This is a genomic window from Kaistia sp. MMO-174, from assembly GCF_037147815.1.
Taxonomy (GTDB): Bacteria; Pseudomonadota; Alphaproteobacteria; order Rhizobiales; family Kaistiaceae; genus Kaistia; species Kaistia nematophila.
The window spans coordinates 346,029-460,060 of sequence record NZ_JBBCUO010000001.1 but is presented as its reverse complement, the minus strand read 5'-3'; the positions used below and the strand labels follow the sequence as shown (position 1 = coordinate 460,060).

General features: G+C 66.5%; 103 protein-coding genes (2 of these 103 cut by a window edge). 65 read left to right on the top strand and 38 right to left on the bottom strand.

From position 1 onward, the window contains the following. The 7 genes in view from WFK98_RS01965 to WFK98_RS01935 are tightly spaced (at most 60 nt apart) and all read left to right on the top strand, a layout consistent with a single transcriptional unit that may run on beyond the window. Positions 1-144: the end of an ABC transporter permease gene (locus tag WFK98_RS01965; protein WP_336799097.1), read on the top strand. 870 nt of this gene lie to the left of the window's left edge; 144 of the gene's 1,014 nt are visible here — the last part of the coding sequence; its start codon lies off the left edge, out of view; it ends in the stop codon at positions 142-144. Positions 145-204: 60 nt separating this feature from the next. Continuing rightward, positions 205-1,395, top strand: coding sequence for an enolase C-terminal domain-like protein (locus tag WFK98_RS01960; protein WP_336799096.1), 1,191 nt, complete (start codon positions 205-207; stop codon positions 1,393-1,395). Between the two features lie 5 nt (positions 1,396-1,400). Further along, on the top strand, positions 1,401-2,174 hold the full coding sequence (locus tag WFK98_RS01955; RefSeq protein ID WP_336799095.1) for an IclR family transcriptional regulator: 774 nt from the start codon (positions 1,401-1,403) through the stop codon (positions 2,172-2,174). Positions 2,175-2,183: 9 nt separating this feature from the next. Next, entirely contained in the window at positions 2,184-2,486 is a 303-nt protein-coding gene (locus tag WFK98_RS01950) for an L-rhamnose mutarotase (RefSeq protein WP_266339149.1), read from the top strand. Between the two features lie 36 nt (positions 2,487-2,522). Next, the gene (locus WFK98_RS01945) at positions 2,523-3,440 is read left to right on the top strand and encodes a dihydrodipicolinate synthase family protein (protein WP_336799094.1); all 918 of its coding nucleotides are present in this window, start codon (positions 2,523-2,525) and stop codon (positions 3,438-3,440) included. Positions 3,441-3,447: 7 nt separating this feature from the next. Then, positions 3,448-4,476, top strand: coding sequence for an aldo/keto reductase (locus WFK98_RS01940; RefSeq protein ID WP_336799093.1), 1,029 nt, complete (start codon positions 3,448-3,450; stop codon positions 4,474-4,476). Positions 4,477-4,496: 20 nt separating this feature from the next. After that, positions 4,497-5,378, top strand: coding sequence for an amidohydrolase family protein (locus WFK98_RS01935; RefSeq protein WP_336799092.1), 882 nt, complete (start codon positions 4,497-4,499; stop codon positions 5,376-5,378). 124 nt (positions 5,379-5,502) lie between these two features. On the opposite strand, the gene WFK98_RS01930 is transcribed toward WFK98_RS01935, so the two are convergent. Then, positions 5,503-6,216 (bottom strand): CBS domain-containing protein, encoded by a 714-nt coding sequence (locus WFK98_RS01930; protein ID WP_336799091.1) that lies wholly within the window; start codon positions 6,214-6,216, stop codon positions 5,503-5,505. A gap of 314 nt (positions 6,217-6,530) precedes the next feature. Between WFK98_RS01930 and WFK98_RS01925 the strand changes: the two genes are divergently transcribed. Both WFK98_RS01925 and WFK98_RS01920 read left to right on the top strand, forming a co-directional pair. Beyond that, on the top strand, positions 6,531-7,727 hold the full coding sequence (locus WFK98_RS01925) for an acetate/propionate family kinase (protein WP_336799090.1): 1,197 nt from the start codon (positions 6,531-6,533) through the stop codon (positions 7,725-7,727). Positions 7,728-7,837: 110 nt separating this feature from the next. Continuing rightward, positions 7,838-10,219, top strand: coding sequence for a phosphoketolase family protein (locus WFK98_RS01920; RefSeq protein WP_336799089.1), 2,382 nt, complete (start codon positions 7,838-7,840; stop codon positions 10,217-10,219). A gap of 15 nt (positions 10,220-10,234) precedes the next feature. Here the strand turns inward: WFK98_RS01920 and WFK98_RS01915 are convergent, their stop codons facing one another. The 3 genes from WFK98_RS01915 to WFK98_RS01905 form a co-directional block, all read right to left on the bottom strand. Then, positions 10,235-10,921 carry a CBS domain-containing protein gene (locus WFK98_RS01915; protein WP_266339142.1) on the bottom strand — a complete coding sequence of 229 codons (687 nt, stop codon included), beginning with the start codon at positions 10,919-10,921 and terminating at the stop codon, positions 10,235-10,237. 125 nt (positions 10,922-11,046) lie between these two features. Then, complete coding sequence (locus WFK98_RS01910; RefSeq protein WP_336799088.1) at positions 11,047-13,596, bottom strand: arylsulfatase; 2,550 nt, start codon at positions 13,594-13,596, stop codon at positions 11,047-11,049. Positions 13,597-13,985: 389 nt separating this feature from the next. After that, positions 13,986-14,465 carry a GNAT family N-acetyltransferase gene (locus WFK98_RS01905; RefSeq protein ID WP_336799587.1) on the bottom strand — a complete coding sequence of 160 codons (480 nt, stop codon included), beginning with the start codon at positions 14,463-14,465 and terminating at the stop codon, positions 13,986-13,988. A 564-nt stretch (positions 14,466-15,029) separates the two neighbouring features. Here WFK98_RS01905 and WFK98_RS01900 point away from each other — a divergent pair. Both WFK98_RS01900 and WFK98_RS01895 read left to right on the top strand, forming a co-directional pair. After that, a complete protein-coding gene (locus tag WFK98_RS01900; RefSeq protein WP_266339140.1) occupies positions 15,030-15,473 on the top strand; it encodes a MaoC/PaaZ C-terminal domain-containing protein in 444 nt (147 codons plus the stop codon). Between the two features lie 18 nt (positions 15,474-15,491). Then, positions 15,492-16,370 (top strand): amidohydrolase family protein, encoded by an 879-nt coding sequence (locus WFK98_RS01895; RefSeq protein ID WP_266339139.1) that lies wholly within the window; start codon positions 15,492-15,494, stop codon positions 16,368-16,370. Between the two features lie 67 nt (positions 16,371-16,437). Here WFK98_RS01895 and WFK98_RS01890 read toward each other — a convergent pair whose 3' ends face one another. Next, positions 16,438-17,418: a LacI family DNA-binding transcriptional regulator gene (locus tag WFK98_RS01890; RefSeq protein WP_266339387.1), complete on the bottom strand. Its 981-nt coding sequence runs from the start codon at positions 17,416-17,418 to the stop codon at positions 16,438-16,440. 164 nt (positions 17,419-17,582) lie between these two features. On the opposite strand from WFK98_RS01890, the gene WFK98_RS01885 reads away from it, so the two are divergent. From WFK98_RS01885 to WFK98_RS01855, 7 genes are all read left to right on the top strand, one after another. Beyond that, positions 17,583-18,791 carry a CaiB/BaiF CoA transferase family protein gene (locus WFK98_RS01885; RefSeq protein ID WP_266339386.1) on the top strand — a complete coding sequence of 403 codons (1,209 nt, stop codon included), beginning with the start codon at positions 17,583-17,585 and terminating at the stop codon, positions 18,789-18,791. 48 nt (positions 18,792-18,839) lie between these two features. Next, positions 18,840-19,820: a substrate-binding domain-containing protein gene (locus tag WFK98_RS01880; protein ID WP_336799087.1), complete on the top strand. Its 981-nt coding sequence runs from the start codon at positions 18,840-18,842 to the stop codon at positions 19,818-19,820. Between the two features lie 182 nt (positions 19,821-20,002). Continuing rightward, complete coding sequence (locus WFK98_RS01875; RefSeq protein ID WP_266339137.1) at positions 20,003-21,001, top strand: ABC transporter permease; 999 nt, start codon at positions 20,003-20,005, stop codon at positions 20,999-21,001. 78 nt (positions 21,002-21,079) lie between these two features. Next, positions 21,080-22,045 (top strand): sugar ABC transporter substrate-binding protein, encoded by a 966-nt coding sequence (locus WFK98_RS01870; RefSeq protein ID WP_266339136.1) that lies wholly within the window; start codon positions 21,080-21,082, stop codon positions 22,043-22,045. Positions 22,046-22,096: 51 nt separating this feature from the next. After that, a complete protein-coding gene (locus WFK98_RS01865; protein ID WP_336799086.1) occupies positions 22,097-23,572 on the top strand; it encodes a sugar ABC transporter ATP-binding protein in 1,476 nt (491 codons plus the stop codon). A gap of 14 nt (positions 23,573-23,586) precedes the next feature. Then, a complete protein-coding gene (gene rbsD, locus WFK98_RS01860) occupies positions 23,587-24,078 on the top strand; it encodes a D-ribose pyranase (RefSeq protein WP_336799085.1) in 492 nt (163 codons plus the stop codon). A 20-nt stretch (positions 24,079-24,098) separates the two neighbouring features. Continuing rightward, positions 24,099-25,163, top strand: a complete 1,065-nt coding sequence (locus WFK98_RS01855) for a Gfo/Idh/MocA family protein (protein ID WP_336799084.1) — start codon at positions 24,099-24,101, stop codon at positions 25,161-25,163. 84 nt (positions 25,164-25,247) lie between these two features. On the opposite strand, the gene WFK98_RS01850 is transcribed toward WFK98_RS01855, so the two are convergent. Both WFK98_RS01850 and WFK98_RS01845 read right to left on the bottom strand, forming a co-directional pair. Beyond that, the gene (locus tag WFK98_RS01850) at positions 25,248-25,946 is read right to left on the bottom strand and encodes a FadR/GntR family transcriptional regulator (protein ID WP_266339131.1); all 699 of its coding nucleotides are present in this window, start codon (positions 25,944-25,946) and stop codon (positions 25,248-25,250) included. 324 nt (positions 25,947-26,270) lie between these two features. Further along, positions 26,271-27,320 (bottom strand): LacI family DNA-binding transcriptional regulator, encoded by a 1,050-nt coding sequence (locus WFK98_RS01845; RefSeq protein ID WP_266339130.1) that lies wholly within the window; start codon positions 27,318-27,320, stop codon positions 26,271-26,273. Positions 27,321-27,534: 214 nt separating this feature from the next. Between WFK98_RS01845 and WFK98_RS01840 the strand changes: the two genes are divergently transcribed. The 13 genes from WFK98_RS01840 (at position 27,535) to WFK98_RS01780 (ending at position 42,111) form a co-directional block, all read left to right on the top strand. Beyond that, positions 27,535-28,395, top strand: a complete 861-nt coding sequence (locus WFK98_RS01840; RefSeq protein WP_266339129.1) for an amidohydrolase family protein — start codon at positions 27,535-27,537, stop codon at positions 28,393-28,395. A gap of 47 nt (positions 28,396-28,442) precedes the next feature. Continuing rightward, positions 28,443-30,173: an IlvD/Edd family dehydratase gene (locus WFK98_RS01835; protein WP_336799083.1), complete on the top strand. Its 1,731-nt coding sequence runs from the start codon at positions 28,443-28,445 to the stop codon at positions 30,171-30,173. A gap of 291 nt (positions 30,174-30,464) precedes the next feature. Next, positions 30,465-32,186, top strand: coding sequence for an IlvD/Edd family dehydratase (locus WFK98_RS01830; protein WP_336799082.1), 1,722 nt, complete (start codon positions 30,465-30,467; stop codon positions 32,184-32,186). A 23-nt stretch (positions 32,187-32,209) separates the two neighbouring features. Further along, on the top strand, positions 32,210-32,872 hold the full coding sequence (locus tag WFK98_RS01825) for an RraA family protein (RefSeq protein WP_336799081.1): 663 nt from the start codon (positions 32,210-32,212) through the stop codon (positions 32,870-32,872). A gap of 13 nt (positions 32,873-32,885) precedes the next feature. After that, positions 32,886-33,926 (top strand): ABC transporter permease, encoded by a 1,041-nt coding sequence (locus tag WFK98_RS01820; protein ID WP_336799080.1) that lies wholly within the window; start codon positions 32,886-32,888, stop codon positions 33,924-33,926. Positions 33,927-33,991: 65 nt separating this feature from the next. After that, positions 33,992-34,969: a substrate-binding domain-containing protein gene (locus WFK98_RS01815; protein WP_336799079.1), complete on the top strand. Its 978-nt coding sequence runs from the start codon at positions 33,992-33,994 to the stop codon at positions 34,967-34,969. Positions 34,970-35,010: 41 nt separating this feature from the next. Beyond that, complete coding sequence (locus WFK98_RS01810; RefSeq protein WP_336799078.1) at positions 35,011-35,784, top strand: ATP-binding cassette domain-containing protein; 774 nt, start codon at positions 35,011-35,013, stop codon at positions 35,782-35,784. Between the two features lie 193 nt (positions 35,785-35,977). Then, complete coding sequence (locus WFK98_RS01805; RefSeq protein ID WP_266339122.1) at positions 35,978-37,246, top strand: ABC transporter substrate-binding protein; 1,269 nt, start codon at positions 35,978-35,980, stop codon at positions 37,244-37,246. Between the two features lie 71 nt (positions 37,247-37,317). Beyond that, positions 37,318-38,250, top strand: coding sequence for a carbohydrate ABC transporter permease (locus tag WFK98_RS01800; protein ID WP_336799077.1), 933 nt, complete (start codon positions 37,318-37,320; stop codon positions 38,248-38,250). Continuing rightward, complete coding sequence (locus tag WFK98_RS01795; RefSeq protein ID WP_336799076.1) at positions 38,243-39,121, top strand: carbohydrate ABC transporter permease; 879 nt, start codon at positions 38,243-38,245, stop codon at positions 39,119-39,121. Before WFK98_RS01800 ends, WFK98_RS01795 begins: the two co-directional genes overlap by 8 nt. 12 nt (positions 39,122-39,133) lie before the next feature. Beyond that, positions 39,134-40,237, top strand: coding sequence for an ABC transporter ATP-binding protein (locus WFK98_RS01790; protein ID WP_336799075.1), 1,104 nt, complete (start codon positions 39,134-39,136; stop codon positions 40,235-40,237). Between the two features lie 36 nt (positions 40,238-40,273). Continuing rightward, positions 40,274-41,254, top strand: a complete 981-nt coding sequence (locus tag WFK98_RS01785; protein ID WP_336799074.1) for an NAD-dependent epimerase/dehydratase family protein — start codon at positions 40,274-40,276, stop codon at positions 41,252-41,254. Positions 41,255-41,322: 68 nt separating this feature from the next. After that, complete coding sequence (locus WFK98_RS01780; RefSeq protein WP_336799073.1) at positions 41,323-42,111, top strand: SDR family NAD(P)-dependent oxidoreductase; 789 nt, start codon at positions 41,323-41,325, stop codon at positions 42,109-42,111. Positions 42,112-42,180: 69 nt separating this feature from the next. Here WFK98_RS01780 and WFK98_RS01775 read toward each other — a convergent pair whose 3' ends face one another. The 4 genes from WFK98_RS01775 to WFK98_RS01760 form a co-directional block, all read right to left on the bottom strand. Next, positions 42,181-43,212: an aldo/keto reductase gene (locus WFK98_RS01775; protein ID WP_336799072.1), complete on the bottom strand. Its 1,032-nt coding sequence runs from the start codon at positions 43,210-43,212 to the stop codon at positions 42,181-42,183. 302 nt (positions 43,213-43,514) lie between these two features. Next, the gene (locus tag WFK98_RS01770) at positions 43,515-44,159 is read right to left on the bottom strand and encodes a ThuA domain-containing protein (protein ID WP_266339115.1); all 645 of its coding nucleotides are present in this window, start codon (positions 44,157-44,159) and stop codon (positions 43,515-43,517) included. Between the two features lie 30 nt (positions 44,160-44,189). Next, positions 44,190-45,290, bottom strand: coding sequence for a Gfo/Idh/MocA family protein (locus WFK98_RS01765; RefSeq protein WP_336799071.1), 1,101 nt, complete (start codon positions 45,288-45,290; stop codon positions 44,190-44,192). 41 nt (positions 45,291-45,331) lie between these two features. Continuing rightward, positions 45,332-46,549 carry an ROK family transcriptional regulator gene (locus WFK98_RS01760; RefSeq protein WP_336799070.1) on the bottom strand — a complete coding sequence of 406 codons (1,218 nt, stop codon included), beginning with the start codon at positions 46,547-46,549 and terminating at the stop codon, positions 45,332-45,334. Between the two features lie 202 nt (positions 46,550-46,751). Here WFK98_RS01760 and WFK98_RS01755 point away from each other — a divergent pair, with 202 nt between their 5' ends. The 3 genes from WFK98_RS01755 to WFK98_RS01745 all read left to right on the top strand — a co-directional run bounded on the left by WFK98_RS01755 (position 46,752) and on the right by WFK98_RS01745 (position 49,914). Further along, entirely contained in the window at positions 46,752-48,020 is a 1,269-nt protein-coding gene (locus WFK98_RS01755; protein WP_336799069.1) for an extracellular solute-binding protein, read from the top strand. An 84-nt stretch (positions 48,021-48,104) separates the two neighbouring features. Beyond that, positions 48,105-49,007, top strand: coding sequence for a carbohydrate ABC transporter permease (locus tag WFK98_RS01750; protein WP_266339385.1), 903 nt, complete (start codon positions 48,105-48,107; stop codon positions 49,005-49,007). Between the two features lie 85 nt (positions 49,008-49,092). Further along, positions 49,093-49,914 carry a carbohydrate ABC transporter permease gene (locus WFK98_RS01745; protein ID WP_266339384.1) on the top strand — a complete coding sequence of 274 codons (822 nt, stop codon included), beginning with the start codon at positions 49,093-49,095 and terminating at the stop codon, positions 49,912-49,914. Between the two features lie 50 nt (positions 49,915-49,964). On the opposite strand, the gene WFK98_RS01740 is transcribed toward WFK98_RS01745, so the two are convergent. Together WFK98_RS01740 and WFK98_RS01735 are read right to left on the bottom strand one after the other, a co-directional pair. Further along, positions 49,965-51,041, bottom strand: coding sequence for a glycoside hydrolase family 130 protein (locus WFK98_RS01740; RefSeq protein ID WP_336799068.1), 1,077 nt, complete (start codon positions 51,039-51,041; stop codon positions 49,965-49,967). Further along, positions 51,038-51,796, bottom strand: coding sequence for an HAD-IIB family hydrolase (locus WFK98_RS01735; RefSeq protein WP_336799067.1), 759 nt, complete (start codon positions 51,794-51,796; stop codon positions 51,038-51,040). The genes WFK98_RS01740 and WFK98_RS01735 overlap by 4 nt, the downstream gene beginning before the upstream one ends. Before the next feature lie 337 nt (positions 51,797-52,133). Between WFK98_RS01735 and gnd the strand changes: the two genes are divergently transcribed. Then, on the top strand, positions 52,134-53,165 hold the full coding sequence (gene gnd / locus WFK98_RS01730) for a phosphogluconate dehydrogenase (NAD(+)-dependent, decarboxylating) (RefSeq protein ID WP_266339109.1): 1,032 nt from the start codon (positions 52,134-52,136) through the stop codon (positions 53,163-53,165). A 5-nt stretch (positions 53,166-53,170) separates the two neighbouring features. After that, complete coding sequence (locus WFK98_RS01725; protein WP_336799066.1) at positions 53,171-53,794, top strand: HAD family hydrolase; 624 nt, start codon at positions 53,171-53,173, stop codon at positions 53,792-53,794. 169 nt (positions 53,795-53,963) lie between these two features. Here the strand turns inward: WFK98_RS01725 and WFK98_RS01720 are convergent, their stop codons facing one another. The 6 genes from WFK98_RS01720 to WFK98_RS01695 form a co-directional block, all read right to left on the bottom strand. Beyond that, a complete protein-coding gene (locus WFK98_RS01720; RefSeq protein WP_266339107.1) occupies positions 53,964-54,728 on the bottom strand; it encodes an SDR family NAD(P)-dependent oxidoreductase in 765 nt (254 codons plus the stop codon). A gap of 144 nt (positions 54,729-54,872) precedes the next feature. Further along, the gene (locus WFK98_RS01715; protein WP_336799065.1) at positions 54,873-56,135 is read right to left on the bottom strand and encodes a sugar ABC transporter permease; all 1,263 of its coding nucleotides are present in this window, start codon (positions 56,133-56,135) and stop codon (positions 54,873-54,875) included. Continuing rightward, positions 56,132-56,953, bottom strand: a complete 822-nt coding sequence (locus WFK98_RS01710) for an ATP-binding cassette domain-containing protein (protein ID WP_336799064.1) — start codon at positions 56,951-56,953, stop codon at positions 56,132-56,134. The genes WFK98_RS01715 and WFK98_RS01710 overlap by 4 nt, the downstream gene beginning before the upstream one ends. 76 nt (positions 56,954-57,029) lie before the next feature. Continuing rightward, complete coding sequence (locus WFK98_RS01705) at positions 57,030-58,100, bottom strand: ABC transporter substrate-binding protein (RefSeq protein WP_336799063.1); 1,071 nt, start codon at positions 58,098-58,100, stop codon at positions 57,030-57,032. 241 nt (positions 58,101-58,341) lie between these two features. Further along, positions 58,342-59,226, bottom strand: coding sequence for an AraC family transcriptional regulator (locus WFK98_RS01700; RefSeq protein WP_266339103.1), 885 nt, complete (start codon positions 59,224-59,226; stop codon positions 58,342-58,344). Positions 59,227-59,466: 240 nt separating this feature from the next. Further along, on the bottom strand, positions 59,467-60,990 hold the full coding sequence (locus WFK98_RS01695) for an MFS transporter (RefSeq protein ID WP_266339102.1): 1,524 nt from the start codon (positions 60,988-60,990) through the stop codon (positions 59,467-59,469). A gap of 90 nt (positions 60,991-61,080) precedes the next feature. Between WFK98_RS01695 and WFK98_RS01690 the strand changes: the two genes are divergently transcribed. Further along, the gene (locus WFK98_RS01690; RefSeq protein WP_266339101.1) at positions 61,081-61,623 is read left to right on the top strand and encodes a TetR/AcrR family transcriptional regulator; all 543 of its coding nucleotides are present in this window, start codon (positions 61,081-61,083) and stop codon (positions 61,621-61,623) included. 55 nt (positions 61,624-61,678) lie between these two features. Here WFK98_RS01690 and WFK98_RS01685 read toward each other — a convergent pair whose 3' ends face one another. Beyond that, positions 61,679-62,500: an aldo/keto reductase gene (locus WFK98_RS01685; protein ID WP_336799062.1), complete on the bottom strand. Its 822-nt coding sequence runs from the start codon at positions 62,498-62,500 to the stop codon at positions 61,679-61,681. Positions 62,501-62,670: 170 nt separating this feature from the next. Between WFK98_RS01685 and WFK98_RS01680 the strand changes: the two genes are divergently transcribed. Next, positions 62,671-63,573 (top strand): LysR family transcriptional regulator, encoded by a 903-nt coding sequence (locus WFK98_RS01680; RefSeq protein WP_266339099.1) that lies wholly within the window; start codon positions 62,671-62,673, stop codon positions 63,571-63,573. 24 nt (positions 63,574-63,597) lie between these two features. Here WFK98_RS01680 and WFK98_RS01675 read toward each other — a convergent pair whose 3' ends face one another. From WFK98_RS01675 to WFK98_RS01645, 7 genes are all read right to left on the bottom strand, one after another. Continuing rightward, entirely contained in the window at positions 63,598-65,271 is a 1,674-nt protein-coding gene (locus WFK98_RS01675; RefSeq protein ID WP_336799061.1) for a glycoside hydrolase family 32 protein, read from the bottom strand. 40 nt (positions 65,272-65,311) lie between these two features. Beyond that, the gene (locus WFK98_RS01670) at positions 65,312-66,205 is read right to left on the bottom strand and encodes a carbohydrate ABC transporter permease (protein WP_336799060.1); all 894 of its coding nucleotides are present in this window, start codon (positions 66,203-66,205) and stop codon (positions 65,312-65,314) included. Further along, positions 66,202-67,134: a carbohydrate ABC transporter permease gene (locus tag WFK98_RS01665; RefSeq protein ID WP_266339383.1), complete on the bottom strand. Its 933-nt coding sequence runs from the start codon at positions 67,132-67,134 to the stop codon at positions 66,202-66,204. The genes WFK98_RS01670 and WFK98_RS01665 overlap by 4 nt, the downstream gene beginning before the upstream one ends. Before the next feature lie 131 nt (positions 67,135-67,265). Further along, positions 67,266-68,579, bottom strand: a complete 1,314-nt coding sequence (locus WFK98_RS01660) for an ABC transporter substrate-binding protein (protein WP_336799059.1) — start codon at positions 68,577-68,579, stop codon at positions 67,266-67,268. 57 nt (positions 68,580-68,636) lie between these two features. Continuing rightward, on the bottom strand, positions 68,637-69,647 hold the full coding sequence (locus tag WFK98_RS01655) for a LacI family DNA-binding transcriptional regulator (RefSeq protein ID WP_266339095.1): 1,011 nt from the start codon (positions 69,645-69,647) through the stop codon (positions 68,637-68,639). A 231-nt stretch (positions 69,648-69,878) separates the two neighbouring features. After that, positions 69,879-71,075 carry a mandelate racemase/muconate lactonizing enzyme family protein gene (locus tag WFK98_RS01650; protein WP_336799058.1) on the bottom strand — a complete coding sequence of 399 codons (1,197 nt, stop codon included), beginning with the start codon at positions 71,073-71,075 and terminating at the stop codon, positions 69,879-69,881. A 66-nt stretch (positions 71,076-71,141) separates the two neighbouring features. Then, the gene (locus WFK98_RS01645) at positions 71,142-72,452 is read right to left on the bottom strand and encodes a mandelate racemase/muconate lactonizing enzyme family protein (RefSeq protein ID WP_336799057.1); all 1,311 of its coding nucleotides are present in this window, start codon (positions 72,450-72,452) and stop codon (positions 71,142-71,144) included. Between the two features lie 155 nt (positions 72,453-72,607). Between WFK98_RS01645 and WFK98_RS01640 the strand changes: the two genes are divergently transcribed. The 9 genes from WFK98_RS01640 to WFK98_RS01600 all read left to right on the top strand — a co-directional run bounded on the left by WFK98_RS01640 (position 72,608) and on the right by WFK98_RS01600 (position 82,725). Continuing rightward, complete coding sequence (locus WFK98_RS01640) at positions 72,608-73,642, top strand: LacI family DNA-binding transcriptional regulator (protein WP_336799056.1); 1,035 nt, start codon at positions 72,608-72,610, stop codon at positions 73,640-73,642. Between the two features lie 80 nt (positions 73,643-73,722). Beyond that, entirely contained in the window at positions 73,723-74,496 is a 774-nt protein-coding gene (locus WFK98_RS01635) for an IclR family transcriptional regulator (RefSeq protein ID WP_266339091.1), read from the top strand. A 332-nt stretch (positions 74,497-74,828) separates the two neighbouring features. Next, a complete protein-coding gene (locus WFK98_RS01630; protein WP_266339382.1) occupies positions 74,829-76,256 on the top strand; it encodes an extracellular solute-binding protein in 1,428 nt (475 codons plus the stop codon). A 68-nt stretch (positions 76,257-76,324) separates the two neighbouring features. Then, on the top strand, positions 76,325-77,287 hold the full coding sequence (locus tag WFK98_RS01625; protein WP_442907355.1) for a carbohydrate ABC transporter permease: 963 nt from the start codon (positions 76,325-76,327) through the stop codon (positions 77,285-77,287). Positions 77,288-77,301: 14 nt separating this feature from the next. Next, positions 77,302-78,192, top strand: coding sequence for a carbohydrate ABC transporter permease (locus WFK98_RS01620; RefSeq protein ID WP_336799586.1), 891 nt, complete (start codon positions 77,302-77,304; stop codon positions 78,190-78,192). 31 nt (positions 78,193-78,223) lie between these two features. Next, positions 78,224-79,321, top strand: a complete 1,098-nt coding sequence (locus tag WFK98_RS01615) for an ABC transporter ATP-binding protein (RefSeq protein ID WP_336799054.1) — start codon at positions 78,224-78,226, stop codon at positions 79,319-79,321. A gap of 35 nt (positions 79,322-79,356) precedes the next feature. Continuing rightward, entirely contained in the window at positions 79,357-80,535 is a 1,179-nt protein-coding gene (locus WFK98_RS01610; protein WP_336799053.1) for a mandelate racemase/muconate lactonizing enzyme family protein, read from the top strand. 96 nt (positions 80,536-80,631) lie between these two features. After that, positions 80,632-81,384: a ribonuclease activity regulator RraA gene (locus tag WFK98_RS01605; RefSeq protein ID WP_266340973.1), complete on the top strand. Its 753-nt coding sequence runs from the start codon at positions 80,632-80,634 to the stop codon at positions 81,382-81,384. Between the two features lie 198 nt (positions 81,385-81,582). Further along, positions 81,583-82,725: an alpha-D-ribose 1-methylphosphonate 5-triphosphate diphosphatase gene (locus WFK98_RS01600; RefSeq protein ID WP_336799052.1), complete on the top strand. Its 1,143-nt coding sequence runs from the start codon at positions 81,583-81,585 to the stop codon at positions 82,723-82,725. 55 nt (positions 82,726-82,780) lie between these two features. Here the strand turns inward: WFK98_RS01600 and WFK98_RS01595 are convergent, their stop codons facing one another. The 6 genes from WFK98_RS01595 to WFK98_RS01570 form a co-directional block, all read right to left on the bottom strand. Next, positions 82,781-83,767, bottom strand: a complete 987-nt coding sequence (locus WFK98_RS01595; protein ID WP_266340971.1) for an aldo/keto reductase — start codon at positions 83,765-83,767, stop codon at positions 82,781-82,783. Positions 83,768-84,062: 295 nt separating this feature from the next. Continuing rightward, positions 84,063-84,917, bottom strand: coding sequence for a substrate-binding periplasmic protein (locus WFK98_RS01590; RefSeq protein WP_336799051.1), 855 nt, complete (start codon positions 84,915-84,917; stop codon positions 84,063-84,065). A gap of 33 nt (positions 84,918-84,950) precedes the next feature. After that, positions 84,951-85,736, bottom strand: coding sequence for an ectoine/hydroxyectoine ABC transporter ATP-binding protein EhuA (gene ehuA / locus WFK98_RS01585; protein WP_336799050.1), 786 nt, complete (start codon positions 85,734-85,736; stop codon positions 84,951-84,953). Further along, entirely contained in the window at positions 85,733-86,482 is a 750-nt protein-coding gene (locus tag WFK98_RS01580) for an amino acid ABC transporter permease (RefSeq protein WP_336799049.1), read from the bottom strand. The genes ehuA and WFK98_RS01580 overlap by 4 nt, the downstream gene beginning before the upstream one ends. A 299-nt stretch (positions 86,483-86,781) precedes the next feature. Next, positions 86,782-87,678 carry an aldose 1-epimerase gene (locus tag WFK98_RS01575; protein ID WP_336799048.1) on the bottom strand — a complete coding sequence of 299 codons (897 nt, stop codon included), beginning with the start codon at positions 87,676-87,678 and terminating at the stop codon, positions 86,782-86,784. Next, complete coding sequence (locus tag WFK98_RS01570; protein ID WP_266340966.1) at positions 87,675-88,499, bottom strand: IclR family transcriptional regulator; 825 nt, start codon at positions 88,497-88,499, stop codon at positions 87,675-87,677. The genes WFK98_RS01575 and WFK98_RS01570 overlap by 4 nt, the downstream gene beginning before the upstream one ends. Before the next feature lie 316 nt (positions 88,500-88,815). Between WFK98_RS01570 and WFK98_RS01565 the strand changes: the two genes are divergently transcribed. The 12 genes from WFK98_RS01565 (at position 88,816) to WFK98_RS01510 (ending at position 102,375) form a co-directional block, all read left to right on the top strand. Then, entirely contained in the window at positions 88,816-90,546 is a 1,731-nt protein-coding gene (locus WFK98_RS01565; protein WP_266340965.1) for an IlvD/Edd family dehydratase, read from the top strand. A 7-nt stretch (positions 90,547-90,553) separates the two neighbouring features. After that, positions 90,554-91,330 carry an SDR family NAD(P)-dependent oxidoreductase gene (locus WFK98_RS01560; RefSeq protein ID WP_336799047.1) on the top strand — a complete coding sequence of 259 codons (777 nt, stop codon included), beginning with the start codon at positions 90,554-90,556 and terminating at the stop codon, positions 91,328-91,330. Beyond that, on the top strand, positions 91,330-92,352 hold the full coding sequence (araD1, locus tag WFK98_RS01555; RefSeq protein ID WP_336799046.1) for an AraD1 family protein: 1,023 nt from the start codon (positions 91,330-91,332) through the stop codon (positions 92,350-92,352). Before WFK98_RS01560 ends, araD1 begins: the two co-directional genes overlap by 1 nt. Before the next feature lie 108 nt (positions 92,353-92,460). Continuing rightward, a complete protein-coding gene (locus WFK98_RS01550) occupies positions 92,461-93,480 on the top strand; it encodes an ABC transporter substrate-binding protein (protein ID WP_336799045.1) in 1,020 nt (339 codons plus the stop codon). A gap of 100 nt (positions 93,481-93,580) precedes the next feature. Next, entirely contained in the window at positions 93,581-94,681 is a 1,101-nt protein-coding gene (locus tag WFK98_RS01545; RefSeq protein ID WP_336799044.1) for an ABC transporter ATP-binding protein, read from the top strand. Continuing rightward, on the top strand, positions 94,678-95,550 hold the full coding sequence (locus WFK98_RS01540; RefSeq protein WP_336799043.1) for an ABC transporter permease: 873 nt from the start codon (positions 94,678-94,680) through the stop codon (positions 95,548-95,550). Before WFK98_RS01545 ends, WFK98_RS01540 begins: the two co-directional genes overlap by 4 nt. After that, positions 95,550-96,359: an ABC transporter permease gene (locus tag WFK98_RS01535; protein WP_336799042.1), complete on the top strand. Its 810-nt coding sequence runs from the start codon at positions 95,550-95,552 to the stop codon at positions 96,357-96,359. The genes WFK98_RS01540 and WFK98_RS01535 overlap by 1 nt, the downstream gene beginning before the upstream one ends. Before the next feature lie 675 nt (positions 96,360-97,034). Further along, entirely contained in the window at positions 97,035-98,576 is a 1,542-nt protein-coding gene (locus WFK98_RS01530; protein ID WP_336799041.1) for an ABC transporter substrate-binding protein, read from the top strand. An 80-nt stretch (positions 98,577-98,656) separates the two neighbouring features. Continuing rightward, on the top strand, positions 98,657-99,604 hold the full coding sequence (locus tag WFK98_RS01525; protein ID WP_266340958.1) for an ABC transporter permease: 948 nt from the start codon (positions 98,657-98,659) through the stop codon (positions 99,602-99,604). 16 nt (positions 99,605-99,620) lie between these two features. Beyond that, positions 99,621-100,523 carry an ABC transporter permease gene (locus tag WFK98_RS01520; RefSeq protein ID WP_266340957.1) on the top strand — a complete coding sequence of 301 codons (903 nt, stop codon included), beginning with the start codon at positions 99,621-99,623 and terminating at the stop codon, positions 100,521-100,523. Then, complete coding sequence (locus WFK98_RS01515; protein WP_336799040.1) at positions 100,520-101,539, top strand: ABC transporter ATP-binding protein; 1,020 nt, start codon at positions 100,520-100,522, stop codon at positions 101,537-101,539. Before WFK98_RS01520 ends, WFK98_RS01515 begins: the two co-directional genes overlap by 4 nt. Next, on the top strand, positions 101,536-102,375 hold the full coding sequence (locus WFK98_RS01510; protein WP_336799039.1) for an ABC transporter ATP-binding protein: 840 nt from the start codon (positions 101,536-101,538) through the stop codon (positions 102,373-102,375). Before WFK98_RS01515 ends, WFK98_RS01510 begins: the two co-directional genes overlap by 4 nt. Positions 102,376-102,780: 405 nt before the next feature. Here the strand turns inward: WFK98_RS01510 and WFK98_RS01505 are convergent, their stop codons facing one another. Continuing rightward, entirely contained in the window at positions 102,781-103,773 is a 993-nt protein-coding gene (locus tag WFK98_RS01505; RefSeq protein WP_336799038.1) for a hypothetical protein, read from the bottom strand. After that, positions 103,770-104,531: an SDR family NAD(P)-dependent oxidoreductase gene (locus WFK98_RS01500; RefSeq protein WP_336799037.1), complete on the bottom strand. Its 762-nt coding sequence runs from the start codon at positions 104,529-104,531 to the stop codon at positions 103,770-103,772. Before WFK98_RS01500 ends, WFK98_RS01505 begins: the two co-directional genes overlap by 4 nt. Before the next feature lie 65 nt (positions 104,532-104,596). Between WFK98_RS01500 and WFK98_RS01495 the strand changes: the two genes are divergently transcribed. Genes WFK98_RS01495 through WFK98_RS01480 form a run of 4 tightly spaced genes read left to right on the top strand, consistent with a single transcriptional unit; the run spans position 104,597 to position 107,927 of the window. Beyond that, positions 104,597-105,772 (top strand): N-acetylglucosamine-6-phosphate deacetylase, encoded by a 1,176-nt coding sequence (locus WFK98_RS01495; RefSeq protein ID WP_336799036.1) that lies wholly within the window; start codon positions 104,597-104,599, stop codon positions 105,770-105,772. Positions 105,773-105,774: 2 nt separating this feature from the next. Beyond that, positions 105,775-106,233, top strand: coding sequence for a hypothetical protein (locus WFK98_RS01490; RefSeq protein ID WP_336799035.1), 459 nt, complete (start codon positions 105,775-105,777; stop codon positions 106,231-106,233). After that, entirely contained in the window at positions 106,230-106,718 is a 489-nt protein-coding gene (locus WFK98_RS01485) for a hypothetical protein (RefSeq protein WP_336799034.1), read from the top strand. The genes WFK98_RS01490 and WFK98_RS01485 overlap by 4 nt, the downstream gene beginning before the upstream one ends. A 60-nt stretch (positions 106,719-106,778) precedes the next feature. After that, on the top strand, positions 106,779-107,927 hold the full coding sequence (locus WFK98_RS01480; protein WP_336799033.1) for a DSD1 family PLP-dependent enzyme: 1,149 nt from the start codon (positions 106,779-106,781) through the stop codon (positions 107,925-107,927). A gap of 69 nt (positions 107,928-107,996) precedes the next feature. Here WFK98_RS01480 and WFK98_RS01475 read toward each other — a convergent pair whose 3' ends face one another. The 3 genes from WFK98_RS01475 to WFK98_RS01465 all read right to left on the bottom strand — a co-directional run bounded on the left by WFK98_RS01475 (position 107,997) and on the right by WFK98_RS01465 (position 112,683). Beyond that, positions 107,997-109,553, bottom strand: a complete 1,557-nt coding sequence (locus WFK98_RS01475; protein ID WP_336799032.1) for an ABC transporter substrate-binding protein — start codon at positions 109,551-109,553, stop codon at positions 107,997-107,999. 43 nt (positions 109,554-109,596) lie between these two features. Then, positions 109,597-111,108, bottom strand: a complete 1,512-nt coding sequence (locus WFK98_RS01470) for a M81 family metallopeptidase (RefSeq protein WP_336799031.1) — start codon at positions 111,106-111,108, stop codon at positions 109,597-109,599. Positions 111,109-111,378: 270 nt separating this feature from the next. Then, positions 111,379-112,683, bottom strand: a complete 1,305-nt coding sequence (locus tag WFK98_RS01465) for an amino acid aldolase (protein WP_336799030.1) — start codon at positions 112,681-112,683, stop codon at positions 111,379-111,381. A gap of 381 nt (positions 112,684-113,064) precedes the next feature. On the opposite strand from WFK98_RS01465, the gene WFK98_RS01460 reads away from it, so the two are divergent. After that, the gene (locus WFK98_RS01460; protein WP_266340945.1) at positions 113,065-113,862 is read left to right on the top strand and encodes an IclR family transcriptional regulator; all 798 of its coding nucleotides are present in this window, start codon (positions 113,065-113,067) and stop codon (positions 113,860-113,862) included. Positions 113,863-113,868: 6 nt separating this feature from the next. Continuing rightward, positions 113,869-114,032: the 5' portion of a M81 family metallopeptidase gene (locus WFK98_RS01455; protein ID WP_336799029.1), read on the top strand. 1,327 nt of this gene lie beyond the right edge of the window; the window shows 164 of its 1,491 coding nt (coding positions 1-164); the start codon lies at positions 113,869-113,871; its stop codon lies beyond the right edge, outside the window.

Sequence of the window (114,032 nt, the reverse complement as noted above, 5' to 3'; positions counted from 1 at the left end):
CTCGGCCTGCTCGCCGTCGCCGGCGTCTCGAACCTTCTCGATCTCAAGGCGATCAGCCCCTACTACGTCAACATCATCGTCGGCCTGCTGCTGCTCGCAGCCGTGCTGCTCGACCGGATGCGCGGGGGCGACGCCTATGAATAGAGCCCCGCCGCTTTCTCCCGCTCCTGCTCTTGCCTTTTCGCCTGCCAGAGGACTGCATCCGTGAAAATCACCGACATCAAGATCAAGACCTTCAAGACCTGGGCCGACCGCTGGGACGTGGGCCACGCCCTGCCGGTGCCCAAGGCCGACCTGATGCAGACCGTGCTGGCGATCGACACCGACGAGGGCGTCACCGGCTATTATTTCGGCGGCGGCTCGCATGGTGACGCCGAGGGGCTGAATGTCGTCGACCAGCAGATGATCCGCGGCCGCATCCTGCCGCTGCTGCGCGGCCAGGATCCGCTCGACCGCGAGATGGTCTGGAAGTGGCTCTGGGTCGCCAACATTCCGGAAAACGTCGCCAGCGTCATCGACAACGCGCTCTGGGATCTCGCCGGGCGCGCCTTCAACACGCCGGTCTACAAGCTGATGGGCGGCGCCGGCCGCGAGAAGGTCAAGGCCTATGCCTCGACCTATCCGAACATCGGCGTGCCGCGCGTCTATGCCGAGCACGCGCTCGCCTGCAAGAACGAGGGCTACCAGGCCTACAAGATCCACCCGCATTACTTCTGGAACCCGGAGACCGGCCAGCCGACGCCCGGCCGCCCCTCCAACATCAAGGCCGATATCGAGACCTGCCATCTCGTCCGCGAGGCGGTCGGGCCGGACTATGTGCTGATGTTCGATCCCTGGGGCACCTACATGACCATGGAGGAGGCGATCCAGGTCGGCCGCGAGCTGGAGAAGCTGAACTTCTACTGGTACGAGCACCCGATGCCGGAATACCGGGTCGAGAGCTATGTCCGCCTGTCGCGCGAATTGTCGATCCCGATCCTGTCGCCGGAAATCGTCGCCGGCGGCGTGTTCAGCCGGGCCGAGTGGATCCTGCGCGGCGCCGGCGACATGAGCCGCATCGACGTCGTGCGCGGCGGCATCACCGGCGCCCGCAAGACGGCGATCGTCGCCGAAGCCTATGGCCTGCGCTGCGAGATGCACATGGCCGGCTGGGGCAATCTGCAGGTGCTCGGCGCCACCTCGGAAGATACGTCCGAATATTACGAGAAGGGCCTGCTCGCCCCCGGCGTCGACTATGACGCGCCGCACCCCTACCTCAGGAACACCTGCGACCGGATCGACAGCGAGGGCTATGTCCATATGCCCAAGGGGCCCGGCATGGGCTACGAGATCGAGTGGGACTACATCGACGACAACCTGATCGACCCGTTGGCGCTCGAGAAGAAGTTCTGGTAGCGCCCATGTCGAGCATCCGCCGATCCGTGCAGGTGATGGAGCTGCTGGCCCGCAAGAGCCCGCTCGGCGTGCGCGCGGTCGCCACCCAGCTCGCCTTGCCGCTCGGATCGGTGCATCGCCTCCTGCTCGACCTCGAGCAGGAGGGGATCGCCGAGCGGACGCCCGGCGGCGAATGGGAATTGTCGTTCCGGCTGCTGGAGATCTGCGGCCTGCAGCTGGAACGGATCGCCCTGCCGGCGCTCTGCCGGCCCTTCGCCGAGAAGATGGCCGAGACCACCGGCGAGACGGTCAACATCAACGCGCTCAGCGGCAAGCACGGCGTCTGCATCGACAAGGTGCGCGGCAACCAGGGCATGCAGCTCGACATGCGCATCGGCGCGCGCGGCTCGCTGCATTGCGGCGGCGCCGGCAAGGCGATGCTCGCCTTCATGACCGAGAGCGAGCAGCGCGAGGTGCTCGGCGGGCCGCTGCCCGCCTTCACGGTGAAGACGATCACCGACGCCGGCGTGCTGGAGGCCGAGCTGCAGCGCATCCGCGAGCGCGGCTATTCGATAGACGACCAGGAGGTCGTGCTCGGCGTCTACTGCGTGTCGGTGCCGATCTTCGACGCCATGGCGCGGCCGGTCGGCGCCATCAGCATCACCGGGCCGTCGCAGAAGGCGCCCGGTCCCGAGGTGCTGCCGCTGGTCGAGATGCTGAACGAGGCCTGCGGCCATGTCAGCCGCCGCCTCGGCTTCCGCGGCACCTGGCCGGCCGTGGCCATCGAAGCGAAACAGTGAGGAGCGGACATGCGGGTCGCATGGGTGATGAAGCTGAAGCCCGGCTTTGAGGCGATCTACAAGCAGAAGCATGACGAGATCTGGCCGGAGATGCTGGCCAACATGGAGCGCGACGGTATCCGCAACTTCTCGATCTACCGCTACGGGCTGCTGCTCTTCGCCTATCTGGAGCGCGACCAGTTGCCGCCGCCCGGCACGCCGCACGACCCCGTCACGCTGCGCTGGTGGAAGATGATGGAGCCCTACATGGAATACAACGACGACGGCACGCCTTGGCAGGCGCCGGTCGAAGAGATGTTTCACAAGTCATAATCACGCATTTCATTCCGAAGAGCCGAGAAGAACATCATGTCCCTCCCCGCGCTGCACGGCGTCGTGCCGATCCTGGTGACGCCGTTCCATGAAGACGGTCGGATCGACGAGGAAAGCCTGGCCAACCTGGTCGAGTTCAACATCGCCGCGGGCGTGCATGGGCTCGGCGTCGCGCTCGGCAGCGAGGTGTTCAAGTTCAACGAGGCCGAGCGGGCGCAGGTGACGCGCGTCGTCATCGAGGCGGCGGCCAAGCGCGTTCCGATCGTCATCAATTCCGGCGCCGCCGGCACCGACCTCGCCGTGTTCTATTCGAAGGCGGCGGAGGCGGCCGGCGCCGACATGCTGATGGTGATCCCGCCCTCCTTCATGCCGGTCAGCCCGGACGAGATCTTCGACTACTACAAGGCGATCGACGCCGCCGTCGGCATTCCTGTTATCCTGCAGGACGTGCCGCAGGCGCCAATCTCGCCGGGACTGGCGCTGAAGATCGCGGCCGAATGCCCGAACGTGAAATACATCAAGGTCGAGACCCTGCCGGTGACGAGCAAGGTCGCCGCGATGGCGGAACAGGCCGGCGACCGGCTGACCATCTTCGGCGGCGCCGGCGGCAGCTATTTCATCGAGGAACTCCGGCGCGGCGCGCTCGGCACCATGCCGTTCTGCAGCCAGCCGGCCGATTTCGTCGCCGTCTGGGACGCGTTCCGCAAGGGTGACCAGGCGACGGCGCGCCGGCATTTCGACGCGACGATCATGGCGATCAACCGGCTCGCCGTACAGGGCGGCGACATTTTCTATTTCATTCACAAGCAGATCCTCGTCCGTCGCGGCGTCATCCGCACCGCCGTCGTCCGCAGCCCGACGACCGCGATCGACCGCATCACGGCGCGCGAGATCGAGGAACTGATCGCTGAGATCGTGCCGGTCGCGACTCCGTTCCGGCAGCTGGCGGCCTGAGACGGCCATGGATCCGTTTGCGCTTCGCCGCCTCGGCCGCACGGAGCTCCGCCTGCCGCAGCTCGGCTTCGGCGGCGCGCCGTTCGGCAATCTCTTCACCGTCGTCAGCGACGACGAGGCCGAGGCGACGCTGCAGGCGGGCTGGGACGCGGGCCTGCGCTATTTCGACACCTCGCCCTGGTACGGGCGGGGCCTGAGCGAGCACCGCATCGGCCGCTTCCTGCGCCGGCAGAAGCGCGAGGATTTCCGCATCACCACCAAGGTCGGCCGCGTCTTCACCGCGCCGGCCGATCCCGCCGCCTTCGCCGCCAGCACGCGCGACTGGCCGAACGGGCTGCATTTCGAGCACCGCCACGACTACAGCTATGACGGCATCCTGCGCTCCTATGAGGACAGCCTGCAGCGGCTCGGCCTCAACCGCGTCGACGCCCTGCTGATCCACGATCTCGACCTCGCCAATCTCGGTTCCGAGGCGCTCGTCAGCGCCCATCTCGCCGAGCTCGCGACGGGCGGCATGCGGGCGCTGCAAGAGCTGAAGGCGGCGGGCCGGATCGGCGCCATCGGCGCCGGCGTCAACCGCATCGGCACGATTCCCCGCTTCCTCGAATTGCTCGACCTCGACTTCTTCCTGGTCGCCCTGCCCTACACGCTCGCCGAACAGCCGGTGCTCGACCACGAATTCCCGCTCTGCGAGCAGCGCGGCGTCGGCGTCGTCATCGGCGGCGTCTTCGCCTCCGGCATCCTCGCCACCGGCGTCGTTCCGGGCGCGACCTACAACTACCACCCGCCGACGCCGGCCGAAGCCGAGCATGTCCGGGGCATCGAGGCCGTCTGCGCCCGGCACGGCGTGCCGCTCGCCGCCGCCGCGCTGCAGTTTCCACTGCATCATCCGATCGTCGCCTCGGTGATCCCCGGCGGCTTCCGGCCCGACCATGTCACCCGCAACATCGCCTCGATGCAGCACGCGATTCCCGACGCGCTCTGGGCCGAGCTGAAGCATAAGGGCCTGTTGCGCGCCGATGCGCCGACGCCCTGAATCCGAAAAGAGAGCCGCCGATGCCCGCCTTTCCGATCATCGATACCCATCTGCATATCTGGGATCCGGCCCGGCTCGATTATGCCTGGATCAAGGGCAACCCGCTGTTCGATCGGCCCTATCATGTCGAGGACTATGCCCGCGACCTCGGCCCGGTCGCGGTCGAGGCGATGGTGTTCCTCGAATGCTTCGCCGATTTCGACTCCGAAAGCGGCCAGTATCTGGAGGAGGTCGCCTTCGTCGAGGACGAGGCAAGGCGCGATCCTCGCCTGAAGGCGATCGTGCCGATGGCGCCGCTCGAACGCGGCGCGCGGGCCGAGCCGATCCTGGCGGAAATGGCCGAAAAGCACCCGATGGTGAAGGGCATCCGTCGCATCGTCGAGTTCGAAGCCGATCCGCGCGCGCTGACGCTGAGCGCCGATTTCATCGCGGGCGTGAACCTGCTCGAAAAGTTCGGCATGCATTTCGAGATCAACGTCAACTACACGCAGATGGACCTCGTCCGCGAGTTCGTGAAGCACATCCCGGATGTGCCGATGATCCTCGACCATTGCGGCAAGCCCGGCATCCGGGCCGGCGCGATCGAGCAATACCGCGCCGACATCGCCGAACTGGCGCGCCATCCGAGCCTCTCGATCAAGCTCTCCGACCTACCGGTCGAGGCCGACTGGCAGCGCTGGAGCGAGGCGGATCTCCGTCCCTTCATCGCGGCGACGATCGAGACCTTCGGCGTCGACCGCGTCATCTATGCCGGCGATTATCCCGTCTGCCTGCAGGCGACGACGCTACCGCGCTGGGTCGAGGTGCTGGATCGCGCCTTCGCCGATCTCGGCCTCTCCGAGGCCGAGACGCGGAAGATATACCGCGACAACGCCAACGCGTTCTATCGGCTGGGGCTTTAGCTCTCGACGCCGACGAAGGCCGAAGCAAGCCCCTCACCCCAGCCCTCTCCCGCATGCGGGAGAGGGTTGGGGTGAGGGATTTCCCTGCCCCCCTTCCCAAGCGGGCTGGAGAGCCCCCCCGACCTTATTTCCGGTCGGACGGCAGGATCACCGTGCCGGAGACCGGTTCGACCCAGATGATCTGGTCATTGACCGCCTTGACGCCGGGGACGTTCTCGGCGGCGACACGCGCCGCCGCGCGCGTGTTCTCGTCGAAGATCGTACCGGTCAGCTCGACGACGCCGTCACGGACCGTCACGCGGACGAGGCCGCCGCTGCCCCAGCTCTGCTTCGCGATCTCGGCCACGATCGCCTCGCGGATACGCTCGTCGTCGGAGACGACGGCGTCGTCGCCCGGCAGAGCGCGGGCGAGCGCCCGCAGCAGATCGGATCGCGACACAATGCCGATCAGCTTGCCATTGTCGACGACCGGAAGCCGCTTGATGCCGTGGCGGCTCATCAGTTCGACCACTTCCTCCAGCGAGGCTTCCCTGTTGGTGGTGAAGACGCCCTTGGTCATCACCTCGCCGACCTTGCGGCCATGCGCGCGGACATAATCTTCCGCCGCCTGGCCCTGGCCGGAGAACAGCTCCAGCCACCAGGACCGCTTCTGCTGGGTGCCGAGTTCGCCGCGACGGAGAAAATCGCCCTCGCTCACCATGCCGACCACCCCGCCGTCTTCCGAAACAACAGGCAGGCCGCTGATCCGGTGCGACAGCATCAGCCGCGCCGCTTCCGCGATGGTGGTGGAAGGGGAAATGCTGATGACCGGGCTGGTCATCACGGTCTCGACTAGCATGGCAGTCTCCCGGAAGTGGGACGGAGAAATGGGCCCATCCGCGAAAGGCGGACGGGAAGAACCGGCCGAGGCTGGCGATCGCCACCGGGCTCCCGTCATCGCAACTGCCGACCATCCGGCAAGCTTCGCAGACCGGACGTCGCCGGCATTGACCTCGATCAAGCCCCAACGCCAAGTTGCGACCGGCGCGGCGACAACGTCAATCCCGCCAACCGCGACGCCCCGTCGCAAGCGCGTGTCATCCCGTCGTCGCGGGTGGATCTTGCTCGCGAAAAGGGTATCGTCGGCGCAATGCTGCAACCTCGGGACGCGCCATGGCCACGCCGATCCTGCTCACCCTCAACCCGGGCTCGTCGACCATCAAGCTCGGTCTCTACGCGCTCGACGAGGGAGGCCCGCGCCGGCTCGGCCGCGGCATCATCGACCTGCAGCACGACCCGCTCAGCCTGCGCATCGACGTGGACGGACAGAGGGCCGAGATCACGCTGACGGCCCGCCCCTCGCCCGACCTGCACGAGGTCATGGAAGAAACGCTGGAATGGCTGGCGCACCACCTGCCGGGGCACCCGATCACAGCGTTCGGCCATCGGGTCGTGCATGGTGGCGCGCGCTTCGCCGGCCCGGAGCGCATCACGGACGAGACGCTGGAGGCGATCGCCGCGCTCACGCCGCTGGCGCCCCTGCACCAGCCGCAGAGCCTGCGGCTGATCAGGGCGATCCGTCATTTCTGGCCCGAGCATCCGCAGACGGCCTCCTTCGACACCGCCTTCCATCGCAGCCAGGACGAACGCGTGCGCCGCTTCGCCCTGCCTCGCGCGCTCTTCGACGAAGGCATCCAGCATTACGGCTTCCACGGGCTTTCCTATCGCTTCATCGCGGGCGAACTCGCCCGGACGGCTCCCGAGCTTGCACGCGGCCGCGTCGTCGTCGCCCATCTCGGCAGCGGCGCCAGCCTTTGCGGGCTCGAAAGCGGCGCGAGCCGCGACACGACCATGGGCTTCTCGACGCTCGACGGCATACCGATGTCGACCCGCTGCGGCGCGCTCGACCCCGGTGTCCTCCTGCACCTGCTGCAACAGCGGGGGCTCGATGCCCAGGCGGTCTCGGACATGCTCTATCACCGCTCCGGCCTCCTGGGGATTTCCGGGATCAGCGCCGATGCGCGCATGCTCGCCGAGAGCGGCGCGCCCGAGGCTCGCCAGGCGCTGGAGATCTTCGCCTTCCGCATCGCCCAGTCGGTGGCGGCGCTCGCGACCACCTTGGGCGGGCTGGACGGCGTCGTCTTCACCGCCGGGATCGGCGAGCACCAGCCGGCCGTGCGCGCCGCCGTCTGCGCGCATCTCGCCTGGCTCGGCGCCGCGATCGACCCGGAGGCGAACGCCGCCAACGCCACCCGCATCGAGGCGGCGTCCAGCCGGATCGCCGTGCGGGTGATCCCGACCGACGAGGAGCAGGTAATCGCCGAGGAGGCCGCCACCCTGCTGCGGGGCATCCTGCCAAACGCGGTTTGATGCCGATCAAGGCAAGCGCCGGCCGCATCCCGCAGGAATCGGGTCGCCGGCATGAGGAAAACCAGGCGGCGTCGAACGTGACGCCGGTCCGAGCGGAGGAAGGATCGAAGATGACCGACGCCAATAAGGCCAGCGCCGAGGAACTCGCGCTGATCGACCGCTACTGGCGCGCCGCCAACTATCTCTCGGTCGGCCAGATCTACCTGATGGACAATCCGCTGCTGCGCGAGAAGCTGCGGATCGACCATGTGAAGCCGCGCCTGCTCGGCCACTGGGGCACGACGCCGGGCCTCAACTTCCTCTATGCCCATCTGAACCGCGTCATCCGGCGCGACGACCTCGACGTCATCTTCATCTGCGGCCCCGGCCATGGCGGCCCGGCGGTGGTCGCCAACACCTATCTCGAAGGCAGCTACAGCGAGATCTATCCCGAGATCGCCGAGGACGAGGACGGCATGCGGCGGCTGTTCCGCCAGTTCTCGTTCCCGGGCGGCGTGCCGAGCCATGCCTCGCCCGATACGCCCGGCTCGATCCATGAGGGCGGCGAGCTCGGCTATGCGCTTGTCCATGCCTATGGCGCGGCCTTCGACAATCCCGATCTCGTCGTCGCCTGCGTGGTCGGCGACGGCGAGGCGGAGACGGGTCCGCTCGCCGCCTCCTGGCAATCGAACAAGTTCATCAATCCGGCCCGCGACGGCGCCGTGCTGCCGATCCTGCACCTGAACGGCTACAAGATCGCCAACCCGACCCTGCTCGGCCGCCTCGGCGACGATGAACTCAGGAAATTCTTCGAGGGCCTCGGCCACGAAGTGTTCTTCGTCGAGGGCTCGGAGCCTGCCGCGATGCACGCGGCGATGGCGTCGACGCTCGACGCGGCGCTGGCACGGCTGCGCGACATCCAGGCCAAGGCGCGCTCCGGCGGGCCGGTCGAGCGGCCGCTCTGGCCGATGATCGTCTTCCGCAGCCCGAAAGGCTGGACCGGCCCGAAGGAGGTGGACGGGCTGAAGACGGAAGGGTTCTGGCGCTCGCACCAGGTGCCGCTCTCCGGCATCGCCAGCAACCCGGCCCATCTCGCCCAGCTCGAAAGCTGGCTGAAGAGCTACCGGGCGGAAGAGCTGTTCGACGAGGCCGGCCGGCTGTTGCCAGAGCTGCGGGCGCTCGCCCCGGCCGGCACGCGGCGGATGGGCAGCAACCCGCACGCCAATGGCGGCCTGCTGCGGCGGCCGCTGCTCTGCCCGGATTTCCGCGATTTCGCCGTAACGGTCGCCGCCCCCGGCGCCGTCGAAGCCGAGGCGACGCGGGTGCTCGGCGCCTATCTGCGCGAGGTGATGCGGCTGAACGCCGAGACGCGCAATTTCCGCATCGTGGGGCCGGACGAGACCGCCTCGAACCGGCTCGACGCCGTGTTCGCCGTGACCGACCGCGCCTGGATGGAGCCGACGATCCCGGAGGACGTCCACCTGTCGCCGGACGGGCGGGTGATGGAGGTGCTGAGCGAGCATCTCTGCCAGGGCTGGCTGGAGGGCTACCTGCTCACCGGCCGGCACGGCCTGTTCTCCTGCTACGAGGCCTTCATCCACATCGTCGATTCCATGTTCAACCAGCACGCAAAATGGCTGAAGGTCTCGCGCGAGCTGCCCTGGCGCAAGCCGATCGCCTCGCTGAACTACCTGCTCACCTCGCATGTCTGGCGCCAGGACCACAACGGCTTCAGCCACCAGGATCCCGGCTTCATCGACGTGGTGGCGAACAAGAAGGCCGACATCGTCCGCATCTACCTGCCGCCGGACGCCAACACGCTGCTCTGGGTCGGCGACCATTGCCTGCGCACGCATGACCGCATCAACGTCATCGTCGCCGGCAAGCAGCCGGGGCCACAATGGCTCGACATGGAGAGCGCGGTGAAGCACTGCCGCGCCGGCATCGGGCTCTGGGATTTCGCCTGCAACGACCAGGGCGCCGAGCCCGACGTCGTCATGGCCTGCGCCGGCGACGTGCCGACGCTGGAGACGCTCGCCGCCGTCGACCTGCTGCGCCAGCATTTCCCAGCGCTGAAGATCCGCGTCGTCAACGTCGTCGACCTGATGGCGCTGCAGGACGAGAGCGAGCATCCGCACGGCCTCGCCGCGCGCGATTTCGACGGCCTGTTCACCACCGACAAGCCGGTCGTCTTCGCCTTCCACGGCTATCCGCACCTGATCCACCGGCTGACCTACCGGCGCACCAACCACGCCAATTTCCATGTCCGCGGCTTCATGGAGGAAGGCACGACGACGACGCCGTTCGACATGACGGTGATCAACGGCCTCGACCGCTTCCACCTCGCCATGACGGTGATCGACCGCGTGCCCGGCCTCCTGCCCGCCGCCGCGCACGCCAAGCAGGCGATGCAGAACAAGCTGATCGAGCACGAGGAATACATCCGCCGCCACGGCGAGGACATGCCGGAGATCCGCGACTGGAGCTGGCCCTACGGCGCCGGCTCCGCCTAGGGCCGGCCCGCGCGGCTAGAACAGCGTCGTGTCGCTCTCGGCGAGCGTCAGGTCCATGACGCGGACGACGCCGGGAACGGCCTCGGCGGCGACGCGCAGCGCCGCCTGCTCCGACGGCGTGCCGACGACGCCGCGATAGGTCACGACGCCGCCGGAGACGGCGACGTCCTGGTCCTGCAGGCGGAACCAGGGCTGCTTGCGCAGTTCGGTCAAGAGCAGCGTGCGGATCTCGCGGTCCCGGTCGGTCGATTGCCGCGTCTGCTCGATCTCGTCGACGGCGCGCAGCACATCGGCGCGCGAGATCATGCCGACCGGCCGGTTGCCGTCGCGCACGACGACGCGGCGGATATGGTTCTTCGCCATCAGCTCGACGATCTTCAGCAGCGGCGCATCCTCGGGAACGGAGATCACCTCGCTCGTCATCACGTCGGTCGCGCGCATGCCGTGGCTCCTGACGTAGTCGTCGGCCAGGATCTGGTCGTTGGCGAAGATGCGGAGCCACCAGGGACGGCCGATCTCGGTGCCGGCGCGCTCGCGATGGATCAGGTCCTCCTCCGAGACGATGCCGGCGAGAGCGCCGCTGTCGTCGATCACCGGCACCGCGCTGATGCGCTTTTCGATCAGCAGCTTCGCGATATCGGCGACCGGCGTCTCCCGCTCGACCGAGATTACCGGCCCATGCATGATGTCCCTTGCCAGCATTCCCCTACCCTTCCTGTTCCGAACCGCGGGCCTCGGCCCGTCCGGACAGTTTGCCGCCTGCGGCCGCATCCTCCCTTGAGGCAGATCAACCGCCGCGCGAGCGGCCGCCGATCCGGTCCGTACGGCTACTCGCTCGAATGATTGTCGCGCTGCGCCGCGCGCAGGCGCTGGATATCGGCGGGCGACAGCACCGGTCGGTCGATCTTGATCGTCAGCCGGTCGATCGCGCCGGCGAAGGGGAACGGCACCTGGTAGTCCTGGTCGTCGACCGATGTGCCGGTGTCCGAGCCGATGTCCATCGTCTCGTCCCATTGCAGGATGACGGGAACCGTCTGCTCCATCCGCTCGCTCGCCACCACCTTGCCATCGACCGAAAGCGTCCCGTCCGCCGGCCGGCCGACGCCGCTCATGTCGTTGAAGGCGAAGGTGCCGAAGCCGAGCCCGTCATATTTGAGATCGAACACAAGCCGGTGCTTGCCGGGCGTCAGCGCCTCCTTGCCCTCCCAGCGCACCCGCTTCAGGTCGAGCAGGTTCCAGACATAGACCGGCTTTCCCTTCAGCACATAGAAGCCGTAGCCGCCGAACCGGCCGCCCTGCGTCAGGATCATGCCGTCGCCGCCGCCTTCCGGAATGTCGACATCGGCGGTGATCGTGTAGGAGGTCGCCAGCAATTGCGGCGCGTCGCCCATCGGAATGCCGGTCAGCGAACCCGAATAGGTGAATTCGGATCGCCCGGCGGTGACGCTCGGCCGTGGCGTCACCATCCGCGTGGCCACGGAATTGTCGAGCGGGAACACCTGGTAGCGCGCCGCCTGGGTCTGGAAGAGTTCCTGCATCTCCGTCAGCTTGGCCGGATTGGCCGCCGCCAGGTCGTTGTTCTGCGTCCAGTCCTTGGTGAGGTCGTAGAGTTCCCACTTATACGCGTTGATGACGTCGGGATTCGGCGTCGCGCCGAGTTCCCAGGGTGGGCTGATCGGCACCGTATTGGCGTACCAGCCCTTGTGGTAGATGCCGCGATTGCCGAACATCTCGAAATACTGCGTCTCGTGCCGGGTCGGCACGTCGGCATCGGCCTTGTCCCATGTATAGGCCATGCTGACGCCCTCGATCGGCTTCTGCGCCACGCCGTTCACCATCACCGGCGCCTGGATATGCGTCGCCTCGAGGATGGTCGGGACGATATCGATGACATGGTGGAACTGGTTGCGGATGCCGCCGGGATCCTTGATGACGTCAGGCCACGACATCGCCATGCCCTGGCGCGTGCCGCCGAAATGCGACGCCACCTGCTTGGTCCATTTGTAGGGCGTGTCGAAGGCCCAGGTCCAGCCGACCGCCATGTGCGGATAGGTCTGGTCCGATCCCCAGGCGTCGTAGAAATATTTGAGCTGGTCGGCGACCGGCACCTCGACGCTGTTGAACTGGGCCACCTCGTTCGGCGTGCCGTTGAGCGAACCCTCGGCGCTCGAGCCATTGTCGCCGCTGATATAGATGATCAGCGTGTTGTCGAGCTTGCCGGCATCCTGCACCGCCTGGATCACCCGGCCGATCTCGTGATCCGTATAGGCGAGATAGGCCGCGTAGACATCGGCCTGGCGGATGAACATCTTCTTTTCGTCGGCGGAGAGCTGGTCCCAGTTCTTCAGCCGATCGCTCGGCCAGGGCGTCAGCTGCGCGTCGGCGGGAACGACGCCGAGCTTTTTCTGGTTGGCGAAGATCTGGTCGCGCAGCGCGTTCCAGCCCTGGTCGAACAGGTGCATGGCGCTGATCCGGTCGATCCATTCGGGCGTCGGATGATGCGGTGCATGCGTGCCGCCCGGCACGTAATAGACGAAGAACGGTTTCGACGGATCGACCTCGTTCAGCATCTTGATGTGGTTGATGGCCTCGTCCGCCATCGCCGTGGTCAGGTTCCACCCGGGGTGGCCGAGATAGGGATAGATCGCCGTGGTATTGCGGAAGAGATTCGGCTGCCACTGGCTCGTGTCGCCGCCGACGAAGCCGTAGAAATAGTCGAAGCCCATGCCGCCCGGCCACTGGTCGAAGGGGCCGGCCTGGCTCGCCTCGAAGGCGGGCGTGTTGTGGTCCTTGCCGAACCACGACGTGGCGTAGCCGTTCTCGCGCAGGATCTCGCCGATCGTCGCCGATTCCGGACCGATGATGCTGTCATAGCCGGGGTAGCCCGTCGCCATTTCGGAGATCTGGCCGAAGCCGACCGAGTGGTGGTTGCGCCCGGTGATCAGCGCCGCGCGGGTGGGCGAGCAGAGCGCGGTGGAATGGAACTGCGTATAGCGCAGGCCGCTTGCGGCGATCCGGTCGAGCGCGGGCGTCGGGATGACGCCGCCAAAGGTGCTTGGCGCGCCGAAGCCGACATCGTCGGTCATGATCAGCAGCACATTGGGCGCGCCGGCCGGCGGCACGATGCGCGGCGGCCAGAACGGCCGCGACTGCGCCGCGTTCAGATTTATCTCTCCGCCGAAGGGTGGCGGCGGATTGGGCAGATAGCGCCCGTCGATCGTCGTGGTGGCGTCGGGTGCGCCGGGCGTCCCGGTCACCTGCTGCGCGCCCGCGGGCGCCGACACCAGCACCAGCGCCGCCAGCGCGGCGGCCGATTGCAGGATCACTGCCCGGATAGGAAAATTCGCGGCAACGGCATGAAGATTCCCGGCGCGCATGAACGCCTCCCGTGATGGGGCGGGCCCGATCCGGTGCGTCGCCGTTGCGGGCAAGGCCGGATGGACCTCGCTTGAACCAAAGCAATGAGCCCTTCGATATCTGCGGATCTTGCATTTGCCATTTGCGGATATTGCAGGCTCGCAAGCTCCGGAGAGCAGCGCCCGCAAGATCGGCCCGACCAGGCATCGGTCTCATCAAGCGGCGCTCACCCGCCTCCGGCGAACAGACTTTCGCTGCCGAGTTCACGGGAAGTCTTGGAAGAGCGGATGAAATGCTTAGGTGCTTGCAAGATCGATGTATTCAAACAAGAGCGTGCAGCAGAAAATACGCTTCCATTCCGATCCGGTCGATACAAGCAAGATCAACGTTTCGCGATTTCGGCACCGCGCTAGAGTTCCAGGGACAGAAAGACCGTTCCAGGTGGCGTCGGCGCGTAATAGGCGTCACATGATTGAAAGCCGAGGCCGCGGTAGAGCGCGAGCGCGGCCTGCATGCTGGAAAGCGTGTCGAGCCGGATCCGCCGATAGCGGAGCGTCCGCGCCTGTGCGACGACCGCCTCGGCGAGCGCCCGGCCCAGCCCGCTTCCTCTCGCCTCCGGCAGGATGAAGAGCCGCTTCAGCTCGCACTCGCCCTCGGCCGGCAACGGCCGGAGCCCGACGCAGCCGACCGCCCCGCCTGCGGCATCCCGCGCCAGGAAAAGCTCACCCTCCGGCGCCGCGTATTTGCCGGGCAGGCCGGCGACTTCCGAGTTGAAGCCCTGGTAGCCGAGATCGATTGGCAGCGTCGCCGCATAGCGCTTGAAGAGGCGCGCGACATCGCGCAGGTCCTCGGCTGTTCGCGCCCGCGCAATGGTGAAGCGGTCACGCATCAGCACCGGCCGCGCCCGGCAGAGGTCGGCGCAATCACCATCGCGCCGATCCGACGCGTCGAGCCGACCCGATGCCTTGAGCCCGCCTGCTGCTTCAAGCCGACCTGGAGCTTTGAACCCGCTCGCTGCATCGGGATGTCCGTCCTGGAAATGTCCATCTTCTGGAGCCGCCTCCCTTGATAAGGCTCGAGGCGCCAACGCGAAAGGTCCGCGGCATTCGAGCGGTCCCGGCGCGAACAGACAAGGGAGTTTCCGCGGCAATCGGGCCGCCACCCTCCGCGCCGCCTCGCATGCGCCGTCTTCCACCCCGCCCTGCCGCCCGCCGCCTTCCGTCCTGCGTGCTGTTTCCTGTCCCCTCTGCCTTCTGCCCTCTGCCCGTTGCCTTCGACCTCACGCTTTCCGCCGCCCATCTCCGGTCTCCGCCCTTACGCCCCCTGCCTCTGCCTGACCGGAGGCCGCTTGTAGTTCGGGCATGATAGCGCTAACCTGCGGCAAGCCAAAAATGGCGAAAATGACGCCATCGGTTAACGGATGGTTACCAAGAATCATTGTTAAAGGACGACAATGGCCCGCTATTTCGAGGATTTTCATGAAGGCGATGTGTTCTGGTCACCGGGCCGGACCATCACCGAGGCCGACGTCATGGCGTTTGCCGGTCTGTCGGGCGACTATAATCCCGCCCACACCGACTATCAGTTCGCCAGCCGCGGCCCCTTCGGCAAGCCGATCGCGCACGGATTGCTGGCGCTGATCGTCTCGGCCGGCCTCGCCGACCGCGATGGCGGCCTCGACGGCACCGCGGTGGCCTTGCTCGGCGTCAACTGGCAGTTCAAAAAGCCGGTGTTCTTCGGCGATACGCTGCGACTGAAACTGACGGTCTCCAGCACCCGCCGGACCAGCAAGGGCGATCGCGGCGTCATCGTTCGCGACATCGCCGTCCACAACCAGCATGACGAAATCGTGCAGGAAGGCGCCTTCACGACGATGGTCATCGCACGGCCGAACTGAAGCATACCGGGAGGAAACATGACCACCGAAGCGTTCGAATTCGTCGACGCCCACCACCACTTGTGGGACCTGAAGAGCGGCATCCGCTATGGCTGGCTGACCGACAAGCCGTTCGTCGGCCACCCGTCGGGCGACTATTCCGCCATCATGAAGGATTATCTGGTCACCGATCTGCAGCGCGAGGGCGCGCCGGTCAACCTGATCAAGTCCGTGCATATCGAGACCGCCGACGGCGAAATCGACACCGTGCGCGAGACCGCCTGGCTGCAGGAAGTCGCCGACAAGCACGGCATGCCGAACGGCATCATCGCGCGCGTCGATCTCGCCGCCGACAATGCCGCCTCCGAGCTCGAGCGGCACATGCAGCACGCCAATTTCCGCGGCGTGCGCATGCTCTCCTTCATCGGCCTCGACTTCCTCGCGGATCCGTCTTTCCGTCGTGGATTCAACGAGTTGCAGAAGCGCGACCTGATCTACGACATGGACGCCGGCTGGCCGCAGATGGGCAAGGCCTTCGACCTCGCGCGCGATTTCCCGCGCTCGACCATCATCCTCGGCCATTGCGGTTTCCCGAAGGAACGCACCGTCCCCTATTTCAACGAATGGCGGAAGGCGATCCGGCATCTGGCCGAGGCGCCGAATGTCGCCTGCAAGCTGTCCGGACTCGCCATGGTCGACCATGGCTGGACGGTGGAGACGATCCGGCCCTGGATCGAGGTCTGCATCGAGGCCTTCGGCCCGTCGCGCTGCATGTTCGGCACCAACTGGCCGCTCGACGGCCTGTTCAGCGATTATCCGACCGTCGTGAACGCCTATCGCGAGATCGTTTCCGGCTATTCGGCCGACGAGCAGCGCCAGCTTTTCCGCACCACGGCCGAAGGCTGGTACCGGATCTGAGGCCATTTCGGGACGCTGCGCTTTGCCGCCATCCCCCTGAAAAAATAGAAGAAGCGTCGCGGCGGCGTCAGGCGCTGCCGCGACGGATCAATTGGTGCTGCAGGGCGACCGTCGTCGGCGCCTCGTCGCCATCGACGCGCGCCAGCAGCAATTCCGCCGAGGTCCGGCCCATCACGTCCGGCTGAATCCGCACGGTCGTCAGCGACGGCGTCACCAGCCCCGCCAGGTCAAAATCGCCGAAGCCGCAGATCGCCAGTTGCTCGGGCACGCGCAGGCCGCGCCGGTTGCATTCGAGCAGCGCGGCGAGCGCCAGGCTGTCAGCCGAGAAGAAGATCGCATCGGTCAGCGGCGCCTGCGCCAGCACCGCGTCGAGGCCGTGAATGCCGTCCTGGGTGCTCATCGGCAGCACCAGCTCGATACGCACCGGCGGCGGCAGGCCGGCCTCGGCGACCGCCTTGGCGAGGCCGATGAAACGGCCATTGGCGCGCGAATCCTGCGAGGCGGCGCCGCCGACAAAGGCGATGCGCTGGGCGCCGCGCTTCAAGAGCAGCGCGCCGACGTCGCGGCCGGCGGCGATGTTGGAGAAGCCGGCGGCGCAGTCGATCGGCCGCGCGTCGGTGTCCCAGGTCTCGACCACCGGCACGCCGCTCTGGCGCAGCAGGTCCATGGCGCGCGGCGTGTGGTGCAGGCCGGTCAGGATGAAGCCCATCGGCCGCCGTTCCAGCAGCGTCTGGATGATCTGCTCCTCGCGCAGCACCGAATATTCGCTGTTGCCGATCACCACCGAGATGCCGCGCAATTCGAGCGTGTCGATCGTCGCCTTGACCTGGGCGGCGAAGGCGGAGCTCGACAGCGTCGGGATGACGACGGCGACGACGCGGCTGTTATTGGAGGCGAGGTTCCGCGCCGCCTCGTTCGGGATGTAGTTGAGCTCGCGGATGGCATCCTGGACCCGCTTGCGCGTCTCCTCGGTCACCATCTCCGGCCGGCCGATGACGCGCGACACGGTCTGGGCCGAGACGCCGGCCCGCGCGGCGACGTCCGCCATGGTGACAACGCCCGTCCCGGCTGGAGCATTTCCAAATCGTCTTCGGCGCATTGACAGCCCCCTATGTTGGCGCTAACAGATATAGAAACTTGTTAGCGCTATCAACAATCATCAAACGCCGCCCACCAAAACCGGGCGCAGAAACGACGGAAATGGGAGTGGCGATGAGCCAGGAAGTGCGGAACAAGGCCCAGATCCTTTCGGGCTACCGCGTGCTCGATTGCACGGTCGCGATGTCGGGCCCGTTCGCGGCGCAGCGCATGGGCGACATCGGCGCCGACGTGATCAAGGTCGAGCCGGTCGAGGGCGAGTGGCAGCGGCGCATGCCGGCCGGCGGCGGCGCCCGCACCATCAACGCCTCGTTCCTGTCGCTGAACCGCAACAAGCGCAGCCTGGCGATCAACCTGAAGTCGCCGCAGGGCCAGGCCGCCCTGCACAAGCTGGTCCAGAACGCCGACGTCTTCATGCAGAACTACCGCCCGCATGTGGCGAAGAAGCTCGGCGTCGACTACGACACGCTGAAAGCGATCAACCCGCGCCTGATCTATGTCTCGATCTCCGGCTACGGCGCCGAGGGCCCCTATTCCGCCCGCCCGGGCCAGGACCTGCTGTTGCAGGCGCTTTCCGGCGCCATGTATTCCGCCGGCCAGGCCGACGGCCCGCCGCAGCCGGTCGGCCAGTATGTCGTCGACGCGACCACCGCCTATGCCGCCTTCGAGGGCGCGCTGGCGGCACTGCTGCACCGCGAGCGCACCGGCGAGGGCCAGCTCGTCGAGGTCAACATGCTCGACGCCGCGATCTCGTTCCAGATGCAGGAGCTGTCGGTCTTCACCATCGACGGCAAACCGCAGAAGCGCACGCAGGAGCCGCACGGCCACGTCTATATCCGCGCCCCCTACGGCGTGTTCGAGACGCAGGACGGCTATGTCGCCCTCGCCTTCCCGCAGCTCGCCAAGCTCGGCGAACTGTTCAACGAGCCCGCCTTCCTGGCGATGAACGACGACGTCGACCCGTTCGAGCAGCGCGACCTCATCCATCAGCTGGTCGCCAAGCACAGCCGCGGCTGGAAGCGCGCCGAACTGATCGACGCCATGCTGGCGCTCGGCCTCTGGGCCGGCCCGGTCAACGACTTCGCCGCGACGGTCGAGGATCCGCAGGTGAAGTTCAACGGCAGCTTCGTCGAATACGACCACCACACCGAGGGTCACCTGAAGACCCCCGGATTCCCCATCCGCTTCAGCAAGACCCCGTCGACCGTGGAGAGAGGCGCGCCGCTGGTCGGCGAGCACAGCCGCGAGGTCCTGGCCAATGCGGGTTTCGAAACCGAAGAGATCGATCGCCTGATCTCGGAGGGCATTGTCGGCGCGCCCTAGGCGCGACAGGAGGGGCGGCGAAGGCCGCCGTCGAGGAGGGAGGAAATCATGAACATCACCAAGCGGGCGCTCATCGCGCTCGCCGGCGCGGCGGCCCTCGTGGCCGCGGCCGGCATGCCGTCGGCGGCGCAGGCCGAAGGCAAGCAGATCGTCTATCTTTCGGCCGGTCTCGACGCGCCCTTCTGGCGCTACGTGTCGAAGGGCGTCGAAGCGGCGGCGAAGGAGCACGGCTATGATTTCGTCGCGCTCGACAGCCGCAACAACACGCAGACGCAGCTGCAGAACACGCAGGATGCGCTCGTAAAGGGCGCCAGCGGCATCGTGCTCTCGCCGACCGACTCCTCGACCGCGCCGGCCGTGCTCAACCTCGCCCAGAAGGCGGGCGTCCCGGTGAGCTTCGCCGGCATCGGCACCACCTCGGGCGAATACGTCACCTTCGTCACGTCGAACGACGAGGCCGGCGCCTATGACGTCGGCAAGGCGCTGGCCAAGGCCTTCGAGGCCAAGGGCTGGAAGAACGCCGAGGTCGGCATGGTCACCATCTCCCAGGCGCGCCAGAACGGCGTCAAGCGCACCAACGGCTTCGTCCGGGCGATGGAAGAGGCGGGCAACAAGATCGTCGCCCGCAACGAGATGCAGACCTACACCGCCGACGAGACCTATCGCTTCGTGCAGGACATGCTGACGGCGCATCCCGAAATGCGCGGTATCTTCGTGCAGACGGATTCGCCGACGCTCGGCGCCAAGCGCGCCGTCGACGCCATGCGCCGCGGCGGCGAGACGCTGATCGGCGCCTTTGACGGCGTGCCGGAGTTCCTGCCGATGATCGAGGACGGCTCGATCGTCGCCAGCGGCATGCAGCAGCCCTACCTGATGGGCAAGACGGCCGGCGAAAGCGTCATCGCCAAGCTGGAAGGCGGCAAGACCGAGAAGGAAGTGGTCCTGCCGATCCTTACCGTCAGCAAGGACAACATGGCGGCGATCCTGCCGGACCTGAAGCTTACCGTGTTCGCCGGCGAACTCAAATAAGCGGCAGGGTCGGCGGCCTCGCGCCGCCGGCCCACCTCCAAGCGGACCGGTCCCGGCCGCGCCTTTCCATTCCAATCGATGAACGACCCGCGAGCCGGGGCGCCTGATGGCGGCCGGCTGCGCGGAACAACGGATACGAGATCGTCCGCGCTGGGCTGCGACGATGCGAGGGAGACAGGATGATGACCAACGTCGCAACGGGCAACGCCGCGCAGAGCGGATGGACGCAATCGCTCCGAGGGTTGCTGCTGACCCGTGAAGCCGGTGTGCTGGGAGCCTTGCTGGCGCTCTGCATCGTCTTCGCCGTGGCAAGCCCGGTCTTCCTGACGGGCACCAACATCCTCAACCTGCTGCGCCAGATCTCGCTGCTCGGCGTGCTCGCCGTCGGCGCCACCTATGTGCTGATCATCTCGGAAGTCGACCTCTCGGTCGGCTCGCTCTACGGCTTCGCCGGCATGGTCGGCGGCCTCCTGATCGTCGGTGGCGTGCCGGAGACGGCGGCGATCCTGATCACGCTGCTGCTCGGCCTCGGCATCGGCGCCATGAACGGTGCCATCACCGTCGTCGGCCGCATCCCGTCCTTCATCACCACGCTCGGCACGCTTTACCTGATCCGCGGCGCCACGCTCGTCATGAGCAACGGCATGCCCGTCTCGCTGCCGCACGGCCAGGGCGCCGCGCCGATCCTCACCGGCATCGCCCAGGGCCGGCTGATCGGCAATTTGTCGAACCAGGTCCTGGTCCTGATTGTCGTCGCGGCCATCGGCTTCTTCCTGCTCCACCGGACGACCTTCGGCTTCCACATCTTCGCCGTCGGCGGCAACGACCGCGCCGCGCGCATCGTCGGCGTGCCGGTGTCGCGCACCAAGATCGTCGCCTTCGCCATCGCCGGCCTGCTCGCCTCGTTCGCCGGCATCATCAACTTCGGCTTTCTCGAGAACGTCCAGCCCGTCACGGGCATCGGCCTGGAGCTCGACGTCATCGCCGCGGTCATCATCGGTGGCACGCGGCTCGGCGGCGGCGAGGGCTCCATCCCCGGAACCCTGCTCGGCGTGCTGCTGATCGGCGTCGTCCGCAATGGCCTGATCCTGCTCGGCGTCACGCCCTTCTGGCAGACGACCCTGATCGGAGCGGTCGTGCTGACGGCGGCGCTGATCGGCGGACTGACATCGAAGAAATAGCCAACCAACACGCGAACCAACGAACTTCGGACTGAACGAACTTCGGACGAAGCGAACTTCACCTGGGAGGAAACCACCATGCTACGCGCTACCCTGTTTGCGGGCCTCGCCACGCTCGCCCTGCTCGTCCCGGCAGCCGCCGCGGACTTCACCCTGTCGCCGGCGATCAAGGCCCGCGCCGAGGCCAAGGAAAAGCCGACCTTCGTCGTCTCCTACCATGACCCCGCCCTTTCGGTGGCCGTGCCGATGCGCACCGGCGCCGAGGCGGCCGGCAAGGAGCTGAACGTCAACGCGCTGTTCACCGGCCCGGTCGGCGGCGGCGCCGAGAAGCAGGTGGCCGAGCTCGAGAACTGGATCACCAAGGGCGTCGACGGCATCGCCGTCTCCTCGTCCTCGACCGACGCTCTCGCGCCGGTGATCAACAAGGCGCTCGCCGCCGGCATCCCGGTCGTCACCTTCAACACCGACAATCCGGCTTCGCAGCGCCTGACCTTCGTCGGCCAGGACCTCGTCTATTCGGGCGTCGTCATGGGCGAGACCCTCGTCAAGGAGATGGGCGAGAAGGGCAAGATCCTGATCTTCACGGTCGACGCCGCTGCCCAGTGGTCGAAGGACCGCGAGAACGGCGCCCGCCAGGCGCTCGCCAAGCACCCCGACATCGCCATCGCCGGCCTGATCAACACCACCAACGAGCCGCAGCAGATCTACGCCGCGATCGAGAACGCCGTCCTCGCCAACCCCGACATCACCGGCATCATCTCGCTGGATTGCTGCTCGTTCCCGGCGATCGGCCAGTATCTCGAGCGCAACGGCATGGCCGGCAAGATCCCGGTCGTAGGCTCCGACCTGCTGCCGCAGACCCGCGAGCTGATCATCTCGGGCGCGCTGACCTCGACCATCACGCAGAACCCGCAGCGCCAGGGCCATGACGCGGTCGTCGTGCTCAACGAGATCTACGCCGAGGGCAAGATGCCCCCGAGCCACACCGACACCGGCGTCGAAGTGATCGACAAGTCCAACGTCGAGAAGCACCAGGCCGAGTAAGGCCTGCTGCCCCTGCCCTGCCTAGATGATCCAGAACGAGAGTATGCGCCGATGACTTCGATGCTCCAGCTTCGCGACTTGGGAAAATCCTTCGGGAGCTTCTGGGCGCTGCGCAAAGTCAGCATCGACTTCAAGCAAGGCGAGGTGCATGCGCTCGTCGGTGAAAACGGGGCGGGCAAGTCGACCCTGATCAAGCTGATCGCGGGCGTCTACAACCTGAGCGAGGGGGCCATCATCGGCCCCCTCGGCACCGAGCTCCGCATGAAGACGCCACGCGATGCGCTGACCAGCGGCATCGGCGTCGTGCACCAGGAGCTCGACCTGTTCGACAACCTGACCGTCGCCGAGAACATCGCCCTCGGCATCGACGACGGCGGCTTCGTCAAGCCGTCGAAGGCCGCCATGGCCGCACGGGCGCGCAAGGCGCTCGACGAGCTCCAGGAACAGAAGATCCTGCCGTCCATGCGGGTCGGCGACATCTCCTCCTCCGACAAGCAGCTGGTGGCGATCGCCAAGGTGCTGACCTGGGACGCCAAGGTCATCATCTTCGACGAGCCGACCTCGGCCCTCAACGCCGCCGAAGCGGCGCGCCTGCTGGAGCGTATCCGGCATCTGAAATCCGTCGGCGTCACCATCATCTATGTCTCGCACAAGCTGGGCGAGATCTTCTCGATCGCCGACCGCATCTCCGTCATCCGCGACGGCACGCTGATCACGACGCGCCCTGTCGCCGAGTTCGACCACGAGAAGGTCGTCGACGCGATGCTCGGCCGCCAGCCGGCCGAAATCTTCCCGGCCCAAGTCAAGCCGCGCCCGACCAATGAAGTGCTGCTCGACGTCACCGACGTGCATGGCCGCGAGCTGGCCGGCGCCTCGCTCAAGGTGCGTGCCGGCGAGATCGTCGCGCTGGCGGGCCTGCCCGATTCCGGCCCCTCCTCGCTGCTACGCCACATCTTCGGCATGGATCACGCCACCTCGGGCACGATCGCCATTTCGGGCCGCCCGATCGGCCGTTCGTCGCCGCGCGCCGCCATCCGCAGCCGCGTCGCCTATCTGCCGGCCGACCGCCTGCGCGAGGGCATCCTGCCGCTGATGAGCGTGCTGCGGAACGCCGAGGCGACCGACGAGGCGATGCATGCCAGCACCGGCAGGGAGCGCCGCAACAAGGCGCTCGACGCCATCCGCCGGCTCTCGGTGCGCACCTCGTCCATCCTGAACCGCATCACCTCGCTCTCGGGCGGCAACCAGCAGAAGACGCTGATCGCGCGCTGGCTGGTCATGCAGCCCAAGGTGCTGATGCTCGACGACCCGACGCGCGGCGTCGACATCGGCGCGAAGTCGGAGATCTACCACATCCTGCGCGGCATCGCGGATTCCGGCGCCGCCGTGGTCTTCACCTCGTCGGATTCGCTCGAGCTCGCCCGCCTGTCGGACCGCATCCTGCTGTTCCGCCATGGCAAGGTCGTCGAGGAGATCGTTCGCGACGTCACCCACGCAGAACTCGATCGCGCGATCAGCGCGGCCTAACAGAGGAAACATCCATGAAGCGCTCCGGTATTCTCAACGCCGAACTCTCGAAGGCCATCGCCACGATCGGCCATGGCGACATCCTGATGATCGTCGATGCGGGCTTCCCGATCCCCGCGAACGCCTGGCGCATCGACCTCGCCATCAGCGCCGACCTGCCGACGCTCGACCAGCTCTATTCGGTGATTGCGCCGGAACTGATCGTCGAGAAGGTGATGTTCGCCTCGCAGGTCGCCGAGCATAACAAGCCGCTCTATCGCTCGCTCACCACCTGGTTCGACGAGCGCGATTTCGTGCCGGTCACCTATGAGGACACGGTCGGCCCGCTGGCACAGAAGGCCAAGGTCATCGTCCGTTCCGGCGCGCTCGACCCCTGGGGCAACATCGCCCTCGTCGGCGGCGTCGACTACAAGGCCTATTTCAACGACCCGGAATGCGCCGTGCCGGACATGTACCGCAAGTGGCTCGACCGCGAGCCCTTCGTCCCCGGCGCCAAGCGCCGCTGATCGCGCCGGGAGGAGCAAGCATGGCTGAGACAGCCCAGGCCGGGCGCAAGGCGCGCATCGGCATCATCGGCGCCGGCTCCTGGGCCGTCGCCAACCATCTGCCGATCCTGCAGCGCAACCCGAATGTCGAGTTGGTCGGCGTCGCGCGGCCCGGCGCGGCGGAGCTCGCGAAGGTCAAGGAAGCCTTTGGCTTCCCGCACGCCTACGAGACCTATGAGGAACTGCTCGACAATGTCGAGATGGACGGCGTGATCGTCGCCTCGCCGCATCATCTCCATGCCGAGCAGGCGATGGCGGCGCTGGCCAAGGGCAGCCACGTCATGGTCGAGAAGCCGATGGCGACCAATTCGGCCGATGCCCGCCGGCTGATCGCGGCGGCCGAGAAGGCCGGCCGCGAGATCCTCGTGCCCTATGGCTGGAGCTTCCAGCCATATTTCAAGAAGGCGCACCAACTGGTCGCGTCGGGCCGCATCGGCCGCATCCGCCATGTGTCGGCGCAGATGGCGACGCCGATCGAGGACCTCGTCTCGGGCGGCGAGTTGCAGGGTACCGAGAAGGAGATGTTCCGTCCCGAGCGCGCCACCTGGGCCCATCCGGGCGCCGGCGGCTATGGCTGGGGCCAGCTCGTCCACATGCTGGGCGGCCTGTTCTACGTCACCGGGCTCGAGCCCGATTCCGTCTTCGCCCTGCTCGGCAAGTCCCGGATCGACACCGACATCCACAATGCGCTCGCCATGACCTTCGCCGGCGGCGCGACCGGATCGCTGTCGGGCTCCGCCTCCGTGCCGCCCGGCTCGCCGTTCCAGGTCGATATCCGCCTGTTCGGCACCGAGGGCATGCTGCTGCTCGACGTCGAGCGCGAGCGGCTCTGGCTGCGCCGGCTGGACGGCGAGGACGAGGAAATGGCGATCGAGCCGGGCGCCGGCGCCTATACCTGCACGACCCCGGTCGAGGCCTTCGTCGACCTCTGCCTCGGCCAGGAGATCGAGAATTGCGGCAACGCCGCCGTCGGCCTGCACTCGGTCCAGGTGGTCGAGGCGATGCTGAAATCGGGCGAAACCGGCACGATGGTCCCCGTCGCCTGAACGCGACGGCTCACTGACACGATCCATCGCCCCGCCGGGAAACCTGCGGGGCGATTTGCATTCGGGAGGTGGATCCGCCCGCCCTTACAACCCCAGGCGGCGGGAGGAATTGGTGAGGTGGGAGCGCATCGCGGCGGCCGCGGCAGCGGGGTCGCCGGCCGCGATCGCGTCGTAGATCAATTGGTGCTCGCCGCGCGAGATCGCCGAGGTCGTGGCGAAATCGAGCGAGCGCAGCGCCACCAGGATGCTCTCCTGCAGCTTCACGTCGACGAAGGAAATGAACAGCGACACGAACGGGTTCTTGGTCGCGCCGGCGACGGCGCGGTGGAACGCGATGTCGGTCTCGACATAGGCGCCGTGCAGATCCTTCACCTTTGCCATGTTGTCGATGCAGCGCGCCATCTCGGCGAGGTCTTCGTCCGTGCGCTGGATCGCCGCCAGTTCGGCCGCGCCCGTCTCCAGCATCAGCCGCAACTCGTAGAGGTGGCGATAGTCCTCCGGCACGGCGAGGCTGTTCGGCTCCAGCGTCAGCGAGTTCGCCGCCTCGGGCGACGCGACGAAGGCGCCAATGCCCTGGCGCGAGACGACGAGCCCCTCATGCCGCAGCTTGGCGATCGCCTCGCGGATCACGGCGCGGCTCACGCCATGCATCGCCGCGAACTCCTGTTCGGTAGGCAGCCGGTCGCCGGGCTTCAGGTTACCGCGCAGGATCTCGACGCGCACGAAGGCGGCGACCTGGGATGGGAGACCCTGCCGGCTGACCTTGTTCGGACTGGATTCCATCGCGGCGTCGTTCCCTCATCTCGCTCCACCGGATGGTACTGAACCGGCGGGATTTCGTCGTGGCCTCTTGCGCCGACTTGCTCCTTCAAGCCAACTCGACCACCGATTCGGATCCGGCGGCCCGCCTCGGGTATACAGCATTTCAGGCCACAAGCCGCCCGTAGGCATGGGGTCTGTGGGGACAGCCGCGATCGCCCCGTCGAGCCGGGGGAACGCCGGAGGCGGGACGGCCGGGGGCTACCGTGGCGGCCGGGCGGGCGAAGACCCGGAAGAGGCAAGACGCCCCTTCGCCGAAGCTTGGAAAAATCGCCGATCGCAGCGGCGTCAGGTCGTCTCGCCCGACTCGAAATAGACCGGCAGCACCAGTTCGCGGGTCGGGAACCGGCCCTTCTCGAAGCGGGTCAACAGCACCTCCCCTGCCCGCTCGCCCAGTTCGTAGGCGGAGGAAATCACCGTCGTCACCAGCGGCCTCGCATAGCGGCGCTGCTCGAAGCCGTTGAAGCCGGTGATCTTGACCCGGTCCGGCACGGGAATGCCGCGATCGAGCAGGATCGACATCGCCGCGATGGCGAAGCGGTCATTGCCACCGACGATCGCATCGGGCAGCGGATGGTGATCGAGATAGGTCGTGACCGCGGCGCGGGCGCTGTCGAAATCCTCGGTCTTGGCCTGCACGACGTCGATGCGCACATTGCCGCCTGCCGCCTGGAAGCCTTCGCGCAGGCCGGCGACGCGCTGGTCGATCGCCGGCCAGTTCTGGCTGGGCACGACGACAAGCACGCTATCGACGCGGCGGGCGGCGAGATGATCGGCGAGCAGCCTGCCGCCGGCGGCGTCGTCCTGGCGGACGATGCAGGTTTCCTCGTTGGGCGAGGCGATCGGCTCCTGGATCAGGACGAGCGGCTGGTCCAGGTTGATCAGGCTGTCCAGGATGGCGCTGCGCTCGTCCGGCAGGCCGGACAGCACGACGCAGAAGCCGTCGACGGCGAAATTGCGGATGATCGACGACTGGTTGAAATGGTCGGCGCGGATGCCCTGCACGGTCACGGTGTGGTCGGCGGCGCTCAGCACGTTGCAGAGCCCGGCGACGACATGCGCGTTGAAATGGTCGGCGAGGAAGGACGGCGCGTCGTCGACGAAGATCATGCCGACCGAACGGCGGCGCGCCACGCGCAGGCTACGCGCGCTATGCTGGACACGGTAATTGAGCCGCGCGATCTCGCGCTCGACCGCCTTGCGGGTGCGCTCGCTGACGAACTGGTGCTTGCCGTTGATCACGTTGGAAACGGTCATCGGCGAGACGTCGGCGGCCTTGGCAACGTCCTTTATCGTGACACGTTTTGGTGGAGCACGGCCGGAATTTGCGTCCGACATGGGATTGAACATCCTCTTTTGGCGCGGGGATATCGATGGCCCACCCCGGCCCGCGACTCAACGCTTCAACTCTTGAATTACCCGATCATTCAGCGACTTTTCGCCGAGGAAGCAATCCCCAAAATCGCGATCCGCCACTTGACAGGGTCCAGAGTTGTGTAATTTAACGTTAAATAACAAGAACACCTAATCCAGACATATCAAGGGGCCGATCATGCTCGTCGACTGCCACGTCAACATCTACAACGACGACCAGGTTACGCCGCTCTACGCCAAGCAGGCCGGGCTGGCGCGCGCCGCCGGCCTCGCGCCCAAGGCGGACGCGGACACGCTGGCCCGCGAGATGGCCGACGTCGACAAGGCGATCATCTTCTCGCTGCGCTACGCGGATTCGATCGGCGTCGACGGCAATGACGAGGTGACCGCCGCCGCCGTCGCCAAGTATCCCGACAAGTTCGTCGGCTTCGCCGCCGTCGATCCCCGCATGCCGAACTGCATGGATCTGCTCGTGCATGCGATCGAGGACCTGAAGCTCAAGGGCGTCAAGTTCGGCCCGATCTACAACGGCGTCTCGCTGCTCGATCCGCGCCTCGAGCCGGTCTACGAATATCTGCAGAAGAACAATCTGCCGCTGACCATGCATATGGGAACGACCTACGGCCGCAACGCCCCGGTCAACTACGGCCGCCCGCTCGATGTCGACACGATCGCCCTGCGCTATCCGGACCTGAAGATGATCATGGCCCATATGGGCCACCCCTGGTACGAGGAATGCATCGTCGTCGCCCGCAAGCAGCCGAACGTCTATTGCGAGGTGTCGGCCCTGCACTACCGTCCCTGGCAGTTCTACAACATCCTGGTCTGCGCCCAGGAATACACGATCACCGACCGCAACAAGATCTTCTGGGGCACCGATTTCCCGTTCGCCCGCGTGGCGGAATCGGTCGAAGGCCTGAAGAACATCAACAGCCAGGTCGAAGGCACGCCGCTGCCGCGCGTCGCCGACACGACGATCGACTACATCCTGAATTCCAACCCGTTCGAGCACTGGTGGCATGGCGGCCTCGCCGTCTGAGCGAGCCAAACCGCACCATCTTACCTCCAGCCGCTGACGGGATCGACATGGCGGACGACAAGGACAAGAAAGGCCTGCGCAGCCGGCAATGGTTCGGCCGCCAGGATTCCTACGGCTTCATCTACCGAAGCTGGCTGCGCAACCAGGGCCACACGGCCGAGATGTTCGACGGCCGCCCGGTCATCGGCATCTGCAACAGCTGGTCGGACCTCAATCCGTGCAACGGCCATCTGCGCGAACTGGCCGAACATGTGAAGCGCGGCGTCTACGCCGCCGGCGGCTTTCCGCTGGAGTTCCCGGTCACCTCGCTCGGCGAGGCGCTGATGCGCCCGACGGCGATGCTGTTCCGCAACCTCGCCAGCATGGATGTCGAGGCCTCGATCCGCGCCAATCCGATCGACGGCGTCGTCCTTCTCGTCGGCTGCGACAAGACCACGCCGGCGGCGCTGATGGGCGCCGCCAGCGTCGACGTCCCGACCATCGTCGTCTCCGGCGGACCGATGCTTTCGGGATCGTGGGAAGGCCGCCGCATCGGCTCGGGCACCGACGTCATCCGCTTCAAGGAAGCCGTGCGCGCCGGCACGATGTCGCTGCAGGACTTCATGGCGGCCGAAACCGCCATGTCGCCCAGCACCGGCTCCTGCATGACGATGGGCACCGCCTCAACCATGGCGAGCCTCTGCGAGGGGCTCGGCGTCGCCCTCCCCGGCAATGGCGCCATCCCCGCCGTCGACGCCCGCCGCCACGCGATTTCCTTCGAGGCCGGCAAGCGCATCGTCGCGATGACGCATGAAGGCTTGCGTCTCTCCAAGGTGCTGACGCGCGAGGCGTTCGAGAACGCCGTCGTGCTCAATGCGGCGCTCGGCGGCTCCACCAACGCCGTCGTGCACCTGCTGGCGATCGCCGGCCGCCTCGGCGTGCCGTTTACGCTGGAGGACTGGGACCGGCTCGGCAGCGAAGTGCCCTGCCTGCTCAACCTGATGCCATCCGGCGAATATCTGATGGAAGACTTCTTCCGCGCCGGCGGCGTGCCGGCCGTGCTGAACGAGATCGCGTCGCTCTTGAATGGCGACGCGCTTACCGTCACCGGCCGCACACAATCGGAAAACAATGCGGGAGCCGTCCGCTTCGACGAGCGGGTGATCCGCCCGCTGGACCAGCCGTTCCGGCCCAAGGCCGGCATCGCGGTGCTGCGCGGCAACCTCGCGCCCTCCGGCGCGGTGATCAAGCCGTCGGCGGCGACGCCGGAACTGCTCGTCCATCGCGGCCGGGCCGTCGTGTTCACGTCCGCCGACGACCTCAAGGCGCGCATCGACGATCCGGACCTGCCGGTCGACAAGGACAGCATGCTGGTGCTGCAGAACTGCGGCCCGCGCGGCTATCCGGGCATGGCGGAGATCGGCAACATGCCGATTCCGGCCAAGCTGCTGCGCCAGGGGATCACCGACATGGTGCGCATTTCCGACGCGCGCATGAGCGGCACCGCCTTCGGCACCGTCGTGCTGCATGTGGCGCCGGAAGCGGCGGCCGGCGGTCCCCTCGCTTTGGTCCGTGACGGCGACATGATCGCGCTCGACGTGCCGGGACGCTCCATCCATCTCGAAGTCGACGACGCCGAACTGGAGCGCCGCCGCGCCGAATTGAAGCCCTTCGTGTCGCCCTATGGGCGCGGCTACGAACGACTCTATGTCGATCACGTCATGCAGGCCGATTCAGGGGTCGATTTCGACTTCCTGGTCGGCGGCAGCGGCGACTATGTCCCGCGGGAATCGCACTAGCGACCCCCGAACGGCGCGCCGTACCCGGCCGGATGGCCCGCCTGCCTCGCGCAGGCGGGAAACCCTGTTGTTTGGCCATTTATCGTCATAGGCGCGTATCGCCTGTCGTGTGTTTCTCGAACGAGCGAAGTCGTCGAAAAAGCAGCATTCCGCGAATTTTCTAAATTGACTCGTGTCCGGCCTGCCGCTTAGCATCCACTTTAACGATACATATCAACGTATCGAACGGGTTCAAAAAACGAGCCTTCAGGGAAACCGGATCGCGAGATCCGGGCAGAGGAGAATGATCCGATGAGCGAGCGCAAGCCGCTTCGGAGCGAGCGGTGGTTTGGCCGCCCCGACAAATACGGCTTCTATGCCCGCAGCTGGATGCGCAACCAGGGCATCCCGTCGGAGATGTTCGACGGCCGCCCGGTCATCGGCATCTGCAACACCTGGTCGGAACTCACCCCCTGCAACGCGCATCTCAGGCAGTTGGCCGAGCATGTGAAGCGCGGCATCCTCGTCGCCGGCGGCCTGCCGCTGGAATTCCCGGTCATGAGCCTCGGCGAGACGCTCGTCCGCCCGACGGCGATGCTCTACCGAAATCAGGTCAGCATCGACGTCGAGGAGACGCTGCGCGCCAACCCGATCGACGGCGTCGTGTTGCTCGCCGGCTGCGACAAGACCACCCCCGCCCTGCTGATGGGCGCCGCCAGCGTCGACCTGCCGACCGTCCTCGTCTCCGGCGGCCCGATGCTGAACGGCCGGGTGCGCGGCAAGCCGGTCGGCTCCGGCACCGACGTCATCCGCTTCGCCGAGGCCGTGCAGATCGGCGCGATGAGCCCCGAAGAATTCTACGAGGCCGAAGCCGGCATGAGCCGCTCGCCCGGTTCGTGCATGACCATGGGCACGGCATCGACCATGGCGAGCCTCGCCGAGGCGATGGGCATCGCCCTCCCCTACAATGCGACCTGGCCGGCGGTCGACAGCCGCCGCGCCGTGCTCGCCGAGAAGGCCGGGCATCACGCCGTCGACCTGGTGCGCCGCGACGTGCCGATGTCGAAGATCGTGACGCGCGAGGCGCTCGAGAACGCCATCGTCGTCAATGGCGGCATCGGCGGCTCGACCAACGCGGTGGTGCACCTGATCGCGCTCGCCGGACGCCTCGGCCTCGAACTGACGCTCGACGACTGGGACCGGCTCGGCCGCATCGTCCCCTGCCTGCTCGACCTGATGCCCTCCGGTCAGTTCCTGATGGAGGAATTCTGCTACGCCGGCGGCCTGCCGGCGCTGATGAAGGAACTGAAGCCGCTGCTGCATGGCGGCTGCATCACGGTCGAGGGCGGCACCATCGCCGATCGCCTCGACGAGGCCGAATGCCTCGACCGCGCCGTCATCCGCACGCTCGACGAACCGTTCAAGCCGCTCGGCGGCATCGCCGTGCTGAAGGGCAACCTCGCCCCCTCCGGCGCTGTCATCAAGCCGTCCGCCGCCTCGCCCGAGCTGATGCAGCATCGCGGACGCGCCGTCGTCTTCGAGAACATGCCCGACTTCAAGAAGCGCATCGACGATCCGGATCTCGACGTCGACGCCGACAGCATCCTGGTGCTCAAGCATGGCGGCCCGATCGGCTATCCCGGCATGCCGGAGATCGGCAACATGCCGCTGCCGAAGAAGCTGCGCGCCGCCGGCGTGCTCGACATGGTGCGCATCTCGGATGCGCGCATGAGCGGCACCGCCTTCGGCACGGTCGTGCTCCACGTCGCGCCGGAAGCCGCCATCGGCGGCCCGCTCGCCCTGGTGCGGACGGGCGACTTCATCGAGCTCGATGTCGAGACGCGCCGCCTGCATCTCGATGTTTCCGAGGCCGAACTCGCCCGTCGCCGGGCCGAGTGGACGCCGCCCAAACCCCACTACGACCGCGGCTATGGCCGGATGTTCCTCGACAACGTCCAGCAGGCCGACCGCGGCGTCGATTTCGGTTTTCTCGTCGGCGGCAGCGGCCATGCCGTGCCGGCCGAATCCGTCTGATTGCTCTAGTGACAGGATCTCCCATGACGTCCACTGCCCCTCTGCCCCCCGGCTGGAACAAGCTCTACGCCGCCGTCCTGTCGGATGCGCTCGACGCCGTCGGCGTCACGTCGCAGGCGATGCCGTCCAAGATCCGGCCGCTCGACGATGCGCTGGTTCTCTGCGGCCGCGCCCGCACCGGCATCTATGTGGAGACGGCTCACGTCGATCCCGACGTCAATCCGTATGAGCTGGAGATCAAGCTCATCGACGACCTGAAGCCCGGCGAAGTGCCGATCCTCGCCTGCGGCGGCTCCAGCCGCATCGCTCCCTGGGGCAGCCTGCTCTCGACCGCCGCGGTCGGGCGCCAGGCGGTCGGCTGCGTCACCGACGGCTTCGTGCGCGACATCAAGACGATCCGCGAGCTGAAGCTTCCGGTCTTCCATGCCGGCATCGCGCCGCTCGATTCCAAGGGTCGCGGCCAGATCGCGGCCATCGACGTCCCGGTCATCTGCGCCGGCGTGCGCGTCAGCACCGGCGACCTCGTCTTCGGCGATGCAGATGGCGTCGTCGTCATCCCGCAGGCGGTCGAGGCCGAAGTCCTGAAGATCGCGTTCGACAAGGTCGCCAGCGAGGACAGCTCGATGGATGACCTCCGGAACGGCGCGTATCTGCGCGACGTCTACGCCCGCCACGGCGTCCTCTAAGCGGAAGAAGACCATGGCCATGCAAGCTTCGAACGACACGTCAGCCGCAGGCCTGCGGCTTTCCCTCAGCCGGCGCATCTTCGCCGTCGAGGGCATGGCCATCCTCGCCGTCTTCGCCCTGCTGATCGCGATCTTCATGGTCACGGCGCCGCAGACCTTCCTCGGCTACCGCATCTACATGACGTTCCTCGCGAACGTGCCGCCGCCGATGATCCTCGCGCTCGGCCTCACCTTCGTCGTCGTGGCGGGAGAGATGGACCTCTCCTTCCCGTCGATCGTCGCCTTCTCCAGCTATGTGTTCGCCATCCTGTTCAAGAACTACGAGCTGACCTGGCTCGCCTTCGCGGCGGCGCTGGCCGTCGGCGTCGTGCTCGGCTTCATCAACGGGGTGATCGTCACGCAGCTCGGCATTCCGTCGATGATCACGACGCTGGCCACGCTCTTCCTCTATGGCGGCCTGGTGACGATCGTCTCGAACGGCCTCACCGTCGCCGTGCCTTCGATCACCGACACCGCCATCCATTCGGTGTTCGCCGGACGGATCGGCGTATTGCCGGTACAGGCGCTCTGGGCGCTCGCGGTCGCGGTCTTCCTGTGGTTCATCCTGAACCGCCACCGCTTCGGCGAGAACGTCCTCTTCATCGGCGACAACGCCCGCGTCGCCCATGTCGTCGGCATCCGGGTCGACCGCGAGAAGCTCAAGATCTTCACGCTGATGGGCCTGCTTTCCGCCTTCGCCGGCATTCTGCTGACGCTCGAGACGACCACCTACTTCTCCTCGCAGGGCATGGGCTACCTGCTGATCGTCGTCGCCAGCGTGTTCATCGGCGGCACGTCCATCTTCGGCGGCGCCGGCACGATCGTCGGCACGGTCGTCGGCGCGCTGATCGTCGCCATCATCGAGGCCGGCCTGGTCGCCAGCGGCGTGCAGGGCTTCTGGACCCGCTTCCTGATCGGCGTCGTTTTCCTCGTTTCGGTCACGCTCAACATGGCGCTCGAAGATCCCGATCGCGTGCCGCTCTTCAAGAAGATCCGCATGCGCTTGAGACGTTGAGGCGAAACCGCCTCGACGCGTTTGCACAAAAGAAAACAACACCTGACAGACATAGGGACCACAACATGATCACGAGACGTTTCCTCTTCGGGGCCGCCGCCGCCCTCGGCATGACCGGCCTGATGTCCGGCGCGGCAATGGCCGAACCGGCGCTGACCGGCGAGGGCATGACCATCTACTTCCAGATGGGCGGCAATTCCGGCGACCCGACCACGCTGGCGCGCGAGCTCGGCGCCAAGGCGGCGGCCGACATGCTCAAGGTCAAGCTGATGCCGCAATATGCCGGCTGGGATCAGCAGAAGATGCTGGAGCAGGCCAACCAGGCCCTCGCCTCCCAGCCCGACGCGATCATCGTCATGGGCCATTCCGGCACCGACTCGATGAAGCGCTTCCTCGACGAGGCCAAGGCGTCCGGCATCGTCGTCGTCACCAACAATACCCGCCTGCCCGGCACGGATCTGAGCTATTTCGGCCTCGACAACTATGAAGCCGGTCGCGTGCTCGGCGAGAAGATGGTCGCCGCCGGCCTGCAGAAGGGCGACAAGGCCGTGATCTACGGCACCTTCGAGCAGACCGCCCATGCCGACATCTCGCGCGGCACGATCGAGGAATTCGATAAGGCCGGCGTCGCCTACGACAAGCTGCAGTGGTCGAACGAAGCGGTGCAGGATCCCTCGCTCGCCGTGCCGGTGCTCGCCTCCTACCTGGAAAGCCACCCGGACGTGAAGGCGATCGCCGTTCCCGGCCATGGCGGCATCACCGCCATCCTCGCCAAGGTGCTCGACGCCGCCGGCAAGGCTCCGGGCTCGATCATCACCGGCGGCTACGACATCTCGCCCGCCTCGATCGACGGACTCAAGAAGGGCTACGTCACCGTCGTCGTCGACCAGCAGCCCTACCTCCAGGGCTTCATGCCGGTCGTCGCAGCCGTGCTGCAGAAGCGCTACGGCCTCGCCGGCCTGATGCTGAACACCGGCGGCGGCGTCGTCACCAAGGACAATGTCGACGCGATCGCCCCGCTGGTCGAGGAAGGCGTTCGCTGAGGCCTCTCAGCGAACCCGCACCCCATTAGGAGATGACGAGCATGCAGGCCGAACACGGCGCGACCGATCTGGTGCGGATGGTCAACATCCAGAAGCACTACGGCAAGGTTGAAAGCCTCAAGAACGTGAACCTGACGATCGGACGCAACGAGATCGTCGGCCTGATCGGCGACAACGGCGCCGGCAAATCGACGCTCATCAAGGTGATGACGGGCGTCGAGGCGCCGACCGCCGGCAAGCTCTTCATCAAGGGCAAGGAAGTGGAGGCTGGCGGGCATTCCGTCCGGCAGGCCCAGGAACTCCGCATCGAGACCGTCTACCAGGACAAGTCGCTCGGCGAGAAGCAGCCGCTCTGGCGCAACTTCTTCGTCGGGCGACCGATCACCAACCGCCTCGGCTTCATCGACGTGAAGGCGGAGAAGCGGATCGCCGAGCAGATCATGAAGTCGACCATCGGCTTTCGCTCGCGCGGCATCAGCGTCGACTCGACCGTCGGCAAGCTGTCGGGCGGCGAGCGGCAGGGCGTCGCCATCGGCCGCGCCATGCATTTCGACAGCGACCTGATCATCCTGGACGAACCCACGGTGGCGCTGGCCATCAAGGAAGTGCGCCGCGTGCTCGACTTCATCCAGTCGATCAAGGCCGGCGGCCGCTCCTGCATCTACATCGAACACACGCTCGCCAACGTGCACGAGGTGGCCGACCGGCTGATCGTGCTCGACCGCGGCGAGATCGCGCTCGACACGCCGAAGAGTGCGATGAGCCTGAACGAGCTGACGGAATTCCTGCTGTCGCTGCACCGGGTCCGTCACTGACAACGGGCGGCGGCTTCGGCCGCCGCTGACCCAAACCTCCGGCCATCGGACGACCGCCCTGCCCACCGGCAGGGCGAAGTCTGGCGCATGCCTGAAACGATCGAGGCGCGACCTCCAAAAGCAAGAAGCCAGAGAACTGGTCCCGATTGAACGCGACGTCCTGCAACTGCGATCAGAGGGAAAGGGAAGTTCTATGAAAGTCTTGTCCACCATTCGAAAGGGGATACTCGCCGGGGCGGCCGCCGCCCTGCTGGCATCGGTCCCGATGGCCGCCTCCGCCGAGCCGGTCACGCTGCGCGTGCCGAGCTGGTGGTTCGGCGAGCCCGGCAACAAGGACTGGATGGAGAAGGTCGTGAAGGCCTTCATGGATGAAAATCCGGACATCAAGGTGGAAGGCTACAACGTCGCCTATGGCGCCTATGCCGACCAGATGCTGCTGGAAATGGGCTCCGGCTCGCCGCCGGACGTCATCCATCTCCTGAACATGAATATCGGCGACTTCCTGCGCAACGACCTGCTGCTGCCGCTCGACGACTACATCGCCAAGAGCGACATCAGCAAGGAGACCTACAGCCCGGCCCAGTTCGAGTCGCCGCTGATGGTCGATGGCCACACCTATGGCGTCATCCAGATGGTCGCCAACTACGTGCCCTTCTACAACGAGACGATCCTGAAGGAGGCCGGCTACGACAAGTTCCCGGACAATCCGAAGGACTTCCTCGAAATGGCGAAGAAGACGACCAAGGCGCCGAACCAGTTCGGCTACGCCGCCATGGTCAAGCCGGGCAGCTACATCCAGACCTACATGGATGTGGCCCAGTGGGTGATCGCCAATGGCGGCCATTTCGCCATCGACGGCAAGCCGACGGTCGACGATCCCCGCAACATCGAGGCGATCTCGATGTTCAAGGAACTCTTCGATGCCGGCGTGATGCCGCGTGACGTCGACAAGTCGACCTACCGGCAGATGTGGTGGCAGGGCAAGGTCGGCACGCTGTTCGACGGTTCCTGGATGATGGGCTTCGCCAAGGCCGGCAATCCCGACATCATCAAGGACCTGCGCACCGCGCCGATGCCCTGGCCTGGCCACCGCACGGCGGCGGCGTTCCAGCTCTGGGCGATCCCGAAGGATGCGCCGCATCCGGACGAGGCGTTCAAGCTGATCGAGTTCATGCAGAGCGCCAAGTGGCAGAAGGAGATGGTCGGCATCACCAATGCGGTGTCGCCGCGCCTGAACAGCCTGCCCGACGGCTATCTCGAAGCGAATCCATGGTTCGCCACCTTCCAGGAAGCCTCGGACAAGTACGCCGTCTCGATCATGCCGGCCGGCCTCGAGCTTTATGGCAACGAGGTGCTGAAGATCATCGCCGATAAGGTCGAGGAGATCCTCTACAAGAACCGGCCCGTCGCCGAGGCCATGGCCGAAGCCCAGGCCCAGGTCGTCGCCCTCGTCAAGAACTGACGTAGCGCCGTCCGGGCGACGACGCGACAGCCTCGTCGCCCGGATCCCTCCTCTCCAGACGAGCGTGGTCCATGGCCCTCACCCAGACATCCGCCCGCGTCGCGGGCGTGAGGACCGTCCACTATGCCGATAGCCAGGATCGCTGGTTGCCGGCCGTGATGGTTCTTCCGTTTCTCCTCGCCATTACGGCGCTGGTGATCATTCCCCTGCTCTGGGGGATCCGCATCAGTTTCACCAACAGCCGCATCATCGGCCGGGCCTTCACCGAGGCCTTCACGCTCGCCAACTACCAGTCGGTCCTGACCGACCCCGACACCTGGCACTCGCTCTATGTCACGGCGTTCTTCTCGCTCGGCACCGTGCTGGGCAGCATCGGGCTCGGCCTCGTCACGGCGCTGGTGCTCACCCGCGCCTTTCCCGGCCGCGGCATCGTCCGCACGCTGATCATCCTGCCCTGGGCGGTGCCGCACGTCGTCGCCGCGCTGATCTGGCAGTGGATGTACAACCCGAACTACGGCGTGGTGAACTACGCCATCGGCTGGCTGCCGTTTGTTTCCGGCCAGCCGAACTGGCTGAGCGACCCGAACCTGGCGCTTCCGGCCATCGTCATCCTCAACATCTGGAAGACCTATCCGTTCGCGACGCTGGTGCTGCTCGCCGGACTGCAGTCGATCCCCGACGAACTCTACGAGGCATCCGAGATCGATGGCGCGGGCCCCGTGCGCCGCTTCCTCGACATCACGCTTCCTGGCCTCAAGCACGTGCTCGCCATCGTCGTGCTGCTGCTGACGATCTGGAGCTTCGGCAACTTCGTCTTCATCTTCCTGATGACCCAGGGCGGCCCGGCCGGCGCCACCAACACCCTGGTCGTGAAGGTCTATTTCGAGGCGTTCCGCTTCTTCCGGGCCGGCCCCGCCTTCGCCATGGGCTCGATCCTGCTGATCGTGGCGATGCTGCTGACGCTCGCCTACGCCTTCATCGTCCGGAGGGGAAATGATGCCTGACGTCCGTAGCGCCCGTCACGGCGAGGCATTGCTGCCGAGCCTCTCCCGGATCGCGGGGCGGCTGACGCTCGCCGCCCTGATCCTCATCCTCTGCGCCATCGCGGTCTTCCCGTTCTACTGGATGTTCGTGACCTCGATCCGCCCCTCCGGCCAATTGTTCCAGTACCCGCCGGAGATGCTGCCGAGCGCCAATTCGGTGTTTTCGACCTATGTGACGATCTTCCAGGATACCGCGCTCGGCGCCTGGCTCTGGAACAGCATCCGCGTCGCGCTCGGCACGGCGATCCTCGCTTCCTTCATCGGCGCGACGATGGCCTATGCGCTGTCGCGGTTCCGCTTCCGCGGCCGCGGCTTCACGGAATACCTGCTGCTCGCGACGCAGATGTTCCCCGGCATCCTTCTCGCCATGCCGATGTATGTGCTGTTCAGCAAGATCGGCCTGCTCAACAGCCTGCCCGGCCTCACCGTCGCCTATCTGGCGCTGCTGGTGCCGGTCGCGACCTCGCTGCTCAAGACCTTCTTCGACGGCATCCCGGTCGCGCTGGAGGAGGCCTCGCTGATCGACGGCGCGTCGCGGGTCGGCACCTTCTTCCGCATCACGCTGCCGCTGTCGCTGCCCGGCCTCGCCTCGACCTTCCTGTTCTGCTTCATCATCGCCTGGGACGAGTATCTCTTCGCCCAGATGTTCGTGCGCCAGCCGGCGAACTGGACGGTTTCCGTCGGCCTCGCCTCGTTCAGCGGCGAATACGTCACCCCCTGGGATCAGGTCATGACCGCGGCGACCGTCGTCACGCTGCCGGCGGCCATCGTGTTCCTCTTCCTGCAGCGATACCTCGTCCACGGCCTGACGGCCGGCGGCGTCAAAGGTTGATCGGAGACCCTCATGAGCACCGCCCGCCTGGAAGACCTCTCCAAGCAGTATGACGGCCACCTCGCTGTCGACCGGATCAATCTCGACATCGCCGACGGCGAGTTTGTTGTCTTCGTCGGCCCGTCCGGCTGCGGCAAGTCGACGACGCTGCGCATGATCGCCGGCCTCGAACGCGCCACCGGCGGCGAGATCTGGATCGACGGCCGGCCCGCCAACCATGTCTCGCCGCGCGACCGCGACATCGCCATGGTGTTCCAGAACTACGCGCTATACCCGCACATGACCGTGGCGCAGAACCTTTCCTATGCGCTCCGGCTGCGCAACGCGCCGCGCGGCGACATCGAGCGCCGTGTCGGCGAGGTCGCCCGCTCGCTCGACCTCGCCCGTCTGCTGCATCGCAAGCCGTCGCAGCTTTCCGGCGGCCAGCGGCAGCGCGTCGCCCTTGGCCGCGCCATCATCCGCGAGCCCAAACTCTTCCTGATGGACGAGCCGCTCTCCAATCTCGACGCCAAGCTGCGCGTGCAGACCCGCGCCGAGATCACGCGGCTGCAGCGCTCGCTCGGCATCACGACGATCTATGTCACGCACGACCAGACCGAGGCGATGACGATGGGCAACAAGATCGTCGTCATGAATGGCGGCCGCATCCAGCAGGCCGACACGCCGCAGCAGCTCTACCAGCACCCGGCCAATACCTTCGTGGCGCAGTTCATCGGCACGCCGCCGATGAACCTGCTGCGCTGCCGGCTCGTTCCCGACAATGGCGCCATCGTCGCGCGCGGCGCCGGCGTCAACATCGCCGTCCCGCTCGAGAGCCTGACCGTGCTGCGCTCCAGGATCGCCGACCAGGAGTTCCTGATCGGCTTCCGCCCAGAGGACATCGTCATGGACGCCGGAGCGGCGGCAAATGGCGTCACCGGCACGGCCGACGTCATCGAAGGGCTCGGGCATGAATCGCTGGTGAGCGTCAAGGAAGGCGAGAACGCCTTCATCGCCCGCATGTCGCCGGAGAACGCCGCGCCGATCCGGCTCGGCGACCGGCTCTCCTTCTCCGTCAATCCGGAACGCCTCCGCTACTTCTCCGCCGAAACCGGCGCGGCGATCCGCGTTCCCTAGCTCCTGCCTTTCACGCGCTCAAAGAGGGATGAGACCATGAAGACATTGATCACGGGGGCCTCCGGACGGGTTGGCCGACAGATGGTGGCGAGCCGACAGGCGCTGGGCGACAGCGTGCGCGCCCTGGTGCTGCCGGGCGATCCGGGCCTCCACAGCCTGAAGGAGGCCGGCGTCGAGGTGATCGTCGGCTCGCTCACCGACAAGGAAGCGGTCGAGCAGGCCGTCGCCGGCGTCGACATCGTCGTGCACCTTGCCGCCGCCATGCTCTGGGAACAGGGCGCCGACCGCGAACTGTTCCAGCAGAACATCGCCGGCACGTTCAACCTGTTCGACGCCGTCGTCTCGCAGAAGGTCAAGCTGCAGCGCTTCTTCATCGCCTCGAGCGACGAGGTCTATCCGTCGCTGAAGGCGCTCTATTCGCCGATCGACGAGCGCCATCCGCAGAACCCCTACAGCTTCTACGGCCTGACCAAGGAAATCGACGAGCGCATGGCGCTCTACTACCACCGCTCGCACGGCGTGCCCGTCACCATCGCCCGCTTCGCGCTGATCGCGCGGTCGGAGGAGATCAAGCGGCCGAGCGGCTGGTCGGGCCGCTTCCTGTTCGTCGAGCCGATGCGCAACCTGTTCACCGCGCTCGGACGTCCCGACGCGGTTGCGGCGCTCGACGCGGCCAAGACCGGACCGGAAGACACGCTGCTGCTCGCGCTCGACGAGGACGGCATTCCCTACGAGTTCCATTTCTGCGACGTCATCGACCTGGTCGGCGGCATCAACCTGATGCTGAGCGACGTCTCCGCCGTCGGCGAGATCTTCAACCTGAGCGGCCCGAGCCCGTTCTCCTACAAGGTCGCGGTCGAGACGCTGCACAAGACCTTCGGCTTCCCCTATGTCGAGGTCCGGATCCCCGGTCCGGCCATCCGCGCCAGCCACGAGATCGCCAAGGCGAAATCGATCCTCGGCTACCGCCCGGTCTACGACATCCAGAAGATCATCGAAGAGGCCGCCAAGGCCTGATCCGCTTCCGACAGGCCGGCCGCCTTGCGGCGGCCGGCCCCGCCAATCATCCCATTCGAGACGATGCCATGACAGATGACCACGCCCCCCGCCGTTCCGGCATCGCCACCTATCCGAGCCTGAAGGGCCGCGTCGCGCTGGTCACCGGCGGCGGCAGCGGCATCGGCGCCACCATCGTCCGCCGCTTCGCCGAACAGGGCTGCCGCGTCGCCTTCTTCGACATCGCCGAGGAAGCCTCGGAGGCGCTGATCGCGGCGCTTGCGAAGGACGGCCTCACCGCCCATTTCGAGGAGGTCGACATCACCAAGGTCGACGAAATCCAGGCGGCGATCGGCCGCGTGCGGCAGTCGCTCGGCCCGATCACCATTCTCGTCAACAACGCCGCCAATGACGAGCGCCACAAGCTCGACGACGTAACGTCGGAATACTGGGACTGGGCGGTCAGCGTGAACCTGAAGCACCAGTTCTTCTGCGCGCAGGCGGTGCACAAGGACATGGCGGCCGCCGGCGGTGGCGCCATCATCAACATGAGCTCGATTTCCTACCTGATGGGCGCCGCCGACAACGACGCCTATCTGAGCGCCAAATCCGCAGTCATCGGCCTGACGCGCGGCCTGGCGCGCGAACTCGGGCCGGAGAACATCCGCGTCAATTCGGTGCTGCCCGGCTGGATCATCACCGAGCGGCAGCGCCGGCTCTGGCTGACGGCGGAGGGCGAGAAGCTGATCCTGCAGCGCCAGTGCCTGAAGCGGCAGCTCGACGCCGACGACATCGCCCGGCCGGTGCTGTTCCTCGCCTCGGACGAGGCCGGCGCCTGCACCAACCAGAGCTTCATTGTCGACGGCGGCTGGGTCTGACGTCTGTAGCGGCTCTCAAAATGAAAACGGACCCGAACGGGTCCGTTTTGCTTTGCGAAGGGATCAGGCCTACGGCAGCGCCGGGATGAGGCCCTCGGCCTCGAGCGTGCTCCAGAGCTCTTCCGGAATGTCGCGCTCGAACCACTCGACATTGCCCTTCACCTGCGCCGCCGTCTTGGCGCCGATGACGACGACGGTCGCCGCCGGATGGCGCAGCGGATATTGGATCGCGGCGGCCGGCAGCGGCACGTCGAAGCGGCGGCACACGGCCTCGAGCTTCTCCACCTTCGCCAGGACCTCGGCCGGCGCGTCGACATAGTTGAACTTCTTGCGGCCCGAGGTCGACGCCAGGATGCCGGAATTGAACACGCCGCCAATGACCAGATCGACCTCGTGCTTCTGCGCCAGCGGCAGGAAGGTCTCGGCCGCGTCGCCGTCGAGCAGCGTATAGCGGCCGGCGAGCAGGCAGACGTCGAGATCGGCTTCCTGCATGGCGTCGCGGATGACCTGCCATTCGTTGACGCCGAGGCCGAAGCCGGCGATCAGCCCGGCCGCCTTCAGCTCGGCCAGCGCCTTGAAGCCGCCGCCCTTGGTCAGCGCGCCCCAATGGTGATCATGCAGTTCGCCATGGGTGACGCGGCCGATGTCGTGCAGGAACAGGATGTCGAGACGACCGAGACCGGTGCGCTGGCGGCTGTCGTCATAGGAGCGCAGGATCGCGTCATAGGAATAGTCGAACACCTCGCGGAACGGCAGGCCGTTGCTCCAGCCCGAGTCGAACTCGTTCTTCGGCGCTTCCGGCGGCAGGACGCGGCCCGGACGCTCGAAGCTCATCAGCCGGCCGACCTTGGTCGAGACATGGAAGGAATCGGCGTCCTGCTCGCGCAGGAAATGGCCCATCAGGTGCTCGGCACGGCCAAGACCATACATCGGCGCGCTGTCGAAATAGCGCAGCCCGGCATCCCAGGCGGCCTGCATCGCGCCCTCGGCGTCGGCCAGCGCGACCGGCGCATAGAGGCCGCCGAACGGAGCGGTGCCAAGGCCGAGCAGGGTCAGGTCGATGTTGGAGCGCTTGAGGTGCTTCTTGTCTGAGGCTTTCATGGATCACTCGTCCGGTGTCAGAGGTGGCGCGGTCTTGTTGGCGCAAGTCGTGCGGCCGTGAGTCCGGGACGAGCCCCCGAAACAGGCCGACGCCTGCGATCCGGGGAACCGTCCCGACGATCTGGCGCAAGCGAATCAGTCAAGCTGAGCGCCGCGTCCCGGAGAAGGGACGCGAGAACGGGCAGGCCGACAAGTCCGCCATCTCGTTCAGGCGCGATATTTTAGACATCAGCCGGTCATGCGACCATCTGACAACGGCAGTTTCCCGCCGCAGCCCGAACGGCCGCGGCGGGAACGTCCCGTCAGCGGGCGGCCCAGAGCAGGCCGCGCCGCATGATCGTGTTCATTTCCGGCACCTGGAACTCGCTCGCGACATGGCCGAGCGACGAATAGAACACGCGTCCCTTGCCATGCCTGCGCTTCCAGACCACCGGCATGACGACGCCATCGATCCAGTAGGCGTGATCGCCGGTGAAGGTCGTCGTCGCCAGCACCTCGTTCGAGGGATCGACATGCATGTAGTAGTGCTCGGACCGGTACGGGAACCGCGCCGGCAGGCCGGCCATGATCGGATCCTCGGGCTTGGTCACGTCGACATGGTAGTCGATGATGTTGCCGGGATGGGCGACCCACTGGCCGCCGACCATGAACTGGTATTCGACCGCCTCGCGGAATGCGTCGCCCATGCCGCCGTGATAGCCGGCAAGGCCGACGCCGCCCTCCACCGCCTTGGTCAGATTGAGAAGCTCCTCCTTCTCGATCTTCGACATCGTGTAGATCGGCACGATCAGGCTCATGTCGGCGATGGCGGGATCGGCGAAGGCCTCGGTCGAATTCTCGACATAGACCTTGAAGCCCTCCTCCTCGAGCATCCCGGCGATGATGTTGGCGCCCTGCTCCGGCTCATGACCGCTCCAGCCGCCCCAGACAATCAATGCCTCGCGCATGGTCTCACTCCCTGTTGAATTGAACTGGCTTCAGCCGAGCGCGCCGACGGCGACGCCGACCGGCAGAGCGGCCGGGCGTTCCGGACGGCTCGCGATCGTGATGTGCTCGCCGGTGTCGGACGAGCGCTGGAATGCCTCCATCACCTCCAGCGCATGGAAGGCGAGATCGCCACTGGCGCGGTGGGGCCGGCCGGTACGGATGGCCTCGGCCATGTCGGCGACGCCGATGACGCGGAAATTGCCGTCGGCATAGCCGTGCTGCGTCGGTACGGTCTGCCAGTCGTCGGAAGCCGTCGCGAGCCTGATGTCACCGCCAAAATGGTTGGGATCAGGCACCAGGATCGAGCCGGCCGAGCCATAGAGTTCGATCGGGCTGTGCTGGTGGCGCGGCACGTCGAAGCTCATGGCGATGGTGACGACGGCGCCGGAGACGAATTGCAGCGTGCCGGCGACATGGGTCGCGACTTCGACCGGGATCGTCGTGCCGTTTAGCGGTTCGCTGGTGACCAGGCGCTCGTCGCGCAGCTTGGTGGCGACGCCGGCCACACGGGCGACGGGGCCGAGCAGATTGACCAGATCGGTGACGTAATACGGCCCCATGTCCAGCATCGGCCCGCCGCCATCGAGATAGTAGAAGCCGGGATTGGGATGCCAGCGCTCATGGCCGGGGCACATGAAGAAGGCAGTCCCGGCGATCGGCGTGCCGATGGCGCCCTCGTCGATCAGCTTGCGGCTGGTCTGGTGCGCGCCGCCGAAGAAGGTGTCCGGCGCGCTGCCGAGACGGACGCCCTTCGCCTTCGCCGCCTCGACCAGCTTGCGAGCCTCGCCGGTGGAAATTCCAAGCGGCTTTTCCGAATGGACATGCTTGCCCGCGGCCACGACCTGCAGGCCGACGTCGACATGCGCCTTCGGGATGGTCAGGTTGACGATGATCTCGATCGAGGGATCGGCCAGCATGGCATCGATGGACTGCGCCTTCAGGCCGAATTCCGCCGCGCGGGCGCTCGCCGCATCGGCATTCAGGTCGGCGACGCCCCGGATATCGAGGATCGGGAAGCCCGCCGCCGCCCTCAGATAGGCCGCGCTGATATTGCCGCAGCCGATGAAACCAATTCCTACCCGTTCAACCATCTCGCGCTCTCTCCCAGATGCGATTCTCGTCTCGTCGGCCGTCAGCGATGGACGACCGGTCCGGTGGTGTTCCAGGGCGCGCCATAGAGGTCGCGGAGCGTCATCGCCGCCGCGCCACGCGCCCAGATGTCGTCCTGCCAGTGGTGGACGACGATGTCGGAAACATCCGCCAGGCTCGGCGGCAGCAGGGCCGCCACCGTGTGCCGGATCGGCCCGACCAGCGCCTCGCCCGCCTCCAGGGCGGCGCCGGCCAGGATCACCTTGGGCGGCGCGAACAGCGTGATCAGGTTGGCGATGGCGAAGCCGAGCGCGCCGCCGGCGCGTTCGAGCAGGGCCAGGATCCGCGGTTCCCCCTGCTCCGCCAGTTCCAGGATCTTCTCCATGCCGCGGCCGAGCCGGAACGCATGTTCGTGGTCGCCGCCGGCGAGGATCTCGCGCGCCTCAGCGACGATGCTCGCCTCGGAAGCGGCGCTCGACAGCCGCGTCGAGCCGTCGCCATTCGGCGGGCGCACCATCAGGTCGCCGAGATCCGGGCTCAACCCGTTGGCGCCACGGAACAATTCGCCATTGTGCATGATGCCGAGGCCGAGCCCGAGCTCGACCGAAATGACGAGAAAATCATCGAGGCCGCGCGCCTGGCCGAACCAGTGCTCGGCGAGCGTCACGAGGTTGACGTCGCTGTCGATGGTCGCGACGACGCCGCCGAGCCGGCCGGTCAGTTCGGCCGCGAAGGGCACGTCGCGCTCGCCGAACACCGGGCTGGCGCGGCAGACGCCTGCGATGCGCTCGACGACGCCGGGCAGTCCGACGCAGACGCCCGAGACCTGCTCCATCGTCAGGCCGGCATCGGCGACGCAGCGGCGGATGCCGTCCTCTACGAGGTCGGCGATGACGGAGACCGACTGGCGCTGCAGGCGGATCGGCAGCACCAGGCTCGACAGCACGTCGGCGCGAAAATTCGTCGTCGCCACGGTGATCTGGTCGAGCGCCAGCTTGACGCCGACGACATGGGCGGCGGCCGGGTTCAGCTCGAGCATGACGCGCGGACGGCCGCGCGCCGCATCGCGGATGCCGCCGAGCTGGTGGGTGATGATCAGGCCGTCGTCGAGCAGGGCCGCAGTGATCGCCGAGACGGTCGTCGCCGACAATTGCGTGCGGTCGGAGATCTCCACCCGCGAGATCGGTCCGAACCGCCGGATCGCGTCCATCACGTGGAAGCGATTGATGGCGCGCATCAATTCGGGATCAGCTGTCTTCATTTCCAGGGAGCCATTTAATCCGGGTCAGGCAGTTATTCACACTGCAAAGGGAGGCTGTCAACGCCAGATTCCGCGCTGCATCGCAACAAATCATGACTTCTCTTGACAGCTACCCCATAACGAGAACAGATTTAATCCGCATTGTTTATTAAACGAGCGCCGGTGGGAGGAAACAGCCGGCGGCCGTCTGGGAGGACAATCGATGACGTTCAGAACGCTCTTCGGCGCGGCGATCGGGCTTGCGCTTTCGGCCAGCACGGCGCTCGCCGATGTTACGGTCAAATGGCTCCACCTGAATACCGACCCTGATGTCGGCGCCGCCTGGAGCGAGATCGTCAAGAACTTTGAAGCCTCCCACCCGGGCGTCAAGGTCGAGATGCAGTTCCTTGAGAACGAGGCGTTCAAGGCCAAGCTGCCGACGCTGCTGCAGTCGAACGATCCGCCGCACCTGTTCTACACCTGGGGCGGCGGCGTGCTGGCCGAGCAGGCCCGCACCGGCGCCATCAAGGACCTGACCGAGGCGATGGACGCCGATGGCGGCAAGCTGCGCGCCGTGTACAATCCGGCGCTCGTCAACGGCCTGTCGGTCGAGGGCAAGGTCTATGCCCTGCCCTACCAGACCGGCCTCGTCAGCTTCTACTACAACAAGGCGCTGTTCGAGAAAGCCGGCGTCGACGCCGCCAGCATCAAGAACTGGGACGACTTCCTGGCCGCGGTCAAGAAGCTGAAGGATGCCGGCATCACTCCGATCGCAGGCGGCGGCGGCGAGAAGTGGCCGATCCATTTCTACTGGGGCTATCTCGCCATGCGCGAGGGCGGCAAGGCGGCCTTCGACGCAGCGAAAGCCAATGAGGGCGACGGCTTCAAGTCGGAGGCCTTCGTCAAGGCCGGCCAGGACCTCGCCGCGCTCGGCAAGCTCGAACCGTTCCAGCAGGGCTATCTCGGCGCGACCTGGCCGCAGACCATCGGCGCCTTCGGCGACGGCAAGGCAGCGATGGTGCTCGGCTTCGAGAGCACCGTCTACGTCCAGGCGAACAGCGCCGCCGACGGCAAGGGCCTCGCCAAGGACCAGATCGGCACCTTCGCCTTCCCGCTCGTCGCGGGCGGCGCCGGCCTGCCGACCGACACGATGGGCGGCATCAACGGCTGGGTGCTGACCAAGAACGCCCCGCCCGAGGCGGTGGAATTCGCGGCCTTCCTGACCAATCCGGACAGCCAGAAGCTGATGGCCGCCAAGAACCTGATCATCCCCGCCGCCGTCGGCGTCGGCGACGCGGTCGGTGAACCGCTGATCAAGAACGCCGCGCAGGGCCTCGCCGCCTCGACCTGGCACCAGAACTTCCTCGACCAGGATCTCGGCCCGGCGGTCGGCCGCGTGGTCAACGACGTCTCGGTGGAGATCGTCTCCGGCCAGATGTCGCCGGAAGACGCCGCGCAGCAGATCCAGGACGCCTGGGCGCTGGAAAACTAGCCCCGGACGTCCCGCCGCCGCGGCTTCCCTCGCCGCGGCGGCCTTTCCTCTTCAGCCGGAGATCCCGGGCCGATGACCCAAACCATGACTGCCGCGCATGCGCCCGGCCGCAGCGGCCGCCGCTGGAACAACGGGACCCTCCCCGTCCTCGTCCTGTTCCTGCCGCCTGCCCTGCTGATCTTCACTCTCTTCGTCATCCTGCCGATGGGCGAAGCGGCCTGGTACAGCCTGTACGACTGGAGCGGCTACGGCCTGCCCGAGAAATTCATCGGCCTGAAGAACTTCGAGCTGCTGTTTCGCAACGGCGCCTTCCGCCAGGCGCTGATGAACAACGGGCTGATCATGCTCGTCTCGATCGCGATCCAGATCCCGCTGGCGCTCTGGCTCGCGACGATGGTGTCGCACCGCATCCCCGGCGCGGTGTCGTTCCGGCTGATCTTCTTCATGCCCTATGTGCTGGCGGACGTCGCCGCCGGGCTGATCTGGCGCTTCGTCTATGACGGCGACTACGGCCTGTTCGCCGCCATCGCCTCGTTCTTCAACGTCGCCTCGCCCTATGTGCTGGCCGACAAGAGCCTCGCCATCTACGCCGTGCTAGGCGTCATCGTCTGGAAGTATTTCGGCTTCCACATGATGCTGTTCATCGCTGGCCTGCAATCGATCGACAAGAGCTACTACGAGGCGGCCGAGATGGACGGCGCGACGCGCTGGCAGCGCTTCCGCAACATCACGCTGCCGCTGCTGGCCCCGACCATCCGCCTGTCCGTCTTCTTCTCGGTGATCGGCTCGCTGCAGCTCTTCGACATGATCATGCCGCTGACCGGCGGCGGGCCGTCGAACAGCACCCAGACCATGGTCACCTTCCTCTATTCCTACGGCATCACCCGCATGAAGGTTGGCTTCGGCAGCGCCGTCGGCGTGGTCCTGTTCGTGATCTGCGTCACGCTCGCCTTCGGCTACAAGCGGATCTTTATGCGCAATGACTGATCAAACCATCATCGCCGGAAACCCCGTCACCAAGCCGTCCGCCGCATCGGCGCGCCGCCGCCGCGAGGTGTTCTCCAAGCACCGGATGAGCTTCGTCACCTGGCTCTATCTCTATGCGAGCCTCCTGCTGATCGCCGCGGTGGTGCTGCTGCCGCTGCTCACCACGGCGGTCGGCGGCTTCAAGACGCTGGGCGATCTCCGCGTCAATCCGTTCGGTCTGCCGAACCAGTGGATCTGGTCCAACTATCTCGACATCCTCGCCAGCGCCCGCTACTGGCAGATGCTCGGCAACTCGCTGATCATCGCGGTGCTTTCGGTGATCCTGACGCTTGCCGTCGCCGCCATGGCCGCCTTCACCTTCGCGCATGTGAAGTTCTTCGGCTCGGGCTTCCTGCTCAATTATTTCCTGATCGGGCTGATGTTTCCGGTCGCGACCGCCATCCTGCCGCTGTTCATCCGCATCCGCGACCTCGGCTTGCTCGATACCTATTGGGGCGTCGTGCTGCCGCAGGTCGCCTTCGGGCTCGGCATGAGCATCATGCTGTTCCGCAAGTTCTTCCAGAACGTGCCGCACGAGCTCTTCGACGCGGCGCTCGTCGATGGCTGCGGCTATATCCGCTATTTCTGGCACATCACGCTGCCGCTCTCGCGGCCGATCCTCGCGACCGTCGGCATCGTCGCCTTCGTCAATTCCTGGAACAGCTACCTGCTGCCGCTGATCCTGCTCAACACCGAGGGCAAGTATCCCTGGCCGCTCGGCATCATGGTCTACCAGGGCGAATTCTCGACAGAATGGCAGCTTGTGCTCGCCTTCATCACGCTCACCATCCTGCCGACGATCATCGTCTTCTTCGCGGCGCAGAAGCACATCGTCGCCGGCCTGACCGCCGGCGCGGTGAAGGGATAGCCCAAGCGGCGGGCCGGCCCGGCAACGGTCCGGTCCGCCTCGAACCCCGGTCACCCAGCCGCCGGAAGCACTTCCGGCACCATAAGCCGCGCCACACCGATGCGGTCGTCGGCCATGCCGTAATAGACATCGAAGCGGTCGGGCGTGCCGAGATCGTCGCGCCGGTCGATGCCGGTCGGGAACACGACGCTGTCGACCGTCCCCTCCCATTCCAGCGGGCCATCGGGCACCAGGACCGGGTCTGGAGCGCGATAGACAACCCGGTTCGGATGGGCCTTCGACAGGATCATCGCGCCGGCCGAGTAGCAGAGCTTCCGGCCATGCAGGCTCGGATGAAAAATGTCGCCGACACCGTGATAGATCATCAGCCAGCCGTGCCGGCAGGGAATGGGCGGCGCCCCGCCACCGATCTTCAGGCGCTCCCAGATCGCCTCGGGGCAGATCAGCCGGTGGTGCTCGGCGAACTGGCCGAGTTGCGGCCTGCCGCCTTGGGTGCCGAGCCGGCAATAGGAAATCCAGATGCACTCGCGATAGGTGTCCTGCGGCTGCGAGGCCGGCTTGTGGATGGTCTCCTCCGGCCGGGTTCCGGGGAACAGCGGCCTATGGATCAGGCCGAGCGTCGGCCTTCCCATCGGGTCGGGCACGAGCGCGCTGAAGATGCTGGCGTCCTTGTCATCGACATCGACGAAGCCGATGCCGTGATAGTTGCGGAATGTCGCCAGCCCCAACCGATGCCAGTGCAGCAGATCGTCGGAAACGGCGATAGCGATCCGGGGCCCGCGCGACGACAGCGCCGTATAGGTCATCACATAATGGTCGAGCGCCTCGACATAGCTGATGCGCGGATCCTCGCAACCGCCGCCATTCTCCCGCAATTCGTAATCGGCCTCGGGTTCGAGCGCGATGCCCATGCGCTCGACGCCCTTCGGATCGCCGGCCGCATCGAACAGGACGCGGGCGATGCCGATCCGGGAGAAATTGCCCTTCGCGACCAGGCGCGGGAACAGATAGAGCTGGCCGTCCCGCCCCCGGATGGCGGCTGGATTGAGCACGCCCTCCGCCTCGTTCGGCTCGCCCGCCGCCGGCTCCATGATCAGGCCGATCCGCTGCAGCTCGAAATCCCTCACGGATGCGCGCCCTTCTCCAGGCAGGCAAGGAAGGCCTCGATGACCCGCTTGGTCTCCTCCGGATCGCGGACGCGGATCGAGGTGACGCCCGCCTGCTTGGCGGGATAATCATTGCCGCCCGGGAAAATGGCATCGCCGACGAACACCATGTCGGCGATCGGAATGCCCAGCGTATCCCGCAGTTTCTGGATGCCATAGGCCTTGTCGATGCCGGGCATGGTGATGTCGATCGAGGTGGCGCCGCCGAGATTGACCGAGAAGCGCGGGATCAGCGGCTGCAGGATCGCCTTGATCCGGTTGCGCTTGGCGAAATCGGGGTCCCACTGCTTCTTTTCGTCGAGCGGCGCCTGCTGGCCGAGCGCGGAAAGCGTGATCTGGCTGCCACGATCCTCGATCAGTTCGCCCCAGTGCTTCTCCGGGCGGTAGCCGGTTTCGTCGAGCGCGCGGTTGAGCGCCGCGATGATCTGCGTCTTCTCCTCGGGGCTGAAGTCTTCTGCGTAGAGCTTCTTCCAGCCACCGTCATAGCGATAGAACTGCGTGCCGCAGGTGGGCAGCATCGACAGGTCGATGAGACGGTCGTCCTGCGGCAGGTTGCTCAGCACCTGGGTCTCGAACTGCTCCCAGGCGCCGCCGGAGATGATCGCGACCTTGACGACCTCCAGCAGGCGCACCAGCAATTCCGCCATTTCCGGATCGAGCGCCGACTTGCTTTCGGCGAGCGTTCCATCGAGGTCGAAGACGGCCAGCTTTTTCATGATCGATCCGGATTGCCTGTCCGACAGGAACCGTCGCGGGGCGCGACGAGGCGGGATCTTCCCAGGCACGAAGATACCACGCCGGTCCAGCAACAACGGGGCGGCGGGAAGCCCGTTCCGTGATGCACGAAATTCCCTCTGTCACAGGGAACGGCTATCATCGCGGACAAGCCGGCGAAATCGCCCGCGCCCATGGCGGCTACAATGCGACGACGCCGGCGCTATCTCTTCCCGAACCCCTCCGGGGCCAAGACAGGAAGGCCGATCCCGATCTTCCCGAAAGGCCCCTTCCCTACGCAAGCTTGCCTTCGACACTCTCTCGCGAGGAACGATTGAAATGCAGATTGGTGTGATCGGACTGGGACGCATGGGCGGAAACATTGCACGCCGCCTGATGCGGGACGGTCATCGTTGCGTCGTCTTCGACCGCAATCCCACCGCCGGCGAGGCGCTGGCCATGGAGGGTGCGATCGTCGTCCGGTCGCTGGAAGAGATGGTGTCGTCGCTGACGGAACGGCCGCGCGCGATTTGGCTGATGCTGCCCGCCGGCAAGATCACCGAAGACACCATCGCCGAACTGGAAGGCCTGGTGCAGGCCGAGGACATCCTGATCGATGGCGGCAACGCCTTCTACAAGGACGATATCCGCCGGGCCCGCCACCTCGCCGAAAAGGGCATCCGCTATGTCGATTGCGGCACGTCGGGCGGCGTCTGGGGACTCGAGCGCGGCTACTGCATGATGATCGGAGGCACAAACGAGGCGGTCGAGCATCTCGATCCGATCTTCGCGACGCTGGCGCCCGGCCTCGGCAGCATCCCGCGCACACCCGGCCTCGGCGACGCCGTCTCCCGCGCCGAGCGCGGCTATATCCACACCGGGCCGGCCGGCTCCGGCCATTTCGTCAAGATGGTCCATAACGGCATCGAATACGGGCTGATGCAGGCCTATGCCGAAGGCTTCGACATCCTGCGCAACAAGGATTCGACCGAGTTGCCGGAAGACGAGCGGTTCACGCTCGACATCGCGGAGATCGCCGAGGTCTGGCGGCGCGGCAGCGTCATCACCTCCTGGCTGCTCGACCTCGGCGCCGCCGCGCTGGCGCGCGACCCGCAGCTGCAGGAATTCTCCGGTTTCGTGCAGGATTCCGGCGAGGGCCGCTGGACCGTGCAGGCGGCGATCGAGGAGGCCGTACCGGCCGATGTCCTCACCGCTTCGCTCTATGCCCGCTTCCGAACCCGGATGGAGCTGCATTTCGGCGACAAGATGCTGTCGGCGATGCGGTTCGGCTTCGGCGGCCATCTGGAGGGCAAGACGCCGATCACCCCGCAGGCGACGACGCGCTCCGCGCTTTCGGACGCCGGGGAGTAAGCCTCGTGACGGAGCCCGCGCCGATCACAACGCTGTTCCTCGATATAGGCGGCGTCCTGCTCACCAATGGCTGGGACCACGGATCGCGTCGCCGCGCGGCCGAAACGTTCAGGCTCGACTGGGACGTCATGGAGACCCGGCATCAGGCGCATGTCGACGCCTATGAAAGAGGCTATCTCGGCCTCGACGGCTATCTCGACCGGGTGATCTTCAACGAGCCGCGCCTGTTCGGACGCGAGGCATTCTGGGAGTTCATGTGCGCGCAATCGCAGCCCGATCCGGGCATGCTGGCGCTGTTTCCCCGCCTCAAGCAGCGCTATGGCCTGAAGCTCGTCGCCGTCAGCAACGAAGCGCGCGAACTGAACGCCTACCGGATCCGCACCTTCGGCCTCGATCGCCTGTTCGACGTCTTCGTCTCGTCGAGCTTCGTGCATGTCCGCAAGCCGGACCCGGAGATCTTCCGCATGGCGCTGGAGATCTCGCTCAGCCCGCCGGAGCGGGTCTTCTACATCGACAACACGCGGGAGTTCGTCGAACTCGCCGCCAGCCTCGGCATCAGCGGCCACACGCATACGGACCTCGCCTCGACGGAGCAAGCGCTGGCCGCGCTCGGGCTTGTCGCGGAGTAGACCGCCCGCGCGAAAGCAAGCCCCGCGCCCACCCCTCTCCCGCAAGCGGGCGAGGGATTTTTTCCGCCGGCGGGACATCGACCGGGCGATCCGTCGTCGGGAGGCCGGGCTCGATCCGCCCCCTCTCCCGCCGGCGGGAGAGGGTCGGGGCGAGGGTCCTACCGCCGCCCTAGTGAAAAATGATGCCGCCGCAGACGTTCAGCGCCTGGCCGGTGATGAACGAGGCATCGTCGGAAGCGAAGAAGGCGACCGCACCGACGACATCGTCGGGATAGCCGAGCCGACCCATGGCGGTCTTGTCCTTCACCGCCTGCAGCGCAGCCTCGTCGCGATAATTGTTGCGCCCCATTTCGGTGTCGATGATCCCCGGGCAGACGGCGTTGACGGTGATGCCGTCCCTGGCCACTTCCTGCGCCAGGATATGGGTGAAGCCGATGACCGCCGCCTTGGACGAACAGTAATGCGCCTGCAGCGGCGCGCCGCGTTTTCCCCCGATCGAGGCGATGTTGACGATCCGGCCCTTGCCTGCCTCGCGGAACTGGGCCAGCAGCGCCTGGCACACCAAGAACGTGCCCTTGGTGTTGACGTCATACATGCGATCCCATTCCTCGGGCGCGATGTCGTCGACCCGCGCCAGCGACAGCACGCCGGCATTGTTCACCAGCACGTCGATATGGCCGGCCAGCGTCCTCGCCTCGGCGACGAAGGTCCTGACCGATTCCGGATTGCTGACATCGCCGAAGACGAGGTCGCAGGTGCCGTTTTCCTGGCGGATGAGTTCCTGGACCTGCTTAAGGTCCGCTTCCTGGCGCGGAATGTCCATGGCCACGACACGGTAGCCTTCGGCCGCGAAGCGCAACGCGATGGCGCGGCCGATGCCGCGCGAGGCGCCTGTGATGAGAACGGCCTGGCCGTCGCCTCTCCTGGGGATCACGATCGTCTTCCTTCCTGAAAATGCCGAATGGCGAATGAACCGGTCTATGGCCGGCGCAGCCGCAAGGGTGGCGTCGGAGGACGCGTTGCTGCAGCCGGAGATCGAGGAGGCGCCGCCGCATCCGGCGGCGTCTCGGATGCGGGATCAGGCGCGGCCGTGGCTGACGCGCGAACGGCGGGCGAGCGAGTCGACGATGACCGCGATGGCCAGCACGCCGCCGGTGATCATGTAACGAAGCGACGACGACAGATCGAGCAGGGTAAGGCCGCTCGAGATCGACTGGATCACGATGATGCCGAGGAGCGCCGAATAAGCGCTGCCGCGCCCGCCAAACAGGCTGGTGCCGCCGATGACCGCCGCCGCGATCGCGTTCAGGTTGACGTCGCCGGTGCCAGCCTGCTGGCTCGACGAAGCGAGCCGCGCCGCCGCCATGACGCCGCCGAAAGCCGCCAGCGTCGAACAGCAGACGAAGGCGCTCGTGTAGATCATGCGGACATTGATGCCGGCGCGGCGCGCCGCCTCGCGATTGCCGCCGACGGCGAACATCGAACGGCCCCAGCGCGTACGGGTCAGCGCGTATTGCATCGCAAGCACCAGCCCGACGAACAGGCCGAACATCCACGGCACGCCACGGCCCTGGTTCAGATAGGCGACGATCAGTTCCGCCACGATGGTGACCGCCACGGCGCGGGCGATGATGCCTCCCGATGTCTGCGAGGAGAGGCCGGCGGCGCGGCGCCGCGCCGCCGTGCGATAGCCGGTATAGAGGATCACGAGCCCCGGCAGCGCGGCGAGGACAACCGAGACGATCGCCGGCATCACCAGCAGCTGGCCGAAACGGACCAGCGGCGAGCCATAGGGCAGGTTGATCGAACCGGTGGTGCCGAGCAGGTAGAGCTGCAGGCCGAGGAACGTCAGCAGGCCCGCCAGCGTCGCCACGAAGCTCGGCATGCCGAAGCGGTTGAAGAGCTGCGCGTAGAGGAAGCCGATCAGGGCGCCGGCGGCGACGGCGGCCAGCATGGCGAGGCCGGCCGGAACGCCCTGGTTGACCCAGAGCACGCCGAGGATCGCGGAAGCGACGCCGCTCACCGAGCCGACCGACAGGTCGATCTCGCCCACCATCAGCATGCAGACGATGCCGAGCGAGATGATGCCGACGGTCGAGGAATCGAACAGCAGATTGACCAGGTTGTTCGGGGTCAGGAACACCGGGTTCAGGATGGAGAAGACCGTCCAGATGATGATCAGCCCGACGATGACCGGCAGCATGCCGAGATCGCCGGAGCGGATGCGGTCGAGAAAGGCGCGGATGCTGTCGCCGAGGCTTGCCGAATGGGCGACCCGCTCGTCGCGGCGATCGAGCAGCGGCGAGGTCGGGGACGCGGTGAACTTGCTATGGTCGGTCATTGGCCCGACTCCGGCTGCTGGGCGGCCTGCGCTTGCCGGCGACCGGCTCGCCTGGACACCGAATTGTTCGAGGCGCCGGTGATGGCGCTGACGAGTTCCTCATTCGAGGCGGCGGGGGAGAACTCGCCATTGTTGCGGCCGAGCCGGAGCACGACGATGCGGTCGGCGACGGCGCGGACGTCCTCCATGTTGTGGCTGATCATCACGACGCCGAGGCCGCGATCGCGCACGCGCTCGATCAGGTCGAGCACCTCGGCGGTCTGCGCGACGCCGAGCGCCGCCGTCGGCTCGTCGAGCAGGATCAGCTTCGGATCGAGCAGCAGGGAGCGCGCGATGGCGACGGTCTGGCGCTGGCCGCCCGAAAGCGAGGCGACGGCGGCCCGGACGCTGGGAATGCGCGCCGAAAGCTCGTTCAGGAGCTGCCAGGAGCGCGTCTCCATCGTCACCTCGTCCATCCGGAGCGGATCGAGCTCGCGGCCGAGGAAGATGTTGGCGACGACATCGAGATTTTCGCAGAGCGCAAGGTCCTGGAACACGGTCGCGATGCCGAGCGAGAGCGCCGCGCTCGGATCGTTCAGCGTCACCGCCTCGCCGCGAAAGCGGATCGCGCCTGCGCTCGGCTGGTGCACGCCGGAGAGGATCTTGACCAGAGTCGACTTGCCGGCGCCGTTGTCGCCGACCAGCGCCACGACCTCGCCGGCATAGACGTCGAGATCGATGTCGGTCAGCGCCGAGACGGCACCGAAATGCTTGGAAATGCCCCGGAGGCTCAGGACCGGCTCACCGGAAGCGGGGGCGCCTTGCAGAGTGTCTGTCATACCCTTGGCGGACCTTCACGCGTTCAACAATCGAGAGGGATCCGCCCGACCTCCGAAGAAGGTCGGGCGGCGCCGGTTACTGGGTGATGCCGAGCGCCTTGCAGCCTTCGGCGTAGCGGTCGACGCAGAGCGCGTCGGCCTTGGCGATGTTCTTGTCGATGATCTCGGCCTTGAAATTGTCGGCCGTCACCACGACCGGAACGAAGAGCTGCGACGGCGTGTTGTAGAGCGTCGTCTTGGCTTCCGGGGTCTCGCCCTTCAGCAGTTGCATCGCGACATTCGCCGCCGCCGCCGCCACGATCTCGCTCGGCTTGTTGATCGTGTTGTACTGGTCGCCGGCGATGATCAGCTGCAACGCGGCGGTCGTCGCATCGTTGCCGGTGACGGGCGGCACCGGATCGACGCCGGCCGCCTTCAGCGCGGCGATCGCGCCGCCGCCGGTGCCGTCATTGGCGGCCACGACGCCGACGATCTTGTCGCCGAAGCGCGTCACCTGGCCGCTGGCCCATTCCTGCGCCTTGGACGGCAGCCAGTCCGGCGTGTCGTATTCGGCGAGGATCTTGTAGCCGCTGTTGTCGAGGCCTTCGTGGATGCCCTTCTTGATCAGGCCGGCGGCCGCATCGGTCGGCGAACCGTTGATCTGCAGCACGCCGCCCTTGTCAGGCGAAACGCCCTTGGCCTTCAGATGGTTGACCAGCGAATCCGCAATCGACTTGCCGATCGCCTGGTTGTCGAACGAGACGTAGAAATCGGCCTTGGCGTCCGGGATCGGACGGTCATATGCGATCACCTTGATGCCCTGGCTCTGGGCGAGTTCGACCAGCGAGGCGGCGGCGGCGGAATCGACCGGATCGAGCACGATCGCCTTGGCACCCTGCGAGATCACCGAGTTGAACTGCTGCTGCTGGCGGGAAGCGTCGGCGCCGGCATTGAGATAGATGACCTTGCAGCCCGGGCAGAGCTTGTCCATCTCGGCCTTGAAGCCGGGGAAATCATGCTCCTCGTAGCGGGTCGAGCCCTGGTCGGGCATCAGGAACGCCACGGTGGCATCCGTGACCTCGGCAGCCCGCGCGGCGGCCGCAAGGCCGCCCAGCATCGTGGTCGCCAATGCCGCCGCGGCAATATGCCTCCAAGAAATTTTCGTCATTCCGTCCTCTCCCTTTGGTAGCGTTATGTTTATCAGAAGCAGGCAAGGCAGATCTCGAACGACATCGTCCGGAGAATGGGATCCGGAGACTTGGCGGCTCGGGTTCAATACCTTCGTCGCCGACTGCCGGGCGCCACTTCCTCTTCAGAATTTTGGAAAAACATCTCCCTTGGCGGAGCGGGCAAGCGCTACACCTTGGGCCTTCGACCGAAATCGACTTCCTCCTGCTCCTCCGCTGCTCTCAGGCGGCCTGGACCACCCTCGAATTCTCCGCAAGCAAAGTCCGGAAGCGCGAGGGCGGCATGCCCTTCTGCGCCAGGAACTGGCGGTTGAAATTGGACAGATTGTTGAACCCGACCGCGTAGCAGATCTCGGTGATCGGTCGAGCGTCGTCGCTCATCAGCAGCTGACAGGCGAGGTTGATCCGCAGCCGATTGACGAACTGCACCAGCGCCATGCCGGTGTGACGGCGGAAGCTGCGCGAAAACGCGCTGGCGCTCTGGCCGGCGATCTGGGCGAGGTCGGTCTCGCTGAACGGCTCGGTGAGGTTCTCGCCGATATAGGCGAGCGCCTTGTTGATGCCGACCGACATGTAGCCGGACGGATCCGGCAGATAGTGCGAGCTGGCGAGCGGCCGCATGTCGTTCGACCGCCCCAGGATACCCATCAGCGTGATGAACAGCTCGAAGCGGCGAATGCCCTGCGCGTCGATCATCTCCCGCATCACCGGCGCCGCCTCCGCCGCCGTCTCCGGCCGGAACAGGGCGCCGCGACGGCTCATCTCCAGCACCCGCTCGAAGGCCGCGAGTTCCGGCGCCAGGCACAGCAGGCGGCCGATGAATTCCTGCGAGAACAGCACCATGCGGCACCGCAGCGGCACGGTGGCGCCCTCGGGCAGATCGCTGATCCAGTTGTGCGGCAGGTTCGGGCCGGTCAGCACCAGATTGCCGGGTTCGAACTCGCCGATGAAATCGCCGACGAAATAACGCCCCTTGGTGGCGACGACGTGGTGCAGCTCATACTCGGGATGGAAATGCCAACGGACCGTGCGAAACGGATATCCGTGCTCCCAAGCCTTGTAGGATTCGCCACGGCGAATATCCACGACTTCCAGATCTGGCGTCACGGCGGACCTCCCACCTAACAGGCGTCCGGCGCCCGTTCCCCCGGCGCCAGCTCCAGCAGGCCGACTTACGCGGTCTCTGCATGGGGGAACCTTAGGTGGCCGGATATGCGGGCGCTACCAAACCGGCATCGTCACGCTGATACTTTTTTGATTCAAGACCGCCACCCTTGCACGCATTGCAGCATGGGAAGCCACCCGGACGACGCGCCGCCGTCCGGCAGGGATGGACCCATGCCGGCCTCAATGACCGGCGGGGACCGGCTGCGCGTCGACCGGCGCCGCCTCGTGGCGCAACGCCACGAAGACGACAAGGGCCAGCACGGCGATGAGGGTCGACGTCACCATCAGCACCGAGCCATGCGCGCTGGCGAAGGCAACCCGGGCGGCGGCGGCGATGGCCTCGCCCTCGGCACCGCCGACCCGGCCGGCGAGCACCATGGCCTCGCCAATCGAGCCCGAGGCAACGCCGACGTCGGCCCCGGGCACGCCCGCGGCGACGAAGTTGGCCCGGTAGATCGTGCTCAGCAGCACGCCGAAGAAGGTGATGCCGAGCCCGGCGCCGAGCTCATAGCCGGTCGCCTCGAGCGAACCCGCGGCGCCGGCCTTTTCGACCGGCGCGGCCCCCATGATGGCGGCCGACGACGCCAGCAGGCCGACGCCGAGCGAGAAGCCGAGCACCGCCATCAGGCAACCGATGACGACGCCGTCGCCGCCGATGTTCGACCGGCTGATGCCGAACAGCGCGAGCGACGCGGCGGCGAGACCGGCCGTGCCGAGCCAGCGCAGGCCGAACCGGCCCGCCAGCTTGCCGGCGATCGGCCCGGCGATCGCGGAGGCGACAACGAGCGGCATCATGAAGAGGCCTGCCTGCAGCGGCGTCCGGCCATAGACATATTGCAGCTCCTGCGCCAGCAGCAGCTCGAAGCCGGCAAACGAGCCGGACGCGACGAAGGCCATCAGCATGCCGACCGAGATCGCCGGTTTGCGGAACAGCGAGAGATCGAGGAGCGGCTCGGAAGCGACGGTCTGCAGCCGCGCGAACCAGGCCATCAGGCCGAGACCCAGCGCCAGAACGCCGAAGACCCAGGGCGACGGCCCCGCCTTGAAACCCGTCTTCACCGCATAGACGGTCGCGATCAGGCCGGCGATCAACAGCAGCGCATGGCCGATCTTCCAGCGCCCCTCGGCCGCGATCGGCCGGTTCGGAATGAACAGGAACACCACCGGCAGCACGACCAGCATGATCGGCACGTTGATGAGAAACACAGATCCCCACCAGAAATGCTCGAGCAGGAAGCCGCCCGTCAGCGGGCCAATCGCCGCGCCGGCGGAGGCGACCGTGCTCCAGAGGCCGAGGGCAAGCGCCCTCTCCTTCGGGTCCTCGAAGGTTTGCCGGATGATCGCGAGCACGCTCGGAATGATCATCGACGAACCGACTGCCAGCAGGACGCGGGCAAGGATCAGCATCATCGCGGACTGCGAGAAGGCGGCGCAGACCGACGCCGTTCCGAAGATCGAGAGCCCGGTCAGCATCTGCCGGCGATGACCGACGCGATCGCCCAGCGTGCCCATCGGCACGAGCAGGCCGGCCATGATCAGCGGATAGATGTCGATGATCCAGAGGATCTCCGTGCCCGAGGCGCCGAGCGCGACGGTAAGCGACGGGACGGCGATGTGCAGGATCGTCATGTCGACGACAACGGGCAGGAACGCCAGGATCACGGCGGTCAGGACCAGCCAGCGATTGCGCGGCGCGACAGTCATTTTCATCTCCATTCCCGCGCCACGGGGGGATTGCTGGCGTCGGGACGCGGAGGTATATATCCGTCCAGACGGTATTAAAAGAGAAAAGACATGGGCAGACGGCCGACGATCGATCGCGAGGGGCTTTTGGACGCGGCCGACCGCGTCATCGCCAGGGGCGGCGTCACCAGCCTCACCGTCGACGCGGTGGCACACGAGGCCGGCGTCAGCAAGGGCGGCGTGCTCTATTCCTTCGGCACCAAGGATGCGCTGATCGAGGCCATGCTCGATCGCGCCGGGAAATCCTATGATCGCCTGATCGCGGACTATCTGACGGCGCACGGCGACGAGCCGCATGCGGGCGCCGCCGCGCATGTCGATGCCAGCCATCGCGAGGATCGGCTGGCGTCGATCCGCGCCAGCGCGCTGCTCGCGAGCCTCGTGCAGACCCCTGATTACCGCAGCGAGATCCAGGGGTACTACCAGGAATTTCTCGACAAGCTCGACACGAGCACGCCGTCCGGGCGCCGGGCGCTGACGGCCGTGCTCGCCGCGGAAGGCGCGTTCCTGCTGCGCGGCCTCGGCCTCGCGCAGTTCGACGACGCGGCCTGGGATTCGATCTTCGCCGATATCCGCGAGATCGTGCCGCGCTGAGCAGGCAGTCCCGGCCGGCACCCGGTCGGGCGTCGGCCGGCGTGGTGACGAGCGATCAGTCCCAGGCGGGCGCGAGGCCCGGCGGGCTGACGCGCCGGCCGTCGGCGCGGGCGAGACCCGTGATCGCCGCCATCTCGGCCTCGGTCAGTTCGAAATCGAACACCGCGATGTTCTCGGCGACGCGTTCCGGCTTGGCGGTCTTGGAGAGGGCGACGAAGCCCTGCTGCAGCAAAAAGCGTAATCCGACCTGCGCCGCGCTCTTGCCGTAGCGCCGGCCGATCGCGGCAAGCTGCACATCCTGCGGCACCGCGCCGTCCGCCATGCCGAAATAGGCCGTCACCGCGACGCCCTCCGCCTTCGCCGCCGCCGCGACGGCGCGCTGGTCGAGATAGGGATGCGCCTCGATCTGGTTGGTGAGGATCGGCGCCGCGCTGAGCGCGACCGCCTCGCGCATCTGCGCGATGTTCTGGTTGCTGACGCCGACATGAAGCGTCCTGCCGGCCGATTGCACCGCATTCAGCATCGCGATCTGTTCGGCGATCGGCACCGCATCGCCCGGCCAGTGCAGCAGCAGGAGATCGACGCGGTCGACCCGCAGCCTGTCGAGGCTTTCCACCACCGACGCCAGGAAGCGGTCCGGGTGGTAGTTATCGACCCAGACCTTGGTGGTCAGGAAGAGATCGTCGCGCCGCGCGCCGGCCTTGGCCAGAGCGCGCCCGAGCGCCGCTTCGTTCTGGTAGATCTGCGCCGTATCGAAGTGGCGAAATCCCGCCTCGAGCGCCGCCGGCACGACCCGTTCGACCTGGTCATCCGACATCCGGAACACGCCGAAGCCGAGCGCCGGGATCGACGCGCCATGCGCCTTCACAGTCTGCATCATCAAACTCCTGGAGGAGAGCGGCGATCATGCCGCCCTTGCCATGGTGGCGACGGCGACACGCTCGTCGCCGCTTCTGCATGGCGACGAGATAAAGGCGACGTGGGCGCTTGATAATTCGCTGGCTAGCCACACAATCTGTGAAACCAATTCACCGATCGGACCAACCCATGGATAATCGCGCCGGCGAAATGCAGGTGTTCCTGCGCGTCGTGGAGGCCGGGAATTTCTCGGCCGCAGCCAGCCAGATGCAGATGACGCCCTCGACCGTGAGCAAGCTGATCTCGCGCATCGAGGCGCGGCTCGGCGTGCGCCTGCTGGAGCGCTCGACGCGACGGCTATCGCTGACGGCCGAAGGCGAACTCTACTACGAACGCAGCCTCGCGCTGCTCGCCGAACTGGACGAGGTCGAGCGGGAACTCTCCCAGGGAGCGGCGTGCGCCGGCGGCACGGTGCGGGTCAATACGTCGGTCGCCTTCGGCGTGCATGGCGTCGAACCGACGCTGCCCGCCTTCTGGAAGGCCTATCCCAACATCCGGGTCGATCTGTCGCTCGCCGACGAAATGGTCGATCTCTATCTCGACCGCACCGACGTCGCCTTTCGCGTCGGCGTCCTGCAGGATTCCAACATGCGGGCCCGGCGCATCGGAGTCGCCCGGCGCAAGATCGTCGCCTCGCCCGCTTATCTTCAGGAGCATGGCACGCCGCGCTCGGTCGACGATCTCGCCCGGCACAATTGCCTGGGCTTCAACTTCCGCCGCACCATGCCGGTCTGGCCCCTGCGCGAAGGCAGCAGGACGGTCGACCGCGCCATTACCGGTTCGCTTCTCACCAACAATGGCGAGACGATGCGAAGGGCGGCGATTGCCGGCGTCGGGCTCGCCCGCCTCGGCGAATATCATGTGCGCGCCGATCTGGCCGAAGGGCGGCTCGTCGAGGTGCTTGCCGGGACGGTCGGCGACGAGGAGGAGATCCACGCCATCTTCCTCGGCGGCGAGCGCATGCCGCAGCGCGTTCGCGTCTTCCTCGATTTCACCGTGCCGCTGCTGCAGGCCTTCCTGCGGCAGCCGTGACGCCGCCGCAGGTTGCCGGACGCGTTATGCGCCGAGCCGCGGGCGCAAGTTCCAGAGCCGCGCCGCCTTCACAGCGGCCGGATCGACGTCGAACGCGATCGACGTGATCGGCTCGTCGCTGTCAATCCGCTTGGTGGCGTTGTGGAGGCCGTCATCGACATCGATCTCGATCAGACCGACATCGACGAAGACGCGGACGGTCTGGAGCGCGGTCGCCTGGGTCAGGTAGCGCGGCACGACCCGGTTGCCCGGCGGATCGAAGACCAGTTCGAGCGAGGTGCCGTCATAGACGAGCGCGATGCCATGATCGGGATGTGCGAAATCGAGCCGGAACGGCGCGCCCGGCGTCGAAAGCTCGATCTCGATCTCGCCGAGGCCGCCCGCGAGCGACACGGAACCGGCCGCCGCCAGAGCCTCGGTCGAAATGCCCGTCCGCAGCGCCTTGACGCCCTCGACCGGCGGCATGCGCAGCTTGCCGTCCTGCCAGACGAAGCGGCGCGGGAAGGTCATGGCGGAATGGAAGTCGCGGTCCTTGAAGACGTCGGTCCAGTTCGCGGCCCAGGCGATGCCGACCGGGCCATCCGTGTGCTGGAAGGCCTGGATCGCATAGCAATCGGTAGCGAAATCGATCTCGCGGCGCAGGATCGGCTCGAACTTGCGGCCGTCGAAGCGGCCGACGATGGCGTAGCTCAGATTGCGGCGGCGGGTACCCTCGTCGCGATAGCCGATCAGGCCGAAGACGAGCGCATGGAGCCCCTCCCCTTCGCCATCCAGCGCGATCAGGCCGGGGCACTCGGCCGGGATGCTGCGCGGCAGCGACTCGCGATGCAGGACATCGACGAAGGTCCAGCCATCGGCGGCGTCGGCCGCCTGCGTCTCATAGAGCAGCACCAGGCCGGCGCGATCGTCGGCGCCGGCGACCAGCATCTTCCAGAGCCCGTCCGGGCCTCGGAACACATAGGGATCACGAATATCCTTGCCGAAATTCGGGATCGAGGGCCGGTCGGTGATCACCGGCGTCGAGGGACCGGCCGCCAGCATGTCCTGCGACACCGTCGTGATCTGCCATTCCTGGCTCGGCTCGCGATCATCCTCGCGGTCGGTATAGAAGACGCGGACGCCGCCTCCCGCATGCGGAATGGCCGAGCCGGAGAAAGCGCCGCCGATCAGGCCATTGTCCGCCAGCAGTTCGGCGCGCGGCTCGAGGAAGATCGGCTGGTCGATCCAGTCGACGAGGTTCTCCGAGACCGCATGGCCCCAATGCATCGTGTTCCAGCGCAGGCTGTGCGGATAATGCTGGTAGAACAGGTGGCTGGTGTCGCCGACCTGGCAGAGGCCGTTCGGGTCGTTCATCCAGCCGAAGGGCGGCTGGAAGTGCAGCTTGTAGCGTGAATCGCTGGCGCGATTTTTCGCCGTAGAACGAAGCAGGCGAATCCCTTCCCGCGCGACGCGCGCCGGCGCGAAGCTGTAGGCGAGCGACACGGCTGTCGCCGGCTCCTGCCAGCCGAAGCGATAGGTGCCGGAAGCAGGCGCCTCGAACACCGAGCGGGTGAAATCGTCCGAGTGCGCGCCCGCCAGCCGTAGGGGCGCGGTGCCGTCGACGGTGACGACGACCTCGGAAAGCGCCGCCCGCGACGGCGCCTTCTGCCAGACATGCACGATGTCGCCGGCGTCCAGAACGGCTTCGAACTCGGTCATTGCAAGAACGTCCATTGTCGCAAGAGTATCCATTGTCGGGTCAGCCCTTGACGGCCGAGCTGATGAAAGAGCTGACGAACCATTTCTGGAAGGCGAGGTAGAAAATCAGGACCGGCACCATCATCATCACCGACGCGGCCATGGCGCTGTTCCAGTAGACGCTGTCATGGCCGAAGAAGCTGGCGATGCCGACGGAGATCGGCCGGGCGTAGTCGGTCTGGGTGACCATCAGCGGCCAGAGATACTGGTTCCAGGTCTCGATGCCGAGCAGGATCGCCACCGTCGCCAGCACCGGCAGGCTCAGCGGCAGGAACACCGACCAGTAGATGCGGAACGGCGAGGCGCCATCCACCGTGGCCGCGTCGTAGATGTCGCGCGGCACCTGGATGAAGAACTGGTAGATCAGGAAGATGTAGAGCGGGCTCGCCATCCACGGCAGGATCTGGGCGGCGAAGCTATCGCCGAGCCCGACCTTGTTGACGAGGCTGAGCAGCGGCAGGACGATCGATTCCTGCGGCACGATGTAGAGGCCGATCAGGCCGGTCAGCACCACCGCCCGGCCCGGCAGCCGGCCCCAGGCCAGCACGAAGGCCGCCATCGAATTCAGGAACACGCCGCCGAGCACCGTGCAGAACAGGATGATCAGCGAATTGACGAGATAGCGCCCGAAGGGCAGCGCGCCGCCGAAGGTGGCGATATCGGCGAAATTCTGCAGCGACGGCTCGGAGACCCAGAAGGCGCGGAAGCTGCCCATGTCGGCGAGGATCTGGAAGCGATCCGGCTTCAGGCTGGCGACGAAGAGCAGGAACAGCGGCGAGATCACCACGAGCGCGATGATCAGCACGGCGACGAACTTGACGATCGCGCCGATATCCGGCTTCGCGGCGACCTTGGCGGCCGGCGACGGGGTGGAGACGGAAGCCAGGGTGCTCATCGACGATCCCTCACGACGAAGCGCTGAACGAGCGAGACGACCAGCACGATAAGGAACAGCAGGATGGCGACGGCCGAGGCGAGGCCGAGCCGCTGGTCGACGAAGCCGGCGGTGAACATGTAGTGGACCAGCGTATCGGTGGTGCCGCGCGGTCCGCCCTGGGTCAGGATGTTCACCTGGGTGAACAGCTTGAACGCCTGGATGGTGGTGATGATCAGCACGAAGATATGCGTCTGGCGCAGGCTCGGCATGGTGACGTGCCAGAAGCGCTGCCAGCGATTGGCGCCATCGAGCTCGGCCGCCTCATAGAGCTGCTCGGAGATGTTCTGCAGTCCGGCCAGATAGACGATCATCTGGAAGCCATAGGCCTGCCAGGCCGAGAGCAGCACGATCGACGGCATCGCCCAGGCCGGGTCGCCGAGCCAGTCGATCGGGCCGACCAGGCCGAAGGAGAGAAAGCCGACGATCTGGTTGAACGGGCCGGTCGGATACTGGAACAAGGTTGACCAGATCACGCAGACGACGACCATCGAGGTGATCGCCGGCAGGAAGAACATGCCGCGGAAGAAATTGCGGAAAGGCAGCTTCTGATTCAGGAGCAGCGCGATGGCGAGCGCGAAGCCGCACTGCACCGGCAGCACCATGATGGTGAAGCGGGTGACGTTCCAGAGCGCCGTCCAGAAGGCCGGATCGGTCAGGATGCGGGTGAAGTTGTCGAGGCCGACGAAGCGCACCGGCACCGGGCGCGGGATCAGGCGCTGATTGGTCAGCGCGATCTCGAAGGACGACAGGAACGGCACCAACAGGAAGATGGTGATCAGGATGCAGGCGGGCAGCAGCATGCCCAATTCCTGCAGGCGGCCGCCCCATATGGGCGGCTTCCGGCGCCTGGCGGCGCGAATGGGCCCCGGCGATGCCGAACCCGGCATGGGGGACGCTTGGCTCGACATGATGATGCCCTCCCGGGAGCTTGTTTCCCGGCCGCGCTTCGGGGCGCGGCCGGGTCTTCTATCATGGTGGTTTGGGGCCGCGCCTCGGCGCGACCGGACTTCGCCGAGGGTTACTCGGCCTTGCCGAACGGCTCGTAGCCGTCATTGTCGAGGATATCGTCGTCGATCTTCTTGGCGGCCTTGCTAAGCTCGGCCTGCGGATCGGCGCCGTCGAAGATGTTGGTCATCGCGTTCTGGAAGGCGAGCGTGATGGTCGGATAGGCCGGATGCGGCGGACGCGCGACGGCGCTCTTGCCGGCCTGCTCGAAAGCGACGGCCATGGCGCCCTTGTCGGCGTAGAGCGGCGAAGCGGCGGCGAAGGACTTCAGGCCGGGGAAGCCGGCATGCGCCTTGTAGGCGTCGCGATAGGCCGGATCCTGCAGCATGAAGCTCAGGAACTTGCCGGCGGCGGCGGGATCGGAGGCCGTCTTGGCGACCGACCAGATCCAGGTGCCGTTCGGGCTGACGCCCTTCTCGCCGAACTTCGGCAACGGCATGACGACGACGTCGTCGCCCATCTTGGCGCTGGCCTCGGCATAGAACCAGTGGCCGCCCCAGGCGAGCGCTGCCGGACGGCCCTCGGCATAGAACTGGTTCTGTCCCGCCGACTGCGGCACGACCCAGCCCTGCTTGACCCAGCCCTGCATCTCGGTCGCCGCGTCGACGCAGGCCTTGCCGTCGAGCGTGCCGGTCGCCTTCCAGTTGGTGCGGTCGATCACGTCGCAGCCCATCGAGACGAGGATCGGCTCATAGGCGTAGGTGATCCACTCGGTCTTGGTGCCGTAGGAGCGGAAAAGGTCGAGCGGCCACTTGACGCCGGGCGCCGTCGACAGCGTCTTCAGCGCCGCCTCGAACTCCTCGCGCGTCCAGGCATCCTCGACCGAGGTCGGGATGCGGATCTTCAGCTCTTCGAGCTGCTTGCGGCTGCCATAGAGCGCGACCGTGCTGTCGGTCAGGCCGATGGCATAGAGCTCCTTGTCGATGGGATAGGTGCCCTGGGCCACGTTCGACGCCGTCATATCGTCGACCAGCGCCTTGTCGAGCAGGCCACCGACCGGCTGCAGGAAGCCGGACCAGACATAATTGGCCAGGAACGGCGCATCGAGCTGCAGGATGTCGGGCAGCGAGCCGGCGGAAACGGCGGCGCCGATCTTTTCGTTGTAGGCGTCGTGCGGCGTGTTGATCAGCTGCACGGTGGTGCCGGGATTGGCGGCCTCGAAGCGCTTGGCGACATCGGTGATGACGGTGATCTCATAGGGGTCGCCCTGGAACATCACCTTGAGCTCGGCCGCCTGGGCGCCCGCAAGCCCTGCCCCGACCGCGATGCTCAGCGCCGATACGGCGCCGAGAGACTTCAGTAAACGATTACCCAGAATATTGGACATTCCATACTCCTCCCAATCTACCCGTTTTGCTCAATTCAACCGTCCGGCTCTCCGGCCTCAGACCGAGGCACGCTCCACGAGCCGGAACGGAATTTCATCGATCTTCTGCGTCGGCTTGCGATGGCCGGACAGGATCTCGCCGGCGCGCCGGCCGATGGCGCGGTGCGGCAGTTCCATTGTCGTCAGCGGCGGATCCAGCCTGGCCGCGATCTCGACCTGGTTGTCGAAGCTGGCGATGGCGACGTCGTCGGGGATCTCGAGCCCCTGCCGCCGCAGCGCGCCATAGACTTCCATGGCAACGCGGTCATTCCCGCAAAGGATCGCATCCGGCCGCGCCGGCCCGGAAAACAGCGCCGCGACATGCTCGCGCACGAGGCTGCGGGCCCGATCCGCATAAAGCGGCCCGCGCGTCGCCGGCAGGATCCAGGCCTCGTTGATCTCGATGCCGCGGGCGGCATGGGCGGCGCGAAAGCCGTCCTCGCGCATCCGCGCGGCGATCAGGCCCGGCAGGTTCAAAAAGGCGATTTTCTGCCGTTCATGCGTGAAAAGATGCTCGACGATCGTCTCGGCGGCGTCGTGCTCTGCCGGCACCAGCGAGGGGATGACGCCCGCCTCGTCGCGGCAGTTGATCATCAGCGAGATGACGCCGCGCAGCGAATCCGGAATGGCGACGACCTGATGGTACATGCTGGCATAGGCGATGGTGCGCGGCATCAGCCGCTGCAATTCGGCGACGCTCGCCTCGATCGTCCGGCCACCGATATTGGTGACGACGACCGAGAGCCCGTCGGCGCGGGCGGCGTTGTCAAAGGAGCGCATGATCTCGGTAGCGAAGGGCTGGGTGATCAGGCCGTCGGCCACGATGCCAAGGATCGGCAGGAAGCCCTGGCGCATGCCACGCGCCACCAGATTGGGGACATAGCCGAGTTCATCCGCCAGAGCCTTGATCTTCTGGCGCGTCTCGTCCGACATGCGGATGGAGCCGCCATGCAGCGCGCCCGAAACGGTTTTCACCGAGACGCCCAGCCGGCCGGCAATATCCTGCAATGAGACTTTGGCGTCGGCCATTGGTATTTGGCTCTGAGTTATCGTTTACCCAAAATGCATGCGGCCATGGCGGCTGTCAATCGGCCATCTCGACGGCCGAGCATTCCGGCGACGGCCCTCCCCTGGGAGCCCGCCCCTGAGGCTTTCATCGGCCAGACAAAAAGGACGCCGGCGGCGAGGAGATCACCGGCGGCGCCCTGTCCACGAATCGCGACCGAGCCGGCTCTCGCCGTCGCACGGCGCCCGAACCGCTCAGTCGAAGAAGCCGGCGTCCTCCTCGCGCAGATACGGCTTTGCCGCCTCCGCATCGATGTCGACGCCGAGGCCGGGCCCTTCCAAGAGCTCGACCATGCTGTCCCGGACGATCTGCTTCGGCAGGCCGGTGACGATGTCGCTCCAGAACGGATCCGAGGCGCTCGGATATTCGAAGGCGATATAGTTTGCCGGCAAAGTGGCGCAGACATTGATCAGCGCACCGAGGCCGAGCAGGCCGTTGGCGGTGCCGTGCGGCGCCATCAGGATCGAGTGCATGTAGGCGTGTTCGGCGACCCATTTGAGCTCGGCGATGCCGCCGATATCGGCCGGATCGGGGCCGACGACGCGCACCGCCTGCGTCTCGATCAACTCCTTGAAATTATGGCGGAGATAGATCTGTTCGCCGGTGTGGATCGGCGTCGAGGTCGAGGTGGTGAGCTCGCGATAGGCCTGCGGGTTGACCCACGGCACGTAGTCTCCGGTCAGCATGTCCTCGAGCCACATCAGATTGTATTTCTCCACCGCCTGCGCGAAGCGGATGGCGTCCGGCAGCATCCAGCCCGGGCCGCAATCGAGCGCCAGGCTGACCTTGTCGCCGAGCACTTCCTTCATGGCGGCGACGCAATCGAGCATATGGTTGAAGCCTCGCTCGCTGATGACGCCCTGGTCCATGGCGCCGTGATAGTGGTTCGGCTGCGACACGCCGTAGTGGAAGCCCTCGATGCTGGTCTTCATGTTGGAGTGGAAGCTGATGCCCTGCTTCACCATGAAGAAGTTTTCCGGCCGCTCCATCATCCATTTGACGTCGGCGGCATAGTCTTCCGGCCGGTCGCCGCTGCGCTTCTTGCGGATCGAGCCGTTATAGACCCGCACCTTGTCGCGGACCTTGCCGCCGAGCAGCTTGTAGACGGGAACATTCGCCGCCTTGCCGGCAATGTCCCATAGAGCGTGCTCGATGGCGCTGACAGCGGCGCCATAGGGCTTGAACGAGCCGCGCTGACGGATCCGCAGCATGACGCGCTCGACGTCGGTCGGATCCTCGCCGATCAGCGCCTCGCGGAAATGCAGGATGAACGGCTTCAGATAGGTCTTGGTGAACTCCACCTCGCCGAGGCCATAGAGCCCCTCGTCGGTGACGATGCGGACGATCGGATGCTTGCCGATCACGGCGCAGCGCAGGTCTGTGATCTTCATGGATATTCCCTCGGTGCCCGGCGGACGGACGACGACTCTCAGGACGATCAGGAAGCTTCAGGCGGATCAGTCGTGCGGGACGCGGTCGAAGCCGACGCGCAGGCGGTTCCATTCCGACGTATCGCCGAAATAGCTGGCGCCCTCGCGCAGGTTTTCACGGATGACCTCCTCGTTCAGATCGACACCGAGGCCGGGCGCGTCGGGAACCGTAACATAGCCGCCGGACAGATAATCGTCGTCGAGACCGGTCACGAGCTTCGGCCAGTAGTCCTGGTCGAGGCCGTGGTGCTCGACGGCGATCAGGCTGGCGATCGAGGCGCCGAGATGGACATTGGCCATGAAGCCGATCGGCGTGCAGCAGGCATGCAGCGCGGTCGGGATGCCGTAGCGCTCGGCGTGGTCGGCGATCTTCTTGGTTTCGGTCAGGCCGCCGGAGGACAGCATGTCGGGATGGATGATGTCGAAGGCGCGCGTCTCGATCGCCTCGCGGAAGCCCTCCCAGAGATAGAGATCCTCGCCGGCCGCCACCGGCGTCAGCAGCGCGTCCGCCACCTTCTTGTGATTGGCGATATCGGTCCAGGGCAGCGGATCCTCGACCCAGGCAAGATTATAGGGCTCCAGCGCCTGGCCGATGCGGATCGCCTCGTCGGCGGTGACGAAGCCCTCGCCGAAATGGTCGGTGCAGAGCGAGATCCCGTCGCCGACGGCGGCGCGCACCGCCGCCGCGATCTCGGCAGCGAGTTCGACGCCGCGCTGGCTGATCCGCGCGCCGGCGCCACGGCCCGGCACGTACCACTGGTTATATTGCGGATACTCGAATTCGGTGGCGCGGCCGACCAGCGCGCCCGGCGTCGCCTCGAACAGGCGCCCCGGCAGGTCGAACTTGATGAAGGTGAGGCCGAGCGCGGCGCGCTGCTTGACGACCTCGACATAGGCCTCCGGCGTCGGCCTGCGTGGCGCCGGCGTATCGCCATAGATGCGGACGCGATCGCGGAACTTGCCGCCGAGCAGCTGGTAGCACGGCACGCCATAGGCCTTGCCGACGAGATCCATCAGCGCGATCTCGATACCGCTGACGCCGCCGGCCTCGCGGCTGTCGCCGCCATAGGCCTTGATCGACTTGAACAGGTATTCGACGTTGCAGGGGTTCTGGCCGATCAAAAGGTGCTTCAGCCGAAGCGCGGTGTCGGGGTTGGCGCCATCGCGCACCTCGCCGAGGCCGTAGATGCCCTGGTTCGTGTCGATCCGGAGGATCGGATAGTAGCCGTGGCCGACCACGGTGGCGACGCGGATGTCGGTGATCCGCAGCGCGCTCGGTCGCGAGCCCGTGCGGACATTGTTCTCGATCGTCTCGATCGGCTGGTCCAATGCGGCCATCTCGTATCCTCCTCGGCAGTGTTTGTTTGTTGTTATGTAAGTTGCTACTATTGCCAAACATGAAGCGCAATATGTTTTGCAACTTTTGACGCTCACCGATTGACAGAACCGTGCCGCCATCGTCAAAGGTGCGCACGAAGCCGAACGGAGCTGCCATGGCGTCAACGCGCGTAACGATCCAGGATCTGGCCGACCGGCTCGGCCTGTCGAAGTTCTCGGTCTCCCGCGCCCTGTCGGGCAAGCCAGGGGTGGCGGAGTCGACGCGGAGCCGCGTCCTGCAGGCCGCGCGCGCCATGGGCTATCGCGCCCATGCCGAGACCGCGCATCCCGTCGGCCAGATCCTTTTCGTGCGCAGCGAGGTCGATCCAGTCTCGAGCGAGCTCTGGTTCAACATCATGCAGGGCGCCGAGATCGAGGCGGAACGGCTCGGCTATTCGGTGGTACCGCGCCAGGCGCGCTACCTGACGGGCGCCGCCAATCTCGATCCTTCCGTCGTCGGCCTGATCCTGGCGGTGCCAAGGCCGGCCGACATCGCCGAGATCGCGGCGCGCAGCGGCGTTCCCGTCGTCTGCGCCAGCTATGTCGAACCGCTGGTTCGCTTCGACCATGTCGTCGGCGCCGACTGGGAGAGCGGCGTCGCCGTCGCGCGCATGCTGACCGGCCTCGGCCACCGCCACGTCGCCTTCATCCATGGATCGAGCCTGCCGCTCGGCCGGCTCGAGCGATTCCGCGGCTTCAAGGACGGCATGCTGGAAACGCCGGGAAGCGTCGTCGAGGACATCGCCTATGACGAGGCCGGCGGCTTCCGGCGGCCGTTTCTCGCCTATCTCCGCAATGGCGGCACGCCGACGGCGGTGTTCTGCGCCCATGACGGCATCGCCGTCAGCGCCGTCTCGGAGTTGCTCCGGATGGGACTTCGCATCCCGGAGGACGTCTCGGTCGTCGGCTATAGCGACTTCGCCTGCGCTACCCAGATCTCGCCGCACCTGACCACGGTCCGCACCCCGCAGACGGAGATGGGCGCCGCCATGGTGCGCTGCATCGCCGACCGTCTGGCCCTGCCGGAGAACCGCTCGCGCGCGCCGGTCCGGATGGCGCTCGCTTCCGAAATCGTGCGCCGCGCCTCGACCGGCCCGGCTGGCAATCCGCCTTGGCAGACCTTGGTTCCGACGCTCGGCGCCCTCGCCTGACGTATCAGCCCTCGTCCCAAATCTGAACTTCCCCATTCGTCAGGTCGGTGCTAGCCCTAGTGCCCGGGGAGGACGGTGGCATGGCAGAGACACGGGTCCGGAACGGCGTTCCGGTGATCGACCGGACCTTCGACCTGCTCGACGCGCTGGAAGGCGCGCCGGAGGGCCTTTCCGCCCCCGCCCTGGTCGAGGCGATGGCCGTGCCGCGCAGCACCGTCTACCGCATCCTGAACTCGCTCCTGGCGCGAAAGGTGGTCCGGCGCGGCTTCCACGGCAATTTCGTGCTCGGCAACCGCCTGGTCTCGCTCGCAGCGCATGTCCGCAGCGACCCGCGCGGCGTCGACCTCGCGCAGGTCGCGACCCCGATCATGCAGGCGCTGAGCGACGAAACCGGCGAGCCGCTCAAGCTCTCCGTCCGCGACGGCGACCAGGCCAACGTCATCGCGGCGACGATCGGGAAGCCCGATTCCACCTTCGCGCCCGCGCTCGCCTCGCGCTATCCGCTGCATGCCGGCGCCGCCAGCAAGGTGATCATGGCGCACATGCCGGCCGAGGACCTGGCGCTGCTGCTCGACGCGCCGTTCATCCGCTACACGCCGCGCACCATCGACGACCCGAAGCACCTCGCAGCCGAGTTGGCCCGGGTGCGCAAGCGCGGCTTCGCCAACGATCTCGGCGAGCACAATGGCCGCGTCCACGCCATCGCCGTGCCGGTCTTCGATACGGGTGGGCGCTTCCTGGCCGCGCTCAGCGTACCCTTCCTGGCCGACCGAGACGATTCCTTCCGCCTTCGCATGCGTCAGGCGCTCGCCGTCGCCGCCCAGGCGATCGGCCGGCAGATGCCCGCTTCCTGAGCCCGCCGCAGCCTTCCGAGACCGAAACGCGATTGCCCGGCCGGACGACGGCTGGCACAATTGGCCTGCCGCCGCGGCGGCCTGAATTCCGCACATAAAAATGCTGCAAGTGCGAACCTAACAACATAACTTCAACCGCAATGCGTTGCGGTCATGGGTGTTGACAGGGCTGGAATTTCGACGGTAGCGTCCCCTAGGTTCCGGCAAGAGATCGAAGAAAGGTCCGCCGCCCGGAAAGCTCATAGGGAGGTTCCTCGATGCCCGACTTGCTTCGCCGCAAGAACGCGTCCGCTTGCCTGCATTTCCGAGACTACCTGACCCGCTCCGCCACGATGCTTCTGGCGACGACGATCATCGCGGCCCCCGGCGCGAGCTTCGCCAACGGCATCGACGTCTCCAAATGGTCGCCGGAATATGTCCGCTCGATCGCCGGAACCGCGGATTTCGATACGGCCGCCGAATGCGCCAAGGTCGTGCCGAGCGACTACAAGGGGCGCCTCTCCTACTGGTATGTCGGCCCGACCCAGGCGCAGCCCGAGATCGACCACAAGATCGATGCCGAGTTCTGGGCGGCCTGGAAGAAGGCCTATCCGAACATCCAGACCGACGCGCAGAGCCTCGACTACAACGACATGCTCAACAAGGTGCGCACCGCCGCGCTTGGCAACGCCGCGCCGATGGTGGCCAAGTTCCCGATCCTCTGGGGCGTCGAGTTCGCCGCCAAGGGCCAGCTGCACGAGTTGAAGCCGGAAGACGTCGGCTACAAGAGCAGCGATTTCTGGCCGGGCGCGATGAAGTCCGTCACCTATGAAGGCAAGACCTACGGCATCCCGACCAACAACGAGACGATGGGGTTCATCTGGAACGCCAAGATCTTCGCCGATGCCGGCCTGGATCCGGAGAAGCCGCCGGCGACCTGGGACGATGTCGTCCAATATTCCAAGCAGATCAAGGACAAGCTCGGCATCTACGGCTACGGCCTGGTGGCGCGCCAGAACGCCGGCAACACCCCGTTCCGCTACATGCCGCAGCTCTGGTCCTATGGCGGCGGCGCCCTCGACGAAACCTCCGACGCGCCGACCTACAAGAAGGTGGAGCTGAACAATGCCGGCTCCAAGGCCGCGTTGCAGGCCGCCTATGACATGTATGTGCGCGACAAGTCGGTCCCGGCCTCCGCGCTGACCAACACCCAGAACGAGAACCAGAACCCGTTCATCGCCGGCCAGCTCGCCATGATGATCGCCCACCCGGCCGAGTACGCCAAGATGGTCGATCTCGCCAGCAAGGCGACCGGCGCCGACAAAGCCACCGCCGACGCCGTCGTAAAGAACATGCGCTACGGACTCCTGCCGGCAGGACCGGCCCGCCGTGCCGTCGTGTTCGGCGGTTCCAACGTCCACATCTTCGCGCCGGAACTCGTCGACGGCGGCCTCGACCTTGAGGCGGCGAAGGCATTCATCTGCTTCTCGACCGGCCCGGAATGGTCAACCAAGCTGGCCTGGACCGGCTCCAACCCCGGCCATCTCGACGGCTTCACCACCAAGTGGATGAAGGAGCGGCTGGATACGATCAAGTTCCTCGACGTCACGACCTCCATGTTGCCGAGCGGCATCCCCTTCCCGGTCATTCCCGAGCAGGCGGAGATTATGAACATCATCGTTCCGGACATGCTGCAGAACGCGCTGACCGGCAAGATGACGGTCGACCAGGCCGCCGATGACGCCGCCCAGAAGGTCGAGGACCTGATCTCCGGCATGTAGCCGTCCATACCGCCCCTCGATCGGCCGTCCCCCGACGGCCGATCCCGCCCCCCGAGAGGAAGAGCCGGATGACGATTGACGTCGCTCATCAACGCGGAGCCGTGTCCGCTCCGCCCCTGCGCCGCAGGCCCAATCTGCTGAGGCGCATCCTGCTCCACTGGAACGACTACGCCTATATCGCGCCCGCGCTCGTCGTCATGCTGCTGGTGATCGGCTATCCGATCTACTACACGGTCGAGCTGAGCTTCTTCAAGACGCCGGCCAACCTGGCGATGAGCCAGAAGATCTTCGTCGGATTCGACAATTACTGGGCGATCCTGACGTCGAAGAGCTTTCGCGACGTTACCTACAACACGCTGATCTGGACCATCGTCTCGACCTTCTTCGCCTATGTGCTCGGCCTCGGCGCGGCGCTGGCGCTGAACCGCGAATTCCTCGGCCGCGGCGTGCTGCGCGCCGTGCTGCTGGTCCCCTATGTGATCAGCGCCGTCGCCGCCTCCTATGTCTGGAAATGGCTCTACCATTCCGATTTCGGCGTCATCGGCGCGCTCTCGGTCCAGTTCGGCTTCACCGACGAGCCGATCAACTTCCTCGACAACATCTACACCGCGCTGCCGTCGCTGATCGTCGTCAACATCTGGAAGGAGTTCTCCTTCGCGATGATCATGCTGCTCGCCGGCCTGCAGACCGTGCCGGACCAGCTCCTGCGCGCCGCCCAGGTCGACGGGGCGAATGCCTGGCAGCGCTTCTGGCACGTGACGATGCCGCATCTGAAGGGCGTCTCGATGGTGACGATCCTGCTCCTGATCGTCACCAACCTGAACTCGTTCATCATTCCCTGGATCATGACCGGCGGCGGCCCGGCCGGCGCCACCGACATCTGGATCACGCAGATCTACCAGATGGCGTTCGGCCGGATCCGCTTCGGCATGGCGTCCGCCTACTCCGTGATCCTGTTCATCGTGATGATGGCGCTCGGCTACTTCTACGTGAAGGCGCTGACGCGCGGCGACGAGGCTAAATCCGAATGAGCACCCCGACCCGCATGTCCACCGTGACGATCGCCCCCGCCCCGGCTCGCCGCCGCTCGAAAAAGCCCGTCGGCGGCTGGCGCTGGGCCGGCCGCGGCATCCTCGTCTTCCTGCTCCTGTTCACCGCGCTGCCGATGGTCTGGATGGTCATCACCTCGCTGAAGACGCAGCTCGCCGCCCTGCAATACCCGCCGCAATGGTGGCCGGAGGAAGTGACCTTCGAGAACTACATCCAGCTGCTGTCGCCGAGCAACGCCATCGGCCACGAGTTCCTGCAGTATTTCTGGAACAGCCTCTACGTCTCGATCCTGTCGACCATCCTCGGCGTCGCCGTGGCGGTGCCGGCCGCCTACGCCTTCTCGCGCTTCCGCTTCCCCGGCCGGCAGGCGCTGTTCTTCTCGGTGCTGCTGCGCAACATGTTCCCGGCGGTGGTGTTCCTGATGCCGCTGTTCCTGATGATGAAGTGGCTCGGGCTGGTGAACACGCATGGTTCGCTGATCCTGACCTACCTGACCTTCGGCCTGCCGCTGTCGATCTGGCTCTTGAAGGGCTTCTACGACAACATCCCGGTGCAGCTCGAACAGGCGGCGCGCATCGACGGCGCGACGCGTTTCCAGGCCTTCTTCCACATCGTCATGCCGCTGTCCTCGCCCGGCATCATCGCCACGGCGATCTACGCCTTCATCATGGCGTGGAACGAATATGTCTACGCGCTGACCTTCCTGAACGCGAAGGAGAAGCTGACGCTTCCCGTCGGCCTGCAGCGCTTCTTCGCCGAATACGCCACCAACTGGCCTGGCCTGATGGCGGCGTCCTTCATCATGAGCGTGCCCGTCGTCGTGCTGTTCCTGGTGCTGCAGAAGTATTTCGTCCGCGCGCTGACCGAAGGCGCGGTCAAGTCCTGACCCCCTCCCCCGGTACCAAGAGGAATTCCCGATGGCTGAAGTCGTTCTCAACGAAGTCGTCAAGACCTACGGCAACATCTACGCGGTCAACCATGTATCGCTGACCGTCGCCGACGGCGAATTCGTGGCGCTTGTCGGCCCTTCCGGCTGCGGCAAGACCACGACGCTGAGCCTGATCGCCGGGCTGAACGAGATCTCCGGCGGCGAGATCCATATCGGCGGCCGGCTGGTCAACGACCTCGACCCGAAGGACCGGGACATCGCCATGGTGTTCCAGAACTACGCGCTCTACCCGAACAAGACGGTGTTCAAGAACCTCGCCTTCCCGCTGCAGATGCGGAAGCTGTCGAAATCCGACATCGAGGCGAAGGTGCTGTCGGCCGCCAGGGTGCTCGACATCACCCATCTGCTCGAACGCAAGCCGCGCGAGCTTTCCGGCGGCCAGCAGCAGCGCGTGGCGCTCGGCCGCGCCCTGGTGCGCGACCCGCGCGTGTTCCTGATGGACGAGCCGCTCTCCAACCTCGACGCCAAGCTGCGGGTGCAGATGCGGACCGAGCTGAAGCGCTTCCACCAGGACCTGCAGGCGACCGTCGTCTACGTCACCCACGACCAGCTCGAAGCCGTCACCATGGCCGACAAGATGGCGGTGATGCATGGCGGCTTCCTGCAGCAATACGACTCGCCCAAGAACGTGTTCGACAATCCGGTGAACATGTTCGTCGCGAGCTTCGTCGGCAGCCCGGCCATGAGCCTGGTGCCTCTCGAAGCCGTCAGCCATGGCGCCGAGGTCGCGCTGCGCAGCCCCGAGGGCTGGGAGCTGCCGCTCTCGCCGCAGAATTCGCGCAAGGCCCTCGGCGCGAGCACCAACAAGGTCGTGCTCGGCGCCCGCCACAGCACCGTGAAACTCCATCACGATGAGGCACCCAGATCGGTTCCCGGCGTCGTCTACACGGTCGAGCCGACCGGCGACATCACCTTCGTCCAGGTCTTCCTCGGCGACGCGATCGTGATCGTCAGCCTCGATCCGAGCGTCACCGTGCATCCCGACCAGAAGGTCTGGATCGAGTTCGACCAGGACAAAATCCATCTCTTCGACGGCGCCACCGAGATGGCGCTCGCCACCGCCTGAAGCCCGTTTCCATCGACCTCCAGAAAGCTACCAGAATGAAAATCACGAGCGTGCGCACCGCCGTCATCGACGGCAATTTCCCATGGGTTCTGGTGCGAATCGAAACCGACAAGGGCGTCAGCGGCCTTGGCGAGGCCTATTGGGGCGCCGGGGTCGCTGAGCTGGTGCATCGCGCCGCGCCCTACATCATCGGCCAGGACCCGACCAATATCGGCAAGCTGATGTTCATCATCGAGCGCGTGCTCTCCGGCGAAGGCGCGCAGGGCGGCACCACCGTCACCGCCATGTCCGGCATCGAGATCGCGCTCTGGGACCTGATGGGCCGCGCCCACCAGCTGCCGATCTCGACCTTCTTCGGCGGCCGCTTCCGCGAGAAGATCCGCATTTATGCCGATTGCCACGAGGGCGACACGCCCGACCCGGCCGAATATGCCCGCCGCGCCAAGGAAGTGGTCGCCGACGGCTTCACCGCGATCAAGTTCGACCTCGACAACGAGAACCCCTACACGCTCGACGTCACCGACGACACCTATCCGAGCCGTCAGTGGGTCGAGCCCTATAACCGCGTCATCGGCTCGCAGGAGCTCGACTGGATGGTCAGCGTCGCGACCGCGGTGCGCGAGGCCGTCGGGCCCGAGATCATGGTGGCGATGGACGCGCACTGGAAGTTCGGCGTCAACGACGCGATCAAGCTGGCGCAGCGGCTCGAGCCGCTCGATCTCGTCTGGCTCGAGGACCCGACGCCGCCGCACAACATCGATGCGCTGGTGCAGGTCACCCGCTCGACGAAGACGCCGATCCTGACCGGCGAGAGCCTCTACACCAAATGGGGCTATCGCGACCTGATCGAGAAGCAGGCGGCGCGCATCATCTCGCCCGACATCCCGAAGATGGGCGGCCTGTCGGAATTCAAGAAGGTCGCCGACCACGCCGACATGTATTACATCGCCATGGCGCCCCATAACGTCGCCAGCCCGATCGGCACCGTCGCCTGCGGCCATGTCTGCGCCGCCGTCAGCAATTTCCTCGTCATGGAATACCACGCCCACGACGTCGAATGGTGGGGCGACCTCGTCGAGGGCGGCAGCCCGCTCGTCGACGGCTTCATCCCGCTCAACGACAAGCCCGGCCACGGCCTGACCCTGAACGAGGACGTCGCCAGGGCGCATCTCAAGAAGGGCTCCAGCTATTTCGGCGAGACGCCCTACGCCTGACCCGCGACGACACGGAAATCGCGCGTCGCCGGGCGCGGCGCGCTTCACACCGACATGCGTTGACGGCGGCGCGCGCCGCCAGAGGAGGAGACAACCATGACGACCAACCAGGACATCAAGGACATCAAGCGGCCGCCGAAGGCGCAGATCGAAGCGCTGAAGAAGATCGGCGCCGCGACGGTGGCCGGCACGCTCGGCCACATGGGCATCCGCAACCCGCACATCCAGGGGCCGGTGAGTTGGCACAAGGGCCGCGTGATGGTCGGCCCGGCGCTGACGCTGCAGTTCATGCCGAAGCGTGAGGATCTCTACGGCGAGGGCGAATATGCCGACCCGGAGAAGCAGTTGCACCGGCACGTGCTCTACAAGACCCAGCCGGGCGACGTCGTGGTGGTGGACGCGCGCGGCGACATGACCGCCGGCGTGTTCGGCGAGATGATGATGACCTATTTCAAGGGCCGCGGCGGCGCCGGCCTCGTCATCGACGGCTGCATCCGCGATTATCCCGGCCAGATCGAGCTCGACATGCCGATGTGGATCCGCGGCCTGACGCCGAACTTCCACACCCAGACCGGCCTGATGCCGATGGACTACAACATCCCGATCGCCTGCGGCGGCGTGACGGTGATCCCCGGCGACATCATCGTCGCCGACGACGACGGCGCCGTGGTGCTGCCGGCGGCGCTGGCCGAAGAGGTCATCGCCACCGCCTCCGAGCACCATGAATGGGAGGAATTCTCCAAGATCAAGCTGCTCGAGGGCGGCGCGCTGCAGCGCTACTACCCGCTGCATCCCGACGCGCAGGGAGAATACGAGGCCTGGCGCAAGCTCAACCCGATCAAGCGCTGAGCCCTGCCCATTCCCGCAAGGGCCGGCCGCGGCTCATGCCACGGCCGGCCTTTGCGCGACCAAGACCCGCCATGGCGACGTCGCAGCAGCGGATGTCACGATATCGCAACATCCCGCCCGTAAGGCTCCCGCTCTTGCAGAACCTTCGGCAGACGCATCCGGCAAAGGGCGCGTCTCCCCTTCCCACACGTGGCCCCCATGCAGACCGTCCTCTCCAATTTCCAGATCGTCACGCCGGACGAGATCCTGCCCGGCACCGTGGTCCTTGCCGGCGCGGAGATCGACGCGGTCGATGCGGGAAGCAGCCAGCTCGCCGGCGCCATCGACGGCGACGGCGACTACCTGATCCCCGGCCTGATCGACGTGCACACCGACAATCTGGAGCGCCATTTCGCGCCCCGCCCGGCCGTCGCCTGGCCGTCGGCGATCGGCGCCGTGCTGGCGCATGACCGCGACATCTTCGGCGCCGGCATCACCACCGTCTATGACGCCATCTCGTTCGGCGACTACGAGAATGGCGGCGAGCGCCGCGCCATGATCGAGAAGAGCATCGAAAGCCTCGACGTGGCGCGCGCGCACGAGTTGCTCCGGGCCGACCACTTCCTGCATTTCCGCTGCGAGGTGTCCGATCGCGGCGCGCTGGAGATCTTCGAGCGACATGCCGGCCATCCGCGCCTCGGTGTCGTCAGCCTGATGGACCACACGCCCGGCCAGGGCCAGTGGAGCGACCTCGCCATCTACCGCGCCTTCCGGCGCAAGAAGAACGGCCGCGTCTGGACCGATGCCGAATTCGACGCCTATATCGACCAGCGCCGCGCCGATCGCGAGATCTATGCGGCGCCGCAGCGCGAGACGATCCGCCGGCTGGCGAGCGAACGACAGATCCCGATCGCGAGCCATGACGACACGACGCTCGGCGATGTCGACCGCGCCCGCGACGAGGGCGTCACCATTTCGGAGTTCCCGACCACGCTGGCGGCCGCCGAGCAAGCCCGCACCTACGACATGAAGATCGTGATGGGCGGCCCGAACGTCGTGCTCGGCCGCTCGCATTCCGGCAATGTCGGCGCGGGCGAACTGGCGTCGCGCGGCCTGCTCGACGCGCTGACCTCCGACTACGTCCCGACCAGCCTTCTGGAGGCGGTGTTCGTGCTGTCGGCAGGCGGGATGGCTCTGCCCCAGGCGGTCGCCACCGTGACGGCGACACCGGCCGCGATGCTCGGGCTTTCCGATCGCGGCCGCATCGCGCCGGGCCTGCGCGCCGACCTGCTGCGCGTCCGCGTGGTCGCCGGCGTTCCCGTCATCCGCGCCGCCTGGCGCGGCGGGCAACGGCTCGCCTGAACGGCGCGTCGAACGGTTTCCGGGCCAGCCAGACGGCCGGCCCGGGATAGGATGCCTACCAGCGCTGGTGGACGTGCGGCTTCACCAGCCGGTCATAGATCTCGACGATGCGGGCGCGGTTCTCCGGCGAGATGCCGGCGAGGTCGCTGGCGGCGGCGTTGGAGCGCGCCTGCTCCTCGTTGCGGGCGCCCGGGATGACCACGGAAACCGCCTGCTGCAGCAGGATCCAGCGCAGCGCGAAGGTCGACATGGCGACGCCGGCCGGCAGCAGCGGACGCAGTTCGTCGACCGCCTGCAAGGCGACCTCGAACGGCACGCCGGCGAAGGTCTCGCCGACGTCGAACGCCTCGCCATGACGGTTGAAGTTGCGGTGGTCGTCGGACCGGAAGGCGGTGTCGCGGGTGATCTTGCCGGAGAGCAGGCCGGAGGCCAGCGGCACGCGGACGATCACGCCGATGTTCTTCTTGATCGCCTCGGCGAAGAAGAGGTCATGCGGGCGCTGGCGGAAGATGTTGTAGATGATCTGGACGGTGGCGACGCCTGGATACTCGATCGCCTTCAGCGCTTCCTCGACCCGCTCGACCGAGACGCCGTAATTGCGGATCTTGCCCTTGGCGACGAGGCCGTCCAACTCGCCGAAGAATTCCGGGCGGTAGTAGACGTCGGTCGGCGGACAATGCAGCTGCACCAGGTCCAGCGTGTCGACCTCGAGGTTCTTCAGGCTGCGGTCGATAAAGGCCTCGATATTCGCGCCCGTGTAGCCGTCGGCGACATGCGGGCTCAGCCGGCGGCCCGCCTTGGTGGCGACGAAGGGACGATCGCCGCCGCGGCTCTTCAGCACGTCGGCGATGATCTTCTCCGAACGGCCGTCACCATAAACGTCGGCGGTGTCGATGAAGGTCACGCCGGCGTCGAGCGCCGCGTTCAGCGCCTTCTTGCCGTCCGCCTCGCTGACATCGCCCCAGGATCCGCCGATCTGCCAGGCGCCGAAGCCGATTTCCGAGATCTGGGCGCCCGTGCGCCCCAGCTGCCGCTTCTTCATGTCTTGTTCTTTCAATTCACCGGCCGCGCGGCCGGTACGCGCGCTGCCGCGCTTGCTCCCGAATTCGTTCGTCCGGACCGGCCAGGGGGATTTTCGCGCTCGCGGCGACGAAGTCGCCCGGATGCGGCGCGACAGCCGGTCGACGCACGCCCTAACCTTGCGCGACTTGGCGCCGGAAGCAAATGCATTGCGGCGGCGGATCGGAGCAAACAAACAAAAAAGCAGGCCGGCTTGCGCCGGCCTGCATGGCCCGGTTCGAAATGCCGCCCGGCTTCTGCGGCCGGTCGGCTACGCGTTACTTTTCGACCGGGAAGAACCAGAGATTGCGATCGGTGTAGCCGAATTCCTTGATGATGGCGGACATGGTGCCATCAGCGCGGATTTCGGCGAGGGCGCGCGAGATGGCGCTGTTCAGGTCGACGTCTTCCTTGCGCAGCGCATAGCGGGCATAGCCATATTCTTCCGGCAGCGGCTTGTAGTCCGCAACCAGCTCCATGGCGGCGTCCGGGTGCTTCTTCAGGAACTGGCCGACCTTGATGTCGTCTTCCATGCCGACGTCGAGACGGCCGGCGATGATGTCGGAGAACTCGGCCTCGTTGCTCGTGTAGAGCTTGAGCTCCTTCAGGTCGGTCCGCTTCTCGAGCAGGCCATGGTTGACGGAGCCGCGCAGCGTGCCGACCGTCTTGCCGGCGAAATCGTCCCAGCTGTGGATGTTGAGCGGGTTGCCCTTCGCCACCGTCACGCCCGAGCCGTACCAGTAGGACGGGCCGGTAAAGGCCAGCACCTTCAGGCGCTTCTCGTTCTCGTGCAGGTTGTCGACGATGACGTCGCCGCGATTGGCCAGCAACGTCGGCACCATCGCGTCAAACGGGATCAGCTGCCAGGTCACCTTGTCGATGCCGAGGCGCTTGGTGATCTCGCGGAAGATGCGGACGTCGGTGCCGTCATATTCCTTGGTCTTCTCGTCCTGGTAGGTGTTCGGCGGATCGGCGGCGATCAGCAGCGTGATGCCCTCCTCGCGTGCCCGCTTGTAAGAGCCGTCGCCACCATCATAGGTGGCGTTGCCGACACCGATGTCGCCGGCCCAGGCGGCGGAGGCCGACATCACGCCGGCGATCACCGAGGCAAAGACAAGACTGGTCAGTTTCACTGGATATTCCCCTCGTTTTCTTGTTCGAAACGTCTATCGGCTGGCCGCACTCATTTCCTTGTTGCGTTCGAGCACGGATCTCAGGAAGTCACGGGTCCGCTCCTGCTGCGGGGCGGAGAACAGTTCGTGCGGCTTGCCGCTCTCGACGATCCGGCCGTCGGCCATGAACACGACGCGATCCGACACCTCGCGGGCGAAGCCCATCTCATGCGTCACCACGACCATGGTCATGCCTTCGTCGGCGAGCGCCCGCATGACGCGGAGCACCTCGCCGACCAGCTCGGGATCGAGCGCCGAGGTCACCTCGTCGAACAGGATCGCCTTCGGCCGCATGGCGAGGGCGCGGGCGATGGCGACGCGCTGCTGCTGGCCGCCGGAAAGCTCGTGCGGATAGGACTGCGCCTTCTGCGCCAGGCCCACCTTCTCGAGCAGCGCCATCGCGATGTCCGTCGCCTCGCCGCGCGACCGGCCGAGCACATGAATCGGCGCGACGGTGATGTTCTCCGTCACCGTCAGATGCGGGAACAGGTTGAACGACTGGAACACCATGCCGACCTTGGCGCGGATGGCCTCGATCTGCTTCTCGCTGTCGACGATGAGCTTGCCGTCGCGCTCGTAGCGGTAGACGGGCTGGCCATCGATCGAGATCGTGCCGCTGCCGATCTCCTCCATGTTGTTGATGCAGCGGAGCATCGTCGACTTGCCGGAGCCGGACGGACCGATGACGCAGACGACTTCCGCCTTGTCGACCGTCAGCGACACGTCCTTCAGGACGTGATGGGCGCCGTAGTGCTTGTTGATGCGATCGAGGCGGATCATGACTTGGTGGTCCCTTCGACGGCTTCGGCAGTGGCAACGGGGGCGACCTCGGTCGGCACGACGGCCGGGCGACGCGCACCGATCGCCATGCGCTTCTCCAGGTAGCGGACGAACAGCGCCGCCGGATAGGAGAAGAACAGGTAGATCGCGCCGATGATCGTGAAGACGGTAAAGTACTGGAAATTGGTCGACGAGATGATCTGACCGGTGAAGATCAGCTCGCGCACCGTTACGATCGAGACGAGCGACGTATCCTTGAAGAGCGAGATGCAATAGTTGCCGAGCGGCGGCACGACGACGCGGATCGCCTGCGGCAGGATGATCAGGCGCAGCATCTTGCGGCGCGACATGCCGAGCGCCTTGGCGGCCTCGACCTGGCCATGCGGGATGGCGGCGATGCCGGCGCGGTACACCTCGGCGAGATAGGCGGAGTAGTTGATCGACAGGCCGATGACGCCGGCCATGAAAGGATCAAAGCGAATGCCAAAGGCCGGCAGCACGAAGTAAATATAGAACAGCTGCAACAGGCAGGGCGTTCCACGCACGACTTCGATGTAGAACGATGCGGCGATGCGAATAATACGCGAGCGACCGATCTTGGCGAGCGCCAGCAGCAGCCCAAGCGGCAGCGCGATCAGCATGACGCAGAAAGTAAGCTGCAGGCTGATCAGGGCGCCGCGCATCAGGTCCGGGAAATAATCCCCGACGCCCTCGAAATTGAACAAATTGATGAATGTCGTCAGCACGGGACGCCTTCCGTCTCGGGAACCATTGCGCGACGGCCTGCCGAAACAACCGGCCGCCGCAGTACTCGCGCAGAAAACCCTGCGCGCTCCACCCATTTTATTCTGTATTGAAGAACATAGTTCTGTAATCGAATGCTATGTTTGCTGAAACCGAATGTCAACGCTCGGATCCCCGAGCGTAAGGCGTTCCAGCATTAGTTTTCGGTTCGATCTATTCTGGGCGCAGCGCCCGGAAATCAGTCAAACCGCCTCGAAACCAAGCATTCGGCGGGCAGCCGTCACCGGCCACCCAACCGAGTTCACGGCAGAGCGAAGGGAGAAAACGTGATCGCCGTCGCGATCGCGGAGCCGGGAGCGAGGACCATCATTCCCGTGTCGTTGCGGCTGGTTGAGAGGTTGAAGGCGTCGGTGCAGTTGCTGACCGGCTCGGCGCAGAAATGGCCGGCGCCGGGCGGCGTGTAGACGACGAGATGGCGCAGCGGCGCGTCGGCGACCATGCCCAATCCCGCGCCAAGCTCCGGCCAGCGAACCGTCGCCACGCCGTCCCAGCCCGCAAAGGCGGTATCGAGCGAAACCTGCCCGACCGGCAGGCGCGCGGCATCGCCCCAGAGCTCGGCGGCAGGGCCGAGGCGAACCGGCATCACCTCGCCGTCGACATGCCATACGGTCTCGACCCGCGCCTCCAGCGTCGTCTCGGGCGTCGCCGGGAAGAAGGGGTGCAGGCCGAAGCCATAGGGCATCGGCTCCCTCCCGCGATTATGGGTCGTGAGACGGATGCGCAGGCGGTCGCACATCAGTTCGATGGTCTGCATCGCCGCATAGGGAAACGGCCACGCATCGCCGGCATGCTCATAGCCGAGCACGATGCGGTCCGGCTCGCTCGCGACGACCTTCCAGGGACGCTGCCAGCCATGGCCATGCTCGACATGCGGCCCCGGCGTGTTGCGCGGCATGTGGATGTCGCGGCCTTCGAAAGTGAAGCGTCCATCGCGCAGCCGGTTGGAAAAAGGCGTCAGCGGGAAGCAGCCGGCCTCCTCGTCGCCGTCATGCGGCGTCGACATCGGCCGGATCAGGTCGAGCCAGCGCCCGTCCGGATGCCGCCACTGGCAGGCGGCGATGCGGCCGCCCAGTTCCGGCAGCAGCGTCAGGCGGAAGCGCTCGGTCGCCAGTTCGACAGCGTCTCCCGGCACCGTCACAGCCGCGCTTCCGTCAGCGGCCGCAGCGCCCAGGCTTCCTGCGCCGAGGGGCCGCCCAGCGCGCGCGAGATCAGGTCGGCATGGCGGACCAGCGGCTCGGCGATGGTGGGGACCTGCTCCAGCGGCAGCAATTGCTTCAGCGTCGTGACGCTGATGGCGCCGAGCGTCTGGCCGCCGCGGCCGAACACGCCGGCGGCGACGCAGATGATGCCTTCATGGTCCTCTTCGTCGTCGATCGCATAATGGCGGGCGGCGATGCGATCGAGATCATCGCTGAGCGCGGCGATCGAGGTCAGCGACTTCGGCGTCCGCGCCGGATAGCCGACGCGTTCCAGCAGCGAGAGCGCGGCGGGCCGCGGCATGGCGGCGAGCAGGACCTTGCCGACGCCGGAGCAATGCGGCTTCTCGCGGCGGCCGAGCGCGGCGTCGAAGCGGATAGCCCCCGGCGCATCGACGCGGCCGATCACCACCGCGAAGCCGTCATCCATCATGGCGACGCGCGAGGTCATGCCGATCTCCTGCGTCAGGTCGCGCAGCACGGGAAGCGCGACATCGGCGAGGCCGGTATTGGCGACGGCGAGATCGCCGAGCCGCAGCAGCGACAGGCCGAGCCGGTAGCGCCGGGTCATGCCCTCGCCGATATCGGTGACCACGCCGCGCGCCCTGAGCGTCGCCAGGATGGCATAGGCGGCCGGCTTCGACAGGCCGATGTCGCGGGCAAGGTCGGTCAGCCGCGCGCCGGCCTGGCCGCTGTCGGCGATCCGATCCAGCAGGTCGAGGGCGCGCCCGAGGCTCTGCACCCTGTATCGCTCATCCGTCATGGTCCGTTCGCCCCTTGGTTGGATCGCCATGCCGGCCAGCGCAGCCGACAGCATGGCGTAGCAATAACAAACATATTTTCACAATACAGAACTTTGTATCACAGCAGCAATCGGGCGACCGGTTCACCGGCAAAGCCGGGGCGCGCCGCGCTTCCGCCCTTCCGAAGCGCCCGGCCGGCGCGAAGCGAGCCACATTCACAGCCTGTGCTCGGCGCCCCAAACGGCTCGACAAGCGGATTGACTCGTATCAGGAAAGGACTAGCATCCTGTAATACAAAATATTGTTCTTCAATAAAAAACAAAATCAGGGGCATTCATGGCAGACGAGCCACGCAAATACCGCTCGACATCCTGGTTCGGAGGAGCCGGCAAGAATGCCTTCATGCACCGCAGCTGGATGAAGAACGAAGGCCATCCGCCGGATGTCTTCGATGGCCGCCCGGTGATCGGCATCTGCAACACCTGGTCGGAGCTGACGCCGTGCAACGCGCATCTGCGCACCATCGCCGAGCATGTGAAGCGCGGCGTCTATGAGGCTGGCGGCTTCCCGCTCGAATTCCCGGTGATGTCCCTCGGCGAAAGCAACATGCGCCCGACGGCGATGCTGTTCCGCAATCTCGCCTCGATGGATGTGGAGGAATCGATCCGCTCCAACCCGATCGACGGCGTCATCCTGCTGGTCGGCTGCGACAAGACCACCCCGGCCCTGCTGATGGGTGCCGCGAGCTGCGATCTGCCGACCATCGCCGTCTCCGGCGGCCCGATGCTGAACGGCAATTTCCGCGGCAAGGCGATCGGCTCGGGCACGCATGTCTGGAAGTTCTACGAGGACGTGAAGGCCGGCCGCATGTCGGTCGACGACTTCCTCGCCGCCGAACAGGGCCAGAGCCGCTCGGCCGGCAGCTGCATGACCATGGGCACGGCCTCGACGATGGCGTCGATGGTCGAGGCGCTCGGCATCGGCATGCCCGACAACGCGGCGATTCCCGCCGTCGATTCCCGTCGCGCCATCCTGGCGCAGGAATCCGGCCGCCGCATCGTCCAGCTGGTGCGCGAGGACGTCCGGATGTCGAAGATCCTCGTCCGCGAGGCCTTCGAGAACGCCATCCGCGTCAACGGCGCCATCGGCGGCTCCACCAACGCCGTCATCCACCTGATCGCCGTCGCCCGCCGCCTCGGCCTCGACCTGTCGCTCGACGACTGGGACAAGTTCGGCCGCGACGTGCCGACCATTGTCGACCTGATGCCGTCCGGCCGCTACCTGATGGAAGACTTCTACTACGCCGGCGGCCTGCGCGCGGTGATGCGCGTGCTCGACGAGCACGGCCTGCTGCACGGCAGCGCGCCGAGCGTCGCCGGCCCGACCATCGGCGAGATCGTCGCCGACGCGCCCAACTATAATGGCGAGGTCATCCGCTCCTTCGAGGAGCCGCTGACGCCGCAGGGCGGCATCGCCGTGCTGCGCGGCAACCTCGCCCCCGGCGGCGCCGTCATCAAGCCGTCGGCGGCGACCGAGGCGCTGATGCAGCATCGCGGCCGCGCCGTCGTCTTCGAGACCATCGAGCACTATTACAAGCGGATCGACGATCCCGATCTCGACATCGACGCCAGTTGCATCATGGTGCTGAAGAACTGCGGCCCGAAGGGCTATCCCGGCATGGCCGAGGTCGGCAACATGCCGCTTCCCGCCAAGCTGCTGCAGCAGGGCGTCACCGACATGGTGCGCATTTCCGACGCGCGCATGAGCGGCACCGCCTATGGCACCGTCGTGCTGCACACGGCGCCGGAAGCCGCCGCCGGCGGTCCGCTCGCGCTCGTTCGTGACGGCGACATGATCGAGCTGGATGTTGCCGGACGGCGGCTGCATCTCGACGTCTCCGACGCCGAGCTGGAAGCGCGCCGCGCCGAGTGGGCCCCGCCCACGCATGACGGCGTCAACGGCTACCAGAAGCTTTTCGTCGAGCACGTCCTGCAGGCCGACGAGGGCTGCGACTTCGACTTCCTGCTTGGCAAACGCGAAGCGGGCATCCCCCGCCATTCCCATTGAGGCGCTGATGGAACAAGATTTCCCCTACGCGGTCTATCCGAGCCTGGACGGCCGCGTCGTCTTCATCACCGGCGGCGGCAGCGGCATCGGCGAAAGCCTGGTCCGGCATTTCTGCGCGCAAGGCTCGATCGTCACCTTCATCGACATCGCCGAGGACGCTTCGCGCGCCCTGGTCGAGAGCATCAAGTCCGAGGGTCACCGCGCACCGGACTTCATCCCCTGCGACCTGCGCGACATCGAGGCCCTGCGGGCAGCGATCCGCGCGACGCAGGAGAAGCACGGCGCCATCCGCGTCCTGCTCAACAATGCCGGCAATGACGACCGCCACCGCACCGAGGACGTCACCGTCGCCTATTGGGACGACCGCATGGCGGTCAACCAGCGGCACCAGTTCTTCGCGGCGCAGGCCGTGCGCCCGATGATGCGCGACGCTGGCGGCGGCTCGATCGTCAATTTCGGCTCGATCACCTGGATGGTCGGCGATGCCGATTGCCCCGCTTATGTGACGTCCAAGGCCGCCATTACCGGCCTCACCCGGGCGCTGGCGCGCGAGTTCGGACCGGAGCGCATCCGCGTCAACTGCATGATCCCCGGCTGGGTCATGACGGAGCGGCAGATGCGCCTCTGGCTGACGCCGGAGGGCGAGCGCCAGATCGCCGAACGCCAGTGCCTGCAGGACCGCGTGCAGCCGTCCGACATCGCGCGCATGGCGCTGTTTCTCGCTGCCGACGACAGTCACATGTGCACGTCGCAGCATTTCATCGTGGACGGAGGTTGGGTTTGATGGTCGGCGTAGAGACAAGCCGGACGAGGCTGGTTCAGTACAAGTCGGAAGCCGGCGAGCGCAGGGTCGCCGTCGTCGGCGCCGATGGCGAGACGCTGCTGCCGCTTCAGGGCTTTTCGACCGTGCACGAACTGGCGTTGCGCAGCCTGGAGACCGGAACCGGCCTCGAAGCGCTGGTCGCGGCGACGCCGCGCGAGGCCGCGCTCGACTATGAGGCGGTGCTGGCCGCCGGCCGCGTGCTGCCGCCGCTCGATCATCCCGAGCCGGCCCGCTTCCTGATCACCGGAACCGGCCTGACGCATACCGGCAGCGCCACCGCGCGCAACCGCATGCACATGGACACCCATGGCCCGGACGCGATCGAGTCCGATTCGATGAAGATCTACCGGATGGGTCTCGACGGCGGCAAGCCGGCCGAGGGCAAGATCGGCATCCAGCCGGAGTGGTTCTTCAAGGGCGTCGGCACCTGCGTCGTGCCGCCCGGCGCGCCGCTCGACCTGCCCGGCTTCGCGCTGGCCGGCGCCGAGGAGGCGGAGATCGTCGGCCTCTACATCGTGGACGCAGCGGGCCAGCCCCGCCGGATCGGCTTCACGCTCGGCAACGACTTCTCCGACCACATCACCGAGGGCAAGAACTACCTCTACCTCGCTCATTCGAAGCTGCGCGAATGCTCGCTCGGCCCGGAACTGCTGCTCGGCGAGCTGCCGCAGGAAGTCACGGGAAACGTCCGCATCATCCGCGACGGCAAGGTGGTCTGGGACGAGTCGTTCCTGTCCGGCGAGAGCCACATGTCGCACTCGATCGGCAATCTCGAGCACTACCACTTCCGCTATCCGATGTTCCGCCGGCCGGGCGACCTGCACGCCTACTTCTTCGGCGCGGATGCGATGAGCTACGCCTCGAACATGAAGACCGAGGCGAATGACGAGTTCGAGATCGTGTCGCCGACCTTCGGCAAGCCGCTGCGCAACCGCATGGTGGCCGGCACGGAGGAGAAGCTGGTCACGGTCACCCCGCTCTGAGCGGGACGACGGCCAACGGGTTCAAGAAAGCCTGAGAGAGCGCCAGCCGAGCCACGGTGAAGGCGCTCCTCCCACACCACCAGAACACCCATCCAGAGGAGAAGTGTGATGACGAGTTTGAAAGCTGTGCTGGGAGCCGCCGCGCTGGCGGCCGGACTCTGGGTCTCCGCCGCTTCGGCTGAGACGCTACGCGTCCTCGCCTGGGAAGGCTATGCCGACCCGGACTGGGTCAAGGACTTCACCAAGGAAACCGGCATCGACGTCGACGTCGTCTTCGTCGGCAGCGATGACGAGATCTGGGCCAAGATCAAGGGCAGCGAAGGCAAGGACTTCGACGTCATGGCCGTCAATACGGCGCAGCTTCAGCGCTATATCGACGCCGACCTGGTCAAGCCGTGGGATTTTTCCAAGATCCCGAACCAGAAGGACGTGCTGCCGCGCTTCCAGGACCTGTCCAAGATCAGCGGCGTCACCCGCGACGGCAAGGCCTATGGCATTCCGTTCTGCTTCGATTCGATCGGCCTGATCTATGACACCGACAAGGTGAAGCCGGCGCCGACCTCGATGTCCGTGCTCTGGGACCCGCAGTACCAGGGCAAGGTGCTGGCCTATGACAATGGCGAGCATAATTTCTCGTTCACCGCGCTGACGCTCGGCATCGAGAACCCGTTCCACCTCTCGGACGACCAGTTCGCGGCGGTCAAGGCCAAGCTGCTGGAGCTGAAGCCGAACGTGCTCAGCTTCTATACGACGGCCGACGAAGCCCTGCAGATCTACCAGAACAACGACGTCGCGCTGATCTGGGCCAATTACGGCCAGCAGCAGCTGAAGGCGATGCAGAAGGTCGGCGCCCATGTCGCCTATATCGCGCCGGCGGAGGGCTCCCTCTCCTGGCTCGACAACTGGGCCCTCACCAGCGGCGCCAAGGATCCGGACGCGGCCGCCAAGTGGGTCAACTTCCTGCTCGACAAGAAGATCGGCGCCGAGCTCTCCGAGCGCACCGGCTTCGGCAACACCGCCGTTGCCAGCTCGAACGCCAACGACAAGGACAAGCTGGTCTGGCTCGAAAGCGTCGAAGACCCGTTGAAGCGTTCCGATCTCTGGAATGAAATCAAGGCCTCGCAGTAGCGCCGGCTCTCGACAACCGGATGGAGCCAAGGCTCCATCCTTTCCTGTCTCGACCCGCGCCGCCGCGCGCGGGGCCCTTTGTCGATGGTTCGGGGTGGTAATGAGCGAAGCCGGTATCCTTCTGAAACTGCGGTCGGTTTCGAAAAGCTATGGCGCGACCGCCATCCTGCACTCGATCGATCTCGACGTGCATGACGGCGAGTTCATCACCATTCTCGGCCCGTCGGGCTCCGGCAAGACGACGATCCTGCGCCTGATCGGCGGCTTCACCCAGCCTTCCGGCGGCCAGATCCTGCTCGACGGCAGCGACATCGCCGCCATGCCGATCAACAAGCGGCCCTTCAACACGGTGTTCCAGGACTACGCCCTGTTCCCGCACCTGACGGTGGAGGCGAATGTCGGCTACGGCCTCGCCGTGCGCGGCACGCCGCGGGCCGAAACGGCGAAGCGCGTCGCCGACGCGCTCGAGCTGGTCCAGCTCGGCCATCTCGGCAAGCGCTTCCCGGCCCAGCTTTCCGGCGGCCAGCGCCAGCGCGTGGCGCTCGCCCGCGCCATCATCTGCCGGCCGCGCCTGATCCTGCTCGACGAGCCGCTCGCCGCCCTCGACGTCGAGCTGCGCCGCCACATGCAGACCTTCCTGAAATCGATCCAGACCGAGATCCGCACCACCTTCCTGTTCGTCACGCACGACCAGGAGGAGGCGATCGCGATGGCCGACCGGATCTGCGTGATGAGCGCCGGCCGCATCGAGCAGATCGGCTCGCCGCACGAGGTCTATTACCGGCCCGGCACCGAGTTCGTCGCCAAGTTCTTCGGCGAGAACAATCTCGTTCCCGGCACGCTCGGACCGATGGACGGCGCGACCCGCGCGATCGACACCGCCATCGGCCGGCTCGTCTGCGCCGTCGACGGCCAGCCGCAGATCGCCGCCCTTCCCGCCGGCAGCCCGGCGCTTGCCGTGTTCCGGCCGGAAGCGGTCGGGATCGGCAATGGCGCCGGCGACGGCAACCGCATCGCCGCCCGCATCGCGCAGGTCGCGTTCGGCGGCGCCTCGACCATGGTGAACGCCGCCGCCATCGACCAGCCGCAGCAGGTCTTGAAGGCGCGCCTCCAGAGCCGCCCGGACGGCACGGCGCTCTCGCAGGGCGAGACGGTCGCCTTCACCGTCCCCACCAGCGCCTGCCGCCTGGTGCCGGCATGAGCGACAGCGCCGCCTCCGCCGGACCGAGCCGGCTGACGCCCTGGTTCGCCACCTTCGCCGCCTTCGTGGTGCCGTTCGGTTTCGTGCTGGCGCCGATGGCGCTCTTCCTCGTCTATTCGTTCTTCAGCGTCGACCATGGCAGCATCGTCTTCTCGCCGACGATCGCCAACTATGTCCGCTTCTTCACCGACCCGGTGTTCCTGCCGATCTTCTGGCGCACCTGCCTGCTCTGTCTCGCCGTCGCCCTGCTCTGCGTGCTGTTCGCCTTCCCGGTCGCCTATTTCCTGACGACGCTGCGCGGGCGCAGCCGCTACATGCTGCTGGTGCTGCTGCTCGTGCCGCTGCTGATGAGCTACGTCATCAAGATCTACGCGGTGCGCAGCATCCTCGGCGGCAATGGCGTGCTGAACCGCGCCCTGCTCGCGACCGGCATCATCGACAAGCCGTCCATGCTGTTCGTCTTCAACCTGAACGCCGTCCTGCTGACGCTCACCGTGCTGCTGATCCCGTTCGCGGTGCTGCCGATCTTCCTGTCGCTGGAGCGAATCCCGAAGGCGCTCCGCCATGCCTCGGCCGACCTTGGCGCCACCAACGCCCAGACCTTCTGGCGCGTGACGGTGCCCCTGAGCCTGCCCGGCACGCTGTCGGCGATGAGCTTCGTCTTCGTGCTGGCGATCGGCGATTTCCTGACGCCGCAAATGGTCGGCGGCCAGTCCGGCTTCACCTTCGGCCGCATCATCTACAGCCAGTTCGGAACCGCCTTCAACTGGCCGTTCGGCGCGGCGCTTTCGGTGATCCTCGCCGCCGTCGTGATCCTGGCGATCCGCCTCGGCGGCCGGGTCGAAAGCAGCCGCGGGAGGATCCAGTGATGCGGCTCGCCGACAGGGCGGCCCCGGCGCTGCTCATCACCCTCACCGCCTTCGTCTTCATCCTGCTCTACGGCCCGCTGCTGGTGCCAATCGTCTCGTCCTTCTTCAGCGTCAGCCACGGCATGGTGGACTGGTCGCAGCCGACGACCTCGGCCTATGCAGACCTGACGCGCAACGAGAGCGTGCTGTCGGCGCTCTGGACGACGCTGATCGTCGGCGCCGGCGCCGTCGTGCTGTCGGTCGCCCTCGGCACCGGGCTGGCGCTCTACTATGCGTCACCCAACGCTCGCGGCCGCCAGTTCCTGCAGTTCATCATCTTCCTGCCCTTCCTGATGCCGCCGATCATCACCGGCCTGGCGCTGCTGATCTTCTTCCGCCAGGTCGAATTCGAGCGCTCGCTGCTGACCATCATCATCGGCCACACGGTCTTCGTGCTGGCGCTGGTCTACCGCACCATCCTGACGCGGCTGCAATCGCTGAGCGGCAGCCTCGTCGAGGCGTCCTACGATCTCGGCGCCAGCGGCTGGCAGACCTTTCGCCTGGTGCTGCTGCCCAACCTCTCCAGCGCCATGGTCGGCGCCGCCATCCTCGCTTTCGCGCTCTCCTTCGACGAAACGATGATCACGCTGCTCGTCACCGGCACGCAGAGCACCCTGCCCGTGCGGCTCTGGGCGATGATGCGGCTCGGCTTCACGCCCGACATCAACGCGCTCGTCGCGCTGGTGCTGCTGTTCACGACCGTGCTCTGCCTGATCGCCGTGCGCTACCTGATGCCGGCTTCCGCCGTGGCGGGATCGGACGACAACTAGGCTCCAACCGATCGCGCCTGCCATGGCGCGATCGGCACCGGCTGCCCCAGGCAGCCCGGCGACTTTCCCCGGCATTTCTTCGCGAGCGGCTTGCCGCGAACCGCCGACGCGTCCTGCGCGACCGTGGCGGCGCGATGACGCATGCCTTCCTTCCGGCCGACTATCGATAATCGTTGGATAGCGCCCGCTTCCGCGCCTCGGCGCGGGTGGCGGCGCTGCGTCGCGTGGAGTGGCGCGGCCCGCCCGTCGCTCCGCGAGCGAAGATAATATTCCATGATATGGAATGAAGATGTTTCGTATTATCCAGTGGAATGCTGCAGAGCTCTTCACCTGCCGCATGCCTATTGCATTTGCGCGGGATCCTATTCAAACTGCTCCAGACTAGCATGATTTTTCATTCTACATTGTAGGACGAAGTCTTGAGCAAGAGAACCGGGGCGAGGCGGAACGACACGGTACTGCGGTGGGATCGACGGATCCATACCGCATCCGGGCACGGCGCCCGGGCCTTCGAGACATCGCAATAGATCCGTCCGCCGCAGCGTGGCGGACACGGCCCGTCATCCGGCGCTGGCTGCCGGCCATCGGGCCAAGACGAGTGTGGCAAGTGACACGTCAGATCACGCCACAACGAGACGTTCGAACGTCCGGTACTTCCAGAAGGGGAATTGGGACATGCAGGGAAAACTGAATTCGATCACCAAGCGCCTCGGCCTGCTGACGGCTGCCGCGGCGTTCTTCGCCGGCGCCCTCGGGGGTCTGGCCCCGACGGCAGAGGCCGCCTCGCCGCGCGCGGCCGAAAACAAGATGATCCTCGTCGCCCGGCAGGATCCCGGCACGCTCGACTTCGTCAAGAGCAACCTGACCGCGATGCGGCTCTGGATCCCGGCCAACGTCGTCGAGCCGCTCGTCTATTTCAACAAGGACGGCAGCGTCGAGCCCGGCGTCGCAGAGAGCTGGACGATCAGCGACGACAAGCTGACCTACACCTTCAAGATCCGCGACACGACGTTCTCGAACGGCGCGCCGGTGACGGCCGACGACGTCGTCTTCTCGCTCAACACCATGAGCAAGAGCCCGGTCGTCGACTACGCGGCCGCCTATGAAGCGGTGAAGTCGATCGAGAAGCTCGACGACCACACGGTCAAGGTCACCCTCTCGCGGCCGAGCCAGAACTTCTGGCAGGGCATGGGCACGATCTCCAGCCTGATCCAGCCCGAGGCGAACGCGGCCAACATCGCCACCAACCCGATCGGCACCGGCCCGTACAAGCTCGCCAACTACACCACCAACAGCGCCTTCGAGTTCACCGCCAACCCGACCTACTGGGGCAAGAAGCCGGCGATCGAGAACGTCACCGTCCGCATCATCACCGACGGCACAGCCGGCCTCAACGCGCTCGAGGCGGGCGAGGTGGATTCGCTCCCCGTCATCACGATCGACCTCTGGGAGCAGCTCTCCAAGCGCGAGCTCGACAAGAAGTACACGCTCGTCACCTATCCGCAGGTGGGCGAGCCGACCTATGCGGTGCTGAACCAGAAGCTCGACAAGGGCCTGCGCGAGACCATCGCCAAGACGCTCGACCGCCAGTCCTACAACGACGCCTTCGGCGCCGCCTGGGGCGCGGAGAACACCTGCACCTTCGCGCTGCCGAACCAGGTCTGGTACTCGCCGGAAAACGCCGAGACCTGCCCGTTCCCCTATGACATGGAAGGCGCGATGGCGACGATCGCCGAGAAGGGCTATGCGAGCACGCCGCTCGAATACGCCTCGCTCAGCGACGTGCCCGACCTGTCGCTGCCGGCCGATATCATGGTTCCGGCCATGCAGGCCGCCGGCTTCAACGTCACCCGCAACGCGATCGACCTCGCCCGTTATTCGCAGCTGATCTTCCAGGGCCGGCCGCCGCAGTTCGACGTCACCATCATGTCGGGCGACGCCAACCCGGTTCAGTTCGCCTGCCCGGATCCGTCCAAGGCCGGCTGGAGCACCTATTGCTCGGCCGAATACACCAAGGCGCTTGCTGATGCTGACGTCGCCCTGACGCAGGAAGACTATGTCGCGAAGATGAAGCAGGCCGCCGACATCCTGCGCAAGGATGCCGTCATCATCCCGCTGATCGCCAAAAAGGGCGTCGGCCTGTTCAATCCCGACCTGAAGGGTTTTGAAGAGCCGCGCGTCAACGTCGCGATCGAGCTCAACAAGCTGCACTGGTAAGCCAGCCAGTCCAAGACCGGCCGTCGCCCGCCTGCGGGCCGGCGGCGGCCGCATCCGACGATCCTCTCCGGGAAAGCTTGATGGCGATCTACGTCCTGCGCAAACTGGTGTTCTTCCTGGGCGCCATCTTCATCGCCTCGGTGGCGATCTTCCTGCTGATCCGGGGTGCCGGCGGCAATGTCGCTGCCGTGGTGCTCGGCAAGGGCGCGACGCCCGAGGCGATCGACGCGCTCGCCCACACCTATGGCCTCGACCGCCCGCTCTTCGTCCAGTATTTCGACTGGATCGGCAACATGCTTTCCGGCGATCTCGGCCGCTCCTTCCGCACCAATGAGCGCGTCTCCGACCTCGTCACCGCCCGCCTTTCCGTCTCGATCCCGCTGGCGCTTTCGGGCCTGATCCTCGGCCTCCTCATCGCCATTCCCGTCGGCACCTACGCCGCGCGCAATGTCGGCACGCCGTCCGGCGCCATCCTCGCGCTGGTGAGCCAGGTCGGCGTCGCCGTGCCGGTGTTCTGGGCCGGCATCCTGCTCTCGCTCCTGTTCGGCGTCCGGCTCGGCTGGCTGCCGACCGGCGGCTGGACCGACTGGTCGGTCAGCCCCTGGGGCGCCATACGCTCGCTGGTGCTGCCGGTGCTGTCGCTCGGCCTGATCATGGCCGCCGTGCTGATCCGCTATGTCCGCTCCGCCGTGCTCGACGTCATGAACCAGGACTATCTGCGCACGGCGCGCGCCGTCGGCATGACGCGCACCGAGGCGCTGCTGAAAGTCGGCCTGCGCAACGCCTCGCTGCCGCTCGTCACCATCGTCGGCCTGCAGATCGCCGAGCTGATCGGCGGCACGGTGATCATCGAGACGGTGTTCTCGCTGCCGGGCCTCAGCCGCATGATGCTCGCCAACGTCGCCGCCCGCGAGGTGATCGTCGTGCAGTCGACGGTGATGCTGATCATCATCTTCGTCATCGCCGTGAACCTCCTCGTGGATCTCCTCTACGGCATCCTCGACCCGCGCGTGCGGTCGAGCCGGTGAGCGGGAGAAGCCCAACATGACCATGAACCAGCCCTCCCCCATGCCCACGCCGGCCGGCGTGCCGATCTCGCCGCCACAGCGCAAGCCGCGCCGCAGGCTGCCACGCAACGCGTCGCTCCTGATCGGCCTCGTGCTCACGGCCCTGTTCCTGGCGATCGCGCTTGTCTCGTTCTTCTACCTGCCGTCGAACCCGAACATCCCGGTGATCCGCAACCGCCTCCTGCCGGCCGGCACGCCCGGCCACTGGCTCGGCACCGACGTGCTCGGTCGCGACATCATCGCGCAATTGATGGTCGGCGCGCGCACCTCGATCCTCGTCGGCGCCGGCGGCGCCACGCTGAGCCTGATCCTCGGCACCATCGCCGGCCTCGCGGCCGCCGCCTCCGGCAAGATCGCCGACGAGGCGATCTCGCGCGGCGCCGACATCATGCTGGCGATCCCCGGCATGGTCACGGCGCTGGTGCTGGCGGCCACCATGGGCTCCGGCGCGCTCACCACCATCCTGGCGCTGACGGCCTTCTTCACGCCGTCCTTCACCCGCGTCATCCGCTCCGCCGCGATGGGCGTGCTGAACGAGGACTTCATCACCGCCGCCAAGCTCTATGGCCGCGGCAAGGTCTTCGTCCTCGCCCGCCACGTGCTGCCCAACATCGCCGGCGTGATGATCGTCCAGTTCACACTCTATTTCGCCGCCGGCATCCTGACCGAGGCCGGCCTCTCCTATCTCGGCGTCGGCGTGCACCGGCCATCGATCTCGTGGGGGCTGATGCTCAACGAGGCGCAGCAGCAGGTCGGCGTGTCGTCGCCGCTCGCCATCTGGCCCGGCCTCGCTATCGTGCTGATGGTGCTCGGCCTCAACCTGCTTGGCGACGGCCTGCGCGACGTGCTCGACCCCAAGCTCGCCCGGAGGGCCTCATGACGAAGCCCCCGATGGAGCGGCCGAACGCGCTCGAGGTAACGGACCTCGTCGTGCACAACACGGTGCTGACCGCCGTGCGCGGCATCGACTTCACGCTTCCCGCCGGCGGCCGCATGGGCCTCGTCGGCGAATCCGGCTCCGGCAAGACGCTGACCGCGCTGTCGCTGATGGGTCTGCTGCCGATGGGCTGGCAGGCGAATGGCAGCATCCGGCACGACGGCGTCGACCTCGTCACCCAGTCCGACAAGGCGCTCTCCAGCCGCCGCGGCCGCACCCTCTCGATGGTGTTCCAGGACCCGCTCTCCTCGCTCGACCCGGTCCGCCGCATCGGCTTCCAGGTCTCGTCGGTGATCCGCCGCCATACCAAGGCGAGCAAGCAGGAAGCCGAGGCGCAGACGCTCGAGCTGTTCCGGCAGATGTCGCTGCCGCGGCCCGAGCAGCTGATGCGCGCCTATCCGCACGAGATCTCCGGCGGCCAGCGCCAGCGCGTCATGATCGCCATGGCGCTCGCCTGCTATCCGCAGCTGATCATCGCCGACGAGCCGACGACGGCGCTCGACGTGACCGTGCAGAAGCAGGTGCTGCGCATCCTCAACAAGGCGGTGCAGGAGCGCGGCTGCGCGCTGATGATGATCACGCACGACCTGCCGATCATCGCGGCGATGTTCGACACCGTCGCCGTCATGTATGCCGGCCGCATCGTCGAGATGGGGCCGGTCGCGGAAGTGTTCCGCTCGCCGCGCCACCCCTACACCAAGGGGCTGCTCGACTCGCAGCCGACCATGGACAACATCGCCCTCGACGGCAGCTCGCGCCTCGCCTCGATCGCCGGCATGGTGCCGCCGCTACACAGCCTGCCCAGGGGCTGCGCGTTCCATCCGCGCTGCGGCGCCGCGACCGAGCGCTGCCGGACCGAGGTTCCGCAGCTGGAAAAGGGCACGCGCCGCGCCGCCTGCTGGCATCCGATCGCCGCAACGGCCGGGGCCGCCGTCCAAGCCAGAGTGAGCGCGCCATGAACCGCCGCGTCGACGAAACCCATCTGACGCCGCCGCTGCTCGAAATGCGGCAAGTCACGCAGACCTATGCGCTGAGCCGGAAATCGCTGATCGGCGCGCGGCCGACGCTGACCGTGCTCGACAAGGTCAGCTTCGACGTCCGTCCCGGCGAGGCCGTCGGCCTGGTCGGCGAATCCGGCTCCGGCAAGACCACGCTCACCCGCATCCTGACCGGCATGGAAAAGCCGAAGCAGGGGCACGTCTTCTACAACGGCGCCGACATCTGGGCCGGAGACGCGGAGCGCTGGCGGAATTTCCGCCGCTCGGTGCAGGTCGTGATGCAGAGCCCGCGCTCGTCGCTCGACCCGAGGATGCGTATCGGCCTGTCGCTGCTGGAGCCGCTTCGGTCGCTCAGGATCGAAGGCGACCACGTCGCCCGCGTGCACGAGGTGCTCGACCAGGTCGGCATGAGCCGGCAGGCGCTGGAGCGCTATCCGCACGAATTCTCCGGCGGCCAGCTGCAGCGCATCGCCATCGCCCGCGCGCTGATGCCGGCGCCGAAGGTGCTGATCGCCGACGAGCCCGTCTCCGCGCTCGACGTCTCGATCCAGGCGCAGGTGCTGAACCTGCTCAAGGACCTGATCAGCGAGCTCGGCCTCAGCCTCGTCTTCATCGCGCACGACCTCTCTGTCGTCGCCTATACGACGAGCCGGGTCTCGGTGATGTCGGCGGGAAGAATCGTCGAGGTCGGCAAGCCGCTCGACCTCTTCACGCGCCCGCAGGCGGAAGCGACGCGAAACCTCGTCGGCGCCATCCTGACGGTCGAGGCAGGCCTGGCGGGGAACGCGCTGGCGTAGGCGGCGGCATCTCACCTCTCCCATGGGGAGAGGTGAAGAGGACCGCCCTCTGCCCTCTGCCCGCTCCCCTCCGCCCTCTCCCCACCCTCCTCCGTCATCCCTGCGAAAGCAGGGATCCATGCGGCCGAAGCCTCAGACGTTCGGGGGGCAGATTCCAGCACCGAGGCGCGGAGGGATGGATCCCGGCCCGGAGGCCCGGAGGCCGGGATGACGGCGAGCGTGGGGTTGGTGAGGCGATCCGGGGACGAAGCCCTTCACTTCACCTCTCCCTGAGGGAGAGGTCGACGCACGAAGTGCGGCGGGTGAGGGTTTACGACCTCGGAAGTCAGGCTTCGGCGGCGCAAAGCCATATCCGAATGGTTCCCTAAACCCTCTCCCTCAGGGAGAGGTGAAGAGACCTCCGCCCTACGCCTGAAACCTTGCGGCAAAACTGTGCGTCGCCGGCGGGCGCTGGCGGTCGGCGAGGTTGGCCTCGATCGTCGGCAGGATCTCCGCCATCCATGGCGCGCTGTCGACGACGAAGCCCGGGCCCTTCTGGTCGAGCAGGAAGGGATAGATCCGCGCCGCCGGCGAAATGGCGCGGATCAAGGGGCGCCAGCTCTCATGCACATGGCCGCAGACGACGTCCGGCCGCACGCGCTCGACGGCGGACCGCAGCGCCCCCGTATTGCCGACATCGATCTCCTGGTTGACGGCGACGATCTCGATCGCCTGCGGCGCCGGAGCGCCGGCCGCCGCCGCGCGGAACGCCGCGAGCCGCGCCGCCTGCTCGTTCGAGCCGATCTCGGAATCGAGATAGAGGAACTTGAGCCGCGCGCCACCGAGGGCAGCGAACATCGCGGAAAAGGCGGGCCCATAGTCGAGCCGGTAGGTGTGAAACCGGCTGCCGTCGAGGCTGGCGTCGATCAGGCTGACCTGGCTCGTGGTATCGGCGAGCGCGTCCAGCCGGGTCTCGCGCGTGAAGCCTGTCAGCACGACGGCGTCGAGCGCGTCCCACATGCCGACCGGCATGCGCGCGTCGGTGAACGAGCCCATGACGAACTCATGCCCGGCCGAGACGATGCCTTTCTCGAACGCCATCACCAGGCGCGTGTAGAAGGCATTGTCGAAGATGCCGCCGCCGACGATGTCGCGATTGTAGAAGAAGCCGATGCGCCGGTGCGCCTCGGCCCAGGGTGTCGTGACGAGGAAGGAGCCCTTGCCGACCTGGCGGCGGATGACGCCTTCGCTCTCGAGATCCTTCAGCGTCTTCACGACGGTGATCAGAGAGAAGTCGCAGAAACGCACGATCTCGTTCTGCGACTCGATCCGGTCGCCGGCCTTGAGCCCGCCCGTCTTCCAGCGCCGGAACAGCATGTCGCGGAGCTGGAGATGGCGGGGCGAGGCTTCGAGGTTCAAACCGGCGGTTCCCACGTCTTCTGGATGGCGAGGATGCCGCCATCGACGAACAGCATCTGGCCGGTGATATAGCCTGCCGCTGGCGACGCAAGGAAGACCGCCGCGCCGCCGACATCTTCCGGCTGGCCGACGCGGCCGAACGGGATCTGGGCGTTCAGCGACTTGCGCACGCCCGGCACGTCGAGGCCGCGCTTCGTCAGCGGCGTCTCGACGATGCCGGGGCCGATGCCGTTGACGCGGATGCCGCGGCCGGCGAGCGACACGGCGAGGGAGCGCACCATCATCAGCACCGCGCCCTTCGAGGCGTCATAGGCGACGCTGTGGCGCTCGGCCATCACCGAATTGGTGGAGCCGACCAGGAGGATGCTAGCCCCCTCCTGGCCCGGCGCCAGCTTGCGCACGAAGGCCTGCGAGGCGAACACATAGGCCTTCACGTTCAGATTGAAGGTTCGGTCGAACAACTCCTCGGTGAGCTCGTCGAAGGGCGTATCGAGGAAGGTGCCGGCATTGTTGACCAGCGTATCCAGCCGGCCGAGCGTCGCATGCGCCTTCTCGACCAGCTCGACGGCGCCGGCGGCGGTGGAGAGATCCGCCTGGATGAAATGGCACTCGGTCAGCGCCTGCAGCTTCCCCAGCGCGCCATTGTCGGGCAAGTGCGAGTTGATCACCAGCCGCGCGCCCTGGCGGGCGAACGCCTCGGCGATTCCGTAGCCGATGCCGTGGGTCGAGCCCGTCACCAATACGCAGGGCTGCGTCATCTCTTTCTCCTTGCCGAACCAGATTAGTTTGTTAGCATGATAACATCATAACGATGGAAAATCCGATGCCCGTCAAGCAGAGATGGTCTGATGTCACAATCGTCACGCCGGAGGGACAGCAGGCGAGCGACCTGCTGATCGACGGCGGGCGCATCGCGGGCCTCGTGCCACGCGGGACGGTCGTGGGCGAGGACTGGCAGCCGGCCGACGGCAAGGGCGCGATCCTGTTCCCCGGCCTCCTCGACCTGTTGCAGCACGGCTTCGGCGAACACCTCTATTGCGACGTCGATGCCGGCGCCGTCGCCACCAATTCCCAGGTGATGCTGCGCCACGGCGTCACCGGCTTCCTGCCGGCGATCCCCTGCCTGCCGCCTGCCAGCATGGAAGGCGTGCTCTCCCGCCTCGCGGCGCAATGCGGCGAGGCCAGGGGCGCGCGGGCGCTCGGCGTGCATAGCGAAGGACCCTGCTTCGGCTCGCCGGGCGCCCATAATCCCGAAAACATCCTGGCGCCCAGCGCCGGGCTGGCGGAGCGGATGCTGGCCGCCGCGGATGGCAGGCTCAAGGCCGTCACGGTCGCGCCGGAGCGCGAGGGGGCGGAAGCCTTCATCGCCGTACTGAAGCGGGCCGGCGTCTCGATCCATCTCGGCCACAGCCTGGCCCGGCCGGAGCACATTCCGCGCTATGTCTCCTGGGGCCTCGACGCGGTGACGCACATGTACAACGTCATGCCGACCTATCCGCCGGGCGGCATGGGCGTGCATGTCGTTTCGCTCACCGATGCGCTCCTCGCCGAGCCGACGCTGGCGCTCGGCCTGATCGCCGACGGCATCCATGTCGACCCGCAACTGGTCAAGCTGCTGGCGCAACTGCCGGAGGACCGCGTCTTCCTTGAGACCGACGCGATGAAATATGCCGGCACGCCGGGCCGGACCTTCGAGTTCTATCCGGGCTACGTCGTCACCAGCGCGCCCGGAAAGGCGGTGCGCGACGCAAAGGGCGGGCTTTGCGGCTCGTCGCTGGCGCCGGACGAGGCGATGCGCAACTATCTCGCCTTCTCTGGCAAGGATCTCGTCCGCGCCGCGCATGCGACCAGCCTGGTGCCGGCGCGCGTCCTCGGCATGGAGAACGAGATCGGCAGCCTCGAACGCGGCAAGCTCGCCGATTTCGCCGTGCTCGATCCGACGACGCTTTCGGTGAAGGCCACCTATGTCGGCGGCGAGCGGCTTTACGGGAGCGTGTGAGAATGACGAACGGCGAAGGCACGATGCGCTACGAGGAAGGCGGCAACGTCCATCTCGATTTTCACGGCGCCACCAACACGACGATCGATTTCATCGTCGAGCGCTTCGGCGTCGACGCGATGGACGAGATCTTCAAGAAGGTCGGCCGCGACGTCTATGCGAGCATCCGCAACGACCTCGTCGCCGGCGACACGCGCCAGCTGGTGCGCCACTGGCGGCACTTCTTCGACCGCGAAGGCGCCGACTACGACATCGCGGTCGGCGACGACCGCGTCGTCCTGACCGTGCGCCGCTGCCCTGCCTGGCACCACGTGAAGGCGCTGACCGGCAGCGTCTCGCCGCATTTCTGCGACCAGACCAGCCGCACGAATGAAGCGATGGCGGAAGGTTCGCCCTTCGCCATCGACACCGAACTGACCGGCGAGGGTTCGTGCCGGCAGGTCATCCGGAGGCGCGCATGATCCCGAGCGACCACTTCACGCGCTTCTACAACGAGGTCTTCAAATTCCTCGACAGCCAGGGCGAAGAGGCGCTTGAAGCCTACTGGCTCGCGATCTCGAAGAACCAGGAGCGGCATATCCTCGACCTGATCCAGACCCAGGGCCTCGCCGGCATGTACGAGTACTGGTCGCATATCAAGATCGAGGAAAACTGCGACATGGACCTCGACCTCGACGAGGACCGGCTGGAACTACGGATGAATGTCTGCCCGAGCCTCTCCAAGGTGATGGACAACGACGCCGAACCGATGGAGCGCTATTGCGATCACTGTGCCGGCTGGATCGGCCCGATCATGGACAAGACCGGCTACCACATGGTCTACGACGTGATCGACCGCCGGGAGCCGCATTGCGTGCTCCGGATCTTCAAGGATCCGGAGAAGGCCCGCGCCGCCGAGAAGGACGCGAAGCTGCTGATGGGCTGGCCCGGCCACAAGGTGGGGTGAGCCGAAACACGAGACGCCCCCCCCGCGCCTTCGCGCCGGATGGCGCGCAGGAGAGACGGAATGAGACGCGGCGTCGCCGGGTTGAACGAGCCCCTGATCGGCCTTCGCAACGGCCGGACCCGGCTGGAGACGCCGGCGCTGATCCTCGACGCCGACGCCTTCGAGGCCAATCTGCAGGCGCTGACCGGCATGGCGCGCGCCGCCGGGCTCGGTCTGCGGCCGCATGCGAAATCGCACAAATGCGTCGAGATCGCGCGGCGGCAGATGGAGGCCGGCGCGCTCGGCATCGCCTGCGCCAAGGTCGGCGAGCTGCTGGCGCTCCACGAGGCCGGCATCAATCCGCTGATGCTGACCGCGCCGATTGCCAGCCGCCGCAAGATCGACCGGCTGACCGAGGCGGCGGCGCGCGGCGCCGACATCACCGTCACCGTCGACCGCCCCGACCTCGTCGCCGACTATGCGGAATCGGCGCGCGCCGCCGGGGTCCGCCTCGACGTGCTGGTCGAATGCGACGTCGGCCAGCGCCGCACCGGCGTGGCGACGCCGGAACGCGCCGTCTCGCTCGCGCGCCAGATCGCCGACGAGGATTCCCTCCGCTTCGTCGGCGTGCAGGGCTATGCCGGCTTCGTCCAGCACATCTTCGACCACGAGGCGCGGCGGACCGAGAACCGGATCGCCATGGGGCGCCTGCTCGCCATCGTCGACGCGCTCGAGGCGGCGGGGCTCTCGCCCGCCATCGTCACCGGCGGCGGCACCGGCAGCCACCTGCTCGATTTCGAGGACAAGGTGCTGACCGAGGTGCAGGCCGGTTCCTACATCTTCATGGACGAGGACTATCGCCGCGTCGACCTGCACGGCTCGGGCGCCGACGTGTTCGGCACCGCCCTCTTCGTCACCGTCACGGTCATCGCCCACAATCTGCATGGCGACGCCATCGTCGACGCCGGCAGCAAGAGCTTCGCCGTCGACGGGCCGCTGCCGCGCGCCTATCTCGACGGCCGCGAGATCGGCCAGATCACCTTCGTCGGCGACGAGTTCGGCCGGCTCGACACGCTGCCCGGCAAGCCGGTGCCTCCGGTCGGCACGCGCCTCGAATGCAGCGTGCCGCATTGCGACCCGACCGTGAACCTGCACGATTTCCTGCACGTCGTCCGCGCAGACAAGCTGGAGGACATCTGGCCGATCGAGGCGCGCGGCCTCTCGGATTGATTTCCCTTCACCGCTCCCTGCGGGAAGAGGCGAAGGAAGCCGCTCAAGCCTCCGCAGTGCCGGCCCCAATCACTGGAAACCCGCCATACGCGCGACGAAGAGATTGTCGATGTCGAGCGCCAGGCCGCCGACCCTGGGAGAGGCGACGATCAGGCCGGTGTCATAGGAATTGGTCGGGATGGCGAAGGCATCGGTGACGAGGACGCGGTTCAGATTGTCATAAGCCGCCTTCACCTCGGCCGGGTCCGACGTCGTGTTCACCCGCTCGATCGCCGCGACATAATCGGGATGCGGATGCGGGTCCTTCAGCACCGGATTGTTGACGACGCGGTAGATGCTGTTGGTGGCGACGCGGGACGGGAATTTCTGCACATTGCCGACAGCGCCGAAGGTGGCGTCGAAATCGCCGGCGAGCAGCGCCTCAGTATATTCCGCGCCCTGGAGGATATCGAGCTCGATATCGATGCCGACCTCGGCCAGCGCGCTCTGCAGGATCTGGCTGACGACGATGGTCGGCTCGTCATCGCCCCCGACCAGCATCTTCCAGTCGCTCTGTTCGGCCGGCGTCAGACCGGACGCGGCGAGGAGTTCCTTCGCCTTGTCGAGATTGTAGGCGAATTCGTCGGCATAGGTTGCGTCGAAGGCCGGGCTCGCCGGCGCCCAGGGCAGCGCCGCCACCTCGCCAAGGCCGGCATAGCCGACCCGCAGCATGCCCTCGCGGTCCATCAGATAGTTGAAGGCCTGACGGAAGCTTGGATTGGTGAAGGGCGCGCGGGTCGAGTTGATGCGGAAGACCTGGACCAGCGGCCCCGGTCCGCGCAGCACCTGATAACCGACATCCTGCAGGCGGACGGCGCTGCGTGCGGAGCTACCATAGATGATGTCGACGGCGTCGGATTCGAGCGCCGCGCTCGCCGAGACGTCGTCGCTGAAGATGGTGAAATCGACCGCCTCGGTGACCGGTTGGCCCTGGCGCCAGTAATGCGGATTGGCCCTCAGCCTCAGCCCCTGGCCGACGGCGCGGCTATCCAGCATGTAGGCGCCTGTGCCGGCGGGGACCGTCTCGACGCTGGCGATCCCGGCGGCCTCGATCGGCATGGTGAACTGCAGCAGGTCGGTGATCTGGCGCTGCGGCGCAGGCGCCTTGAAGTGGATGACGATCGTCCTGTCGTCCGGCGTCGTCCAGTTCGTGACAATCGACATGGTGGCATAGACGTTCTTGCCGCGCCCGGGATCGGCGGCCTTGGCGAGCGTTGCCGCCACGTCGGCCGAGGTGAGCTTGGCGCCGCTCGCGAAGCTGACGTCGTCGCGCAACGTCACCCTCACGGACTGGTTGTCGGGCGCGATCTGCCAGGCGGTCGCCAGGCTCGGCACCGCCTCTCCCTCGGGCGTGTATTCGATCAGGCTGTCATAGAGGTTCTTGATCAGGTGGAAATTCACCGCCGAGAACTGCTGCGGATCGAAATTGGTCATGTCGGCCAGGATGGCGACGCGCAGCGTGCCGCCCCTGAGCCCCGGCTCCTGAGCATGGGCCGGCGCCACCAGGCTGACGCCGGCGACCGACGCCGTAGCGGCGAGAACCAGGAAGACGAGCCCCCTGAGCGCCCGGAAGAACTGGCACGTCATGAGGCCCCTCCGCTCCCGTTCGCAGGGGATCGATCGGCCAACCTCAAACCTTGGCGAGGCCGCCCGGCTGCGAAGAATGGGCACGCCAGTCGTCGAAGGTCTCGATCGGATAGATCGGGCGCGGAATCCGCTTCCAGGGCAGCGTGAAGACATCGGACTGGCCAGGGCCGCGCGTGTCGGCGCGCACCACGCCGGTCGAGATCGGCGCGAAATACTGGAAGTTCGAAGCCGTCTTCAGGACGGCGATGCCGTAATCCGTCGGCTCGACGCCCATCGCCCGGTAGACGCCGGGGACATTGCCGGCGACGCCGCGCAGCGTCGTGATCATCAGCGTGACCGGCCCGACATCGAAGATCACGGACGGGCCGAGATCGACCTCGCTCTGGTGGTTGTAGCCCTCGATCTTCAGGAGTCCGCCGCCGACGGTGCGGACCGTGCCGGTGACCGTGAGCGGGGTGAAGAATTCCGTCGCCGCGTCGCCGCCAAGCTCCAGCGTCACCGTCGCGCCCTCGCCTGCCGCGACCAGCTTCGCGGCGGCTTTGGGCGAGATCAGCGGCACCAGCGCCCGCTTCTTTATGCCGAGGCGCAGCATGGCTTCGAGCAGCAGGTTGCTGTCGCCCGCGGCGCCGCCGAATACGGTGTCGCCGGTATCGCTCAGCATGACGAGGCCCGGCGCCGCATCGGCCTGGCGCACGGCGTCGTCGACCGAGACCGACTCGCGGAGCTGGAAATCGTCGCGCAGCGACCAGCAGAGATCAGCCAGCTCGTCGGCTATCTGTTCGGCCAGCGCCTGGTCGTTGTCGGTGACGACGATGGTGGCCCAGCCGCCCTCGGCGACGTCGAGCCAGGGCTGCATCGGGTAGTTCGACGCCTGCAGCACGCGCGGATCGGATTCGGCGGCGCGGGCCGCGTCGAACCACACCTTCATCGGTCCCTGCGAGGTCAGGAACTGCTCCTGATGCGAGACGAGCGGGATCTTGCGCCAGGCGGTGGTCGGCTTCAGCCCCTCGGTCAGGATGCGTAGCAGCAGCTTGGTGCCGATGACGCCGGTGTCGTAGACGTCGTGCGGCTGGGTGCGGTGGCCGACGATGGCGGTCGCGTTGTCGATGATCTTCTGCGTGACATTGGCATGATGATCGAGGCCGAGCACGATCGGCACGTCGGGGCCGAGGATCTCGCGGCATAGCGCGATCTGCTCGCCCTCGACGTCGTCGACGCCCTCGGCCGAACACGCGCCATGCAGCTGCAGCGCCAGTCCGTCGATCTTGCCCGCCGCCTGCAGGCCGGCGCGGATCTTGTCCTGGAAGAACTGGAAGGTCTCGGCCGAGAGGCGGCCGCCCGCCGAGGCATAACCGCGGATGATCGGGATCTGCTCGATCTCGAGGCCGGCTTCCTCGACCACCTGCAGATGACCGCCGACCTGGCCGAAGCCGCGCAGCTTCTCGAAGATCTCGGCGCCCTCATAGATGCCGAAGCCGGCATAGTCGTCCAGCGTGGTCAGCACCGGATTGAAGTCGTTGGTTTCCTGCGAGATGTGAATGACGGCGATACGCAACGCCAATCTCCATGAGATCTTGTTTCGAACTCGGGCGAATAGATTTTCGGGCACACAGATCCTGCGACGAAACGGCTGCGAGACAGGCAGTATAGGTCTGGTCCCGATCCGGGCCGCGACCGGAAATGACAAGGCAAGCCGATCGACAGGCAGGCTATTAATCGAGAAATTTCATGTCAACGCCGTCCGGTTTCGCCCGGCGGAACAACTCGGATAGTCCAGCAGAAACAGGATCGGCCCGCCGCGCACCTCCCGGCGGCGGGACGAGGCTCAGAAGAACGTCTTCAGGCCGCGCGTGACCCGATAGTCCTCATCGACCAGATAGAGCAGCGACCACTTGTCGAAGGTGGTGCAGGGATGGCTGATGCCGAAGCCGACGAGATCGCCGGTCCTGAGCGGGCTGTCGAGCGGCGTGATCATGTGGCAGTGCTGGTCGTTGAGCGCGACGACCGAATGGCCGGCGGCTATTTCCGCCGGCGCCGTCATGCTGCCGTCCGGGCGATACCAGCGCAGCGGCACCGGCAGGCCGGCATCGTGACTGACGTCGCGCTTGCCCATGGTCAGCATGGTCCGGCCGCCCTCGGGGCGTGACTGCACCATCGCCCAGACCTCCAGCGCCGGCTCGAGCCCGCCCTCCGGCAGCTTCAGCGCCGTCTCGCGGACGATGCGCTCGAACGCCGCCGCATAGGCGATGACGTCATGCGTCAGGTAGCAGCCGGAGCGCAGCACGCGCTGCACCGGCCGCGGAAACCCGACGCTGTCGAAACGCTCGACCACCCGGTCGAAGAAGGCCGAACCGCCGGCGCTGATGACGACCGGCGCATCGGAACGGAACAGGCCCTCCTGCATGGCGGCCAGCGCCATGGCGGCGACGTCGTCGATCAGGCCGTCCGCCGTCTCCGCCGTCGGCAGCATGCCCTCGAAGCATTCGAAGCCGGCAAGCTCCAGCCCCGGCGCGGCGGCGATGGCGCGCGCCAGTTCGAGCGCGCCCGCGCGGGTACGGACGCCGGTGCGCCCGCCGATGAAGCCCATCTCGACGAGGATGCGCAGCGGGTTGCCTTCCGGCGGCGGGTTGCGGCGCGCGCCCTCGGCGAGCATGGCGACGCCGTCCGGATTGTCGGCGAGGCAATAGAGTTCGATCGCGTCGTCGCCCTGGAGCGCGCGGAAACAGGCATCGATCGCCTGGGTGCCGACCGGCTGATTGGCGAGCAGCACCCGCCTGACGCCGAAGCGCTGGCAGACGCCGACCTGCTGCAGCGTCGCCGCGGTGATCGCCCAGGCGCCGTCGGCGATCTGCAGGTCGAACAGGTGCGGCGACATCGTCGTCTTGCCATGCGGCGCGATGACGACGTCGTTCTGCGCGGTGAAGGCGCTCATCCAGGCGCTGTTCGCCGCCAGCGCCTTCTCGCGGATGACGGCGACGGGCAGCGGCAGGTCGCCGTCGAGCAGGCTCCAGCCCTGGCGTCCGACCGCGCCGACGGTCAGGCGCGGCGCGTCACAAGGAAGCCCCTTGGTCGAAGGATCGAGTTCAAGCGCATCGAGCGCCGCGATGTCGAGGCGCGGAATCAGAGCCATGGAATGGGGTCCAGTAGTGAGGGGACGGCGTAGGATTGGGCGGCATGGGATTGGTCGGACGGCTTCAACGAGAAAGCCCTCGTCCCAGCCGCCTGAGACGCCACAAATACCCGCATAGTCGCCCCCGCTCGCCAAGACCGAACCCCATGGCACCCAATATTCTACATCATGGAACAACAATTTGGTTGCCTGATTGAAACTTAAGCGGCCGCCGGATCTTTCTGTCAACACCGTTTCCAAAGTTCAGCTGCGAAAACCGGATGTTCGGCTTGCACCCCTCCGGGACTTGATGTCTTAATGAACGGACGAGGATCGCCTGAATGTTCCACTATATGGAATATAGGGCATTGCTACGTCTCGATTGCCGGGGTTGGAAACAGCATGTCGAAGCCTGAGTACGAGCCGAGCGGCGCCGCTGCCGTTGCGGCGCGAATCCAATCCGTGGCCCGCGCCAAGGCGCTGCTCGACGCGATGGCGAGCGGCGATTTCGTCTCGCTGCGTGAACTCGCCGCCCGCACCGGGCTCGCCAAGACCACGGCCTTCAACCTGGTGACGGCGCTCGTCGACGTCGGCCTGGCCGAGCGCGACATCAAGGGCGGCGCCTATCGGCTCAGCCTGCAGCACCTCGTCTATGGCAAGGCGGTTGAGCGGCGGCTCGACATCGCCGCGCTCGCCCAGCCCTATCTGGTCAAGCTCTGCGCGGAGACGCGCGAGACGGTCAACCTTGCCCTGCCCGGCCCCACCGACGCCGTCATCGTCGAGAGCCTCGAGGGCAGCCATACGCTGCGCGTTTCGTCCTATTCCGGCACCCGCGCCGCCTACCATTCGACGGCCTGCGGCCGGGCGCTGCTCGCCTATCAGCCGCTGTCGTTCCGCAAGATCATCTACAATCTCGGCTCGCTGCCGGCCGCGACCGACCGTACCATCACCGACCCCGAAGCGCTGGAAGCCGTGCTCGAACGCTGCCGCAGCGTCGGCTGGACCACGGAATTCGAGGAGAACGAGATCGGCGGCGCCTGCGTCGCCGCGCCGATCTTCGCGCCCGGCGGCGAAGCGGTCGCCGCCGTCTCCATCGCCGGCCCTTCCGCCCGCTTCGAGCCGGAAGCGATAGAGCGGCTCGGCCGGCTTCTCGTCGCCACCCTCGCCGAGATCACGGCGAACATGTCCCGCAACAGGTAGCCTTCCATGACCACCAAGCGCCCTCGCATCCTGCTGGCCGGGCTCTATCACGAGACCCATACCTTCGTGGACGAGATCACCCGGCTTCCGGATTACGAGATCCTGCGCGGCGCGGCGCTGCTCGCGCGGCGCGGCGACGGCTCGACGGTCGACGGCTTCCTGGAAGTGGC

What these genes read in the sequence shown, in the direction of transcription:
- WFK98_RS01955 (WP_336799095.1), top strand. Translation starts at nt 1,401, where the DNA reads ATGTCGAGCATCCGCCGATCCGTGCAGGTGATGGAGCTGCTGGCCCGC.
- WFK98_RS01950 (WP_266339149.1), top strand. Translation starts at nt 2,184, where the DNA reads ATGCGGGTCGCATGGGTGATGAAGCTGAAGCCCGGCTTTGAGGCGATC.
- WFK98_RS01945 (WP_336799094.1), top strand. Translation starts at nt 2,523, where the DNA reads ATGTCCCTCCCCGCGCTGCACGGCGTCGTGCCGATCCTGGTGACGCCG.
- WFK98_RS01940 (WP_336799093.1), top strand. Translation starts at nt 3,448, where the DNA reads ATGGATCCGTTTGCGCTTCGCCGCCTCGGCCGCACGGAGCTCCGCCTG.
- WFK98_RS01935 (WP_336799092.1), top strand. Translation starts at nt 4,497, where the DNA reads ATGCCCGCCTTTCCGATCATCGATACCCATCTGCATATCTGGGATCCG.
- WFK98_RS01930 (WP_336799091.1), bottom strand. Translation starts at nt 6,216, where the DNA reads ATGCTAGTCGAGACCGTGATGACCAGCCCGGTCATCAGCATTTCCCCT.
- WFK98_RS01925 (WP_336799090.1), top strand. Translation starts at nt 6,531, where the DNA reads ATGGCCACGCCGATCCTGCTCACCCTCAACCCGGGCTCGTCGACCATC.
- WFK98_RS01920 (WP_336799089.1), top strand. Translation starts at nt 7,838, where the DNA reads ATGACCGACGCCAATAAGGCCAGCGCCGAGGAACTCGCGCTGATCGAC.
- WFK98_RS01915 (WP_266339142.1), bottom strand. Translation starts at nt 10,921, where the DNA reads ATGCTGGCAAGGGACATCATGCATGGGCCGGTAATCTCGGTCGAGCGG.
- WFK98_RS01910 (WP_336799088.1), bottom strand. Translation starts at nt 13,596, where the DNA reads ATGCGCGCCGGGAATCTTCATGCCGTTGCCGCGAATTTTCCTATCCGG.
- WFK98_RS01905 (WP_336799587.1), bottom strand. Translation starts at nt 14,465, where the DNA reads ATGCGTGACCGCTTCACCATTGCGCGGGCGCGAACAGCCGAGGACCTG.
- WFK98_RS01900 (WP_266339140.1), top strand. Translation starts at nt 15,030, where the DNA reads ATGGCCCGCTATTTCGAGGATTTTCATGAAGGCGATGTGTTCTGGTCA.
- WFK98_RS01895 (WP_266339139.1), top strand. Translation starts at nt 15,492, where the DNA reads ATGACCACCGAAGCGTTCGAATTCGTCGACGCCCACCACCACTTGTGG.
- WFK98_RS01890 (WP_266339387.1), bottom strand. Translation starts at nt 17,418, where the DNA reads ATGGCGGACGTCGCCGCGCGGGCCGGCGTCTCGGCCCAGACCGTGTCG.
- WFK98_RS01885 (WP_266339386.1), top strand. Translation starts at nt 17,583, where the DNA reads ATGAGCCAGGAAGTGCGGAACAAGGCCCAGATCCTTTCGGGCTACCGC.
- WFK98_RS01880 (WP_336799087.1), top strand. Translation starts at nt 18,840, where the DNA reads ATGAACATCACCAAGCGGGCGCTCATCGCGCTCGCCGGCGCGGCGGCC.
- WFK98_RS01875 (WP_266339137.1), top strand. Translation starts at nt 20,003, where the DNA reads ATGACCAACGTCGCAACGGGCAACGCCGCGCAGAGCGGATGGACGCAA.
- WFK98_RS01870 (WP_266339136.1), top strand. Translation starts at nt 21,080, where the DNA reads ATGCTACGCGCTACCCTGTTTGCGGGCCTCGCCACGCTCGCCCTGCTC.
- WFK98_RS01865 (WP_336799086.1), top strand. Translation starts at nt 22,097, where the DNA reads ATGACTTCGATGCTCCAGCTTCGCGACTTGGGAAAATCCTTCGGGAGC.
- rbsD (WP_336799085.1), top strand. Translation starts at nt 23,587, where the DNA reads ATGAAGCGCTCCGGTATTCTCAACGCCGAACTCTCGAAGGCCATCGCC.
- WFK98_RS01855 (WP_336799084.1), top strand. Translation starts at nt 24,099, where the DNA reads ATGGCTGAGACAGCCCAGGCCGGGCGCAAGGCGCGCATCGGCATCATC.
- WFK98_RS01850 (WP_266339131.1), bottom strand. Translation starts at nt 25,946, where the DNA reads ATGGAATCCAGTCCGAACAAGGTCAGCCGGCAGGGTCTCCCATCCCAG.
- WFK98_RS01845 (WP_266339130.1), bottom strand. Translation starts at nt 27,320, where the DNA reads ATGTCGGACGCAAATTCCGGCCGTGCTCCACCAAAACGTGTCACGATA.
- WFK98_RS01840 (WP_266339129.1), top strand. Translation starts at nt 27,535, where the DNA reads ATGCTCGTCGACTGCCACGTCAACATCTACAACGACGACCAGGTTACG.
- WFK98_RS01835 (WP_336799083.1), top strand. Translation starts at nt 28,443, where the DNA reads ATGGCGGACGACAAGGACAAGAAAGGCCTGCGCAGCCGGCAATGGTTC.
- WFK98_RS01830 (WP_336799082.1), top strand. Translation starts at nt 30,465, where the DNA reads ATGAGCGAGCGCAAGCCGCTTCGGAGCGAGCGGTGGTTTGGCCGCCCC.
- WFK98_RS01825 (WP_336799081.1), top strand. Translation starts at nt 32,210, where the DNA reads ATGACGTCCACTGCCCCTCTGCCCCCCGGCTGGAACAAGCTCTACGCC.
- WFK98_RS01820 (WP_336799080.1), top strand. Translation starts at nt 32,886, where the DNA reads ATGGCCATGCAAGCTTCGAACGACACGTCAGCCGCAGGCCTGCGGCTT.
- WFK98_RS01815 (WP_336799079.1), top strand. Translation starts at nt 33,992, where the DNA reads ATGATCACGAGACGTTTCCTCTTCGGGGCCGCCGCCGCCCTCGGCATG.
- WFK98_RS01810 (WP_336799078.1), top strand. Translation starts at nt 35,011, where the DNA reads ATGCAGGCCGAACACGGCGCGACCGATCTGGTGCGGATGGTCAACATC.
- WFK98_RS01805 (WP_266339122.1), top strand. Translation starts at nt 35,978, where the DNA reads ATGAAAGTCTTGTCCACCATTCGAAAGGGGATACTCGCCGGGGCGGCC.
- WFK98_RS01800 (WP_336799077.1), top strand. Translation starts at nt 37,318, where the DNA reads ATGGCCCTCACCCAGACATCCGCCCGCGTCGCGGGCGTGAGGACCGTC.
- WFK98_RS01795 (WP_336799076.1), top strand. Translation starts at nt 38,243, where the DNA reads ATGCCTGACGTCCGTAGCGCCCGTCACGGCGAGGCATTGCTGCCGAGC.
- WFK98_RS01790 (WP_336799075.1), top strand. Translation starts at nt 39,134, where the DNA reads ATGAGCACCGCCCGCCTGGAAGACCTCTCCAAGCAGTATGACGGCCAC.
- WFK98_RS01785 (WP_336799074.1), top strand. Translation starts at nt 40,274, where the DNA reads ATGAAGACATTGATCACGGGGGCCTCCGGACGGGTTGGCCGACAGATG.
- WFK98_RS01780 (WP_336799073.1), top strand. Translation starts at nt 41,323, where the DNA reads ATGACAGATGACCACGCCCCCCGCCGTTCCGGCATCGCCACCTATCCG.
- WFK98_RS01775 (WP_336799072.1), bottom strand. Translation starts at nt 43,212, where the DNA reads ATGAAAGCCTCAGACAAGAAGCACCTCAAGCGCTCCAACATCGACCTG.
- WFK98_RS01770 (WP_266339115.1), bottom strand. Translation starts at nt 44,159, where the DNA reads ATGCGCGAGGCATTGATTGTCTGGGGCGGCTGGAGCGGTCATGAGCCG.
- WFK98_RS01765 (WP_336799071.1), bottom strand. Translation starts at nt 45,290, where the DNA reads ATGGTTGAACGGGTAGGAATTGGTTTCATCGGCTGCGGCAATATCAGC.
- WFK98_RS01760 (WP_336799070.1), bottom strand. Translation starts at nt 46,549, where the DNA reads ATGAAGACAGCTGATCCCGAATTGATGCGCGCCATCAATCGCTTCCAC.
- WFK98_RS01755 (WP_336799069.1), top strand. Translation starts at nt 46,752, where the DNA reads ATGACGTTCAGAACGCTCTTCGGCGCGGCGATCGGGCTTGCGCTTTCG.
- WFK98_RS01750 (WP_266339385.1), top strand. Translation starts at nt 48,105, where the DNA reads ATGACTGCCGCGCATGCGCCCGGCCGCAGCGGCCGCCGCTGGAACAAC.
- WFK98_RS01745 (WP_266339384.1), top strand. Translation starts at nt 49,093, where the DNA reads ATGAGCTTCGTCACCTGGCTCTATCTCTATGCGAGCCTCCTGCTGATC.
- WFK98_RS01735 (WP_336799067.1), bottom strand. Translation starts at nt 51,796, where the DNA reads ATGAAAAAGCTGGCCGTCTTCGACCTCGATGGAACGCTCGCCGAAAGC.
- gnd (WP_266339109.1), top strand. Translation starts at nt 52,134, where the DNA reads ATGCAGATTGGTGTGATCGGACTGGGACGCATGGGCGGAAACATTGCA.
- WFK98_RS01715 (WP_336799065.1), bottom strand. Translation starts at nt 56,135, where the DNA reads ATGACCGACCATAGCAAGTTCACCGCGTCCCCGACCTCGCCGCTGCTC.
- WFK98_RS01710 (WP_336799064.1), bottom strand. Translation starts at nt 56,953, where the DNA reads ATGACAGACACTCTGCAAGGCGCCCCCGCTTCCGGTGAGCCGGTCCTG.
- WFK98_RS01705 (WP_336799063.1), bottom strand. Translation starts at nt 58,100, where the DNA reads ATGACGAAAATTTCTTGGAGGCATATTGCCGCGGCGGCATTGGCGACC.
- WFK98_RS01695 (WP_266339102.1), bottom strand. Translation starts at nt 60,990, where the DNA reads ATGACTGTCGCGCCGCGCAATCGCTGGCTGGTCCTGACCGCCGTGATC.
- WFK98_RS01690 (WP_266339101.1), top strand. Translation starts at nt 61,081, where the DNA reads ATGGGCAGACGGCCGACGATCGATCGCGAGGGGCTTTTGGACGCGGCC.
- WFK98_RS01685 (WP_336799062.1), bottom strand. Translation starts at nt 62,500, where the DNA reads ATGCAGACTGTGAAGGCGCATGGCGCGTCGATCCCGGCGCTCGGCTTC.
- WFK98_RS01680 (WP_266339099.1), top strand. Translation starts at nt 62,671, where the DNA reads ATGGATAATCGCGCCGGCGAAATGCAGGTGTTCCTGCGCGTCGTGGAG.
- WFK98_RS01675 (WP_336799061.1), bottom strand. Translation starts at nt 65,271, where the DNA reads ATGACCGAGTTCGAAGCCGTTCTGGACGCCGGCGACATCGTGCATGTC.
- WFK98_RS01670 (WP_336799060.1), bottom strand. Translation starts at nt 66,205, where the DNA reads ATGAGCACCCTGGCTTCCGTCTCCACCCCGTCGCCGGCCGCCAAGGTC.
- WFK98_RS01665 (WP_266339383.1), bottom strand. Translation starts at nt 67,134, where the DNA reads ATGCCGGGTTCGGCATCGCCGGGGCCCATTCGCGCCGCCAGGCGCCGG.
- WFK98_RS01660 (WP_336799059.1), bottom strand. Translation starts at nt 68,579, where the DNA reads ATGTCCAATATTCTGGGTAATCGTTTACTGAAGTCTCTCGGCGCCGTA.
- WFK98_RS01655 (WP_266339095.1), bottom strand. Translation starts at nt 69,647, where the DNA reads ATGGCCGACGCCAAAGTCTCATTGCAGGATATTGCCGGCCGGCTGGGC.
- WFK98_RS01650 (WP_336799058.1), bottom strand. Translation starts at nt 71,075, where the DNA reads ATGAAGATCACAGACCTGCGCTGCGCCGTGATCGGCAAGCATCCGATC.
- WFK98_RS01645 (WP_336799057.1), bottom strand. Translation starts at nt 72,452, where the DNA reads ATGGCCGCATTGGACCAGCCGATCGAGACGATCGAGAACAATGTCCGC.
- WFK98_RS01640 (WP_336799056.1), top strand. Translation starts at nt 72,608, where the DNA reads ATGGCGTCAACGCGCGTAACGATCCAGGATCTGGCCGACCGGCTCGGC.
- WFK98_RS01635 (WP_266339091.1), top strand. Translation starts at nt 73,723, where the DNA reads ATGGCAGAGACACGGGTCCGGAACGGCGTTCCGGTGATCGACCGGACC.
- WFK98_RS01630 (WP_266339382.1), top strand. Translation starts at nt 74,829, where the DNA reads ATGCTTCTGGCGACGACGATCATCGCGGCCCCCGGCGCGAGCTTCGCC.
- WFK98_RS01625 (WP_442907355.1), top strand. Translation starts at nt 76,325, where the DNA reads ATGACGATTGACGTCGCTCATCAACGCGGAGCCGTGTCCGCTCCGCCC.
- WFK98_RS01620 (WP_336799586.1), top strand. Translation starts at nt 77,302, where the DNA reads ATGTCCACCGTGACGATCGCCCCCGCCCCGGCTCGCCGCCGCTCGAAA.
- WFK98_RS01615 (WP_336799054.1), top strand. Translation starts at nt 78,224, where the DNA reads ATGGCTGAAGTCGTTCTCAACGAAGTCGTCAAGACCTACGGCAACATC.
- WFK98_RS01610 (WP_336799053.1), top strand. Translation starts at nt 79,357, where the DNA reads ATGAAAATCACGAGCGTGCGCACCGCCGTCATCGACGGCAATTTCCCA.
- WFK98_RS01605 (WP_266340973.1), top strand. Translation starts at nt 80,632, where the DNA reads ATGACGACCAACCAGGACATCAAGGACATCAAGCGGCCGCCGAAGGCG.
- WFK98_RS01600 (WP_336799052.1), top strand. Translation starts at nt 81,583, where the DNA reads ATGCAGACCGTCCTCTCCAATTTCCAGATCGTCACGCCGGACGAGATC.
- WFK98_RS01595 (WP_266340971.1), bottom strand. Translation starts at nt 83,767, where the DNA reads ATGAAGAAGCGGCAGCTGGGGCGCACGGGCGCCCAGATCTCGGAAATC.
- ehuA (WP_336799050.1), bottom strand. Translation starts at nt 85,736, where the DNA reads ATGATCCGCCTCGATCGCATCAACAAGCACTACGGCGCCCATCACGTC.
- WFK98_RS01570 (WP_266340966.1), bottom strand. Translation starts at nt 88,499, where the DNA reads ATGACGGATGAGCGATACAGGGTGCAGAGCCTCGGGCGCGCCCTCGAC.
- WFK98_RS01565 (WP_266340965.1), top strand. Translation starts at nt 88,816, where the DNA reads ATGGCAGACGAGCCACGCAAATACCGCTCGACATCCTGGTTCGGAGGA.
- WFK98_RS01560 (WP_336799047.1), top strand. Translation starts at nt 90,554, where the DNA reads ATGGAACAAGATTTCCCCTACGCGGTCTATCCGAGCCTGGACGGCCGC.
- araD1 (WP_336799046.1), top strand. Translation starts at nt 91,330, where the DNA reads ATGGTCGGCGTAGAGACAAGCCGGACGAGGCTGGTTCAGTACAAGTCG.
- WFK98_RS01550 (WP_336799045.1), top strand. Translation starts at nt 92,461, where the DNA reads ATGACGAGTTTGAAAGCTGTGCTGGGAGCCGCCGCGCTGGCGGCCGGA.
- WFK98_RS01545 (WP_336799044.1), top strand. Translation starts at nt 93,581, where the DNA reads ATGAGCGAAGCCGGTATCCTTCTGAAACTGCGGTCGGTTTCGAAAAGC.
- WFK98_RS01540 (WP_336799043.1), top strand. Translation starts at nt 94,678, where the DNA reads ATGAGCGACAGCGCCGCCTCCGCCGGACCGAGCCGGCTGACGCCCTGG.
- WFK98_RS01535 (WP_336799042.1), top strand. Translation starts at nt 95,550, where the DNA reads ATGCGGCTCGCCGACAGGGCGGCCCCGGCGCTGCTCATCACCCTCACC.
- WFK98_RS01530 (WP_336799041.1), top strand. Translation starts at nt 97,035, where the DNA reads ATGCAGGGAAAACTGAATTCGATCACCAAGCGCCTCGGCCTGCTGACG.
- WFK98_RS01525 (WP_266340958.1), top strand. Translation starts at nt 98,657, where the DNA reads ATGGCGATCTACGTCCTGCGCAAACTGGTGTTCTTCCTGGGCGCCATC.
- WFK98_RS01520 (WP_266340957.1), top strand. Translation starts at nt 99,621, where the DNA reads ATGACCATGAACCAGCCCTCCCCCATGCCCACGCCGGCCGGCGTGCCG.
- WFK98_RS01515 (WP_336799040.1), top strand. Translation starts at nt 100,520, where the DNA reads ATGACGAAGCCCCCGATGGAGCGGCCGAACGCGCTCGAGGTAACGGAC.
- WFK98_RS01510 (WP_336799039.1), top strand. Translation starts at nt 101,536, where the DNA reads ATGAACCGCCGCGTCGACGAAACCCATCTGACGCCGCCGCTGCTCGAA.
- WFK98_RS01500 (WP_336799037.1), bottom strand. Translation starts at nt 104,531, where the DNA reads ATGACGCAGCCCTGCGTATTGGTGACGGGCTCGACCCACGGCATCGGC.
- WFK98_RS01495 (WP_336799036.1), top strand. Translation starts at nt 104,597, where the DNA reads ATGCCCGTCAAGCAGAGATGGTCTGATGTCACAATCGTCACGCCGGAG.
- WFK98_RS01490 (WP_336799035.1), top strand. Translation starts at nt 105,775, where the DNA reads ATGACGAACGGCGAAGGCACGATGCGCTACGAGGAAGGCGGCAACGTC.
- WFK98_RS01485 (WP_336799034.1), top strand. Translation starts at nt 106,230, where the DNA reads ATGATCCCGAGCGACCACTTCACGCGCTTCTACAACGAGGTCTTCAAA.
- WFK98_RS01480 (WP_336799033.1), top strand. Translation starts at nt 106,779, where the DNA reads ATGAGACGCGGCGTCGCCGGGTTGAACGAGCCCCTGATCGGCCTTCGC.
- WFK98_RS01475 (WP_336799032.1), bottom strand. Translation starts at nt 109,553, where the DNA reads ATGACGTGCCAGTTCTTCCGGGCGCTCAGGGGGCTCGTCTTCCTGGTT.
- WFK98_RS01465 (WP_336799030.1), bottom strand. Translation starts at nt 112,683, where the DNA reads ATGGCTCTGATTCCGCGCCTCGACATCGCGGCGCTCGATGCGCTTGAA.
- WFK98_RS01460 (WP_266340945.1), top strand. Translation starts at nt 113,065, where the DNA reads ATGTCGAAGCCTGAGTACGAGCCGAGCGGCGCCGCTGCCGTTGCGGCG.